Annotated in this window: 109 protein-coding genes, 1 tRNA gene and 4 pseudogenes (2 of these 114 only partly in view); 56 read left to right on the top strand and 58 right to left on the bottom strand. The window is 60.1% G+C overall.

The features are described from left to right. Positions 1-136, bottom strand: the beginning of a protein-coding gene (gene icd / locus AC3I65_RS09465) for an NADP-dependent isocitrate dehydrogenase (protein WP_047227723.1). Its footprint begins 1,121 nt before the window's first position; only the first 136 of its 1,257 coding nucleotides appear in the window; the start codon lies at positions 134-136; its stop codon lies beyond the left edge, outside the window. Between the two features lie 481 nt (positions 137-617). Here icd and AC3I65_RS09460 point away from each other — a divergent pair, with 481 nt between their 5' ends. From AC3I65_RS09460 to aceA, 9 genes are all read left to right on the top strand, one after another. Further along, entirely contained in the window at positions 618-2,843 is a 2,226-nt protein-coding gene (locus tag AC3I65_RS09460; protein ID WP_047227724.1) for an NADP-dependent isocitrate dehydrogenase, read from the top strand. A gap of 218 nt (positions 2,844-3,061) precedes the next feature. Further along, positions 3,062-3,508: an NUDIX hydrolase gene (locus tag AC3I65_RS09455; protein WP_047227725.1), complete on the top strand. Its 447-nt coding sequence runs from the start codon at positions 3,062-3,064 to the stop codon at positions 3,506-3,508. 59 nt (positions 3,509-3,567) lie between these two features. Then, entirely contained in the window at positions 3,568-4,692 is a 1,125-nt protein-coding gene (gene mnmA / locus AC3I65_RS09450; RefSeq protein ID WP_487777850.1) for a tRNA 2-thiouridine(34) synthase MnmA, read from the top strand. After that, positions 4,689-5,312 carry a high frequency lysogenization protein HflD gene (gene hflD / locus AC3I65_RS09445; protein WP_047227727.1) on the top strand — a complete coding sequence of 208 codons (624 nt, stop codon included), beginning with the start codon at positions 4,689-4,691 and terminating at the stop codon, positions 5,310-5,312. Before mnmA ends, hflD begins: the two co-directional genes overlap by 4 nt. 125 nt (positions 5,313-5,437) lie before the next feature. After that, positions 5,438-6,808 (top strand): adenylosuccinate lyase, encoded by a 1,371-nt coding sequence (purB, locus tag AC3I65_RS09440; protein WP_047227728.1) that lies wholly within the window; start codon positions 5,438-5,440, stop codon positions 6,806-6,808. A gap of 83 nt (positions 6,809-6,891) precedes the next feature. Continuing rightward, positions 6,892-8,058 (top strand): ribosomal protein uL16 3-hydroxylase, encoded by a 1,167-nt coding sequence (locus tag AC3I65_RS09435; RefSeq protein ID WP_047227729.1) that lies wholly within the window; start codon positions 6,892-6,894, stop codon positions 8,056-8,058. After that, complete coding sequence (locus AC3I65_RS09430) at positions 8,051-8,476, top strand: GNAT family N-acetyltransferase (RefSeq protein ID WP_072339633.1); 426 nt, start codon at positions 8,051-8,053, stop codon at positions 8,474-8,476. The genes AC3I65_RS09435 and AC3I65_RS09430 overlap by 8 nt, the downstream gene beginning before the upstream one ends. Positions 8,477-8,749: 273 nt before the next feature. Continuing rightward, on the top strand, positions 8,750-9,511 hold the full coding sequence (locus AC3I65_RS09425) for a secretin N-terminal domain-containing protein (RefSeq protein ID WP_188251537.1): 762 nt from the start codon (positions 8,750-8,752) through the stop codon (positions 9,509-9,511). 457 nt (positions 9,512-9,968) lie between these two features. Then, positions 9,969-11,294 (top strand): isocitrate lyase, encoded by a 1,326-nt coding sequence (aceA, locus tag AC3I65_RS09420; RefSeq protein ID WP_014337679.1) that lies wholly within the window; start codon positions 9,969-9,971, stop codon positions 11,292-11,294. A gap of 221 nt (positions 11,295-11,515) precedes the next feature. On the opposite strand, the gene AC3I65_RS09415 is transcribed toward aceA, so the two are convergent. Next, positions 11,516-12,220, bottom strand: coding sequence for a methyl-accepting chemotaxis protein (locus AC3I65_RS09415; RefSeq protein WP_370695190.1), 705 nt, complete (start codon positions 12,218-12,220; stop codon positions 11,516-11,518). A gap of 198 nt (positions 12,221-12,418) precedes the next feature. Next, positions 12,419-13,303: pseudogene (locus AC3I65_RS09410) on the bottom strand (methyl-accepting chemotaxis protein); the annotation flags it as partial. A gap of 1,009 nt (positions 13,304-14,312) precedes the next feature. Here AC3I65_RS09410 and AC3I65_RS09405 point away from each other — a divergent pair. The 15 genes from AC3I65_RS09405 to AC3I65_RS09335 all read left to right on the top strand — a co-directional run bounded on the left by AC3I65_RS09405 (position 14,313) and on the right by AC3I65_RS09335 (position 31,168). Beyond that, the gene (locus AC3I65_RS09405; RefSeq protein ID WP_011062185.1) at positions 14,313-14,726 is read left to right on the top strand and encodes an NADH-quinone oxidoreductase subunit A; all 414 of its coding nucleotides are present in this window, start codon (positions 14,313-14,315) and stop codon (positions 14,724-14,726) included. A gap of 10 nt (positions 14,727-14,736) precedes the next feature. Further along, a complete protein-coding gene (locus AC3I65_RS09400; protein ID WP_047227733.1) occupies positions 14,737-15,411 on the top strand; it encodes a NuoB/complex I 20 kDa subunit family protein in 675 nt (224 codons plus the stop codon). A 72-nt stretch (positions 15,412-15,483) separates the two neighbouring features. Next, positions 15,484-17,268 (top strand): NADH-quinone oxidoreductase subunit C/D, encoded by a 1,785-nt coding sequence (gene nuoC / locus AC3I65_RS09395; RefSeq protein WP_047227734.1) that lies wholly within the window; start codon positions 15,484-15,486, stop codon positions 17,266-17,268. A 2-nt stretch (positions 17,269-17,270) separates the two neighbouring features. Beyond that, positions 17,271-17,768, top strand: a complete 498-nt coding sequence (nuoE, locus tag AC3I65_RS09390; protein WP_003203372.1) for an NADH-quinone oxidoreductase subunit NuoE — start codon at positions 17,271-17,273, stop codon at positions 17,766-17,768. Further along, positions 17,765-19,123 carry an NADH-quinone oxidoreductase subunit NuoF gene (nuoF, locus tag AC3I65_RS09385; RefSeq protein ID WP_076385483.1) on the top strand — a complete coding sequence of 453 codons (1,359 nt, stop codon included), beginning with the start codon at positions 17,765-17,767 and terminating at the stop codon, positions 19,121-19,123. Before nuoE ends, nuoF begins: the two co-directional genes overlap by 4 nt. A 139-nt stretch (positions 19,124-19,262) precedes the next feature. Beyond that, the gene (nuoG, locus tag AC3I65_RS09380; protein ID WP_488523659.1) at positions 19,263-21,977 is read left to right on the top strand and encodes an NADH-quinone oxidoreductase subunit NuoG; all 2,715 of its coding nucleotides are present in this window, start codon (positions 19,263-19,265) and stop codon (positions 21,975-21,977) included. Further along, positions 21,974-22,981 (top strand): NADH-quinone oxidoreductase subunit NuoH, encoded by a 1,008-nt coding sequence (nuoH, locus tag AC3I65_RS09375; protein ID WP_047227737.1) that lies wholly within the window; start codon positions 21,974-21,976, stop codon positions 22,979-22,981. Before nuoG ends, nuoH begins: the two co-directional genes overlap by 4 nt. 11 nt (positions 22,982-22,992) lie before the next feature. Beyond that, positions 22,993-23,541, top strand: a complete 549-nt coding sequence (gene nuoI / locus AC3I65_RS09370) for an NADH-quinone oxidoreductase subunit NuoI (RefSeq protein WP_047227738.1) — start codon at positions 22,993-22,995, stop codon at positions 23,539-23,541. A gap of 9 nt (positions 23,542-23,550) precedes the next feature. Beyond that, on the top strand, positions 23,551-24,051 hold the full coding sequence (nuoJ, locus tag AC3I65_RS09365; RefSeq protein WP_047227739.1) for an NADH-quinone oxidoreductase subunit J: 501 nt from the start codon (positions 23,551-23,553) through the stop codon (positions 24,049-24,051). A gap of 4 nt (positions 24,052-24,055) precedes the next feature. Then, positions 24,056-24,364, top strand: coding sequence for an NADH-quinone oxidoreductase subunit NuoK (gene nuoK, locus AC3I65_RS09360; protein WP_044463936.1), 309 nt, complete (start codon positions 24,056-24,058; stop codon positions 24,362-24,364). Beyond that, the gene (gene nuoL / locus AC3I65_RS09355; protein ID WP_107322295.1) at positions 24,361-26,214 is read left to right on the top strand and encodes an NADH-quinone oxidoreductase subunit L; all 1,854 of its coding nucleotides are present in this window, start codon (positions 24,361-24,363) and stop codon (positions 26,212-26,214) included. The genes nuoK and nuoL overlap by 4 nt, the downstream gene beginning before the upstream one ends. 39 nt (positions 26,215-26,253) lie before the next feature. After that, on the top strand, positions 26,254-27,786 hold the full coding sequence (gene nuoM / locus AC3I65_RS09350; protein ID WP_047227741.1) for an NADH-quinone oxidoreductase subunit M: 1,533 nt from the start codon (positions 26,254-26,256) through the stop codon (positions 27,784-27,786). 7 nt (positions 27,787-27,793) lie between these two features. Next, a complete protein-coding gene (gene nuoN / locus AC3I65_RS09345) occupies positions 27,794-29,257 on the top strand; it encodes an NADH-quinone oxidoreductase subunit NuoN (RefSeq protein ID WP_047227742.1) in 1,464 nt (487 codons plus the stop codon). Positions 29,258-29,386: 129 nt separating this feature from the next. Next, positions 29,387-30,490: an FAD-dependent oxidoreductase gene (locus AC3I65_RS09340; RefSeq protein WP_419417716.1), complete on the top strand. Its 1,104-nt coding sequence runs from the start codon at positions 29,387-29,389 to the stop codon at positions 30,488-30,490. Between the two features lie 201 nt (positions 30,491-30,691). Beyond that, entirely contained in the window at positions 30,692-31,168 is a 477-nt protein-coding gene (locus tag AC3I65_RS09335; protein ID WP_047227744.1) for a PA2171 family ribosome-binding persister protein, read from the top strand. 55 nt (positions 31,169-31,223) lie between these two features. Here AC3I65_RS09335 and AC3I65_RS09330 read toward each other — a convergent pair whose 3' ends face one another. The 7 genes from AC3I65_RS09330 to AC3I65_RS09300 all read right to left on the bottom strand — a co-directional run bounded on the left by AC3I65_RS09330 (position 31,224) and on the right by AC3I65_RS09300 (position 38,049). After that, positions 31,224-32,102 carry a LysR family transcriptional regulator gene (locus AC3I65_RS09330; protein ID WP_488523658.1) on the bottom strand — a complete coding sequence of 293 codons (879 nt, stop codon included), beginning with the start codon at positions 32,100-32,102 and terminating at the stop codon, positions 31,224-31,226. A gap of 250 nt (positions 32,103-32,352) precedes the next feature. Further along, positions 32,353-32,988, bottom strand: coding sequence for an isochorismate family cysteine hydrolase YcaC (gene ycaC, locus AC3I65_RS09325; protein WP_076385491.1), 636 nt, complete (start codon positions 32,986-32,988; stop codon positions 32,353-32,355). Positions 32,989-33,134: 146 nt separating this feature from the next. Continuing rightward, entirely contained in the window at positions 33,135-34,973 is a 1,839-nt protein-coding gene (locus AC3I65_RS09320; RefSeq protein ID WP_047229368.1) for an amidohydrolase, read from the bottom strand. 145 nt (positions 34,974-35,118) lie between these two features. Continuing rightward, entirely contained in the window at positions 35,119-35,745 is a 627-nt protein-coding gene (locus AC3I65_RS09315; RefSeq protein WP_047229367.1) for an antibiotic biosynthesis monooxygenase, read from the bottom strand. Beyond that, complete coding sequence (locus AC3I65_RS09310) at positions 35,738-36,151, bottom strand: DoxX family protein (RefSeq protein WP_139050656.1); 414 nt, start codon at positions 36,149-36,151, stop codon at positions 35,738-35,740. Before AC3I65_RS09310 ends, AC3I65_RS09315 begins: the two co-directional genes overlap by 8 nt. Then, complete coding sequence (locus tag AC3I65_RS09305; RefSeq protein ID WP_419417718.1) at positions 36,148-37,095, bottom strand: LysR family transcriptional regulator; 948 nt, start codon at positions 37,093-37,095, stop codon at positions 36,148-36,150. The genes AC3I65_RS09310 and AC3I65_RS09305 overlap by 4 nt, the downstream gene beginning before the upstream one ends. Before the next feature lie 132 nt (positions 37,096-37,227). Next, entirely contained in the window at positions 37,228-38,049 is an 822-nt protein-coding gene (locus AC3I65_RS09300; protein WP_047229364.1) for an alpha/beta fold hydrolase, read from the bottom strand. Positions 38,050-38,431: 382 nt separating this feature from the next. Between AC3I65_RS09300 and AC3I65_RS09295 the strand changes: the two genes are divergently transcribed. Continuing rightward, positions 38,432-41,242, top strand: a complete 2,811-nt coding sequence (locus AC3I65_RS09295) for an ATP-binding protein (RefSeq protein WP_488523657.1) — start codon at positions 38,432-38,434, stop codon at positions 41,240-41,242. Here AC3I65_RS09295 and AC3I65_RS09290 read toward each other — a convergent pair. Beyond that, complete coding sequence (locus AC3I65_RS09290; RefSeq protein ID WP_488523656.1) at positions 41,189-42,667, bottom strand: ATP-binding protein; 1,479 nt, start codon at positions 42,665-42,667, stop codon at positions 41,189-41,191. The genes AC3I65_RS09295 and AC3I65_RS09290 overlap by 54 nt on opposite strands. Positions 42,668-42,850: 183 nt before the next feature. Next, positions 42,851-43,801: a GlxA family transcriptional regulator gene (locus AC3I65_RS09285; protein WP_047229361.1), complete on the bottom strand. Its 951-nt coding sequence runs from the start codon at positions 43,799-43,801 to the stop codon at positions 42,851-42,853. A gap of 320 nt (positions 43,802-44,121) precedes the next feature. On the opposite strand from AC3I65_RS09285, the gene AC3I65_RS09280 reads away from it, so the two are divergent. Together AC3I65_RS09280 and AC3I65_RS09275 are read left to right on the top strand one after the other, a co-directional pair. Beyond that, on the top strand, positions 44,122-44,844 hold the full coding sequence (locus AC3I65_RS09280; protein ID WP_188251529.1) for a pirin family protein: 723 nt from the start codon (positions 44,122-44,124) through the stop codon (positions 44,842-44,844). 444 nt (positions 44,845-45,288) lie between these two features. After that, positions 45,289-45,690 carry a hypothetical protein gene (locus tag AC3I65_RS09275; RefSeq protein ID WP_160892953.1) on the top strand — a complete coding sequence of 134 codons (402 nt, stop codon included), beginning with the start codon at positions 45,289-45,291 and terminating at the stop codon, positions 45,688-45,690. A 19-nt stretch (positions 45,691-45,709) separates the two neighbouring features. Here the strand turns inward: AC3I65_RS09275 and AC3I65_RS09270 are convergent, their stop codons facing one another. Beyond that, positions 45,710-46,753: a GlxA family transcriptional regulator gene (locus AC3I65_RS09270; protein WP_448693620.1), complete on the bottom strand. Its 1,044-nt coding sequence runs from the start codon at positions 46,751-46,753 to the stop codon at positions 45,710-45,712. A gap of 279 nt (positions 46,754-47,032) precedes the next feature. Between AC3I65_RS09270 and AC3I65_RS09265 the strand changes: the two are divergent. From AC3I65_RS09265 to AC3I65_RS09240, 6 genes and pseudogenes are all read left to right on the top strand, one after another. Continuing rightward, positions 47,033-48,115: pseudogene (locus tag AC3I65_RS09265) on the top strand (HAMP domain-containing protein); the annotation flags it as partial. 6 nt (positions 48,116-48,121) lie between these two features. Further along, complete coding sequence (locus AC3I65_RS09260) at positions 48,122-48,976, top strand: methyl-accepting chemotaxis protein (RefSeq protein WP_370695189.1); 855 nt, start codon at positions 48,122-48,124, stop codon at positions 48,974-48,976. 391 nt (positions 48,977-49,367) lie between these two features. Further along, positions 49,368-50,039 carry a class I SAM-dependent methyltransferase gene (locus AC3I65_RS09255; RefSeq protein ID WP_488523655.1) on the top strand — a complete coding sequence of 224 codons (672 nt, stop codon included), beginning with the start codon at positions 49,368-49,370 and terminating at the stop codon, positions 50,037-50,039. A gap of 130 nt (positions 50,040-50,169) precedes the next feature. After that, positions 50,170-50,433 (top strand): hypothetical protein, encoded by a 264-nt coding sequence (locus tag AC3I65_RS09250; protein ID WP_047229356.1) that lies wholly within the window; start codon positions 50,170-50,172, stop codon positions 50,431-50,433. An 80-nt stretch (positions 50,434-50,513) separates the two neighbouring features. Continuing rightward, positions 50,514-50,600 carry a small membrane protein YohP gene (locus AC3I65_RS09245; RefSeq protein ID WP_442793071.1) on the top strand — a complete coding sequence of 29 codons (87 nt, stop codon included), beginning with the start codon at positions 50,514-50,516 and terminating at the stop codon, positions 50,598-50,600. 210 nt (positions 50,601-50,810) lie between these two features. Then, positions 50,811-52,388 (top strand): lactate dehydrogenase, encoded by a 1,578-nt coding sequence (locus tag AC3I65_RS09240; RefSeq protein WP_488523654.1) that lies wholly within the window; start codon positions 50,811-50,813, stop codon positions 52,386-52,388. Here the strand turns inward: AC3I65_RS09240 and AC3I65_RS09235 are convergent. From AC3I65_RS09235 to urtA, 9 genes are all read right to left on the bottom strand, one after another. Beyond that, positions 52,333-53,439 (bottom strand): AAA family ATPase, encoded by a 1,107-nt coding sequence (locus AC3I65_RS09235; protein WP_488523653.1) that lies wholly within the window; start codon positions 53,437-53,439, stop codon positions 52,333-52,335. The genes AC3I65_RS09240 and AC3I65_RS09235 overlap by 56 nt on opposite strands. 3 nt (positions 53,440-53,442) lie before the next feature. Next, the gene (locus AC3I65_RS09230) at positions 53,443-54,486 is read right to left on the bottom strand and encodes an aliphatic amidase (RefSeq protein WP_047229353.1); all 1,044 of its coding nucleotides are present in this window, start codon (positions 54,484-54,486) and stop codon (positions 53,443-53,445) included. A gap of 14 nt (positions 54,487-54,500) precedes the next feature. Then, the gene (locus AC3I65_RS09225) at positions 54,501-54,848 is read right to left on the bottom strand and encodes an FmdB family zinc ribbon protein (protein WP_488523652.1); all 348 of its coding nucleotides are present in this window, start codon (positions 54,846-54,848) and stop codon (positions 54,501-54,503) included. Positions 54,849-54,884: 36 nt separating this feature from the next. After that, positions 54,885-56,114: a formamidase gene (gene fmdA / locus AC3I65_RS09220; RefSeq protein ID WP_047229351.1), complete on the bottom strand. Its 1,230-nt coding sequence runs from the start codon at positions 56,112-56,114 to the stop codon at positions 54,885-54,887. A 155-nt stretch (positions 56,115-56,269) separates the two neighbouring features. Further along, positions 56,270-56,959, bottom strand: coding sequence for an urea ABC transporter ATP-binding subunit UrtE (urtE, locus tag AC3I65_RS09215; protein ID WP_139050668.1), 690 nt, complete (start codon positions 56,957-56,959; stop codon positions 56,270-56,272). 10 nt (positions 56,960-56,969) lie between these two features. Next, positions 56,970-57,728 (bottom strand): urea ABC transporter ATP-binding protein UrtD, encoded by a 759-nt coding sequence (gene urtD, locus AC3I65_RS09210; protein ID WP_139050669.1) that lies wholly within the window; start codon positions 57,726-57,728, stop codon positions 56,970-56,972. Next, on the bottom strand, positions 57,725-58,912 hold the full coding sequence (gene urtC / locus AC3I65_RS09205; RefSeq protein ID WP_419417725.1) for an urea ABC transporter permease subunit UrtC: 1,188 nt from the start codon (positions 58,910-58,912) through the stop codon (positions 57,725-57,727). Before urtC ends, urtD begins: the two co-directional genes overlap by 4 nt. A gap of 10 nt (positions 58,913-58,922) precedes the next feature. After that, complete coding sequence (gene urtB / locus AC3I65_RS09200; protein WP_047229347.1) at positions 58,923-59,840, bottom strand: urea ABC transporter permease subunit UrtB; 918 nt, start codon at positions 59,838-59,840, stop codon at positions 58,923-58,925. A 111-nt stretch (positions 59,841-59,951) separates the two neighbouring features. Beyond that, positions 59,952-61,196 carry an urea ABC transporter substrate-binding protein gene (gene urtA / locus AC3I65_RS09195; protein ID WP_047229346.1) on the bottom strand — a complete coding sequence of 415 codons (1,245 nt, stop codon included), beginning with the start codon at positions 61,194-61,196 and terminating at the stop codon, positions 59,952-59,954. A 320-nt stretch (positions 61,197-61,516) separates the two neighbouring features. Here urtA and AC3I65_RS09190 point away from each other — a divergent pair, with 320 nt between their 5' ends. From AC3I65_RS09190 to AC3I65_RS09155, 8 genes and pseudogenes are all read left to right on the top strand, one after another. Then, positions 61,517-64,909 carry an ATP-binding protein gene (locus AC3I65_RS09190; RefSeq protein ID WP_488523651.1) on the top strand — a complete coding sequence of 1,131 codons (3,393 nt, stop codon included), beginning with the start codon at positions 61,517-61,519 and terminating at the stop codon, positions 64,907-64,909. Further along, complete coding sequence (locus tag AC3I65_RS09185) at positions 64,884-65,576, top strand: response regulator (RefSeq protein WP_047229344.1); 693 nt, start codon at positions 64,884-64,886, stop codon at positions 65,574-65,576. The genes AC3I65_RS09190 and AC3I65_RS09185 overlap by 26 nt, the downstream gene beginning before the upstream one ends. Before the next feature lie 304 nt (positions 65,577-65,880). Next, positions 65,881-66,039: a recombinase RecT gene (locus AC3I65_RS09180; RefSeq protein WP_488523650.1), complete on the top strand. Its 159-nt coding sequence runs from the start codon at positions 65,881-65,883 to the stop codon at positions 66,037-66,039. Positions 66,040-66,051: 12 nt separating this feature from the next. Beyond that, positions 66,052-66,318 (top strand): hypothetical protein, encoded by a 267-nt coding sequence (locus AC3I65_RS09175; protein WP_322834744.1) that lies wholly within the window; start codon positions 66,052-66,054, stop codon positions 66,316-66,318. Then, positions 66,315-66,983 carry a lambda exonuclease family protein gene (locus tag AC3I65_RS09170; protein WP_488523649.1) on the top strand — a complete coding sequence of 223 codons (669 nt, stop codon included), beginning with the start codon at positions 66,315-66,317 and terminating at the stop codon, positions 66,981-66,983. The genes AC3I65_RS09175 and AC3I65_RS09170 overlap by 4 nt, the downstream gene beginning before the upstream one ends. Before the next feature lie 2 nt (positions 66,984-66,985). Next, a complete protein-coding gene (locus AC3I65_RS09165) occupies positions 66,986-67,228 on the top strand; it encodes a hypothetical protein (RefSeq protein ID WP_322834746.1) in 243 nt (80 codons plus the stop codon). Continuing rightward, positions 67,225-67,689: pseudogene (locus AC3I65_RS09160) on the top strand (hypothetical protein). Before AC3I65_RS09165 ends, AC3I65_RS09160 begins: the two are co-directional and overlap by 4 nt. Before the next feature lie 75 nt (positions 67,690-67,764). After that, entirely contained in the window at positions 67,765-68,076 is a 312-nt protein-coding gene (locus AC3I65_RS09155) for a hypothetical protein (RefSeq protein WP_488523648.1), read from the top strand. A 232-nt stretch (positions 68,077-68,308) separates the two neighbouring features. Here the strand turns inward: AC3I65_RS09155 and AC3I65_RS09150 are convergent, their stop codons facing one another. From AC3I65_RS09150 to AC3I65_RS09140, 3 genes are all read right to left on the bottom strand, one after another. Next, positions 68,309-68,578 carry a hypothetical protein gene (locus AC3I65_RS09150; RefSeq protein ID WP_322834748.1) on the bottom strand — a complete coding sequence of 90 codons (270 nt, stop codon included), beginning with the start codon at positions 68,576-68,578 and terminating at the stop codon, positions 68,309-68,311. Positions 68,579-68,671: 93 nt separating this feature from the next. Further along, positions 68,672-69,202, bottom strand: coding sequence for a hypothetical protein (locus AC3I65_RS09145; protein ID WP_322834749.1), 531 nt, complete (start codon positions 69,200-69,202; stop codon positions 68,672-68,674). 107 nt (positions 69,203-69,309) lie between these two features. Beyond that, positions 69,310-69,525: a hypothetical protein gene (locus AC3I65_RS09140; RefSeq protein ID WP_322834750.1), complete on the bottom strand. Its 216-nt coding sequence runs from the start codon at positions 69,523-69,525 to the stop codon at positions 69,310-69,312. 101 nt (positions 69,526-69,626) lie between these two features. Here AC3I65_RS09140 and AC3I65_RS09135 point away from each other — a divergent pair, with 101 nt between their 5' ends. Continuing rightward, positions 69,627-70,604 (top strand): phosphoadenosine phosphosulfate reductase domain-containing protein, encoded by a 978-nt coding sequence (locus tag AC3I65_RS09135; protein WP_488523647.1) that lies wholly within the window; start codon positions 69,627-69,629, stop codon positions 70,602-70,604. Positions 70,605-70,624: 20 nt separating this feature from the next. On the opposite strand, the gene AC3I65_RS09130 is transcribed toward AC3I65_RS09135, so the two are convergent. Next, complete coding sequence (locus AC3I65_RS09130; protein WP_322834752.1) at positions 70,625-71,377, bottom strand: RipA family octameric membrane protein; 753 nt, start codon at positions 71,375-71,377, stop codon at positions 70,625-70,627. A 330-nt stretch (positions 71,378-71,707) separates the two neighbouring features. Between AC3I65_RS09130 and AC3I65_RS09125 the strand changes: the two genes are divergently transcribed. Beyond that, positions 71,708-72,025 carry a DUF4406 domain-containing protein gene (locus tag AC3I65_RS09125; protein ID WP_322834753.1) on the top strand — a complete coding sequence of 106 codons (318 nt, stop codon included), beginning with the start codon at positions 71,708-71,710 and terminating at the stop codon, positions 72,023-72,025. On the opposite strand, the gene AC3I65_RS09120 is transcribed toward AC3I65_RS09125, so the two are convergent. Continuing rightward, positions 72,022-72,660 (bottom strand): hypothetical protein, encoded by a 639-nt coding sequence (locus AC3I65_RS09120; protein WP_322834754.1) that lies wholly within the window; start codon positions 72,658-72,660, stop codon positions 72,022-72,024. The two genes, AC3I65_RS09125 and AC3I65_RS09120, sit on opposite strands and share 4 nt — an antisense overlap. Before the next feature lie 48 nt (positions 72,661-72,708). Between AC3I65_RS09120 and AC3I65_RS09115 the strand changes: the two genes are divergently transcribed. Next, positions 72,709-73,359, top strand: coding sequence for a hypothetical protein (locus AC3I65_RS09115; RefSeq protein WP_322834755.1), 651 nt, complete (start codon positions 72,709-72,711; stop codon positions 73,357-73,359). Continuing rightward, positions 73,356-73,535 carry a hypothetical protein gene (locus AC3I65_RS09110; protein ID WP_139050675.1) on the top strand — a complete coding sequence of 60 codons (180 nt, stop codon included), beginning with the start codon at positions 73,356-73,358 and terminating at the stop codon, positions 73,533-73,535. The genes AC3I65_RS09115 and AC3I65_RS09110 overlap by 4 nt, the downstream gene beginning before the upstream one ends. Before the next feature lie 18 nt (positions 73,536-73,553). On the opposite strand, the gene AC3I65_RS09105 is transcribed toward AC3I65_RS09110, so the two are convergent. After that, entirely contained in the window at positions 73,554-73,832 is a 279-nt protein-coding gene (locus AC3I65_RS09105) for a hypothetical protein (RefSeq protein WP_274091150.1), read from the bottom strand. 434 nt (positions 73,833-74,266) lie between these two features. Here AC3I65_RS09105 and AC3I65_RS09100 point away from each other — a divergent pair, with 434 nt between their 5' ends. Further along, on the top strand, positions 74,267-74,506 hold the full coding sequence (locus tag AC3I65_RS09100; RefSeq protein ID WP_488523646.1) for a hypothetical protein: 240 nt from the start codon (positions 74,267-74,269) through the stop codon (positions 74,504-74,506). A 373-nt stretch (positions 74,507-74,879) separates the two neighbouring features. After that, positions 74,880-75,108, top strand: a pseudogene (locus AC3I65_RS09095) (integrase); the annotation flags it as partial. Between the two features lie 78 nt (positions 75,109-75,186). On the opposite strand, the gene AC3I65_RS09090 reads toward AC3I65_RS09095, so the two are convergent. From AC3I65_RS09090 to thrS, 9 genes are all read right to left on the bottom strand, one after another. After that, positions 75,187-75,263: transfer RNA gene (locus AC3I65_RS09090), tRNA-Pro, on the bottom strand. Between the two features lie 89 nt (positions 75,264-75,352). After that, a complete protein-coding gene (locus tag AC3I65_RS09085; RefSeq protein ID WP_003179985.1) occupies positions 75,353-75,709 on the bottom strand; it encodes a MerR family transcriptional regulator in 357 nt (118 codons plus the stop codon). Beyond that, entirely contained in the window at positions 75,690-75,992 is a 303-nt protein-coding gene (gene ihfA / locus AC3I65_RS09080) for an integration host factor subunit alpha (protein WP_002553164.1), read from the bottom strand. The genes AC3I65_RS09085 and ihfA overlap by 20 nt, the downstream gene beginning before the upstream one ends. A gap of 3 nt (positions 75,993-75,995) precedes the next feature. Next, a complete protein-coding gene (pheT, locus tag AC3I65_RS09075; RefSeq protein ID WP_488523645.1) occupies positions 75,996-78,374 on the bottom strand; it encodes a phenylalanine--tRNA ligase subunit beta in 2,379 nt (792 codons plus the stop codon). A gap of 36 nt (positions 78,375-78,410) precedes the next feature. Next, on the bottom strand, positions 78,411-79,427 hold the full coding sequence (pheS, locus tag AC3I65_RS09070; RefSeq protein WP_047229332.1) for a phenylalanine--tRNA ligase subunit alpha: 1,017 nt from the start codon (positions 79,425-79,427) through the stop codon (positions 78,411-78,413). 109 nt (positions 79,428-79,536) lie between these two features. Beyond that, positions 79,537-79,893: a 50S ribosomal protein L20 gene (rplT, locus tag AC3I65_RS09065; protein ID WP_002553161.1), complete on the bottom strand. Its 357-nt coding sequence runs from the start codon at positions 79,891-79,893 to the stop codon at positions 79,537-79,539. Positions 79,894-79,923: 30 nt separating this feature from the next. Further along, complete coding sequence (gene rpmI / locus AC3I65_RS09060; RefSeq protein ID WP_002553160.1) at positions 79,924-80,118, bottom strand: 50S ribosomal protein L35; 195 nt, start codon at positions 80,116-80,118, stop codon at positions 79,924-79,926. 60 nt (positions 80,119-80,178) lie between these two features. Continuing rightward, positions 80,179-80,730 (bottom strand): translation initiation factor IF-3, encoded by a 552-nt coding sequence (gene infC / locus AC3I65_RS09055; RefSeq protein ID WP_169432615.1) that lies wholly within the window; start codon positions 80,728-80,730, stop codon positions 80,179-80,181. Continuing rightward, a complete protein-coding gene (gene thrS / locus AC3I65_RS09050; protein ID WP_003203626.1) occupies positions 80,730-82,652 on the bottom strand; it encodes a threonine--tRNA ligase in 1,923 nt (640 codons plus the stop codon). The genes infC and thrS overlap by 1 nt, the downstream gene beginning before the upstream one ends. Positions 82,653-83,025: 373 nt before the next feature. Here thrS and AC3I65_RS09045 point away from each other — a divergent pair, with 373 nt between their 5' ends. Both AC3I65_RS09045 and AC3I65_RS09040 read left to right on the top strand, forming a co-directional pair. Beyond that, positions 83,026-83,328 carry a hypothetical protein gene (locus AC3I65_RS09045; protein WP_047229331.1) on the top strand — a complete coding sequence of 101 codons (303 nt, stop codon included), beginning with the start codon at positions 83,026-83,028 and terminating at the stop codon, positions 83,326-83,328. Between the two features lie 289 nt (positions 83,329-83,617). Further along, on the top strand, positions 83,618-83,830 hold the full coding sequence (locus tag AC3I65_RS09040) for a cold-shock protein (RefSeq protein ID WP_047229330.1): 213 nt from the start codon (positions 83,618-83,620) through the stop codon (positions 83,828-83,830). Between the two features lie 66 nt (positions 83,831-83,896). Here AC3I65_RS09040 and AC3I65_RS09035 read toward each other — a convergent pair whose 3' ends face one another. Together AC3I65_RS09035 and AC3I65_RS09030 are read right to left on the bottom strand one after the other, a co-directional pair. Continuing rightward, positions 83,897-84,211 (bottom strand): I78 family peptidase inhibitor, encoded by a 315-nt coding sequence (locus tag AC3I65_RS09035; RefSeq protein ID WP_047229329.1) that lies wholly within the window; start codon positions 84,209-84,211, stop codon positions 83,897-83,899. Positions 84,212-84,374: 163 nt separating this feature from the next. Further along, a complete protein-coding gene (locus AC3I65_RS09030; RefSeq protein ID WP_139050680.1) occupies positions 84,375-84,680 on the bottom strand; it encodes a hypothetical protein in 306 nt (101 codons plus the stop codon). A 131-nt stretch (positions 84,681-84,811) separates the two neighbouring features. On the opposite strand from AC3I65_RS09030, the gene AC3I65_RS09025 reads away from it, so the two are divergent. After that, the gene (locus AC3I65_RS09025; protein ID WP_047229327.1) at positions 84,812-85,009 is read left to right on the top strand and encodes a hypothetical protein; all 198 of its coding nucleotides are present in this window, start codon (positions 84,812-84,814) and stop codon (positions 85,007-85,009) included. Between the two features lie 44 nt (positions 85,010-85,053). Here the strand turns inward: AC3I65_RS09025 and AC3I65_RS09020 are convergent, their stop codons facing one another. The 8 genes from AC3I65_RS09020 to AC3I65_RS08985 form a co-directional block, all read right to left on the bottom strand. Further along, entirely contained in the window at positions 85,054-86,082 is a 1,029-nt protein-coding gene (locus AC3I65_RS09020; RefSeq protein ID WP_047229326.1) for a nucleoside hydrolase, read from the bottom strand. 29 nt (positions 86,083-86,111) lie between these two features. Next, positions 86,112-86,516 carry a D-ribose pyranase gene (rbsD, locus tag AC3I65_RS09015; RefSeq protein WP_092399306.1) on the bottom strand — a complete coding sequence of 135 codons (405 nt, stop codon included), beginning with the start codon at positions 86,514-86,516 and terminating at the stop codon, positions 86,112-86,114. Then, positions 86,513-87,427, bottom strand: coding sequence for a ribokinase (rbsK, locus tag AC3I65_RS09010; RefSeq protein ID WP_488523644.1), 915 nt, complete (start codon positions 87,425-87,427; stop codon positions 86,513-86,515). Before rbsK ends, rbsD begins: the two co-directional genes overlap by 4 nt. Positions 87,428-87,450: 23 nt before the next feature. Further along, positions 87,451-88,470 carry a LacI family DNA-binding transcriptional regulator gene (locus AC3I65_RS09005; protein ID WP_488523643.1) on the bottom strand — a complete coding sequence of 340 codons (1,020 nt, stop codon included), beginning with the start codon at positions 88,468-88,470 and terminating at the stop codon, positions 87,451-87,453. Positions 88,471-88,473: 3 nt separating this feature from the next. Further along, on the bottom strand, positions 88,474-89,451 hold the full coding sequence (locus tag AC3I65_RS09000; protein ID WP_047229322.1) for an ABC transporter permease: 978 nt from the start codon (positions 89,449-89,451) through the stop codon (positions 88,474-88,476). Next, entirely contained in the window at positions 89,448-91,001 is a 1,554-nt protein-coding gene (locus tag AC3I65_RS08995) for a sugar ABC transporter ATP-binding protein (RefSeq protein ID WP_488523642.1), read from the bottom strand. The genes AC3I65_RS09000 and AC3I65_RS08995 overlap by 4 nt, the downstream gene beginning before the upstream one ends. A gap of 58 nt (positions 91,002-91,059) precedes the next feature. Then, positions 91,060-92,016 carry a sugar ABC transporter substrate-binding protein gene (locus tag AC3I65_RS08990; protein WP_047229320.1) on the bottom strand — a complete coding sequence of 319 codons (957 nt, stop codon included), beginning with the start codon at positions 92,014-92,016 and terminating at the stop codon, positions 91,060-91,062. A gap of 168 nt (positions 92,017-92,184) precedes the next feature. Then, the gene (locus AC3I65_RS08985) at positions 92,185-92,631 is read right to left on the bottom strand and encodes a hypothetical protein (RefSeq protein ID WP_047229319.1); all 447 of its coding nucleotides are present in this window, start codon (positions 92,629-92,631) and stop codon (positions 92,185-92,187) included. 133 nt (positions 92,632-92,764) lie between these two features. Between AC3I65_RS08985 and AC3I65_RS08980 the strand changes: the two genes are divergently transcribed. Continuing rightward, positions 92,765-93,064 carry a DUF1654 domain-containing protein gene (locus AC3I65_RS08980; protein WP_076385536.1) on the top strand — a complete coding sequence of 100 codons (300 nt, stop codon included), beginning with the start codon at positions 92,765-92,767 and terminating at the stop codon, positions 93,062-93,064. Between the two features lie 5 nt (positions 93,065-93,069). After that, on the top strand, positions 93,070-93,759 hold the full coding sequence (locus AC3I65_RS08975) for an endonuclease (RefSeq protein WP_047229317.1): 690 nt from the start codon (positions 93,070-93,072) through the stop codon (positions 93,757-93,759). Between the two features lie 157 nt (positions 93,760-93,916). On the opposite strand, the gene AC3I65_RS08970 is transcribed toward AC3I65_RS08975, so the two are convergent. Further along, positions 93,917-94,282, bottom strand: a complete 366-nt coding sequence (locus AC3I65_RS08970) for an SPOR domain-containing protein (protein ID WP_488523641.1) — start codon at positions 94,280-94,282, stop codon at positions 93,917-93,919. 248 nt (positions 94,283-94,530) lie between these two features. Here AC3I65_RS08970 and csrA point away from each other — a divergent pair, with 248 nt between their 5' ends. Continuing rightward, positions 94,531-94,725 (top strand): carbon storage regulator CsrA, encoded by a 195-nt coding sequence (csrA, locus tag AC3I65_RS08965; protein ID WP_003179932.1) that lies wholly within the window; start codon positions 94,531-94,533, stop codon positions 94,723-94,725. Between the two features lie 202 nt (positions 94,726-94,927). Here csrA and AC3I65_RS08960 read toward each other — a convergent pair whose 3' ends face one another. The 3 genes from AC3I65_RS08960 to AC3I65_RS08950 form a co-directional block, all read right to left on the bottom strand. Next, positions 94,928-95,383 (bottom strand): DUF2214 family protein, encoded by a 456-nt coding sequence (locus tag AC3I65_RS08960; protein ID WP_305468038.1) that lies wholly within the window; start codon positions 95,381-95,383, stop codon positions 94,928-94,930. Between the two features lie 193 nt (positions 95,384-95,576). Further along, positions 95,577-96,959: a cysteine--tRNA ligase gene (gene cysS, locus AC3I65_RS08955; protein WP_488523640.1), complete on the bottom strand. Its 1,383-nt coding sequence runs from the start codon at positions 96,957-96,959 to the stop codon at positions 95,577-95,579. Positions 96,960-96,980: 21 nt separating this feature from the next. Then, positions 96,981-98,678, bottom strand: coding sequence for a glutamine--tRNA ligase/YqeY domain fusion protein (locus AC3I65_RS08950; RefSeq protein WP_076385540.1), 1,698 nt, complete (start codon positions 98,676-98,678; stop codon positions 96,981-96,983). Between the two features lie 249 nt (positions 98,679-98,927). Between AC3I65_RS08950 and AC3I65_RS08945 the strand changes: the two genes are divergently transcribed. Then, positions 98,928-99,431, top strand: a complete 504-nt coding sequence (locus AC3I65_RS08945) for a peptidylprolyl isomerase (RefSeq protein ID WP_047229369.1) — start codon at positions 98,928-98,930, stop codon at positions 99,429-99,431. Next, a complete protein-coding gene (locus tag AC3I65_RS08940; RefSeq protein ID WP_047229312.1) occupies positions 99,428-100,177 on the top strand; it encodes a UDP-2,3-diacylglucosamine diphosphatase in 750 nt (249 codons plus the stop codon). The genes AC3I65_RS08945 and AC3I65_RS08940 overlap by 4 nt, the downstream gene beginning before the upstream one ends. 144 nt (positions 100,178-100,321) lie before the next feature. Here the strand turns inward: AC3I65_RS08940 and AC3I65_RS08935 are convergent, their stop codons facing one another. The 7 genes from AC3I65_RS08935 to AC3I65_RS08905 form a co-directional block, all read right to left on the bottom strand. After that, positions 100,322-101,851, bottom strand: a complete 1,530-nt coding sequence (locus AC3I65_RS08935; protein ID WP_047229311.1) for a DHA2 family efflux MFS transporter permease subunit — start codon at positions 101,849-101,851, stop codon at positions 100,322-100,324. A 200-nt stretch (positions 101,852-102,051) separates the two neighbouring features. Next, positions 102,052-103,254 carry an HlyD/EmrA/EmrK family protein gene (locus tag AC3I65_RS08930; RefSeq protein ID WP_107322887.1) on the bottom strand — a complete coding sequence of 401 codons (1,203 nt, stop codon included), beginning with the start codon at positions 103,252-103,254 and terminating at the stop codon, positions 102,052-102,054. Positions 103,255-103,269: 15 nt separating this feature from the next. After that, a complete protein-coding gene (locus AC3I65_RS08925; RefSeq protein ID WP_173407132.1) occupies positions 103,270-104,739 on the bottom strand; it encodes an efflux transporter outer membrane subunit in 1,470 nt (489 codons plus the stop codon). Further along, the gene (locus AC3I65_RS08920; protein ID WP_047229308.1) at positions 104,736-105,209 is read right to left on the bottom strand and encodes a MarR family winged helix-turn-helix transcriptional regulator; all 474 of its coding nucleotides are present in this window, start codon (positions 105,207-105,209) and stop codon (positions 104,736-104,738) included. The genes AC3I65_RS08925 and AC3I65_RS08920 overlap by 4 nt, the downstream gene beginning before the upstream one ends. 223 nt (positions 105,210-105,432) lie before the next feature. Continuing rightward, the gene (locus AC3I65_RS08915; protein WP_288915682.1) at positions 105,433-109,119 is read right to left on the bottom strand and encodes a translocation/assembly module TamB domain-containing protein; all 3,687 of its coding nucleotides are present in this window, start codon (positions 109,117-109,119) and stop codon (positions 105,433-105,435) included. Next, on the bottom strand, positions 109,116-110,843 hold the full coding sequence (locus tag AC3I65_RS08910; protein WP_173407134.1) for an autotransporter assembly complex protein TamA: 1,728 nt from the start codon (positions 110,841-110,843) through the stop codon (positions 109,116-109,118). The genes AC3I65_RS08915 and AC3I65_RS08910 overlap by 4 nt, the downstream gene beginning before the upstream one ends. 66 nt (positions 110,844-110,909) lie before the next feature. Then, positions 110,910-111,560, bottom strand: coding sequence for a GNAT family N-acetyltransferase (locus AC3I65_RS08905; RefSeq protein WP_173407135.1), 651 nt, complete (start codon positions 111,558-111,560; stop codon positions 110,910-110,912). Positions 111,561-111,736: 176 nt separating this feature from the next. On the opposite strand from AC3I65_RS08905, the gene xthA reads away from it, so the two are divergent. After that, positions 111,737-111,901: the beginning of an exodeoxyribonuclease III gene (gene xthA, locus AC3I65_RS08900; RefSeq protein ID WP_047229304.1), read on the top strand. 648 nt of this gene lie beyond the right edge of the window; the window shows 165 of its 813 coding nt (coding positions 1-165); it begins with the start codon at positions 111,737-111,739; its stop codon lies beyond the right edge, outside the window.

Below are 111,901 nucleotides of genomic sequence, written 5' to 3'. Positions count from 1 at the left end.
CCGGGCTGATATCGACGCCAATGCCGTCGCCTTCAATGAAGGGGATGATCGGGTTGTCGGGAACATTAAGAGAATGGTCTGCATTGACGGTGATTTTGTCACCGACGGCTGGAACCTGAATCTTTTGATACCCCATGCTGAACTCCATTGCTTGGATTGAACATCTGGCTGCGTTCGAGCGTACCCCAGTTGTATCGGCGCGCAAACCCTACGTTAGGCTCATCCGGGGAAAAGCGTTGCAGTTCGCGGTGTACCACCCTGAAAAACAAGGGAAAAGCGCCAAACGTGAGCATAGTCTGCTCCTCTAGCACTGCGACGTTTAGACCAATGGACGAGTACGCAAGTATATGAACCATCGGCAGATCGCCAGCTACCTATGTATAATGCCGCCGCTGACCACAGGGTCACGACGGCTGATGGCTCTATCACAAGACTTTCGGCCCGTTGAAAGCCGGACCGTTACCGCGGCCCGACCGCTTGACGCTCGACTGATGCACCCAACATCACCGCGAAGAAACCTCGACATTCGACTCACGGATGACTTTGAACGAACGCGCTTACCCGGCGCCCCTCGAGTTTCTGCGCATGCTTTAGCAAAGAAGAGAGTTAATCCGAATATGCCCACCCGCTCGAAGATCATCTACACCTTCACCGACGAAGCTCCCGCCCTCGCCACCTATTCGCTGCTGCCGATCGTCGAAGCCTTTACCGCCTCGGCCGACATCGCCGTGGAAACCCGCGATATCTCCCTTGCAGGGCGCATCCTGGCCAGCTTCCCCGAGCAACTGGGTGACAAAGCCGTCGCCGACCACCTCGCCGAACTGGGCGACCTGGCCGTGACGCCTGAAGCTAACATCATCAAGCTGCCGAACATCAGCGCCTCGGTGCCGCAACTGCAGGCCGCGATCAAGGAATTGCAGGCCCAGGGCTATGCACTGCCGGACTACCCGGAAACCGTGACCAGCGACGCCGAGAAAGACGCACGCGCCCGCTACGACAAGGTCAAGGGCAGCGCCGTGAACCCGGTCCTGCGTGAAGGCAACTCCGACCGCCGCGCACCGCTGTCGGTCAAGAACTACGCGCGCAAGCACCCGCACAAAATGGGCGCCTGGGCAGCCGACTCCAAGTCTCATGTGGCCCACATGAGCACCGGTGATTTCTACGGCAGCGAAAAAGCCGCCCTGATCGACGCCGCCGGCAGCGTGAAAATCGAGCTGATCGCTCAGGACGGCACTGCCACTGTCCTGAAAGAAAAAACCACCGTACAAGCCGGTGAGATCCTCGACTGCGCCGTGATGAGCAAGAACGCCCTGCGCGACTTCATCGCCGCTGAAATCGAAGACGCCAAGCAAAAAGGCGTCCTGCTGTCGGTCCACCTCAAGGCCACCATGATGAAGGTCTCCGACCCGATCATGTTCGGTCAGATCGTCGCCGAGTTCTACAAAGATGCCTTGGCCAAGCACGCACAAGTGCTGGAGCAGATCGGCTTCAACCTGAACAACGGCATCGGCGACCTGTACGCCCGCATCAAGGCCTTGCCGGCCGAGCAGCAGGCGCAGATCGAAGCCGACATCCAGGCGGTCTACGCGGCGCGCCCATCCCTGGCGATGGTCAACTCCGATAAAGGCATCACCAACCTGCACGTGCCGAGCGACGTCATCGTCGACGCCTCGATGCCGGCCATGATCCGTGACTCCGGCAAGATGTGGGGCACCGACGGCCAGTTGCACGACACCAAGGCCGTGATCCCGGATCGCTGCTACGCCACCATCTACCAGGCGGTGATCGAAGACTGCAAGCAACACGGCGCTTTCGATCCGACCACCATGGGCAGCGTGCCGAACGTCGGCCTGATGGCCAAGAAAGCCGAAGAGTACGGTTCCCACGACAAGACCTTCCAGATCAAGGCCGACGGCGTGGTCCGTGTTTCGGACAACACCGGTCGCACCCTGCTGGAGCAGAACGTCGAGGCGGGCGATATCTTCCGCATGTGCCAGACCAAGGACGCGCCGATCCAGGATTGGGTCAAGCTGGCCGTCAACCGTGCCCGCGCCAGCAGCACCCCGGCGATTTTCTGGCTGGACCCGATGCGCGCCCATGACGGCGTGGTGATCGAGAAGGTCCAGGCCTACCTGAAGAACCACGACACTGCCGGCCTGGACATCCGCATCATGTCGCCGGTCGACGCGATGAAATTCACCCTGGCCCGCACCCGCGAAGGCAAGGACACCATTTCGGTGACCGGCAACGTGCTGCGCGACTACCTGACCGACCTGTTCCCGATCATGGAACTGGGCACCAGCGCCAAGATGCTGTCCATCGTGCCGCTGATGAACGGCGGTGGCCTGTTCGAAACCGGCGCCGGCGGTTCGGCACCCAAGCACGTTCAGCAGTTGCTGGAAGAAAACTTCCTGCGCTGGGATTCCCTGGGCGAGTTCCTGGCCCTGGCCGCGTCCCTCGAACACCTGGGCGTGACCTACAACAACCCTAAAGCCCTGGTGCTGGCCAAGACCCTGGATCAGGCCACCGGTGAGTTCCTGGACCGCAACAAGTCGCCTTCGCGCAAGGTCGGCGGCATCGACAACCGCGGCAGCCACTTCTACCTGACCCTGTTCTGGGCCCAGGCATTGGCCGCGCAAAACGACGACGCAGCCCTCAAGGCCCAGTTCACTGCCCTGGCCAAGACACTGACCGACAACGAAGAAAAAATCGTTGCCGAGCTCAATGCCGTCCAAGGCAAACCGGTGGACATCGGCGGTTACTACTTCGCCAACCCGGAGCTGACCAGCAAGGCCATGCGCCCAAGCAACACCTTCAACGCGGCGATTGCTGCACTGGTGTAAGGTTGTAAAGGAACAACACAAACCCCGGCCCTGGTGCCGGGGTTTGTGTTTCCAGACACACCATATTCCCCTGACAACACAGTATTCCCCTGTGGTAGCGAGCTTGCTCGCGATAGCGATATAACATTCAACATTGATATTGACTGACCCACCGCTATCGCGAGCAGGCTCGCTCCCACAGTGGCCCGCATTCCAATCTGAGAAATAGAGGAAACCCCATGGACTGGAACCCCCACATCACCGTCGCCACCATCGTCGAAGACAACGGCCGTTTCCTGATGGTGGAAGAATCCAAGGGCGGACGAGCGGTGCTCAACCAGCCTGCAGGCCACCTGGACCCGAACGAAACCCTGATCGAAGCCGCCGTGCGCGAAACCCTGGAAGAAACCGGCTGGGACGTCGAACCTACCAGCGTGGTGGGCATTTACCTGTACACCGCCCCCAGCAATGGCGTGACCTACCAACGGGTCTGTTTCGCCGCCAAGGCCTTGAACCACCGCCCGGACTATCCACTGGATGATGGCATCCTGGGCGCCAAGTGGCTGACCCGCAACGAGTTGCTCGAACAGCGTGAACACTGGCGCAGCGAGCTGATCATCCGTTGCATCGACGATTATCTGGCTGGTCATCGCCACAGTCTGACGCTGATCCGTCCTTCTCTTTAGCCTTGCGCGTCCGGGCCTGATAGAATCGCGTCCTTTTTCAAGACACTCATTGAACTGCTATGCGTGATCCAGCCCCTTCTGACACCACCAACAAGCGCGTCATTGTCGGCATGTCCGGCGGCGTGGACTCTTCCGTTTCCGCCCTTCTGCTGATCGAGCAGGGTTATGAGGTGGAAGGCCTGTTCATGAAGAACTGGGAAGAAGACGACGGAACCGAATACTGCACCGCCATGGACGACCTGGCGGACGCCCAGGCCGTCTGCGACAGGATCGGCATCAAGCTGCACACCGCCAACTTCGCCGCCGAGTACTGGGACAACGTGTTCGAGCACTTCCTGGCCGAATACAAGGCCGGCCGTACGCCGAACCCGGACATCCTCTGCAACCGGGAAATCAAGTTCAAGGCGTTCCTCGACTACGCCATGATGCTCGGTGCTGACCTGATCGCTACCGGTCACTATGTGCGCCGCCGCGACATCGACGGCCGTACCGAACTGCTCAAGGGCCTGGACCCGAACAAGGACCAGAGCTACTTCCTGCACGCCGTCGGCGGCGAGCAGATCGCCAAGACCCTGTTCCCGGTGGGCGAGCTGGAAAAGCCGCAAGTGCGCGCGATCGCCGAAAAACACGCCCTGGCCACCGCCAAGAAGAAAGATTCCACCGGCATCTGCTTTATCGGCGAGCGGCGTTTCAGCGACTTCCTCAAGCAGTACCTGCCGGCCCAGCCAGGCGAAATCAAGACCACCGAAGGCGAAGTCATCGGCCGCCACCATGGCCTGATGTACCACACCATCGGCCAGCGCCAGGGCCTGGGCATCGGCGGGCTGAAGGACGCCGGTGAAGAGCCGTGGTACGTGCTGGTCAAGGACCTGGAGCACAACGAGCTGATCGTCGGCCAGGGCAACGACCATCCGTGGTTGTTCTCCCGCGCCCTGCTCGCCTCCGACATCTATTGGGTCAACCCGATCGACCTCAGCCAACCGCGCCGTCTGACGGCCAAGGTTCGCTACCGCCAGAGTGATCAGCCCTGCATGCTGGAAAAAACCACCACGGGCTATCGCGCGACGTTCGATGACCCACAACGAGCAGTCACACCCGGCCAGTCCGTGGTGTTCTACGACGGGGAAATCTGCCTGGGCGGCGGCGTGATCGAAGTCGCAGAGCCCTGGAGCAGCAAGGCATGAGCCCGACCCAGGAGCAACTGACGGCATTGGGCGGGGTGTTTCTCGCCGCCGTGCTGGTGGATCGGATCGCCAAGACCGGCCAGGCCACCGAAGCGGGCCTGAGCTGCATGCTCGGCAGCCTGCTGATTCGTGATCCCAAGGACACACTTGAAGTCTATGGCGGCGATGACCTGAACCTGCGCGAGGGTTATCGCGCACTGATCGGCGCCCTGGAGCGCGACCCCAGCACTCTGCAACGCGAGCCGCTGCGCTACGCCCTGTCGATGCTGGGCCTGGAGCGTCAATTGGCCAAGCGCGACGACCTGCTGGATACCATCGGCAATCGCCTGCCGCAGATTCAGTCCCAGGTTGAACACTTCGGTCCCGCCCACGAAAACGTCATCGCCGCTTGCGGTGCGCTGTACCAGGACACCCTGAGCACCTTGCGCCAGCGCATCCAGGTACACGGCGACATGCGCAATCTGCAACAACCGAGCAATGCCTCGAAGATCCGCGCCCTGTTACTGGCCGGAATTCGCTCGGCGCGGTTGTGGCGGCAGTTGGGTGGTCATCGCTGGCAGCTGGTGATCAGCCGACGCAAATTGCTGAAAGAGCTTTACCCGTTGATGCGCAACGAATAAGTCGCCTCAACCCGCTTTTTTTATATCGTTACGCGTAATACGCCGGTCAGTTGGCGACGGACCGGCGATTGTTTTCATGTATGATACGCGCCCCATTTCGTTGCCCGACTGTCCGAGAACACCCCATGCAGCTTTCTTCGCTCACTGCGGTTTCCCCTGTTGACGGCCGCTACGCCGGCAAAACCCAGGCCCTGCGCCCGATTTTCAGCGAGTACGGCCTGATCCGCGCTCGCGTCCTGGTTGAAGTGCGCTGGCTCCAGCGCCTTGCCGCTCACCCTGGCATTGCCGAAGTCCCGGCGTTTTCCGCGCAAGCCAACGCGGTGCTGAACGCCCTGGCTGAAAACTTTGTGCTGGAGCACGCCGAGCGCGTCAAAGAGATCGAGCGCACCACCAACCACGACGTCAAAGCCATTGAATACCTGCTCAAGGAGCAGGCGGCCAAGCTGCCGGAACTGGCCAACGTCAGCGAATTCATCCACTTTGCCTGCACCAGCGAGGACATCAACAACCTGTCCCACGCCCTGATGCTGCGCGAAGGCCGTGATGACGTGATGCTGCCGCTGATGCGCCAGACCGCCCAGGCCATCCGCGAGTTGGCAATCCGCTTCGCCGACGTACCGATGCTATCGCGCACCCATGGTCAACCGGCTTCGCCGACCACCCTGGGCAAGGAACTGGCGAACGTGGTGTACCGTCTGGAGCGCCAGATCGCCCAGGTCGCCGCCGTGCCACTGCTGGGCAAGATCAACGGCGCCGTGGGCAACTACAACGCGCACCTGTCGGCCTACCCGGACATCGACTGGGAAGCCAACGCCCGCGCCTTCATCGAAGACGAGCTGGGCCTGAGCTTCAACCCGTACACCACCCAGATCGAGCCGCACGACTACATCGCCGAGCTGTTCGATGCGATCGCGCGCTTCAACACCATCCTGATCGACTTCGACCGTGACATCTGGGGCTACATCTCCCTGGGTTATTTCAAGCAGCGCACCATCGCTGGCGAAATCGGTTCCTCGACCATGCCGCACAAGGTCAACCCGATCGACTTCGAAAACTCCGAAGGCAACCTGGGCATCGCCAACGCGCTGTTCCAACACCTGGCGAGCAAGCTGCCGATCTCCCGCTGGCAGCGCGACCTGACCGACTCTACCGTGCTGCGCAACCTGGGCGTGGGTTTTGCCCACAGCGTCATTGCCTATGAAGCCAGCCTCAAGGGCATCAGCAAGCTGGAACTCAACGAGCAGAAAATCGCCGCCGACCTGGATGCCTGCTGGGAAGTCCTGGCCGAGCCGATCCAGACCGTGATGCGTCGCTACAACATCGAAAACCCGTATGAAAAGCTCAAAGAACTGACCCGTGGCAAGGGCATCAGTCCTGAAGCGTTGCAGACTTTCATTGATGGCCTGGACATGCCTGCCGAGGCCCGCGCCGAGCTGAAAAAGCTCACGCCGGCCAACTACATCGGCAACGCAGCGGCACAAGCCAAGCGCATCTGATCCACCGTTTTGCCCTGAGACGCCCGGCCGCGCCGGGCGTTTTTATTCGCGTCTGAAAAGTATATTTTTTCAATAGGTTACACATGAATCCTGATATTCCTCTGCAACTCCTGGGCGGCATCACGGCACGGGAGTTCCTGCGCGATTACTGGCAGAAAAAACCACTGCTGATCCGCCAGGCGATTCCAGACTTCCAAAGCCCGATCGATGCCGACGAACTGGCCGGCCTGGCCCTGGAAGAAGAAGTCGAATCGCGCTTGGTCATCGAGCACGGCGAACGTCCTTGGGAATTGCGTCGCGGCCCGTTTGCCGAAGACGAATTCAGCAAACTGCCGGAGCGCGAGTGGACCCTGCTGGTGCAGGCTGTCGATCAATTCGTACCCGAAGTCAGCGAACTGCTGGAAAACTTCCGCTTCCTGCCAAGCTGGCGCATCGACGATGTGATGATCAGCTTCGCCGCCCCGGGTGGCAGCGTCGGCCCGCATTTCGACAACTACGATGTGTTCCTGCTGCAGGGCCATGGCCAGCGCAACTGGAAAATCGGCCAGATGTGCGACTCCGAGAGCCCGCTGCTGCAACACGCCGACCTGCGCATCCTCGCCGACTTCGAGGCCACCGACGAGTGGACCCTGGAACCGGGCGACATGCTTTACCTGCCGCCACGCCTGGCGCACTGCGGCGTGGCCGTGGATGACTGCATGACCTACTCGGTAGGCTTCCGCGCGCCGAGCGCCGCCGAAGTGCTGACCCACTTCACCGACTTCCTCAGCCAGTTCCTGCCGGACGAAGAACGCTACACCGACGCCGATGCGCGCCCGGTGGCCGACCCGCACCAGATCCAGCACGATGCCCTCGATCGCCTCAAGGGCCTGCTGGCCGAGCACATGAGCGACGAGCGCCTGCTGCTGACCTGGTTCGGCCAGTTCATGACCGAGCCGCGCTACCCGGAGCTGGTGGTAGGCCCGGAACTGGAAGAAGACGACCTGCTGGCCGGCCTGGAACAGGGCGCAGTGATCATCCGCAACCCAAGCGCCCGCCTGGCCTGGTCGGAAGTCGATGATGACCTGCTGCTGTTTGCCAGCGGCCAGAGCCGTTATCTGCCGGGCAAGCTGCGCGACCTGCTGAAAATGATCTGCGCCGCCGATGCCCTGCACAGCGAAAACCTCGGCCCGTGGCTGGCCGACGAAGACGGTCGCGGCCTGATCTGCGAGCTGGTCAAGCAAGGCAGCCTGGGGTTCGCTGATGAATAAAATCCACGTTCGTGTCGCAGACTGGCAAAAGGATAACGCCGAGATCCGGCGCATTCGTGAGACTGTGTTCATTGCCGAGCAATCCGTCCCGCCTGAACTGGAATGGGATGCCGATGACCAGAGCGCGGTGCATTTTCTGGCGTTTGAAGGCGACTTCCCCATCGGCACCGCGCGCCTGTTGACTGACGGCCATATCGGTCGCGTCTCGGTCCTCAAGGACTGGCGCGGCCTGAAGGTGGGTGACGCGCTGATGCACGCCGTGATCGCCGAAGCCGAGAAGCGCGGGCTCAAGCAGCAGATGCTCAGCGCCCAGGTGCATGCCACGCCGTTCTACGAGCGATTGGGCTTTGCGGTGGTCAGCGAGGAGTTCCTGGAAGCCGGAATTCCGCATGTGGACATGGTTCGCCATTCGGCCTGAAACCAAACCCTGTGGCGAGGGGATTTATCCCCGCTGGGCTGCTCCGCAGCCCCAAATCAATCACTGCGGTGTGTCAGGTTGATGTAATCGGCTTCATTGGGGCTGCTGCGCAGCCCAGCGGGGATAAATCCCCTCGCCACAAGAGCATCATGCAACCACAAAACGCCCCGCCATCCACCGATGCCGGGGCGTTTTGCCGTCTAACATTCAACTTGCCCCACCCCAGGCCGACAAACTGGCAATATCAAGCCTTTGTCTCGCGGAGAAATGGACATGTCCTTACGCACCCTGCTCGCCACCCTGCTGCTCGGCTGCAGCCTGTCGGTGATGGCCGCTACTGAAATCGTCCCGCTGAACTACCGAACCAGCGCCGACCTATTGCCGGTGGCGCAGAATTTCATCGGCAAGGACGGCCAGGTCAGCGCCTATGGCAACCAACTGATCGTTAATGCCGAGCCCGGAAAAATCGAAGAGCTCAAGGCATTTCTCGCCCAACTGGACACCGCCCCCAAGCGCCTGCTGATCACGGTCGACACCAACGAAAACAACTTGCAGGGCGACCAGGGCTATTCGATCAACGGCGCCGCTCCCAGCCAGACCCGCATCATCAACCGCAGCACCGCCAGCCGCGAAGGCGGCGTGCAGCAGGTACAAGCCAGCGAAGGCCAGCCGGCGCTGATTCAGGTCGGCCAGAGCGTGCCGTTCACCAGCACCCAGACCGACACCTACGGCCGCCTGCAAAGCCAGACCGAATACCGCAACGTCACCCAAGGCTTTTATGTCACGGCCAGCGTCACCGGCGAGACCGTTCATCTGAACATCAGTACCAACCGTGACCGTATGAGCCAGGAACGTCCCGATGTAGTGAACGTTCAAAGTACCGACACAACGGTCAGCGGCCGCTTGGGTGAATGGATCACCCTGGCAGGGGTCAATCGCCAGACTCAGGCCGATAAACAGGGGCTGAGCCGCAGCTACTCGACCCAAGGCCGGGACGACATGATTCTGCGGGTCAAGGTGGATACCCTGAACTGAAGCACCAAAAACTGACTGACGAGTCGTATTAGACCAAAGATGTAGTGCTATAAAAAAAGCACTACAAAACGTTTGACGAGCCAAAAAACCGAAGGCATGATGGCCTCGCTCCCGCTAATCAGGGGCCCTGGCAAGGGCCTTCGGGTCGACGCTTGCAACTACCCTGCGAGCCGATTCGTGTCTGTACCGCCCACAAGGTGTGTTTGACGAGGTTGCGACTGGAACGAAGTTGTCCCGAGGGACGGAAGCGTAACTAGGTAACCCGGCATCACTCTGAGTTCGTATAAAGGCCCACGACGCCCGAATGCGCCCGCAGTTCGCCTCTACCTGCTCACTTTCCCCTCGAGCCCATCGTTCATCCCGTCGCCTCCCCGCCTGAACCGACTTGACCGTCCAACCCCTGGTCGGCAGGAGCAGGAATTTTCCACCCCAGACCTATGCGACGAGGTTTATCTCCATGGCACTGACACGCGAACAGCAAATTGCAGCCCTTGAAAAAGATTGGGCTGAAAACCCGCGCTGGAAAGGCGTGAAGCGCAATTACTCCGCTGCTGACGTCGTCCGTCTGCGTGGCTCGGTTCAACCTGAGCACACTTTTGCGAAAATGGGCGCCGAGAAACTGTGGAACCTGGTCACCCAGGGCGCCAAGCCAGCCTTCCGTCCCGAGAAAGATTTCGTCAACTGCATGGGCGCCCTGACCGGCGGCCAGGCTGTACAGCAAGTCAAGGCCGGTATCCAGGCGATCTACCTGTCGGGCTGGCAAGTGGCTGCGGACAACAACTCCGCCGAGTCGATGTACCCGGACCAGTCGCTGTACCCGGTGGATTCGGTTCCAACCGTGGTCAAGCGCATCAACAACTCGTTCCGTCGTGCCGACCAGATCCAGTGGAAAGCCGGCAAGAACCCAGGCGACGAAGGCTACATCGACTACTTCGCGCCAATCGTGGCCGACGCTGAAGCCGGTTTCGGCGGTGTACTGAACGCCTACGAGCTGATGAAGAGCATGATCGAAGCAGGCGCCGCCGGCGTTCACTTCGAAGACCAACTGGCTTCGGTGAAGAAATGCGGCCACATGGGCGGCAAAGTATTGGTACCGACCCAGGAAGCCGTGCAGAAGCTCACCGCTGCCCGCCTGGCCGCCGACGTTGCCGGCGTACCGACCATCATCCTGGCCCGTACCGACGCCAACGCCGCTGACCTGCTGACTTCCGACTGCGACCCGTACGACCAGCCGTTCGTGACCGGCACCCGCACCCAGGAAGGCTTCTACAAGGTTCGCGCCGGTCTCGACCAGGCGATCGCCCGTGGCCTGGCCTACGCGCCGTACGCCGACCTGATCTGGTGCGAAACCGCCAAGCCGGACTTGGACGAGGCGCGTCGCTTCGCCGAAGCGATCAAGAAGGAATACCCGGACCAACTGCTGTCGTACAACTGCTCGCCTTCCTTCAACTGGAAGAAAAACCTGGACGACGCGACCATCGCCAAGTTCCAGCGCGAACTGTCCGCCATGGGCTACAAGCACCAGTTCATCACCCTGGCCGGCATTCACAACATGTGGCACAGCATGTTCAACCTGGCGCACGACTACGCCCGCAACGACATGACCGCCTACGTGAAGCTGCAAGAGCAGGAGTTCGCTGACGCCGCCAAGGGCTACACCTTCGTGGCTCACCAGCAGGAAGTGGGCACTGGCTACTTCGACGACATGACCACCGTGATCCAGGGCGGCACCTCCTCGGTAACCGCGCTGACCGGTTCCACCGAAGAAGAGCAGTTCCACTGATCCTCGGCATGCCTTGAGTCAACGGCCCTTGCGGACCGAATAAAAGCTAACCGCAAAGCCGACGTTCTGCAGCCCCGACTGGTTCGGGGCTTTTTTTCGCCGGTTTTCCAGCTTTCACCAACCGTTGATCGTCAAGGCCATGCGGTTTTTTGGTATGAGTGGGGATCGGAACGACCATTGCTGGAATTACCAGTTGGAGCATGGCCGCCAGCCCCCCCCTTTCACACCTTGAAGTGACTGACCAACTGCTGCAACTGGTTACCCAGGCGCGCCAATTCGATGCTGGAGGCTGCGGTTTCTTCGCTGGCTGAGGCGGTCTGTTCGGATACATCGCGCACGTTCAGGACACTGCGACTGATTTCCTCGGCCACCGAGCTTTGTTGCACCGCGGCGGCAGCAATCTGTTGGTTCATGGCCTGAATGCCAGAAACCGCCTGGGTGATGTTGCCCAGGGATGTGCCGGCCTTGCATGCCAATTCCACGCTGCTGTCGGTCAGTTCGCGGCTGCTCTGCATAATGCTCGATACCTGACGCGTGCCGCTCTGCAAGCCCGCCACCAGGCTCTCGATCTCTTCGGTGGAATGCTGGGTACGCTGGGCCAGCCCACGTACTTCGTCGGCGACCACGGCAAAACCGCGCCCGGCGTCACCCGCGCGAGCGGCCTCAATGGCGGCGTTAAGGGCCAGCAAGTTGGTCTGCTCAGCCACCGCCCTGATCACGTCCATGATCTTGCCGATGCGACCGCTTTCTTGCTCCAGCTCGTTCATGGCGTCGACTGAGCGCCCGACCTCGCTGGCCAAGCGCTCGATCTGAACGATGGCTTGCGCGACCACCTGGTCGCCAATACGGGCTTGTGCATCGGCCTCTGAAGCGGCTGCGCGAGCCTGTTCGGCATTACGCGCGACTTCATGCACGGTAACCGACATTTCGTGCATGGCGGTCGCCACCTGATCGGTCTCGATCTTCTGACTATTGACCCCGGCACTGGTCTGCTCAGTAACAGCCGATAGCTCTTCGGCGGCACTGGCGATTTGGGTGACACCATCGCGGATGCCACCGATCAGGTCGCGCAAGGTGCTGCCCATACGCTGAATACCCTGCTGCAAGACACCCAGCTCATCACGACGAGTCACGATCATGTGTTGCGTGAGGTCGCCTGCCGCAATGCGATCGACCACAGCCAATGTGTCTTGCAACGGCCGTGTAATCTGGCGGGTGATGATCAGGGCGGCGAAAATCCCCAACAACATCGCCAAGGCCGTACAGCTCAGCTGCAGAATGCGAGCCTGGGCGCTGTCTTCGTCACGGGACGCCAGTTGGCTGGCATACATTTCGTCAGACAGACGGGTGATGGTTTCACCCAAATCGGTGGTGTCCTGCACAGCCATGCCTATGGCCTGATTACTGGCCGTGAAGTCCTGTACCGAACGACGGTAAGCAATCAGCGCGGTTTCCAACTGCTTGATGGTGTCGGCATAGGTTGGGCCGAAAGCGCTGTTGAGCGCTTCGATGCTCTTGAACGCATTTTCGAGCTGGCGGGTGGCGGCTTGTTCGGTGGCGCTGTTGGGGTTGCCGGTATAGCCACGCACTTCATAACGCACCAGCGCCACGTCCTCTTTGGCCTTGAGAATGAGCTTGTAAAGGTCAAAGCGGCGCTCATCCGAGGCGGGCAGTGCTTCCACGTCAGCGATGACCCTGGCAATCAGCGCGGCGCCCTTGACCGCATTGACGCCCATTTCCTTGCGCATGGCTGCGTCATTGCGATAAGCCTCGCGCATCGTATTGAGTGCCACTTGATACTGCGTGCTGGCCTGCTCGATCAGAGCAAGTTTCTTCAGGTTTTCCGGTTTTCTCAGTTCTTTTGCGAGGCTTTTCTGCTGGGCGACAAACTGCTCCAGCGACGCCTGGATCAATGCACCCTTTTGTTCATCACCCCGGTCCAACTGGTACTGCAAGCGAGCTCTGCGCAGGTGATCAAGGCGGTTACCCAGTTCGGTAATGCTGGTCATTCGATCCGTGCGCTCGATCATTTTCCCCAGGCTGAACCAGCCGGTCGCGGCGAGAATAGCGGTCAGAAGCAGCACAACAGCAAAGCCCAAAGCCAGCTTGAGCATAACGCTCATATTCGCGATCCAAGAGTTCATGACTTTCCTTTGGTATCAGCCACGAACGATGAAAACTGACGCGGCTATCTAAGAAGGGGCCGAAAATCTAACCAGCATTGATATAGATGATTAGATGAATGAAGCATAAAGATAGCCATTTGATATCACCTCTTCAAGACCTTAAACCCAACCTCGTGCCGTTTTTTGCTCGCACGACGGTGGTCGCTTAAACACGAAATACCCTAGCCATAGGATCTGCGCGGGGCTAGCTGAGCGACATTGATCGGACGCCCACGGCTTTTTTGAGCCGTTTTTTTTCAAGCAATCTACTCTGTAGGAGCTAGCCTGCATCTGTGGGTGCCAAGCTTGCCCGTAATGAACGATTGCGCAGTCTGCCTCGGGACAGCGTTGCCGGCATCGCGAGCAAGCTTGGCTCCCACAGGAGCAGTCCCCATGCAGATCCAACCTTCACCGAGCCCGCCCCCCCAAAAAAACTGCGGCGCACGGTTAGAAAAATTGATCGAACGCAGTATTGGGCAGTCCGAAAAGGAGTAAAACGTCCGACGCTGACAATTGCAGTAGCGGCAATGTAAGGCTGCCCCTCGGACACAACACTAAGTGCGTAGCAGAAAGGCCGCCACAGATAATAATAATTATCATTTGAAAGTCATTATCATTGTTGCATTCCGCACGAAATATTATTGATCAACAGCCGGCCAACGCCCACGGGGCCGGGGCCGCAGGGTCCTGGAGGTACGCTATGTCCTTATTCCAATAAATAATTTCGCTATAGGAATTTTACTTGCCCGGTGTTTAGCCATAAAATCACCGCGATTGATTGCTGCGACATATCGTCACTGCGTTATTTCTTTTCAAGCTCAGAGACCTTTGCTCTCTGTTAAGGATTTCCAGCATGCCCGAAGCGACAGGACTCATGGCCCACAACTGGGGCTTTGCCATTTTCCTTCTGGGCGTTGTCGGCCTGTGTGCCTTCATGCTCGGCGTGTCGAGCCTGCTCGGGTCAAAAGCCTGGGGCCGCAGCAAAAATGAACCGTTCGAGTCCGGCATGCTGCCTACCGGTGGCGCCCGCTTGCGGCTCTCAGCCAAATTCTATCTGGTCGCGATGCTCTTCGTGATCTTCGATATCGAAGCCCTCTTTCTCTTTGCATGGTCTGTGTCCGTCCGCGAAAGCGGCTGGACCGGATTCGTCGAAGCTCTCGTTTTCATAGCAATTCTGTTGGCAGGTCTTGTCTACCTTTGGCGGGTGGGGGCTCTTGATTGGGCTCCGGAAGGTCGTCGTAAGCGGCAAGCGAAGCTGAAACAATGAGGCTTTGGCAATGCAATACAATCTCACCAGGATCGACCCCGATGCTCCTAACGAGCAGTATCCGATTGGCGAGCGGGAAACCGTTTCCGATCCGTTAGAAGATCAAGTCCACAAAAACATCTTCATGGGCAAGCTCGAAGACGTGCTGAACAACACGGTCAACTGGGGTCGCAAGAACTCCCTGTGGCCGTACAACTTCGGCCTTTCGTGCTGCTACGTGGAAATGACCACCGCCTTCACGGCGCCCCACGACATCGCGCGCTTTGGCGCCGAGGTGATCCGGGCATCGCCGCGCCAGGCGGATTTCATGGTTATTGCCGGGACCTGCTTCATCAAGATGGCGCCGATCATCCAGCGTCTCTACGAGCAAATGCTCGAACCGAAGTGGGTTATCTCCATGGGTTCGTGCGCCAACTCCGGTGGCATGTACGACATCTATTCCGTCGTTCAAGGGGTGGACAAGTTCCTGCCCGTGGACGTCTACGTGCCTGGCTGCCCGCCTCGCCCTGAAGCTTTCCTGCAAGGCTTGATGCTGTTGCAGGAGTCGATTGGCCAGGAGCGTCGCCCACTGTCCTGGGTCGTTGGTGATCAAGGCGTCTATCGCGCCGAGATGCCATCGCAAAAGGAACAGCGTCGCGAACAGCGTATCGCAGTCACCAACCTGCGCAGCCCCGACGAAGTCTGATCCAGCTCTGCTCTGCATAAGAAACGAGAACCTGGCTTCATTCTTTACGTTGACCGAAAGCGATAAATAACCATGACTACAGGCAGTGCTCTGTACATCCCGCCTTACAAGGCAGACGACCAGGATGTGGTCGTCGAACTGAACAACCGTTTTGGCCCCGAGGCGTTCACCGCCCAGCCGACCCGCACCGGCATGCCGGTGCTTTGGGTTGCCCGCGCCAAACTCGTCGAAGTCCTGACTTTCCTGCGCAACCTGCCCAAGCCGTACGTCATGCTCTATGACTTGCATGGCGTGGACGAGCGTCTGCGCACCAAGCGTCAAGGGCTGCCCGACGGCGTCGATTTCACCGTGTTCTATCACCTGATGTCGATCGAGCGTAATAGTGACGTGATGATCAAGGTCGCCTTGTCCGAGAGCGACCTCAGCGTGCCGACCGTGACCGGTATCTGGCCGAACGCCAACTGGTACGAACGTGAAGTGTGGGACATGTTCGGGATCGATTTCCCCGGCCACCCGCACCTGACGCGTATCATGATGCCGCCGACCTGGGAAGGTCACCCGCTGCGCAAGGACTTCCCGGCCCGCGCCACCGAGTTCGATCCGTTCAGCCTGTCCCTGGCCAAGCAACAGCTCGAGGAAGAAGCCGCGCGCTTCAAGCCGGAAGACTGGGGCATGAAACGCTCCGGGGCGAACGAGGACTACATGTTCCTCAACCTGGGCCCGAACCACCCTTCGGCCCACGGTGCATTCCGCATCATCCTGCAGCTGGACGGCGAAGAGATCGTCGACTGCGTCCCGGACATCGGTTACCACCACCGTGGCGCCGAGAAAATGGGCGAGCGCCAGTCCTGGCACAGCTACATTCCCTACACCGACCGCATCGATTACCTCGGCGGCGTGATGAACAACCTGCCGTACGTGCTTTCGGTCGAGAAACTGGCCGGGATCAAGGTGCCGGAAAAGGTCGACGTCATCCGCATCATGATGGCCGAGTTCTTCCGGATCACCAGCCACCTGCTGTTCCTGGGTACCTACATCCAGGACGTTGGCGCCATGACCCCGGTGTTCTTCACCTTCACCGACCGCCAGAAGGCCTACACGGTGATCGAAGCCATCACCGGTTTCCGCCTGCACCCGGCCTGGTACCGCATCGGTGGGGTTGCCCACGACCTGCCGCGGGGCTGGGAAAAGCTGGTCAAGGATTTCGTCGAATGGATGCCCAAGCGCCTGGACGAATACACCAAGGCCGCCTTGCAGAACAGCATCCTCAAGGGCCGTACCATCGGGGTCGCCGCCTACAACACCAAAGAGGCCCTGGAATGGGGTGTCACCGGTGCGGGCCTGCGTTCCACCGGTTGCGATTTCGACCTGCGCAAGGCGCGCCCTTACTCCGGCTACGAAAACTTCGAATTCGAAGTCCCGCTGGCAGTCAATGGTGATGCCTATGACCGCTGCATGGTTCGCGTCGAGGAGATGCGCCAGAGCATCAAGATCATCGACCAGTGCATGCGCAACATGCCGGAAGGCCCGTACAAGGCGGATCACCCGCTGACCACGCCGCCGCCCAAAGAGCGCACGCTGCAACACATCGAGACCCTGATCACGCACTTCCTGCAGGTTTCGTGGGGCCCGGTCATGCCGGCCAACGAGTCCTTCCAGATGATCGAAGCGACCAAGGGCATCAACAGTTATTACCTGACGAGCGACGGCGGCACCATGAGCTACCGCACCCGGATTCGCACCCCAAGCTTCCCACACCTGCAGCAGATCCCTTCGGTGATCAAAGGCAGCATGGTCGCGGATATGATTGCGTACCTGGGTAGTATCGATTTCGTTATGGCCGACGTGGACCGCTAAGCATGAATAGCACGCTTATCCAGACAGACCGTTTCGCCCTGAGCGAAACCGAGCGCTCGGCCATCGAGCACGAGCTGCATCACTACGAAGACCCGCGCGCGGCGTCGATCGAAGCCCTGAAGATCGTTCAGAAGGAGCGTGGCTGGGTGCCTGACGGCGCGCTCTACGCCATCGGCGAGATCCTCGGCATCCCGGCCAGCGACGTCGAAGGTGTTGCCACCTTCTATAGCCAGATCTTCCGCCAGCCAGTGGGTCGCCACATCATTCGCGTCTGCGACAGCATGGTCTGCTACATCGGCGGCCACGAGTCCGTGGTCGGCGAGATCCAGAACAAGCTGGGCATCGGCCTGGGCCAGACCACCGCAGACGGGCGCTTCACCCTGCTGCCGGTGTGCTGCCTGGGCAACTGCGACAAGGCCCCGGCGCTGATGATCGACGACGACACCTTCGGTGACGTCCAGCCTGACGGCGTCGCCAAACTGCTGGAGGGCTACGTATGACCCTGACTTCCTTCGGGCCCGCCAACCGCATCCAGCGTTCGGCCGAAACCCATCCCCTGACCTGGCGTCTGCGTGACGACGGCGAAGCGGTGTGGCTGGACGAATACCAGGCCAAGAATGGCTACGCCGCCGCGCGCAAGGCATTCACCGACATGGCCCAGGACGACATCGTCCAGACCGTCAAAGACTCCGGCCTCAAGGGTCGCGGCGGTGCCGGCTTCCCCACTGGCGTGAAGTGGGGCCTGATGCCCAAGGACGAGTCCATCAACATCCGCTACCTGCTGTGCAACGCGGATGAAATGGAGCCCAACACCTGGAAAGACCGCATGCTGATGGAGCAACTGCCCCATCTGCTGATCGAAGGCATGCTGATCAGTGCCCGTGCGTTGAAAACCTACCGTGGCTACATCTTCCTGCGCGGCGAATACACCACCGCCGCCAAGCACCTGAACCGTGCCGTGGAAGAAGCCAAGGCCGCTGGCCTCTTGGGCAAGAACATCCTGGGTTCGGGCTTTGATTTCGAGCTGTTCGTCCACACCGGTGCCGGGCGCTACATCTGCGGTGAAGAAACCGCACTGATCAACTCCCTGGAAGGCCGCCGCGCCAACCCGCGCTCCAAGCCGCCCTTCCCTGCCGCCGTCGGCGTGTGGGGCAAGCCGACCTGCGTGAACAACGTCGAGACCCTGTGCAACGTGCCGGCGATCATTGCCGACGGCGTCGACTGGTACAAATCCCTGGCCCGCGACGGCAGCGAAGACATGGGCACCAAGCTCATGGGCTTCTCCGGCAAGGTCAAGAACCCTGGCCTGTGGGAACTGCCATTCGGCGTAACCGGCCGCGAGCTGTTCGAAGACTACGCCGGCGGCATGCGCGACGGTTACAAGCTCAAGTGCTGGCAGCCCGGCGGCGCTGGCACCGGTTTCCTGTTGCCGGAACACCTGGACGCACAGATGTACGCCGGCGGCATCGCCAAAGTGGGCACCCGTATGGGTACCGGCCTGGCCATGGCGGTGGACGACAGCGTCAACATGGTTTCCCTGCTGCGCAACATGGAAGAATTCTTCTCCCGTGAATCGTGCGGTTTCTGCACCCCTTGCCGCGATGGCCTGCCGTGGAGCGTCAAGCTGCTGCGCGCCATTGAAAACGGCGAAGGCCAGGCCGGCGACATCGAGACCCTGCTGGGTCTGGTGGGTTTCCTCGGCCCGGGCAAGACCTTCTGTGCTCATGCACCGGGTGCCGTGGAGCCGTTGGGCAGCGCGATCAAATACTTCCGCTCTGAATTCGAGGCCGGCATCGCGCCAACGCGCGCAGGCGATCTCAATCAGGTGGTCACGCCGACCATGGTCGGCGCGTAACGACGCTTTAAAAGGCGAAGGGTCCGTGCCCTTCGCCTTTCGTCCGATGACGCCTTTGAAAGGCTGTTTGGATTCGGACGAATAACAAGATTCCATTAGCCACGCCCGCTGACACCGGGCCAACGAAGAACTTTGAACCATGGCCACTATCCACGTAGACGGCAAAGAGCTCGAAGTCGATGGCGCAGACAACCTGTTACAGGCATGTCTGTCCCTGGGCCTCGACATCCCTTATTTCTGCTGGCACCCCGCCCTTGGCAGCGTAGGCGCCTGTCGCCAATGCGCGGTCAAGCAGTACACCGACGAAAACGACAAGCGTGGTCGGATCGTCATGTCCTGCATGACCCCCGCCACCGACGGCAGCTGGATCTCCATCGACGACGAAGAAGCGAAAGTGTTTCGCGCCAGCGTCGTCGAATGGCTGATGACCAACCACCCTCACGACTGCCCGGTCTGTGAGGAAGGCGGCCACTGCCACCTGCAAGACATGACGGTGATGACCGGCCACAACGAGCGCCGTTATCGCTTCACCAAGCGCACCCACCAGAACCAGCAACTGGGCCCGTTCATCTCCCACGAGATGAACCGCTGCATCGCCTGCTACCGCTGCGTGCGTTTCTACAAGGACTACGCCGGCGGCACCGACCTGGGCGTGTTCGGCGCCCACGACAACGTGTACTTCGGTCGCGTTGAAGACGGCACCCTGGAAAGCGAGTTCTCCGGCAACCTCACCGAGGTCTGCCCGACCGGTGTGTTCACCGACAAGACTCACTCCGAGCGCTACAACCGCAAGTGGGACATGCAGTTCTCGCCGAGCATCTGCCATGGCTGCTCCAGCGGTTGCAACATCTCCCCGGGCGAACGCTACGGCGAACTGCGTCGCATCGAGAACCGCTTCAACGGTTCGGTGAACCAGTACTTCCTGTGCGACCGTGGCCGTTTCGGCTATGGCTACGTCAACCGCAAGGATCGTCCGCGCCAGCCATTGCTCGCCAACGGCGCCAAGCTGAGCCTGGACGAAGCGCTGGACAAGGCCGCCGAACTGCTGCGCGGGCGCAACATCGTCGGTATCGGTTCGCCACGGGCCAGCCTGGAAAGCAACTACGCCCTGCGTGAACTGGTCGGCGCCGGGCACTTCTACAGTGGCATCGAAGCCGGTGAGCTGGAGCGCATCCGCCTGGTGCTGCAAGTGCTCAAGGACAGCCCGCTGCCCGTGCCGACGATGCGTGACATCGAAGACCACGATGCGGTGTTCGTCCTGGGTGAAGACCTGACCCAGACCGCCGCGCGCATGGCCCTGGCCCTGCGCCAGTCGGTCAAGGGCAAGGCTGAAGACATGGCTGACGCCATGCGCGTGCAGCCATGGCTCGATGCCGCCGTTAAGAACATCGGCCAGCACGCGCTGAACCCGCTGTTCATTGCCAGCCTGGCTGAAACCAAGCTCGACGACGTCGCCGAAGAATGCGTCCACGCAGCACCGGATGACCTGGCGCGCATCGGTTTTGCCGTGGCCCACGCCCTGGACGCCAGTGCCCCGGCCGTCGAAGGTCTGGACAGCGAAGCGGCCGCCCTGGCCCAGCGTATCGCCGACGCCCTGCTCGCGGCCAAACGCCCACTGATCATCGCCGGCACCTCGTTGGGTTCCAAGGCACTGATCGAAGCCGCCGCCAACATCGCCAAGGCGTTGAAGCTGCGCGAGAAGAACGGTTCCATCAGCCTGATCGTGCCGGAAGCCAACAGCCTCGGCCTGGCCATGCTCGGTGGCGAGTCGCTGGACGCAGCCCTGCAAGCGGTGATCGACGGCAGCGCCGACGCCATCGTGGTGCTGGAAAACGACCTGTACACCCGCACCGACAAGGCCCGGGTGGACGCTGCCCTGAATGCCACGAAAGTGCTGATCGTTGCCGACCACCAGAAAACCGCCACCACCGACCGCGCCCACCTGGTGCTGCCGGCGGCGAGCTTCGCCGAAGGCGACGGTACGCTGGTCAGCCAGGAAGGTCGCGCCCAGCGCTTCTTCCAGGTGTTCGACCCGACTTACCTGGACGCCAGCATCCTGGTCCATGAAGGCTGGCGCTGGCTGCATGCCCTGCGCGCCACCTTGCTGAACCAGCCGATCGACTGGACGCAACTGGACCATGTCACCGCCGCCGTCGCTTCGAGCAGCCCGCAACTGGCTCGCATCGTCGATGCCGCGCCGTCGGCCGCGTTCCGCATCAAGGGCCTGAAGCTGGCCCGCGAACCGCTGCGCTACTCCGGTCGCACCGCGATGCGCGCCGACATCAGCGTCCACGAACCACGGACCTCCCAGGACAACGACACTGCGTTCTCGTTCTCCATGGAAGGTTACTCGGGCTCCGCCGAACCGCGCTCGCAAGTGCCGTTCGCCTGGTCGCCGGGCTGGAACTCGCCGCAAGCCTGGAACAAGTTCCAGGACGAAGTCGGCGGTCACCTGCGTGCCGGTGATCCGGGCACTCGCCTGATCGAAAGCCAGGGCGATGGCCTGAGCTGGTTCGCCAGCGTGCCGCGCGCCTTCAACCCGGCACCGGGCACCTGGCAGGTCGTACCGTTCCATCACCTGTTCGGCAGTGAAGAGAACTCTTCCAAAGCCGCTCCGGTCCAGGAACGCATCCCGGCCGCCTACGTGTCGCTGGCCAAGTCCGAAGCCGATCGCCTGGGCGTCAACGACGGTGCCCTGCTGAGCCTGAACGTCGCGGGCCAGACCTTGCGTCTGCCACTGCGCATCAATGAAGAACTGGGCGCCGGCCTGGTGGCCCTGCCGGCTGGCCTGGCGGGTATTCCACCGGCGATATTCGGCAAAACCGTCGACGGTCTGCAGGAGGCAGCGCAATGAGCTGGTTTACCCCTGAAGTGATCGACGTGATCCTGACGGTTCTCAAGGCCATCGTGATTCTGCTGGCCGTGGTGGTCTGCGGTGCGCTGCTGAGTTTCGTCGAACGTCGCCTGCTGGGCTGGTGGCAGGACCGTTACGGTCCGAACCGCGTCGGCCCGTTCGGCATGTTCCAGATCGCCGCCGACATGATCAAGATGTTCTTCAAGGAAGACTGGACGCCGCCGTTTGCCGACAAGGTGATCTTCACCCTGGCACCGGTCGTGGCCATGAGCGCCTTGCTGATCGCCTTCGCGATCATCCCGATCACCCCGACCTGGGGCGTGGCGGACCTGAACATCGGCCTGCTGTTCTTCTTCGCCATGGCGGGTCTGTCGGTGTATGCGGTGCTGTTCGCCGGCTGGTCGAGCAACAACAAGTTCGCCCTGCTGGGCAGCCTGCGGGCCTCGGCCCAGACCGTGTCCTACGAAGTGTTCATGGGCCTGGCGCTCATGGGCGTGGTGGTCCAGGCCGGCTCGTTCAACATGCGCGACATCGTCGAGTACCAGGCCCAGAACCTGTGGTTCATCATTCCGCAGTTCTTCGGTTTCTGTACCTTCTTCGTGGCCGGCGTGGCCGTGACTCACCGTCACCCCTTCGACCAACCGGAAGCGGAACAGGAACTGGCCGACGGTTATCACATCGAATATGCCGGCATGAAATGGGGCATGTTTTTCGTCGGTGAATACATCGGCATCATCCTGATCTCGGCGCTGCTGGTGACGTTGTTCTTCGGTGGCTGGCACGGTCCGTTCGGCATCCTGCCGCAACTGTCCTTCGTCTGGTTCGCCCTGAAGACCGCGTTCTTCATCATGCTGTTCGTCCTGCTGCGCGCCTCGATCCCGCGCCCGCGCTACGACCAGGTGATGGACTTCAGCTGGAAATTCTGCCTGCCGCTGACCCTGATCAATTTGCTGGTGACCGCTGCGATCGTGTTGATGAACACGCCTGCGGCCGCGGTTCAGTGAGGATTTGACCCATGTTCAAATATATTGGCGACATCGTTAAGGGTACCGGTACCCAACTGCGAAGCCTGGTCATGATCTTCGGCCATGGCTTTCGCAAGCGCGACACCCTGCAATACCCTGAAGAAGCGGTCTACCTGCCGCCGCGTTATCGCGGCCGCATCGTCCTGACCCGCGACCCCGACGGCGAAGAACGCTGCGTGGCCTGCAACCTGTGCGCCGTGGCGTGCCCGGTGGGCTGCATCTCGTTGCAGAAAGCCGAAACCGAAGACGGTCGCTGGTACCCGGACTTCTTCCGTATCAACTTCTCGCGCTGCATTTTCTGCGGCCTCTGCGAGGAAGCGTGCCCGACCACCGCGATCCAGCTCACGCCGGATTTCGAAATGGCCGAGTTCAAACGTCAGGACCTGGTGTACGAGAAAGAAGATCTGCTGATTTCCGGTCCCGGTAAAAACCCTGATTACAACTTCTATCGTGTTGCAGGTATGGCCATTGCCGGTAAGCCAAAAGGCGCCGCGCAAAATGAAGCCGAACCGATCAACGTGAAGAGCTTGCTGCCTTAAGGAAGAAAGATGGAATTCGCTTTCTATTTCGCATCGGGTATCGCGGTGGTCTCCACGCTTCGAGTGGTCACCAACACCAACCCTGTGCACGCCCTGCTCTACCTGATCATCTCGCTGATCGCCGTGGCCATGACCTTCTTCAGCCTCGGTGCGCCGTTTGCCGGTGCGCTGGAAGTGATCGCCTACGCCGGCGCCATCATGGTGCTGTTCGTGTTCGTGGTGATGATGCTGAACCTGGGCCCGGCCTCGGTGCAGCAAGAACGTTCCTGGCTCAAGCCGGGCATCTGGGCGGGGCCGGTGATTCTCGCCGCGCTGCTGCTGGGTGAACTGCTGTATGTACTGTTCGCTCACCAGAGCGGCCAGGCCATCGGCCACACCACCGTAGACGCCAAGGCCGTGGGCATCAGCCTGTTCGGTCCGTACCTGCTGGTGGTCGAACTCGCCTCGATGCTGCTGCTTGCCGCAGCCGTCACGGCGTTCCATTTGGGCCGTAACGAGGCGAAGGAGTAATCACATGCCTGCTATCCCTCTCGAGCATGGTCTGGCGGTTGCCGGCATCCTGTTCTGCCTCGGTCTGGTCGGCCTGATGGTCCGCCGCAACATTCTGTTCGTGCTGATGAGCCTAGAGGTCATGATGAATGCCTCCGCCCTGGCCTTCATCGTCGCGGGCGCTCGCTGGGCGCAGCCGGATGGACAAGTCATGTTCATCCTGGTGATCAGCCTGGCAGCCGCTGAGGCCAGTATCGGCCTGGCGATTCTGTTGCAGCTGTATCGCCGCTTCCACACTCTCGATATCGACGCTGCCAGCGAGATGCGCGGATGAACCTACTCTTTCTGACTTTCGTATTTCCCCTCATCGGTTTCCTGCTGCTGTCGTTCTCTCGTGGACGCTGGTCGGAAAACCTTTCGGCGCTGGTTGGCGTGGGGTCCATCGGCCTGTCTGCCATCGTCACGGCCTACGTGATCTGGCAGTTCAACGTCGCCCCGCCTGAAGGTGGCGCGTACGTGCAGGTGCTGTGGCAGTGGATGGCGGTGGAAGGCTTCACGCCGAACTTCGCCCTGTACCTGGATGGCCTGTCGGTGACCATGCTGGGCGTGGTGGTCGGCGTGGGTTTCCTGATCCACCTGTTCGCCTCCTGGTACATGCGCGGCGAAGCCGGTTACTCGCGCTTCTTCGCCTACACCAACCTGTTCATCGCCAGCATGCTGTTCCTGGTGCTCGGCGATAACCTGCTGTTCCTGTACTTCGGCTGGGAAGGCGTGGGCCTGTGCTCGTACCTGCTGATCGGTTTCTACTACAGCAACCGCAACAACGGTAACGCGGCGCTCAAGGCGTTCATCGTGACCCGGATCGGCGACGTGTTCATGGCCATCGGCCTGTTCATCCTGTTCCAGCAACTGGGCACCCTGAACATCCAGGAGCTGCTGGTACGTGCTCCGCAGCACTTCCAGGCCGGCGACTTCTGGATCGTCCTGGCGACCCTGATGCTGCTGGGCGGCGCTGTCGGTAAATCCGCGCAACTGCCGTTGCAGACCTGGCTGGCGGATGCGATGGCTGGCCCTACCCCGGTTTCGGCACTGATCCACGCCGCAACCATGGTGACCGCCGGTGTCTACCTGATCGCCCGTACCCACGGCCTGTTCGCCCTGGCGCCAGACATCCTGCACCTGGTCGGCATCGTCGGCGGCGTGACATTGGTGCTGGCCGGTTTCGCAGCCCTGGTCCAGACCGACATCAAGCGTATCCTCGCCTACTCGACCATGAGCCAGATCGGCTACATGTTCCTGGCCCTGGGCGTCGGCGCCTGGGAAGGCGCGATCTTCCACCTGATGACCCACGCCTTCTTCAAGGCGCTGCTGTTCCTTGCTTCCGGTGCGGTGATCGTTGCCTGCCACCACGAGCAGAACATCTTCAAGATGGGCGGCCTGTGGAAGAAACTGCCACTGGCCTACGCCAGCTTCATCGTCGGCGGCGCGGCCCTGGCGGCCCTGCCACTGGTCACCGCCGGTTTCTACTCCAAGGACGAGATCCTCTGGGAAGCGTTCGCCAGCGGTAACCAGGGTCTGCTCTATGCCGGCCTGGTGGGTGCGTTCATGACCTCGCTGTACACCTTCCGCCTGATCTTCATCGCGTTCCACGGTGAAGCCAAGACCGAAGCCCACGCTGGCCACGGCATTGCCCACTGGCTGCCACTGTCGGTGCTGATCGTGCTGTCGACCTTCGTCGGCGCAATGATCACGCCACCGCTGGCCGATGTACTGCCGCAAAGCGTCGGCCATGCCGGCGGCGACGCCAAGCACAGCCTGGAAATCGCTTCGGGCGCCATTGCCCTGGCCGGTATCCTGCTGGCCGCCCTGCTGTTCCTGGGCAAGCGTCGCTTCGTCACGGCGATCGCCAACAGCGGCATCGGGCGATTCCTTTCGGCCTGGTGGTTCGCTGCCTGGGGCTTCGACTGGATCTACGACAAACTGTTCGTCAAGCCATACCTTGCGATCAGCCACATTCTGCGCAAAGACCCGCTCGACCAGACCATTGGCCTGATCCCGCGCATGGCCAAGGGCGGCCACACTGCCCTGAGCCGTACCGAGACCGGTCAACTGCGTTGGTATGCGGCTTCCATGGCGGCTGGCGCCGTGCTGGTTATCGGCGCCATCGTGCTGGTAGCGGTCTGATATGAACCTTGCGAACTTGCGAAAGGAAACGAGCCCGTCATGATTCTGCCCTGGCTAATCCTGATCCCCTTCATCGGCGGCCTGCTGTGCTGGATGGCGGAGCGTTCAAGCTCCACCCTCCCGCGCTGGATTGCGCTGCTGACCATGTCCCTGGAACTCGCACTCGGCCTCTGGCTCTGGGCGACCGGCGACTATTCATTTGCTCCGGCCCCTGGCGCCGATCCGACCTGGGCGCTTGAGTTCAAGCACATCTGGATCGAACGCTTCGGTATCAGCGTGCATCTGGCTCTCGACGGCCTGTCGCTGCTGATGATCCTGCTGACCGGCCTGCTGGGTATCCTCTCGGTCCTGTGCTCCTGGAAAGAGATCCAGCGTCACGTCGGTTTCTTCCACCTGAACCTGATGTGGATCTTGGGCGGTGTTGTCGGCGTGTTCCTGGCGCTGGACCTGTTCATGTTCTTCTTCTTCTGGGAAATGATGCTGGTGCCGATGTACTTCCTCATCGCGCTCTGGGGTCACAGTTCTTCGGACGGCAAGAAAACCCGGATCTACGCGGCGACCAAGTTCTTCATCTTCACCCAGGCTTCCGGCCTGATCATGCTGGTGGCGATCCTTGGCCTGGTGCTGGTCAACTTCAACAACACCGGCGTGATTACCTTCAACTACGCCGACCTGTTGAAAGTGCAGATGTCGCGCACCACCGAGTACGTGCTGATGCTGGGCTTCTTCATTGCCTTCGCGGTGAAGCTGCCGGTGGTGCCGTTCCACTCCTGGCTGCCGGACGCCCACGCCCAGGCGCCGACCGCAGGTTCCGTGGACCTGGCCGGTATCCTGCTCAAAACCGCCGCCTACGGCCTGCTGCGTTTCGCCCTGCCGCTGTTTCCCAATGCCTCGGCCGAGTTCGCGCCGATTGCCATGACCCTGGGTCTGATCGGGATTTTCTACGGTGCGTTCCTGGCGTTCGCCCAGACCGACATCAAGCGCCTGATCGCCTTCTCCAGTGTTTCGCACATGGGCTTTGTGCTGATCGGGATCTACTCCGGCAGCCAGTTGGCCCTGCAAGGCGCGGTGATCCAGATGCTGGCCCACGGTCTGTCGGCTGCGGCACTGTTTATCCTCAGCGGCCAGTTGTACGAGCGTCTGCACACTCGGGACATGCGTGAAATGGGCGGTATCTGGTCGCGCATCGCTTACCTGCCGGCCATCAGTCTGTTCTTCGCCGCGGCGTCCCTGGGCCTGCCGGGCACCGGTAACTTCGTCGGCGAGTTCCTGATCCTGATCGGCTCGTTCGTCAGCGCTCCGTGGATCACCGCCATCGCCACCTCTGGCCTGGTGTTCGGTTCGGTCTACTCGCTGATCATGATCCACCGCGCCTACTTCGGCCCGACCAAGTCGGATGAAGTGCTGCGCGGCATGGACGGTCGCGAACTGATCATGGTGCTCGGCCTTGCGGTGCTGCTGGTTTACCTCGGCGTCTACCCGCAACCGTTCCTCGACACCTCTGCCGCCACGATGCATGGCGTGCAGCAGTGGCTCGGCACCGCCTTCTCTCAACTCGCTTCGGCCCGGTAAGAGCGCTATGGAATTCACGATTCAACACTTTATCGCGCTTGCGCCGCTGTTGATCACCAGCGCCACGATCATCGTGGTGATGCTGGCGATCGCCTGGCGGCGCAATCACTCACAGACCTTCCTGCTGTCGGTGGCGGGGCTGAACCTGGCCCTGCTGTCGATTTTGCCGGCCCTGAAAGTCGCGCCGCTGGCGGTCACCCCGCTGTTGCAGATCGACAGCTTCGCGTGCCTGTACATGGCGCTGATCCTGGTCGCCACCCTCGCCTGCGTCACCCTCGCCCACGCCTACCTCGGCGATGGCGGTACGGGTTACCCGGGCAACCGTGAAGAACTGTACCTGCTGATCCTGATGGCCGCCGCCGGTGGCCTGGTCCTGGTCAGCGCGCAGCACCTGGCCAGCCTGTTCATCGGTCTGGAGCTGCTGTCGGTGCCGGTCTACGGTCTGGTGGCCTATGCCTTCTTCAACAAGCGCTCCCTGGAAGCCGGCATCAAGTACATGGTGCTGTCGGCCGCCGGTTCCGCGTTCCTGTTGTTCGGCATGGCCCTGCTCTACGCCGAAGCCGGCACCCTGAGCTTCGTCGGCATCGGTCAGGCCCTGGCGGCCACCGGCCTGCCTAGCCCGATCGCGCAACTGGGCCTGGGCATGATGCTGATCGGCCTGGCGTTCAAGCTGTCGCTGGTGCCTTTCCACCTCTGGACCCCGGACGTCTACGAAGGCGCCCCGGCGCCGGTGGCGGCGTTCCTGGCCACCGCGTCGAAAGTCGCAGTGTTCGCGGTGATGGTGCGGTTGTTCCAGATCTCGCCAGTGGCCAGCAGCGGTGTGCTGAGTGACGTGCTGACCATCATTGCCATCGCGTCGATTCTGTTCGGTAACCTGCTGGCGCTGACCCAGAGCAACCTCAAGCGTCTGCTGGGTTACTCGTCCATCGCCCACTTCGGTTACCTGCTGATCGCGCTGATCGCCAGCAAGGGCCTGGCGGTGGAAGCCATCGGCGTGTACCTGGTCACCTACGTGATCACCAGCCTTGGCGCGTTCGGCGTGATCACCCTGATGTCCTCGCCGTACAACGGCCGTGACGCCGACGCCCTGTACGAATACCGCGGCCTGTTCTGGCGCCGTCCGTACCTGACCGCCGTGCTGACCGTGATGATGCTGTCCCTGGCCGGCATCCCGCTGACCGCAGGCTTCATCGGCAAGTTCTACATCATTGCCACCGGCGTCGAGGCTCACCAATGGTGGCTGGTCGGCTCCCTGGTGCTGGGCAGTGCCATCGGCGTGTTCTACTACCTGCGCGTGATGGTCACCCTGTACCTGATGGAACCGAACCTGCGTCGCCACGATGCCGAGTTGCACTGGGAACAGAAGGCAGGCGGCGTGATGCTGCTGGCTATCGCCGTACTGGCGTTCTTCCTCGGTGTGTACCCGCAGCCGTTGCTGACCCTGGTTCAGCAGGCCGGCCTGACGGGTTGATCACCCGAACGCTGTAGCATCAAAAAATGCCCGTATCGCTTGATACGGGCATTTTTTTTGGGCTGTAGAAGTCGCCTACCTCGGGCTATCCTGAGGCGCTTGAACATACGACTCCAAGAGGGAAAGGCTTTGGGCATGGACATCGATTGCGTGGTGGTGGGCGCGGGCGTGGTCGGGCTCGCCGTGGCTCGGGAACTGGCCCAGGCCGGTCACGAAGTGCTGTTGATCGAAGCCGGCGAAGCCATCGGCATGGGCACCAGCTCGCGCAATTCCGAAGTCATCCATGCCGGCATTTATTACCCTCCGGGGAGCCTCAAGGCGCAACTGTGCGTCGAAGGTCGCCAACAGTTGTACGCGTATTGCGCGAGTCATGGGGTCGCGACCCACAGGCTTGGCAAATTGATCGTTGCCAAGGATCAGTTTCAGGTGGAGGGTCTCAAGGCCTTGCTTGAGCGAGGATTGAAGAACGGTGTCGACGACCTGCGTCTGCTCGATCAGCAGCAGGCGCTGGAGCTGGAGCCCGCTCTGGCGTGCGTGGCCGCGCTGTATTCGCCTTCCACCGGTATCGTCGACGCGCACGCACTGATGCTGGCCTTGCAGGGGGATGCCGAAGCGGCTGGTGCCGACATCGTATTTCACACGCCCTTGCTGAGGGCACGGACCATCACCGGAGGTTTCATGCTGGAGCTGGGTGGTACGGCGCAGATGAGCGTGTCCTGCCGCCGACTGATCAACGCCGCCGGCCTCCAGGCGCCCGCCCTCGCCCGCCGTATCGAAGGCCTGACGCCGCACTCGGTGCCCCGCGATTATCTGTGCAAGGGCAACTACTTCAGCCTGACTGGACGCGCGCCTTTCCGGCATCTGATCTACCCCGCTCCGGAAGCTGCCGGCTTGGGCATTCACATGACCCTGGACCTGGCGGGCCAGGCCCGATTCGGCCCGGACACCGAGTGGCTCGAGCGCGAGGACTACCGCGTGGACCCGGCCCGCGCCGAGGCCTTCTACCCGGCGATTCGCAATTATTGGCCAGGCTTGCCGGACCATAGCCTGCAACCGGGCTACAGCGGCATCCGTCCGAAAATTTCCGGCCCCGATGAGCCGGCCCGGGACTTCCTCATCAGCAGCCCCGCCGAGCATCAGGTCCCGGGGCTGATCAATCTGTTCGGGATCGAATCGCCAGGCCTGACCTCCTGCCTGGCGCTCGCCGGGCGGGTGCGGCAACTGATCGTCTAGCGGTGGGGGCAGCGCAAAGTGCAATGCATTTTTCCATGCCCTCATGCAGGCTGCACGACCCGCAAAAAACAGACTCATATAACCTGTTGTTTTAAAACGAGTTTATATAAATCCTTGGCTGGCACGACTGATGCAATTTCCCTGTAACGCGGCGTTGGCGCTTGAAGCCGGCCCGCATCCGTGAATTGCCAGGAGCTACATATGAACGCCATCGACCTGTTGAAAGCCGACCATGAACGCGTCAAGGCCATCCTTGCCCAGCTGAGCGAATCAACCAGCCGAGGCATCAAGAAACGCACCGACCTATTGGCGAAGCTGGAAATGGAAATCTCCATTCATACCCGACTGGAAGAAGAAATTCTCTATCCGGCCTACAAGCAGGCCGGCGGCAAGGAGCAGGCCGAGATGTACTACGAGGCCAAGGAAGAGCACCGCACCGTCGACTCGCTGGTGCTGCCGGACCTGAAGAACACCGACCCGTCCACCCCAGAATTTGCCGGCCGGGTGAAAGTGGTCAAAGAGTTGCTTGAGCACCATATCGAAGAAGAGGAAACCGAGATGTTCCCTCAAGCCAAAAAACTGCTGGGCAAAGCGACGCTGGAGTCGTTGGGCGAGCAGATGGAAGCCATGAAGGCGCAGTACAAAAAAGAAATGAGCAGCTCCAGCCTGGCCGCCTGATCAGGCGCTGCCGATGCGTTCAGCCGTTTGCCACGGCTGAACGCAGCCGGGCAGCTCACTGCATCTGTTCTCGCAAGAACTCCACCAGCGCCTGCACCGGGCGTGAACTTTGCCGATGTTGCGGATAGACCGCCGACAGCGCCAAGGCCTCTGTCTCGAAGCCTTCGAGCACCTTGATCAATCGACCGTCCTTCAATGCCTCTCCGACAATGAACGTCGGCAGATACGTGATGCCCATGCCCGCGATAGCCGCGTCCCTGAGTAAATCGCCGTTATTGGCACGCATGCGTCCGGCGACCTCCAGGGTCAGCGGTTTGCTGCGTCCACCGAACCGCCATTGCACCTGACGGCTATGCCCATAGGGCAGGCAATCGTGATTGCGTAGGTCTTCGGGCCGTTCGGGCGTGCCGCGTTGCGCCAGGTAGGCGGGGCTGGCGCAGTACACTCGCTCGATGGTCGCGATACGCCGGGCGATCAACGTCGAATCCTCCAGCACGCCAATGCGCAGCGCGATGTCGTAGCCTTCCCCCAGCAGGTCAACCGAGCGATCACTCAAATCCACTTCGACACTCACCTCTTGGTGGCGCTGCAAGAACAGCGGTAACAGGCTGCCCAGGTGCGCGACCGCGAACGAAAGTGGTGCGCTAAGACGAATGGTGCCGCGAGGCTCGCTGGTCTGGCCGCTGATGCCCTGCTCCACCTGTTCGACTTCATTGAGCAGGCGCAGCGCTGCTTCGTAATAGCGCTGGCCCAGCGGTGTCACATCCAGCCGTCGTGTCGAGCGATTGAGCAAACGCACGCCCAGTCGTTGCTCCAGTTCCATGAGCTTGCGGCTGACGAACTGCTTGGACAGCCCGAGCTTTTCCGCCGCCGCGGTGAAACTGCCCGACTCCATGACCTGGGCAAAAATGCGCATTTCTTCGAAGGGATTCATTGTCATTCCAGGGTGGACAGTCGGGATGTTCTGGTGGGTATTGTGGATAGGGTGAGACAGGTTGCATAGAGGGTGAAGGTGTAGCCGTCATCGCGAGCAAGCTTTGCTCCCACAAGGATCTTGTGGTCACCCTGAATAAATGTGGGAGCGAGCCTGCTCGCGATGACGGCCGATCAGCTTGCCTAAAAGTGGATGCCATGCACAAAAACGCCCGCACAAGGCGGGCGTCATCCAGCAGCAACCACTCAGCTTACTTGGCGGTCAGCGCCGAATAGCTGTTCATCAGGTTGCGGTAGTTGGGAATACGCTGGGACAGCAGATTGCCCAGGCCTTCGATGTCGTTGCGCCAGTCGCGGTGCAGCTCACAGGCCACCGAGAACCAGTTCATCATCTGCGCGCCGGCAGCCGTCATGCGCACCCAGGCCGCCTGTTGCACGGTTTCGTTGAACGTGCCCGAAGCGTCGGTGACGACGAACACTTCGAAACCTTCGGCCAGCGCCGACAGCGTCGGGAATGCCACGCAGACGTCGGTTACCACGCCAGCGATGATCAGTTGCTTGCGACCGGTGGCCTTGATCGCCTTGACGAAGTCTTCATTGTCCCAGGCGTTGATCTGGCCTGGGCGCGGGATGTACGGCGCGTCCGGGAACATTTCCTTGAGCTCTGGCACGATCGGGCCGTTAGGGCCGTCTTCGAAGCTGGTGGTCAGGATGGTTGGCAGCCCGAAGAATTTCGCCAGGTCAGCCAGGGCCAGCACGTTGTTCTTGAACTCGTTGGGCGAGAAGTCCTGGACCAGGGAAATCAGACCCGTCTGGTGATCGACCAGCAGAACGACTGCGTCGTCCTTGTTCAGGCGATTGTAAGCGTAAGCAGGAACGTTGCTCATGGGATGACTCCTTTGGGATGGTTTGTGACAAAACCCTGTGGGAGCGAGCTTGCTCGCGATAGCGGAATGTCAGGCGGAGGCGATGTTGAATGTTCCGCCGCCATCGCGAGCAAGCTCGCTCCCACAGGGGAGAATCGGTGCGTTAGTCAGAAGGCAAAGCAGGAGCAGCCAAACGCGCCCCAGAAGCCCTGAAAATCGCTGACTGGAACGTTCGACAGCCGCGCCCGTTCATGGCTATGGGCGTGCACCGTGCACGGGCCGCTGCACTGGTGGACTTGCGCCTGCAACGGTGAAGTCGGACGCCAGTGGCCGGGCACCTTGACCACCGGCGACCAGTCCGGGAGTACCGGCACGCTGGCGGGGCCGAGTTTTTCGAAGTCGCCGGCGCCGTACACCACCTTGCCGTCGACCACTGTCAGCACCGACTCGATCCACTTGATGGCCTCTTCCTCGACGCTGAAGAAATCCGCGCTCAGTGCCGCCAGGTCCGCCAGTTGGCCGACCTTGATCTGGCCTTTCTTGCCCTGCTCCGAGGAGAACCAGGCGCTGCCATGGGTGAACAGTTCCAGCGCCGTCAGGCGCGGCAGGCCTTCTTCGTGCAACGAGAGGCCACCGACGGTGCGGCCGCTGACCATCCAGTACAGCGAGGTCCAGGGGTTGTAGCTCGACACCCGAGTAGCGTCGGTACCAGCCCCCACCGGCACGCCTTCGGCCAGCATGCGCTTGATCGGTGGCGTGGCCTCGGCGGCCTTGGCACCGTAGCGGTCGACGAAATATTCACCCTGGAAGGCCATGCGGTCCTGGATCGCGATACCGCCGCCCAGCGCTCGCACGCGTTCGATGTTCTTCGGTGTGATGGTCTCGGCGTGGTCGAAGAACCACGGCAGGCCGTTGAACGGAATGTCGCGGTTGACCTTCTCGAACACATCGAGCATGCGGCTGATGGATTCGTCATAGGTGGCATGCAGGCGGAACGGCCAGCGTTGCTCCACCAGGTGCCGAACCACCGGCTCCAGATCTTGCTCCATACCCGGTGGCAGGTCCGGACGCGGTTCGAGGAAGTCTTCAAAATCCGCTGCCGAAAACACCAACATCTCACCGGCGCCGTTGTGCCGCAGGAAGTCATCGCCCTGGTGCAACTTGACGCTGCCGGTCCAGTTCTTGAAGTCGGTGAGTTCTTCCTTGGGTTTCTGGGTGAACAGGTTGTAAGCGATGCGCACCGTCAACTGCTGCTCGCGCGCCAGTTGCTCGATCACCGCGTAATCATCCGGGTAATTCTGGAAGCCGCCGCCGGCATCGATGGCGCTGGTCAGGCCCAGGCGATTGAGTTCACGCATGAACTGGCGCGTGGAGTTGACCTGATACTCCAAAGGCAGCTTCGGCCCCTTGGCCAAAGTCGAGTAAAGGATCATTGCGTTGGGCCGCGCCACCAGCATGCCGGTGGGTTCGCCCTTGCTGTCGCGCACGATCTCGCCGCCCGGCGGGTTTGGCGTATCGCGGGTGTAGCCAGCCACTCGTAGCGCCGCGCGGTTGAGCAAGGCACGGTCATACAGGTGCAAGACGAATACCGGGGTGTCCGGGGCTGCCTGGTTGAGTTCTTCCAGAGTCGGCATGCGTTTTTCGGCAAACTGGAATTCGTTCCAGCCGCCCACCACCCGCACCCATTGCGGGGTCGGTGTGCGATCTGCCTGGTCCTTGAGCATGCGCAAGGCATCGGCCAGGGACGGCACCCCTTCCCAGCGCAGTTCCAGGTTGTAGTTCAGGCCACCACGGATCAGGTGCAAGTGCGAGTCATTGAGCCCGGGAATGACGGTGCGGCCCTTGAGATCGATAACCTGGGTGCCGCTGCCACGCAGGGCCATGGCCTCGGCGTCGGTCCCTACCGCGACGAAGCGCCCCTGGCTGATGGCGACCGCACTGGCGCGGGGTTTCTCACGGTCGACGGTATGGAACTGGCCATTGAATAGAATCAGATCGGCGTTCATCGGACTTCCTTTGGCGATAAATGTGCAGGTGAATCAATCGGTGGTGGCATTTAGAAGGGGGCTGCTCCGCAGCCAGCGGGGATAAATCCCCTCGCCACAAAATCCCCTCGCCACAACAGTGTTTGTCACAACAGCTCGGCGCTGCTTAGGGCTCCAGGTGTTCGTGGGTTTGAGAGGCTTCTAGCCACGGCGCGAACAGGCGGGTGGCCAGCGGCATGCACACGTACACCACCGACAGCACGATGGTCAGGGTGATCAGGAATGTGGCGACTACGTAGTTGGAAAGAAATGCGTGAAGTTGCAGCACAGGCCCCCAGATCAGCGGTACCAGCAAGGTGTGGGGCAAGATGACCAACAGCGTCACCACCGCCTGTTTCCAGCGTGGCGGAGGAATGGCGGCATCGGCCAGCGGGGCGAACCAGAACTCCTTGTGGGGGGCGACTTCGGTCTGGTCGCCATCGGCCAGCAGCGGCGCGGCTTCTTCCACCAGCTCGCGGCGCTGGGGCGAATCCAGCCAGCGTTGCATCGCCTCGGTGGAGCAGAAACGCAGCACGCAGGTAAACAGCGACAGCCCGCCCAGCTTGCCCCGCACCACATCCACACCCAAGTGCCCAGGCCACTGACCAGCCACCCGCACGGTGCGGCGCAACCAGGCCTCATAAGCCGCGTCCTGGCCGGACTTGATCCGATGCTTGATCACCAGGGTGACGATTTCGTCGAAGCCGGGTTTTGCAGGGCCGCTGGTGGATTCAACGGTTTGAGGTTCAGACATGACGTAGCACTCCAACAAAACGCGTGTTCATCGCCAGGCGCCCAGGCCCGGCAATCAACACGCTGGTAAATACAATCAGCAGCAGCCAGCCGAACTGCCCTTCTTCCAGGGTCCACTGCGGGTGTACCACCACAAGTGCGACGGCCAGCAGAAACAGGATGGGCACGCACGCCAGACGCACGAGGACCCCGGCCATGATCAACAGGGGGCAAAGCACTTCGGCGAAAATCGCCAGCATCAGGGTGGGCGCGGCGCCCAGATGAAACGGATCCTCGATGCGCGTCAGCTCAACGCTGTAATGCAACAGCTTGGGCAGCCCGTGGACCCACAGTAAAAACAGCCCACCGCTCAGGCGCAGAAACAGCAAACCCAGATCCTGCAGGGAACGTTCGTGCACATTGCTCATCGCTGTACTCCATCCAGATCCGCATAGGCGGTGGCCGGTAACGATTGAGACATGTGGGTGGCAATGCGCGAGCGCAGCCAGCGCTCGGCCGGATCGTTGTCATGCACACCGCTCCAAACCATCGACAACTCGGCGGCATTGATCTGGAACGGCGGATCCTCCGCGCGCAACGCGCAGCCTTCCACCAGCGCGCAGGCGGCGTAGTCAGGCACGGTGGCGATCAGTTCGGTGCCTGCCAGCAAGGCTCGCAGACCGCTGAACTGCGGCACCGCCAACACCACTTTGCGCGTTCGACCAATGCGGGCCAGGTCCAGGTCGATATTGCCGCTCAGGTCGCCCGAAAACGAAACCATGGCATGGGGCCGCGCGCAGTATTCGTCCAGGGTCAACGGCCCAGGGCGCTGGTCGCCGCGCAACACCTTGCAGGGAATGTCGCGCAATTTCTTGCGCTTGGCATTGGCCGGCAGGTCGGTGGTGTAACTCACGCCGACGCTGATTTCACCACTGGCCAGCAGCGACGACATCAGCAGAAAATTGGCCCGGCGCACCACCACAATGATGCCGGGTGCTTCTTCGCGCAGTTGACTGAGCAAGGGTGGAAACAGGCCGAATTCGGCATCGTCGGACAAACCGATGCGGAATACGTCGCAACTGGTGGATGGATCGAAAGCCTTGGCCCGGCTGACCGCGCCCGAGATCGTGTCCATGGCCGGCTGCAGTTCCTGCAGGATCGCCAGGGCCCGCGGCGTCGGCTCCATGCCGCGACCGTTGCGGATCAGCAGCGGATCGTCAAACAGATCCCGCAGCCGTCCCAGTGCAGCGCTTACCGCCGGCTGGCCCATGAACAGCTTTTCGGCGACACGGGTCAGGTTCTTCTCGAACATCAGCGCCTCGAAGATCACCAGCAGGTTCATGTCGAGGCGGCGTAAATCATTGCGGTTCATGGGTGTTGTTCCTGTTGAATACCGGTCCTGTGGGAGCGAGCCTGCTCGCGAATGTGGTAACACAGTCGACATAAGTGCCAGCTGACCCACCGCTTTCGCGAGCAGGCTCGCTCCCACAGGCTTGCGGCTTGGTCAACCCTGGATAAACGCCAGCAGGTCCGCGTTCAGGCGGTCCTTGTGGGTATCGGTCAGGCCATGCGGCGCGCCGGGGTAGATCAGCAACTGCGAGTTCTTGAGCAACTTGGCGGCGGCGATACCGGCGGTTTCGATGGGGACCACCTGATCATCATCGCCATGCACCACCAGGGTCGGCACATCGATATTGCGCAGATCTTCGGACAGATCCGTCTCCGAGAACGCCTTGATGCAGTCGTAGGTGTTCTTGTGACCGGCGAGCATGCCCTGCATCCAGAACCAGTCGATCATGCCCTGGGAGACCTTGGCGCCCGGCCGGTTGGCACCGAAGAACGAACTGGCCACATCTTTGTATAGCTGAGATCGGTCAGCCAGGGAGGCCTGGCGGAAACCGTCGAACACCTGCACGGGCAAGCCACCCGGGTTGGCCGGGGTCTTGAGCATCAACGGGGTCACCGCCGAAATCAGCCCGAGTTTGGCGACGCGGGCGGCACCATGACGACCCATGTAGCGGGCGACTTCGCCACCGCCGGTGGAGAAGCCCAGCAACACCGCTTCCTTGAGGTCCAACCGCTCGATCAGCTCGGCCAGGTCATCGGCATAGGTGTCCATGTCGTTGCCGTCCCAAGGCTGGCTGGAGCGCCCGTGCCCGCGGCGGTCATGGGCGATCACGCGGTAACCGTTGGACGCCAGGAACATCATCTGCGCCTCCCAACTGTCCGAGTTCAACGGCCAGCCGTGGCTGAAGACCACTGGTTGACCACTGCCCCAATCCTTGTAGTAAATCTCGGTGCCGTCGCGGGTGATGAAGGTGCTCATGACGTGACTCCTTGAGGTGGGTGGATTGCTCAATGGTCCGGTCAGAGGGGTCATTTGCGTGAGTTAAACGTTGTTAATTTTTTTGGAACCGGCGTGTTAAGCCGCGATGAAGACTGTTTTTTTTGTGGCGAGGGGATTTATCCCCGCTGGACTGCAAAGCAGTCCCGAGACTGACACCTGGGTGTGTCAGATTCATGGGGGGTTGGGCTTTTGGGGCCGCTTCGCGACCCAACGGGGATAAATCCCCTCGCCACCAGGTTCTAGCAACCAGAGGGTTGTGTGTTTGCCAGTGAGAAGGCCCTTCACCGTTGCGCTTGAAACAAAACCTGAGGAATATGCTCGGGAAAAGCCCCTGCACCGGGACCAGAACATTGAGAGCAACATGAGCCAATACCTCAACCTGCCTGTCGAACAGACGGTGCATTTCGGCCCTTACCGCGTCCATCCTCGCCAGCGGCTGGTGCTGGAGGCCGGGCAGCCGTTGCGCCTGGGACGCCGGGCAGTGGAGATCCTGCTGGTATTGCTCGAACACGCTGGAAACGTGGTGAGCAAGCACGAACTGATGGCCCGTGTCTGGCCCAAGAGCGTGGTGGAAGACACCAACCTGCGGGTGCACGTGGCGGCGCTGCGCAAGGCCCTGGGAGACGGCCAGTCCGGGCAGCGTTACATCATCACTGTGGCGCAGCGCGGTTACAGTTTCGTCGCACCGGTGTCCCTGGAGCCGGTCGAGCAACTGGCGCGCATCCCGCACCCTTCCCTGGCCCACAACCTGCCGCCGCGCCGCACCCGGCTGATCGGACGCCAGGGCCTGGTGGAAAACCTGGTGGCCCAGCTGCCGAGAAAACGTTTCATCACCCTGGTGGGGGCCGGCGGGATCGGCAAGACCACCGTCGCCTTGCGTGTCGCTGAGCGGTTGATCGGTCACTACCGCGACGGTGCCTACCTGCTGGACCTGGCGTCGCTCAACGATCCGTGCATGATTGCCCCAAACCTGTGTGCGCTGCTGGACCTGCCACTGCATGAAGGCGACCCGCTGGATGCCATCACCCGGCGACTCAAAGAGCGACACCTGCTGCTGGTCATCGATAACTGCGAGCACCTGATCGATGCCATCGCCCAGCTCAGTGAAACCCTGCTGCGCGGTGCGCCTCACTTGCACATCCTGGCCACCAGCCGCGAAGGTCTGCGGGCCGAAGGCGAGCACGTGCAGCATCTGGATTCCCTGGCGTTCCCCCCCCGGGAGATGCCCATCAAGGGGTATCCGGCCCTGGAGTTCCCGGCGCTGCAGTTGTTCGCCGAACGGGCAATGGCCAGTCATGACAGCTTCGAGCTGACGGATCAGGACATACCGCTGGTGGTCGACATCTGCCGTCGGCTGGACGGTATCCCCCTGGCCATCGAACTGGCCGCCGGTCAGATCGGGGTATTCGGACTGGAGGCACTTCACCGGCAACTGCAAGACAGCGTCGCCCTGCTCCACAACGACACCAACGTCGCCGCACCCCGCCAGCAAACCCTGCGGGCCACGCTGGACTGGAGTTTTGCGCTGCTTACCGACTGCGAGCAAACCTGCCTGCGACGGCTGGCGGTGTTCATGGGCAGCTTCAATCTGGCGTCGGCCGCAGCGGTGATCGTGGGTCAACATATCGCGCCGGACCAGGTGCTGATGTCGGTCAGCCAACTGGTCGCCAAATCGCTGCTCAACGTCGAGGTCGGCGATGAAGAGGTGCGTTATCGCCTGCTGGACACGACCCGCAGCTATGCCCTGGAAAAACTGACTGAAGCCGGGGAACTGGCTGCCAGCCACCAGCGTCACGCCGAGCGCTGCCTGACGCTGATGGAGCATGCCGAAAAAGACTGGGAAACGACCCCCACGCGGCAGTGGATCGCCCGCTACGCCCTCTATCGCGACGACATCCGTGCCGCGCTCGACCGGGGGCTGGGCCCGCAGGGATCGCATGCGGTAGCGATCAGCCTGACTGCCCGCACCCTGCCCCTCTGGCAGGAGTTGTCGCTGCTCAGGGAGCACGGGCTTTACGTGAGCAAGGCGCGGGCGTTATTGCGCCAAAGCCCCGTGCCGTGCCCACGACTGACCCTGGCCCTGGAACTGGCCCATGCCAGTTTCAATTACCATACCCAAGGCGGCACGCCTGCCACTGTCGAAGCCTTCACCACGGCCCGGGGCCTGGCGCAACAATGCCAGGACCTGGCTGGCGAGCTGCGAGCCGTGTCGGGGCTCATGACCGTCAACCTCAGCTGCGGCAACTACCAAGAGGCCTTGGAGCAAAGCCTGGATTTCGACCGACTGGGCATGCACGGCGACCCGACCCTGTCCTTGAGCACCCAACGCCTGCGGGTGCTGGCGCAGCATTTCACCGGCGACCAGACGGCCGCCCGGCGTGATGCCGAACAAGTGATCCAGCGCCTGGCCCAGAGCGGCCACCTCAGCCGTTTCTCCCACGGCTTCGGCGTGCAATACGATCAGAGCGTGGCGACACTGACCGTGCTGGCGCGCATTCTCTGGCTGCAAGGCTTTGCCGAAAAAGCCCGGCGCACCGCCGACCTTGCGCTGCAGATTGCCTTGCAGATCAACCACGGCATCTCGATCTGCTACACCCTGGCGCTGAGCGGTTGTGTGATTGCGCACTACAACGGCGATCATTCACGCGCCCGGGAAAGGCTCGAACTGTTGAAGCACCAGGCGAAAAAACATTCGGTCATGTTGTTCCATGACTGGGCCAGCCACTATGCCCGCGCTTTCGATGACGAAACCCTGGAAGCGAGTTCGACCCACGCCGGACTGATCCAGGACATCGTTGTCACCCTGCGCATCGATTGCGTCAACCAGGCACAGGTCGAGCGCGCCCGCAACGGTGCGGCAGGCTGGTGTTCGGCGGAGATCCTGCGGGCCGATGCCGAAGCCCTGCTGGCGCAAAACGACCCCACCCTTGAGCGCTGCGCCGAAGAGCAACTGCTGAGCGCCCTGACGGTGGCCCGGCGGCAAAATGCCTTGGCTTGGGAATTGCGCAGCGCCATGTCCCTGGCCCGGCTGTGGCAACGCCGGGGCATGGACCGTGCCGCCCAGGATCTGCTCGGGCCGGTCTATCGTCGTTTCAGCGAAGGGTTCGACACCCCCGACCTACAGCAAGCTGGCGCGCTCCTGCAAAAACTGGCCCGACGGCTGGGGCCTTGAACGACGCACCTCCCAAGCTTCTTGCAACGCGTGGCGCCGACTGAAAACAGCCCACTGACCACTGCGCCGCAATTTTTCCAGGGCATAGGCGCGCGTGGTGTGGAGCAAGTGGAACCGAACCCCGTCCACGCGCTGCTCGACCATGACCAGCGATTGGTTCGCCAGCCGTGACAGCAGACCAGGCAATTGCCCGGCTTCCAGCTCGGCACAACTGATGACGGCCAGCGCAGCCTTGAGCGTAAACGGCCCATCGAACACGGCCAGACGCTGGAACACCGCTTGCTCATCGTCACTCAAACGCTCGAAACTCCAATCCAGCATGGCCTCCAGGCTTCGATGGCGCGCCACAGCCGTGCGGCGCCCATGGTTCAAGAGTGACAGCCCACAATCCAACTGTTCCAAGACCCCCGCCACGCCCAACACACCCACCTGGGCCGCTGCCAGTTCCAGCGCCAGCGGTAACCCGTCCAGGCGTTGGCATATCTGGACAATCACCGCCAGCTCACGGTCATTGGGCTCGAAACCCTGCTGCCGGGCAGCGACCTGATCGATCAACAACTGCACGGCCGGACACGCCAATATCTGGTGCGCCGGCTCACCGGGCGAGGCCACTGTCAGCCCCGGCAATTGTACGACGCGCTCATCCGTCAGACTCAAGGGCTCGCGGCTGCTGAACAACAGCGAGACCTGCGGGGCCGATGCGCCCAACGCCCGGGCCAGGTCCCGGCAGGCGTCGAGCAGATGGTCGCCGCCATCGAGCACCAGCAAAACCCGCCAGGATTTCAGTTGCTGGCCCAAGGCGCCATGTCCCAGGCCCAGGGTGCGGGAAACCTGCCTCGTCACCTGCGACGGGTCGCTGATGGCGGACAGGTCCACAAACCAGGCACCGTGGTCAAAGTGTTCCAGCAACAGTTCGGCCACCCGCAGCACCACGGTGGTCTTGCCGACCCCACCCGGTCCGGTCACGGTGGTCAGGCGCTGACGGGGCACCTCGCTGAGCAACCGGCCCAGCACTTTGTCGCGACCGATCACCGGGCTCAGGCGCGCGGGCAGGTTGTGGCGCTCGATCGGCTGCTCGACGTCAGCATCCACGACCACGGGCGCGGCAAAGCAATAGCCCTGCCGGGGATGATTGAGGATGTAGCGCGCCCCCTGCGCCGCGTCACCGAAAGCCCGCCGCAGCGCCGCGATGTGCACGCGCAGGTTGATGTCTTCCACCACGCTGTCAGGCCAGACGCGCGCGATAAGCGCTTGCTTGCTGACGAAGTGACCGGCGTTCTCCAGCAACACTTGAAGAATGTCCAGGGCGCGACCGCCCAATACCAGGGGGTCGCCGTCACGCGTGACAAGTCGCTGCTGGCGATAAAAGCTAAACGGGCCGAAGCACACCGCCGGCTCGGTGTCGGGTCTGGCGAAACTGTTCATGGGCGATCCAGCGCCGGATAACCATCGCGGGCATGACACTACGGCGATCCGAACGCGTCTGCCCTGGCTCCTGCGCATCCTTTCCAGAGGGTTCGCGGTTATCTTGGCAGCCATCGCCCAGAGGACAATGCTGGCACAGGGCGCATCACGGACATTGCGGTGCCCTGGACGGACACCGACGGCTCAACTGAACTGCTGGCGGTATTGCACGGGGGTCAGGCCAAGCTTTTCGCTGAACAGCGAGCGCATGTGCCGCACACTGCCAAAGCCGCTGCGAAACGCCACGGTCTTGAGGGGCAAATCCGTGGATTCCAGCAACTGGCGGGCGCGGTCGATGCGCGCACCTTGCAGGAACTCCATGGGCGTCATCTTCACTTCGCGAACGAACATCCGGGCGAAATGGCGCGAACTCATGGCGGCGATCGCGGCCATGCGTTCGATGGTGAAGGGTTCCTCCAGGTGCTCCATCACATGATGCTGCACCCGGGTAATAGCAGACTCTTGAGCCGCCACCGCCGCCACCAGCGGGCTGAACTGCGCCTGGCCGCCCTGGCGCTTCATCACCACCAGCAACACCTTGGCCACATCCAGCGCGACTTTACGACCGTGGTCCTGAGCGACGATGGACAACGCCAGGTCGATGCCGGCGGTCACACCACCGGAGGTAAACAAGCGTCGATCCTGCAGGAAGATTTTGTCGGTCTCCACCCGTGCCTTGGGGAAACGCTGAATCAGGCGTTCGGTGTAGTGCCAATGGGTGGTGACGCGGTAGCCGTCAAGCAGCCCCGCCTCTCCCAGCACAAATACGCCGGTGCAAATGGAGCCGTAGCGCGTGGCCCGCGGCGCTGCCGCGCGCAACCAGGTATGCAATCCCGGATGCTGGTCGTTATAAGCGCCCGGGCCACCCGGCACCAGCAACACGTCATAGGCCGCCCAAGCCTGGTCGATGTGGATATCGGCCTGTACCGCCACGCCATTGGACGCTCGCAACGCGCCGCGCTCGGTTCCCAGGGTCAGCAATTGATAACGAAGATCGGGTTCAAGGTAACGATTGGCGATGGAAAACACTTCAAGAGGCCCGGCCATGTCGAGCAATAAAAAATCCGGGAACAGCACCATTGCAACGGTTTTCATCGAAAATACGCCAAAATATTCAGGACCTGCAGATGCCACTTGTGGGAGCGAGCCAGCTCACGATAGCGCACTGGCAACCAACAAAGGGCCAAGCTGAACCGGCTCTACGCACGCAGGTTCGCTCCCACAGGGTTGTGTAGCCTGCAAAACCAACATTATGTCGAAGCCACACGCCTGCGGGTAGGCACTGCTTATTGTCCACTTAGAACGGACAGTATTTCGTTTTCCACCTGCTTATTGAACAATTCAATAACCATTAACCTTCTTCTGAACCTGGCGAACGCCCAACGCCGCCGCCCATACACATCAGGAGAGCTACCATGCTGACCCTTCGCAAAGCTTCAGACCGCGGCATCGCCCGCCACGGTTGGCTGACCTCGTTCCATACCTTTTCCTTTGCCAGCTACCGCAACGTCAATGAACAAGGCTTCTCCGACCTGCTGGTCATCAACGACGACCGGGTCGCAGCGGCCAAGGGCTTCGGCCAGCATCCTCATCGGGACATGGAGATTTTTTCCTATGTACTTGAAGGCGCGCTGGAGCATAAGGACACCTTGGGTACCGGCTCCGTCATTCGCCCCGGTGATGTGCAACTGATGAGCGCCGGCAGCGGCGTGGCCCATAGCGAGTTCAACCACAGCGCCGAGGAGCTGGTGCACTTCCTGCAGATCTGGATCGTGCCCAACGTCAGTGGCGCCACACCGCGCTATCAACAGGAGCACTTCAGCGCCGAACAGAAACGGGGTCGCCTGCAATTGATCATTTCCCCGGACGGCGCCAACGGCTCGCTCCAGGTGCGCCAGGACGCACGGGTCTATGCCGGGCTGTTCGACGGCAAGGAAAACGCCACCCTGACATTGGCGCCTGATCGTTATGCCTACGTGCATGTAGCCCGCGGCAGTGTCGAGCTCAATGGGGTGCCGTTACAGGAAGGTGACGGTGTACGGGTGCGCGAGGAACAGCTGCTGACGTTGAGCAACGGTCAGGATGCCGAGGTCCTGGTGTTTGATCTGCGGCCACAGGAATTGCCGCAGATGCCATGAGGGCAGGTCCTGTTCGCGATAGCGGTTTCCCATCCAGCATTCTTGTTGAATGGAACACCTATATCGCGGGCAGGTTCTCCTTCCGCCGCTTCTCATTGCCCTCCGCCATACCAACCTCAGTAACTCCATTCATATAGGGCCGTAGGCTCAGTTTGAAATGTTTAATCAAAACATTGATGAGCCACATAACGATTAAACAAGTACCGAAGCGTTGCGACATATCATTTGGCCATCTTTCATGCTGCTCAGGGGTATATAGCGAAAGCATCTTTAGAAAATTAAACTGCATGAGCTGAGTGAAACAAATAGTGCGAAGCGACAGTTCTTTCCGACCGGTGGTGCACTGTCCTTATTAAAACTACAATATCGTCTTAACGTTACTGGCTATCGAAATGATTTCAATTGGCCATCAATTATCCTCACTCAGTTAATCATGGAAGAAGTATGAAAACGGTTATGTCTCTCGCTGTGCTTTCCGTTGCCTGCTACGCAACAGCAGACGTTCAAAAAATTCAATATGCCTACGACGATTCGAAGGCCGAATACTCCATCGTCTCGTTTACCGAGAGCGGTTCGACCCTCCAGGTTACCGTCCAAAGAGCGGGTCCCTACTTCACCAACTACACAAAACTGGCACTCGACTGCGTTGACCACAATGTTCGGCACATGGGCATGTACAACAGCCTCGAAAGGCTGGAAAAAGCTCAGTTCGACCCGATGCAGGAGCGCATCGTCGCAGGCTCGATCGCCGATGAAGTGCGCAAAGTACTTTGCCGCGGCACAAGCATGACCGCCTCACAGGCCGACGAAGTACCTGCCAAGGTAAAAGCTGACGATAAAATCTGATCTTAACGTCGCTAGCCTGCTATCCCCGAACGCCCTGTTTTCGCTCAAACGTTGAACGATAACTGCCGGGCGGAACGCCGAAGAAATCCCGAAAACGACGCTGAAAGTGCGGCGAGCTGACAAAGCCCGTCGCCACGGCGATTTCTGTGACGGATCGATTGGTCTGCTGGATAAGTTGGCGCGCACGGGTCAGGCGCAGTTCCAGGTAATAACGTGTCGGGGTTGCGCCGAGGAAACTGCAGAAGCGCCGTTCCAACTGCCGCTTGGAAATTTTCACGCATGCCGCCAGCTCATCGATGGTCAACGGCTCCTCGATGTTTTGCCACATCAACTCCAACGCCAGCTTGAGACTTTCTGGCAGCGTCGGATCGGTTTCGACGAAGACCGGCGGCAGATCCGACGCGTCGCCCGACTCATCACACCGCAGGATCTCCTCGATCGCCCCCACCAGCGCTTCGCCTCCCGTCTGGCGGATCAACTGAAGCATCATGCGCAGCGAGCTGTTGGCACCTGCGCAACTGACCCGCTGCCGGTCCACCACATAAGCGCGGCTGGAAACTTTCACATGGGGAAAAACCTCCGCCATCATGGCGCGACTTTCCGGGTGAACCGCGCACTCGAAACCATCGAGCAAACTGGCATCGGCGACGAAAAAAACGCCGTTCCACAACCCGCCCAGTATTGCCCCGGACGCGGCGTTGGCGCGCAGCTTGCGTCGCAGCAGCGGCATGCCCTGCAACTTCACGCGAAAGCCACCGGCGACGATCAGGACGTCCTGGTTTTCCGGCAACTGCGCCAACTCGATATCGGCAGAGATGACGATCCCCAGGTCACTGGTCACCTGACTCCCCGAGGCCCCAACCGTCAGCACCTCATACAGAGGCCTGTCGCTCATCAGGTTGGCCGTCACCAGCGCATCCACCGCACCGGTAAAGGACATCATCGAGAAGTTGTCCATCAATACGAACGCGACACGAACCGGAGCCTGGTCAGCACCTGAGGATCCGAGCGGCCGGTAAGCCATGTTTTTGTTTTTAAGTACGCTCTCGAATGCGCTTGGCATAGGGCCTCGTCAATACATGAAGGCATCAGGACTTGCATCACGCTCGCGCTTTAAGCAGCAGAGCAATTGGCACATCTTCCAGATTAACCACGACGGCTGCAATCGACTCGCGACACCGCAGGGTCATCGCCCCCTCCTCGACCTCAAGTACCGTCGATTCTGGTCGATATCGTGTAGGTACGCATGGGCGCTTCCCCCGTTCCAGAAACTCGCAACGCGCACCGCTACTGTTTCCTGTTTCCGCCGTTTCAACACCTATAAATATCCGCGGGAGAAGTCATGAATATCAAACAGAAGCTGACATGGGCGTTCGCGGCCATCGCCTGCCTGCCAGTTATCCTGGTGGCGGTGCTGGTCGTGTTGAACCTGCGCGACGCCGCACAAACCAACTTCCTGGACAGCAGCGGCCGTGAAATCCGCCAGATCGACAACGGCATGAAGCAGTTCTTCGATGGCATCAGCCAGAACGTCGAGTTCTTCGCCAAGGACCCACGGATTATCGCGGCCAAGGATCTGAAAAATTATTCCGGTGCCGACGCTGCACAAATTCCGCTGCCTGAGAACAACAAACAGCTGCTGGACATATTCGACAGATTCGCCAAAAGCCACCCGACCACCGCCTATCTTTCTCTGGGGCTGGCCGACGGCGGTTACGCCAGCTGGCCTGACGACCCCAAAATTTCCAATTACGACCCCCGCGTACGCCCCTGGTACAAGGCCGCCATCGCTTCGCCGGGCACCACCGTGCGCACAGACGCCTATTACTGGGCACCGGACGACGTGTCGCTGATCGGCATCGTCCATACGGTCTCCGACGCCGCCGGCAAGCTGGTGGGTGTGGTGGGCCTGGACGTGTCGCTCAAGCAACTGACCGAACTGGTCAAGAACATCAAGCTGGGCGACAGCGGTTACCTGATGCTGGTCGAAGCCAATGGCAACGTCCTGGTCGATCCCAGCGATGCCAAGCACAACTTCAAGCCCATGGCAGAAATTGGCCCCAACTATGCCGAACTGGCCAAAAGCGGTGATGGCGTGACTCAGATCGAGATCGATGGCGTGCCCTACATGGCCAACGTCGTCAGTTCCAAAGGCCTGGGCTGGCGCTTCATCGGTCTGATCAAACGCGACGAAGTCATGGCCGAAGCCGCGAGCCTGACCTGGTTGATCGCCATCATCGCCGCCGCGCTGGCAGTGGTGTTCGCCATCGTCGGCGCCAGTTTCGCCAGCGTGATCGTGCGACCGATTCGCGGTGTCGCCAATGGCCTGCAGGAAATCGCCGAAGGTGAAGGCGACCTCACCCGCAAGCTCTCGGTGCAAGGCAAGGACGAAACCGCCACTCTGGCCAGTTGGTTCAACCAGTTCCTGGGCATGATCGCCCAACTGGTGCAGCGCATCGGCAGCGCCTCCTCCGACCTGCAAAGCGCCGCCGCCGATACCAGCGAAGTGGCGCAAAACATGAACGAAGCCGCCGGACGTCAACGCCAGGCCGTTGAACTGGTAAGCACCGCGTTCAACGAAATGGTCGCCACCGCCAATGAGGTCGCCCGCTCTTGCAGCCAGGCGGCCTCCAGCGCGGACGAAGGTTATCGCGACGTGCACGACGGCCAGCATCACATCGGCGAAGCCACGGGCAGTGTGCTGAAATTGAGCGAGGATCTGCAAAAGTCGACCCAGACCATGCAGGCGCTGGAGCAGGACAGCAAGAACATCAACACCATCCTCGACACCATTCGCTCGATTGCCGAACAGACCAACCTGCTGGCCCTCAACGCCGCCATCGAGGCCGCGCGGGCCGGCGATCAAGGTCGTGGGTTCGCCGTGGTGGCCGATGAAGTCCGCGCCCTGGCCCGGCGTACCGCCGACTCCACCGGCGAGATCGACAGCCTGCTGGGCAACCTCGCGCGCCGGACCCAGGAAGTCACCCTGCAGATGCAAGGCAGTCTGCAGGGCTCCAAAACCAGCGTTGAACGCATCCAGCAGGCCCGCGACAGCTTCGACAAGATCCGTATCTCGGTGGACTCGATTCGCGACCAGAACACCCAGATCGCCACGGCGGCCGAGGAACAGCACCAGGTGGCCGAGGACATCAACCGGCACATCTCGCAAATCCATACCGATGCACAACTGGTGGAAGAATATGCCCACTCGGCGCAGACGGGCTCGGGGCGCTTGACGGATATTTCCGGGCAGCTCAAAGGATTGGTGGGGCGGTTCAAGTTCTAGTTGTAGAGCCTGAGACAGCCCCCCCCCAAATGTGGGAGCGAGCCTGATCGCGATGGCGGTGGGTCAGCTTGCATTGATGTTAAATGTGCTGACGCTATCGCGAGCAGGTTCGCTCCCACACTTGCTGTGTCACCGAGTCATTGCGGCCCTGTTGTCACCGATGCGGTTTGCCCGCCAAACATAGCCCAGGCGCTTGGCCAGCGGCATGACCCGAACAGCAGGATGCCCGACTCCTTCAGGGCCTCGTAGGCCGCTTCCAGCCGCCCCTCCGGTGAACCCCGCCAGCCTGCGTCCTGAGCCTTGCCACGTGCCTGACCGGTATCTCTGGCAGGCAAAGCCTCCATTAGCATTTGTCCTATCCTTGCATTAATCACCCACCCGGAGAGTCGAAATGCCCACCTGCGAATCCGCCCTCCTCCAAAGCTGGCACCACAACGCCCAATCCTGGATCGAAGCCATCCGCACCGGCCCCCTCGAAAGCCGTCTCAAGGTCACCAACCAGGCCATCATACTGGCGGTGCCAGGCCGCCAACCCGAGCGTGTGCTCGACCTGGGTTGCGGTGAGGGTTGGTTGTTGCGTGCCCTGACTGAACGAGGTATCGAGGCGGTCGGTGTGGATGGCGATGCGACGCTGGTTGAGTCCGCGCGGGCCGCCGGTTCTTCGCGGGTATATTTGGCCAGCTACGAAGAGCTGGCGCAGGCCAAGGTGGACATCGGCAGCGACTACAACGTGATCTGCGCCAACTTCGCTCTGCTGCATCAAGACATCGTCCCTTTACTCGCAGCCATGAACGCCCTGCTCGCCCCTGGCGGTACTCTGGTGATCCAGACGCTGCACCCGTGGGTCATGGCAGCGGACGACTACCAGGATGGTTGGCGGGAAGAGACTTTCACCGGCTTCAAGGGACAGTGGCAACCCATGCCGTGGTACTTGCGAACCTTATCCAGTTGGCTCAACGCACTGGACATGGCCGGCTTTCGGCTCGCCGGCCTACAGGAGCCACAGCACCCGCAAAGTGCGATGCCGCAGTCGCTACTGTTAGTAGCCGAGCGGCGAGACTAAGGGCGTTTGCTACGGGGCAGACTTTCAACGCACGCCGATCATCAATAAACCTCAACAACACAAAAAAACTGCCGATACCCAAGGTAAGACCCCAGTGACTGGGTTTCAGGATTGAACGGCGGACCAGGTAATGACAGAGATTTATCTGCTGATAGCACACGGCACGGATCAGGGCGAAGCGTACGTCCTGGGTTGGTTCGATGACAGGACCAAAGCCAGGGAAGTGGCCGAGCAGAAAGAATGGGAAGCCTACCGGGCGAGCCTGAAGGCGGAGCATCCATGGTCAACCCACAAGCCCCTGGCGCCGGACCAGACCGACTATCGGCGCTACTGGATCAAGACCGTTTCGAAGTTTGATCAGGTGCCTGTTCCGAGGTCTTGGGCGGTTCATTGATCACCGTGGGTGAAATTCAACGAAACGAGCGTTGTCGAGGGTGGTCTAGAAAATTAAGCCCATCCGATGAGAGCATCATTATGTTGAAATTTCTTGGCGGCACCGTAGGTATCATTTTCATAATCGGCCTGATCGTGGTCATCGCCCTGTTCAAGCTGGTCTTCTGACGGCGACAGTGTCGACCACAGGCCTGGGAACGCCGTTTCTCAAGGCGTGAAAAAAGCCCAATCTTTGCAGATTGGGCTGAACCGCTCCGGGAATTCGCTAACGGGCAAATGCATAATAGCTCTTTGCCATTTATTTCACCCACCCCGCTTTCAATCGGGTGGTGTATTCACTACATTGAGTGCAACTCTGCTCTGTTGACACGGACTGTCATGACTACCCTATCCTCGATCACTTCCGCCATTCCCCTCCAGACTCGCTCCGCTGTCGCGGCATCGCCTGCAACAGCGATAGACAGTGCTGATGTCTTCCCGGCTCGACCGTCGGCAATCGTCAGCCTGGGCAGCCCGGTGGTCGATGTTGAATCACAGACCTATTCCCGCCTCGGGCAACTGCCTGGCCAGGAGAATGTTCGTGTTTGGGAAAAGGAAGGTCAGGACGCTATCACCAACATCATGGGGACCAACCCCAGATCGCTGTCGATAGCCAACCGTTTTCACCGCCTGGGTGCGGTCTTGGTGGAGCAGTTCGCCAAGAATGGTTCGAGCATTTCCCAGTCAGTGCTCCATACCACCACGGACAGGGCTTACGACGTCGCCGGGATAAAATCCGAACAGACGCTACTGCACAATAAAGCCGACAACCTGATCAGTCTCAGCATCAAGACCGCCAGCGGCAAGACGGTCACCTTCAGCCTGACAAGCCAGGACGATGGTCTTGGCGTCCAGGCGACGGTGAATGGTGGCCCGCTGAGCGAGGAGGAACTCAAGGCGATTGGCGCTCTGAGCAGTGCCTTTCAGGCGGCTGTCGACGGGTTGACCGCCGAGCCACCCAAGCTCGACCTGAGCAAGCTGACGCAGTTTGACTCCAGCGTATTGGCATCCATTGACCTGAACGCCAAGCTTAAGGGCGTGGACGGTGAAGATCTGACCCTCGCCTTTAGCGCCGACAACCAACGCCGCACCACGCAAATGAGCGGTCCGGAGGGCAAACTGAACCTGAGCGTTGACCTGAAGAACAGCACAATCCTGGGCGATGCCAAGCAACAGGCCAACGCACTGAACAGCTACCTTGCCCAGTTTGACCGAGTGCAGGAGCGTGGCAACGCCAAGGCGGCCCTGATGGAGATGTTCAAGGATGCGTTCAGCGCCATGAACAGCCACTACCCAGAGGGCATTACCCTACCTGACCGATTGACCCGTAATGCGGCGGACAAAGGCCTATTGACCGGACTGGCAGACTTCGAGGCGTCCATCACTCAGACTAACAAGGCGTCCAACCCGATGCACCTGTCTGAACTCGATAGTTTTGCCTATACCCTCTCGCAAAAGACTGTCGTCGCGGGCTCCATCATGCGTGACCGCAAGATCGATCAAACCCAGCAATCGAGTCTATCGGCCAGCTTTCACAAAAGCCTGAAGGGCGGGAAAGCACCTGCGCTGGGCAAAGATTACGAATCGCAGAACTATCTCTACGTACAAGTGAATGACAAGGCCAGCAGCTCGGCCAGCCTCGCCTACAAGGATGGCCGACTGACCAAAGCCTCCGTCACGCAACACGCCAGCCAGGACACACGGACACAGAAGTACGTCACGGGCAAACTGATTGAAGAGACCGTGGTGCCGAAGGAAGCTTCAGCCAGCCGCAGTCACTTGGTATTGCTGGAGTACGCCGCCAAGGAGAGCAAGAAATCCAAGGATGCGCAGGAGCAATCCTTACTCAAGGAAGCGCTCGCTACCCTCCACAGTTCGGTGATGTTGCAGGAAAATCCTTTGGCGTTGATGCGTTGAACACAGTGCTTTGCGCTGGAACAACCGTGAGCCGGTTTGATTCGACCGTCGCAGTCATCTGCATTGCCTGCGGATGAGCCAGCATACACTCAGCGATCGCAGGCTCCAGCTCAACCCGCACTCGCCTTGTCAGAGCCCGAGCACCAAAGCGTGGGTCATGCTTTCGGCACAGCCAGTCGCTTGCCGCAACGTCCAGGACCAGCGTACGACGATGCTGACCGAGACGTTGGTTGAGTTTGTTCAGTTCGATCTGCAACAACGCTTCCAGCCATTGGGTTTCGATGCGCTGGAAAACCAGAATGCGATCAATACGGTTTAGAAATTCCGGTTCGAACCACGCGTGCAGCGCTTGTTCCAACATGGCCTGCTCACCTTGGGGGGCGATGCCGAGCCAGCGCCGCCAACCGCGTGAAAAACGTTCCCTGTAGGTGGTCGCTTGCTGGGCTCCAATGTTGCTGGTCATGAAGATCAGGCTATTGTGAAAATCCAGCGTTCGGCTACCGCCCGCCAAGGTCAGTTGGCCGTTCTCAAGAATGCCCAACAAGCTGCGCACCACTTCCTTGCTGGCCTTTTCCAGTTCATCGAACAGCACGATGCCTGGGCGACTGTAGGTACCTTGAATCAATTCGCTATTGAACAGACTGACGCCCTCTTTACTCCCCACATAACCAGGTGGCGCTCCGGTGAGCGCCGCCGAGTAATGCTCCTGGGCCAGGGTGTGCATGTCGATGCGACAAAAAGCATCGGAGCGACCGTGTATGGCCTGTGCCAGCAGACGGACGATTTCGGTCTTGCCGACACCGGTTGGCCCCATGAACAGGTTCACCGTCAACGGCCTCTCACGTTCACCAATATCGACCTTAACCACGTTTAGCAACGCCTCGACCGCGCTCATGGCTTGTTCTTGGCCGACAATTCGACTGCGCAACAACGCCATGACCTGAGCGGGATTGAAGACGAAGCGTGAGGTCAACAAATCTGCTGCCGGTGATGCGTTGGTCAGGCTAGGCTGTGGGTGGTTTGGGTCGATGCGATCATTCACGAAAGGCATGGTTTAGCCTGCGTGTTTTTCTTTACCGTCGTGGGGAATCTCTCCCACCGGGCAATGAGCCACGCCGACGGTGCGACGGGTAAGTTTTTCGACGTTTTCCTGAGCTTTCTGCGCATCCAGTACCCAGGTGCGGTAAAAGTCGAACGGGCAGTCAGCCACTCCCTTGTCGCCGTCCCCGGAGTTATAGACCCCGGTGTAACCGCGATGCAGCAGCTTGAACAAATGATTCTGTGATTGGTCGTTCGCTCGCGCATCGCGGATTTGCGAAACGGATAATTGTGCGTACTGAATGCCCATTTCCTCTTCACCGCATTCGCCCAGAGTGCGACCGTCGAAGCCAATGATCGCCGAGTGACCAAAGTAGGAGTAAACCCCATCGAAGCCGGCGGCATTGGCCACTGCCACATAACAATTATTGGCCCAGGCCATGCTTTTGGACATCATCACCTGCTGCTCTTTGGCCGGGTACATATAGCCCTGGCAGCGGACGATCAACTCCGCCCCTTTCATTGCACAGTCGCGCCAGATCTCCGGGTAGTTACCGTCATCACAAATGATCAAGCTGATCTGCAAGCCCTTCGGCCCCTCGCAGACATAGGTCCGATCACCCGGATACCAGCCTTCTATGGGGCACCAGGGAATGCACTTGCGATACTTCTGGACGATTTCGCCCTGGTTATTGATCAACACCAACGTGTTGTACGGGGCTTTGTGAGGGTGTTCCTCATGCCGCTCACCGGTCAGGGAAAACACCCCCCACGTGTCTGCCGCACGGCACGCGGCGGAAAAGATCGCAGTCTCTTCGCCTGGAATGCTGGCAGCAGTCGCCATCATCTCATCGTGGTCGTACATGATGCCCATGGTGCTGTATTCAGGAAACACCACCAGGTCCATGCCGGGGAGACCGCTTTTCATACCAGTGATGATGTCGGCAATCTTGCGGGCGTTTTCAATGACCTCGGCTTTTGTATGCAGCCGCGGCATTTTGTAATTGACGACCGCGACACCCACGGTATCCGGGCTGCTGGAAATATCACCATGACGCATGAAATTTACCTCTGTTAATGGCTGATCATCCAAGGTCTGGAGCCGGTTTTACTCTTGAGCCCCTGTGGATTGGCTTTGGTCGGGGCCAGCGGTTTGCTCGGTGCGCAACAACTGCACCCACTGGGGTGACGACGGTTCTGCTGGTACTCACCAAGGGTCTGCGGCGAGTGGGCACTTCGCTCGTTGGTCGCCATGGCCTGGCGTTGACTGCTCGACAACGTCGTCAGCGCCGGCGCAGACAACAGCAACGGCCCTCCTGGGCCCGCGCAAAACGGGCACTGGCACGGCTCGTGCCGTTGGGCTATAGGCCGCAACATTGTGAAACAGCCACAGGTTTGGCATTCGTACTCATAGGTCGGCATGGCGCTCTCCGGACATTGATCGGGCTCGGGCGTGTCTCACAGGTCCGGGGCGATCGGCAGATCGATACTGCCGTCGAGGTGTTTGATGGGGCCGTTGGCGTTGGGGTTGATGTCGAACTCGAAGATTTCGGTGGGTAACCAGAGGGTCGCGCAGGCGTTGGGGATGTCGACCACGCCGCTGATATGCCCTTGCACCGGCGCAGAGCCCAACAGTGCATAGCCCTGGGCGGGCGAATAACCAAACTTGGTCAAGTAGTTGATCGCATTCAGGCAGGCCTGGCGGTACGCGATATTGACGTCCAGGTAGTGCTGCTTGCCGGCTTCATCCACCGAGATACCTTCAAAGATCAGGTAGTTCTGGTAGGTCGGGATAATCGGGCTGGGTTTGAACACCGGGTTCTTGATTGCGTACTTGGCCATGCCGCCCTTGATCAGCTCGACTTTCATATGCACCCAGCCGGCCATCTCGATTGCGCCGCAAAAAGTGATCTCGCCGTCGCCCTGACTGAAGTGCAGGTCTCCCACCGACAACCCGGCGCCGTTGACGTAGACCGGGAAGAAAATCTTCGAGCCCCGGGACAGGTCCTTGATATCGCAGTTACCACCATGTTCACGCGGTGGCACGGTGCGTGCGCCGGTGGCCGCGGCATCATCCCGGGCCTGGCCTTTGAGCTTGCCCATGTGCGCGGTGGCGGCCAGCGGGGCGTTGGCCAAGGGCGGCACGCGGGTCGGGTTGGTATCGATCAGCTCCTGCTCACGGCGGTTCCAGTCGGCGAGCATTACCGGGTCGGGCAGGCAACCGATCAATCCGGGGTGGATCAGGCCGGCAAAGTTGACCCCGGGAATGTGCCGCGAGCTGGTGAACATGCCTTTGAAATCCCAGATGGCTTTCTGTGCGCTGGGAAAGTGATCCGTGAGGAATCCACCGCCGTTCTGCCGCGAGAAGAAACCGTTGAAGCCCCACATGGATTCGGCCTTGGCACCGATGTCCAACAGGTCGACCACCAGCAGATCCCCCGGCTCGGCGCCATGCACGCCCACTGGACCGGACAGGTAGTGCACGGTGGACAGGTCGACGTCACGCACATCCGAGGCGTCGTCGTTGTTCTTGATCGCGCCGGCGGTCCAGTCGTAAGTCTCAAGAATAAAGTCATCCCCTGGCTTGACCCAGCAAGCCATGGGAATGTCCGGATGCCAGCGGTTATGGATCTGTTCGTTCTCGGTGGCGGGCTGGTTGAGGTCGACTTTGATCAAGGTATCGGTCATGGCGAAGCTCCTGAACATTGGGGATGTACCGCGTTGGAACCAGTCTCGAATGGCGGCCCGAATCGGCCAATACGTTGGATGACGTACCCCTGCAGGAGCTGGCTTGCCAGCTGCAACAAAGGGGGCCGATAAACCATCGCGCCGCCCGGCCGCACCTACACAGAGAGGTAGCGACTGATGGTGGCTTCGTCGACCTTGTCCCGGGTCTCTTCAATCACGAAGCGGCCCTTCTCGATCACCAGGAAGCGGTCGGCGATTTCCAGGGTGAATGACAGCACCTGCTCGGAGACCACAATGGTCAGGTCGCGCAGGTTGCGGATCTCTTTCAAAGTGCGGGCGATGTCCTTGATGATCGACGGCTGGATGCCTTCGGTAGGTTCATCGAGCAACAACACCTTGGGATTGGTCGCCAGCGCCCGGGCAATGGCCAGTTGCTGCTGTTGCCCGCCCGAGAGATTGCCGCCCTTGCGCGAGCGCATGTCGTGAAGCACCGGAAACAACGCATATAGATCTTCGGGGACCTGACCGCGGGCCGATGCCGGCAGGCCGGTCTGAATATTTTCCAACACCGTCATGCTGGGGAAAATCATCCTCCCCTGGGGCACATAGGCGATGCCGAGTTCCACCCGCTCGTGGGTTTCCAGGTTCGAGACCTCCTGGCCATCGACGCTGACCTGCCCCCGCCACTGCGGAAGGATGCCCATCAAACTCTTGAACAGCGTGGTCTTGCCCATACCGTTGCGTCCCATCACGGCGACGATTTCGCGTTTGGCCACGGCCAGGTCAAGGTCGTGGAGGATCTGGCTCTGGCCGTAACCACAGGACAGCTTGTCTACGTTGAACATGCCTGCTTCCTCAATGGCCTAAATAGACTTCGATGACTTTCGGGTTGTTCTGCACCGACTCCATGCTGCCCTCGGCCAGGACCTTGCCCTGGTGCAGCACCGTGACCTTATGGGCGATGCTCTTGACGAACTCCATGTCGTGTTCGATCACCAGCACCGAGCGTCCCTGGCTGATGCGCTTGAGCAGTTCTGCGGTCTGGACGCGTTCGTTGACGCTCATCCCGGCGACGGGTTCATCGAGCATCAACAGGTCAGGGTTCTGCATCAGCAGCATGCCGATCTCCAGCCACTGCTTCTGACCGTGGGACAGCAGATCGGCCTGTTGCTGCAACAGCTCACCGAGAAAGATCTCCCGCGCCACCTCTTCAACCCGGGCAATCACTGCGGCACTGCGTTTGAAGAACAACGCGCCCAACACCTTGCGCCCCGCCGGGTAGGACATCTCCAGGTTCTCGAACACCGTGAGGTTTTCGTAGATCGACGGGTTCTGGAATTTGCGCCCGACACCGGCACGGACAATGTTGTACTCGCGCATCTTGGTCAGCTCCTGACCATCGAACTGAATGCTGCCGCTGGTGGCGCGGGTCTTGCCGCAGATCAGGTCGAGCACCGTGGTCTTGCCTGCGCCGTTGGGCCCGATTACCACCCGCACTTCATTGCGGTCGATGTACAGGTTGAGGTTGTCCACGGCCTTGAAACCGTCGAATGACACCGTCAGCCCCTCGATAACCAGCACCGGCTTGTTCATTTGAAAACCCACGGCGGTCATGGCTGCGTCTCCAGCGAAGGACGTTCAGGAGCCGAGGCTGGCGGCGCGGTGCGCGGCGCCTCTGGCAGGGGTTCGGCAACGGCTGCTTGCTGCGAGGGACGCCGCAATAGACGGCCAAGGGTCTGGCGGCCATGGCTGTCCCAGAGTCCGGCCAAGCCATTGGGGAAGTACATGACCACGGCAATGAACAGCCCGCCCATCAGGTACAGCCATAATTCGGGGAACGACTCGGAGAAATAGGTCTTGCCGTAGTTCACCAGTAAGGCCCCATACACCGCGCCGAGCAGCGACATGCGCCCGCCGACAGCGGCAAAGATCACCATCTCGATGGACGGCACGATGCCGACGAACGAAGGCGACATGAAGCCCACCTGCAAGGCGAACATGGCGCCGCCAATGGCCGAGAAGGCGGCGGCGATGCAGAACACGAAAATCTTGAAACTGGCTACGTCATAACCAGAGAAACGCACCCGTTCCTCTCTATCGCGCATCGCCATCAGCAGCCGCCCGAGCTTCGACGCGAGGACGAAACGGCCGATGAAAATGCAGCCGAACAACAAGGCCGCGTTGATGAAGTACAGCAGCAGCTTGGCGCTGTCGCTGCGCAGGTCCCAGCCGAGCAGAGTCTTGAGATCGGTGATGCCGTTGACCCCGCCGGTCAGGCCCTGCTGGCCGACGATCAGCACCGTGAGAATCAGCGCGATGGCCTGGCTGACGATAGAGAAATAAACATCCCCCACCCGCCGCTTGAACAGCGCCATGCCAATGATGAAGGCCAGCCCCACCGGCACCAGGATCACCGCTAGCAGAGTGAAGCTGAAACTGTGGAACGGCACCCAGAGCCACGGCAGTTCGGTGATCTGGTTCCAGTCCATGAAATCCGGAATGCCCGGCGTCGACTGGATTTTGGTGCTCTGCGGGTCGGAGGCTTCGAGCTTGAGAAACATCGCCATGCAGTAGCCGCCGACGCCGAAGAACACCCCTTGCCCGAGGCTGAGAATGCCGCCATAGCCCCAACACAACACCAGGCCGACAGCGACGAAGGCATAGGTCAGGTACTTGCCCACCATGTTCAGGCGAAAGGCATCCAGGGTCAGCGGGAAGACCACGAAGATCAGCAGCGCCAACAGGGCCACGCCCAACAGGTTCTGCTTGCCCGCCAGCATCTTGTCTAAAAGCTTCATTGGCTCGCCTCTACTTGCGCACTTTGATGGAGAACAACCCTTGAGGGCGCAACATCAGGATCAGAATCACCCCGGACAGGGTCAGCACCTTGGCCATCGAACCACTGAGGAAAAACTCCGAAATCGATTGGGTCTGGGCAATGACGAACGCCGACGCAATGGTGCCGAACAGGCTTTGTGCGCCGCCGAAGACCACCACCAGGAAGGTGTCGACGATGTACTGCGAGCCCGCGGTGGGACCGGTGGAGCCGATGGTGGTAAAGGCCGCGCCGGCCACCCCCGCGACACCACAACCGAGGGCAAAGGTCATTCGGTCGACCTTGCGCGTATTGATGCCCACGGCACGGCTCATCAGTCGGTTTTGCACCGTGGCCCGCACTTGCAGGCCCCAGCGTGAGCGGTAGAGCAAGAGAAAAATGGCCCCGGTGAGCAGCAGGGTCAGGGCCATCATGAACAGACCGTTGCGCGGGATCTCGATGGACTCAGTGAAGTTGAACGAACCCATCAGCCACTCCGGCGGCGTCGCGCTGACTTCACGGGCGCCGAACACCGAACGGAAGGTCTGCTGCATCACCAGGGACAGCCCCCAGGTCGCCAGCAATGTGTCCAGTGGACGCTTGTAGAGCCGACTGATCATCGCCCACTCCACCAGCCAGCCGATGGCCCCGGCCATCAGGAACGACAGGGCGATGGCGATGAAAAAATAATAGGGTTGAAACCACGGGGCGAAATGACTGGTCAGGCTCGAGCAGACATAGGTGGTGTAGGCGCCGATCGTGAGGAACTCGCCGTGGGCCATGTTGATGACCCCCATCTGGCCGAAAATGATCGCCAACCCCAATGCCATCAACAGCAGCACGCAGAACACGGACAAGCCGTTGAACCCCTGCATCGCCGCGATGGCACCAAATTCCGATAGCCATTCCATGATGATGGACTCCTGCTTGGAGGGAGGATGTGGAGAAACGATGGAGCTCCATCGCCGGCAAGCCAGCTCCTACAAAGTGTTGGAGTCGGCTTGCCGCGATAGGCCCAGACCTTACTGATAGCCTTTAGGAAACGGATTCGGTTCGATCAGATCGGACTCGTACACCACTTTGAACTGGCCATCGGGTTGCACTTCACCGATGCGGGTCTTGCTCCACAGGTGATGGTTTTCATGCACTTTGACGTAGCCTTCAGGCGCGGTTTTCAACTCGATGCCCGGTGAGGCTGCAACCACTTTGTCGATATCGAAGCTGCCGGCTTTTTCCACCGCAGCCTTCCACAACCATGGGCCCAGATACGCGGCCTGGGTCACGTCGCCGATCACCGAATCCTTGCCGTACTTGGCCTTGAAAGCGTCGACGAAGGCTTTGTTGTTGGGGTTGTCCAGGCTCTGGAAGTACTTCATCGAGGCGTAGAAGCCGGCCATGTTTTCGCCGCCGATGCCCAGCAATTCATCCTCGGTCACCGACAGGGTGAGCAAGGTCTGCTTGGCCGAATTGACGCCCGCCGCATTGAGTTGTTTGTAGAAGGCCACGTTGGAGCCACCCACCACGGCGGCGAACACAACGTCGGGCTTCTTCAGCTTGACTTTGTTGATCAGCGAGCCGAACTGGGTGTTGCCCAGCGGGTAGTAGTCTTCGCCGACCACGGTGCCGTGCAGCACGTTCTCAATGTGTTTGCGCGCAATCTTCATCGAGGTGCGTGGCCAGATATAGTCCGACCCCACCAGGTAGAAGGTTTTGGCGCCTTTGGTCTTGGCGATCCAGTCGAGGCTGGCAAGGATTTGCTGGGTGGCTTCCTGGCCGGTGTAGATCACGTTCTTCGACTGCTCCAGCCCCTCGTAGAAAGTCGGGTAGTAGAGCAGGCCGTTTTCTTTCTCGAAAATCGGCAGCACAGCCTTGCGCGAGGCCGAGGTCCAGCAACCGAACACCGTAGCCACCTTGTCGTTGACCAAAAGCTTCTTGGCCTTTTCGGCGAAGGTCGGCCAGTCGGAGGCGCCGTCTTCCTGGATCACCTTGATCTGCCGACCGAGGATGCCGCCTGAAGCGTTGATCTGCTCGATGGCCAGGCGTTCGGCCTGGATCGAGCCGGTCTCGGAAATCGCCATGGTGCCGGTGGCCGAGTGCAACTGGCCGACCGTGACTTCAGTGGCGGTCACCGCCAGGCCGGTGCTGTTGGCCTCGTCCGCCCATACACCCTGGCTGAACACACTGGCAGCCAATAACGACAGGGCCGCCGCCCCCAGCGCCAGGCGGCGCGGCAACAGGCCTTTAGTGCGGATCAATCGTGGTTCCATGCTGCTACTCCTCTGCGGTGACGCTGACAGCTCGCCGTGGGGCGGCCGGCAACGGTGGTGGCATCAGCATGGCGGCGCGGATCGGTGACGGGTATACGCAGCCTGACGTAAGCGCATACGTCATTTGACGTAGGGAAAAATGCACCAAGGCGGCGCAGGCTATCGCTCCAGGCCCCGCCTGAACGGCACTGCACGGACGCGCGCGCAGGCAACAGCTGGCGCGGCAAGACGGCGTGGTGCAGGGCATGAAAATTGCTCGGCTATCCGCCACGGGCACACCCGCCAGGCACGGAGCGCCTTGACCCCAGGAGTCTTTTGCCGTGCTTCCACCGGGCACCCAGCGCATCGCCAAGATCCGTCGCGACTACAACAGTTGGGTCGCCGACGAAACCATGGAAGACTACGCCCTGCGTTACACACCAAAGTCCTTTCGCAAGTGGTCGGAGCTGCGCATCGCCAACACCGCCCTGGGCGCGGTGTCGTTCCTGGCTCTGGAGGCGATTGGCGGGGTACTGGCCCTGAGCTACGGCTTCACCAACACCTTCTGGGCGATCCTCGCCGTGAGCCTGATCATCTTCCTCACCGGCCTGCCCGTCAGCTACTACGCCGCCCGCTACGGCGTCGATATGGACCTGTTGACCCGCGGTGCCGGCTTCGGCTACATCGGCTCGACCATTACCTCGCTGATCTACGCCAGCTTCACCTTTCTGTTCTTCGCCCTGGAAGCAGCGATCATGGCCCTGGCCTTGGAGCTGTACTTCCATATCCCATTGGCCTTTGCCTATGTGATCTGCTCCGTGCTGGTGATCCCCCTGGTGGCCTATGGGGTGACCCTGATCAGCCGCCTGCAACTCTGGACCCAGCCACTGTGGCTGGTGCTGCTGGTGCTGCCCTATCTGTTTGTGCTGCTGAAAAACCCCGAGGCCTTCAGCGACTGGACCAGTTTCCAGGGCCGTGATGCCAGCGGCGACTTCAATCTGCTGGCGTTTTGCGCAGCCTGTACAGTAGCCCTATCCCTGGTGACGCAGATCGGCGAACAGGTCGACTACCTGCGCTTCCTGCCGGAAAAAACCGCGGCCAACCGCAAGCGCTGGTGGGCCGCCCTGCTCTGCGCCGGCCCCGGCTGGATCCTGCCCGGCGCCCTGAAAATGTTCGCTGGCGCCTTCCTGGCGTTTCTCGCTCTGCAACACGAGATCCCCATCGAGCGCGCTACGGAACCTACCCAGATGTACCTGGTGGCCTTCGGTTATGTGTTCGCCTCGCCGGAATGGGCCCTGGCGGCCATGGTGCTGTTCGTCTTCGTCTCGCAGATGAAGATCAACCTGACCAACGCCTACGCCGGCTCCCTGGCTTGGTCGAACTTTTTCGCCCGGGTCACCCACAGTCACCCCGGCCGCGTAGTTTGGCTGGTGTTCAATGTGGCCATTGCCCTGATGCTGATGGAGTTGGGGGTATTCGACGTCATCGACCAGGTGCTCGGTCTCTACGCCAACATCGCCATCGCCTGGATCGGCTCGGTGGTCGCCGACCTGGTGATCAACAAACCCTTGGGGTTGTCACCGAAGTACATCGAGTTCAAGCGCGCTCACCTCTACGACATCAACCCGGTGGGCGTCGGCTCCATGCTGATCGCCTCGCTGCTGTCGGTCCTCGCCCACTTCGGTCTATTTGGTGCACTGGCCCAGGCCGCTCCGCCCTTCGTCGCCCTCGGCACCTCGCTGGTCATGACCCCGCTGCTGGCCTGGGCCACCCGTAGCCGCTATTACATCGCCCGCACCAGCGATCCGTTACTGCTGCAACCGGTAGCTGCGAGCACGCAGATCACCTGCGGCCTGTGCAGCAACCCATTCGAAACCGCCGACATGGCTTTCTGTCCGGCCTACAGCACGCCCATCTGCTCGCTTTGCTGTTCGCTGGACGCGCGTTGCGGCGATCGCTGCAAACCCCACGGGCGTCTGTCGGCGCAATTCGAAGCGCTGTTGCATTGGTTGTTGCCCAATGCCACTGTGCCACGCCTGCACACCCGGCTAGTCCATTACCTGGGCCTGCTGCTCGCGCTGATCCTGATGCTCAGCGGCGCTCTGGCGCTGATCTATGGCCAGGCCTCCCAGGGGCTGCCTCACTCGCCGCAAGCCCAGGCGACGCTGTACCAGGCATTTTTCCAGGCCTTCCTGACGCTCTCGGTACTGGCGGCCATCCTCGCCTGGTGGGTGGTTCTGACGCGGGAAAGCCGCCGCGTGGCCCAGGAAGAATCGGACCGCCAGACCCTGCTGTTGATGCAGGAAATCGAAGCCCACCGCTTGACCGACCAGGCCCTGCAAGATGCCAAGGAGGCTTCCGAGGCGGCCAACGCGGCCAAGAGTCGCTACGTCACCGGACTGTCCCACGAACTGCGTACGCCGTTGAACAGCATCCTCGGTTTTACCCAGATCCTGCAGCGCGATGCGGCCATGCCGGAGCAGCATCAGGATGCCCTGGCGACCATCCTGCGCAGCGGCTCTCACCTGCTGTCGCTGATCGACGGCCTGCTCGATGTGGCCAAGATCGAGGCCGGCAAATTGCGCCTGGAACCGACGGAAATCCCCTTCCCGGAACTGATCCACGATCTGGAGCTGATGTTCACCCCACAAGCCCGGGACAAAGGGTTGCGCTTTCGCCTGGAGCTGATCGGCAAGATACCGGCGGTAGTGCGGGGCGACGAAAAGCGCGTCCGGCAGATCCTCATTAACCTGTTGGGCAATGCGGTCAACTTCACCGACAGCGGCGAGGTCTGCCTGCGGGTCAGTTACATGCGCGAGACGGCAACCTTCGACATCATCGACACGGGTATCGGCATCGACCCCGAGCACATCGAGCGAATCTTCCAGCCTTTCGAGCGCGGTGATCTGATGCGCCAGGACAAGGGCGTTGGCCTGGGCCTGACCATTACCCGCATGCTCACCTCGCTGATGGGCGGCGAGTTGCAGGTCAAGAGTCAGCAGGACAAGGGCACCTGTTTCCAGGTGCGCCTGTTTCTCTCGCAAGTACGGGTGCCGCAAGCGGTAATCCATGTCGAACACGACATCATCGGCTACCAGGGGCCGCGGCGTCTGGTGCTGGTAGTGGACGACCATGTGGACCATCGCAAGGTCCTCAGCGGCATGCTTACGCCCCTGGGCTTTGAAGTGATCCAGGCCAGCAACGGCCAGGAAGCAATTCGCCAGGTCGCCCTGCGGGGGCCGGACCTGATCCTCATGGACCTGTCGATGCCGACGATGGATGGCTGGGAAACCAGCCGGCTGATCCGCCGCAATGCGTTGTCCACAGCACCGATCATCGTGATATCGGCCAATGCCTTTAACGACGAGCGCGAGCGCAGCCTGGCCAGTGCCTGCAACGACTACCTTGCCAAGCCGGTACACACCCCGGAGCTGCTCGAACGGATCCAGCAGCAACTCGACCTGCACTGGCTGCGCCGCGAAAAACCAGCCCCTGCGACATTCCCCGAACCGGGGGTATTGCCCTCACAGCCTGACCTCATCGCCCTCGGCGAACTCAGCGCCATTGGCTACGTACGCGGTCTGCACGAAAAACTTGACGCCATCCAGGCCGAGACGCCAGCCACCGCCCCTTTCATCAGTTCGCTACGCAAGCTGCTGAAAAACTTTCGCCTGGACGAAATCAACCGCGCCCTCAAGGAGGCAGAAGATGAATGTATTGACCACAGTCGCTGAACCCGGTGTCGTGCTGATTGTGGACGACACCCCGGACAACCTCGCCATGCTCTCCGACGCCCTCAACGATGCCGGCTACATGGTCCTGGTGGCCCTCGACGGGCTCAGCGCCCTGAACCGCATCGAACGCCGGCGTCCGGACCTGATCCTGCTGGATGCGATGATGCCGGGCCTGGACGGTTTCGAGACCTGCCGGCGGATCAAGGAGCAACCGGCCAACGCCGATATTCCGGTGCTGTTCATGACCGCGCTGACGGAAAGCAGGCATGTGGTCCAGGGCTTTGAAGTCGGTGGCAGCGACTACGTGACCAAGCCGATCCAGACCGACGAAGTGCTGGCACGGGTCGCCGCACACCTGCGCACCTCGCGCATCCTGCTGTCGGCCCGAGCGGCGTCACAGCCAGCCGCGCCGAGCCTGGACGACGAGCCGGCGCAGAGGGTGCTGTCGGCACGCTTTCAGCTCACCGGTCGGGAAGTCGAGGTTCTGCGCTGGGTGGCCTGCGGCAAGACCAACCGCGACATCGGCACCATTCTTGATCTGAGCCCACGCACCGTGAACAAACATCTGGAGCATGTGTATGTGAAGTTAGGTGTAGAAACGCGCACAGCAGCGACCTCCGTGGCCTTGTCGGCCATGACCGATTCTCGCAACAGTGTTTCAAGGTAAGCCGCGATAACCAGACGTATTGTTGGATCTATTCCCGGCTGCATCCGGCAATGGTCACAGTAGCGCCGCAGGGCTTCAGCATCGAAGCCCTTGTCAGCAAAAAAACAGCAACAGCGCCGAGCTCGGGCATCTGATCGAGGCTGCGAATACGGTATCCGCAGCCGAAGAAGTACCGCACCCCAAACTGGAACATAAACGACGAGAAAGGGCTTGGGGTCCGCGTTTGGGCTACGTTCGTGGCTGAGGACTCTCCCCGCGAACTGACCACCTTGATGACTCAAGCGCGAACACGGAACTCGACGCTATGGGCGGACGATCCAAGCAGCAGATCGCGTACCTGACCCTCAAAAAATGCGCCCGGCTGTATTGCCCTGACGTGATCTTGGGCGTGTACACACGCGACGAACTGGACGACGGCTATGCGCTTTCTGAAACAGACGTTACCCCGAGATCTACCAACTAAAAGCCAGCAGACGTGGGCGCCGCATCAGTTCCTCAGGGCGATACAGCCGACGCAACCACTGACCTATTCGAGCAGTTGAAAAAGATCGCTCAGGAACAGGGTATTGAGGGTTACGAAAAGGCCTGGAAGGCGCTGAAGCCTCAGCAGCGCGGCGCCATTGGCGTAACTCGTCACGGCGAACTGAAGACGATTGCACAGACCATTGATGCGGAGTTCACGACCGTCAACGAGAGCGCAGACGTTGATTCTGAAAGCGATCAGCAAGGAGGCACTCAATGAGCGCCGCCGTAGATCTTCAGCGCACGGAGCAGTGGCATCAGGACCGCAGCGGTCGCCTAACAGCAAGCAGGTTCAAGGATGTGATTGCTTGGGGTGATCGTGACAAGCATGGCAAACGCAAGCCGCTTGCAGCCCGCACCACCTACATGCGCGAGCTGGCCTTTGAGCGCCTGGCTAACAGGTCGAAGCATTCAGTCAGCAGCAAGTCGATGGCCTGGGGCACGGAAGTCGAGCAGTCGAGTCACGACTTTTACGAAATCCTGACCGGCAATACCGTCATCAAGTCCGGGTTTGTGGTTCACCCAAAATACGACTGGCTGGGCTGTTCGCCGGACGGTTTGATTGGCGATGACGGGGGCATTGAGTCGAAGTGCCCATTCAATGAGGCTGTCCACGTTCGCACCTGGCTCGAAGGAATGCCCGACGAACACAAGCCGCAGGTTCAGGGCTGCATGTTCGTCACAGGCCGGGAATGGTGGGATTTCCTGTCGTTCGATCCGCGCCAAGATGAAGACTGCCGCCTGTACATCGAAACCATTAAGCGCGATGACGAGTACATCGCGATGCTTCATCAAGAGCTGGTCCAGTTCAATCTGGAGCTTGGCAGGATGGTTGATGAAGTCGCAGACAAAGCAAGGGCGCAGGCCCATAGAATGGGAGCTTGAGCATGATTAGCAACCACCTCAACCTCGTCGAGCAGCACCGGCCAGATGCCGAGTCGATCGCAGAGCGAATCGCGCAGTACCTGGCCGCCGGCGGACAGATCGCCGAACTGCAAAGCCCGCCGCGTAACCCCATTCCGCCGCCCCGCTCAACGCGGATAGACCCTGAAACGGTCCTCAAGCGCAAACCGCGCAAGCTGACCCTGGCCGAGCGCCGCGCCCTACGCAAGATGGCGGACGCACTATGAAGTCGAAACGCAAACCCAACAACGGTTTCGCCCGGGCCGAGCGCAGTTGCCGGGCGTTGCTCAGGACTAATCACGTCGCAGTCGTGAACATCGACCCAAGCGGCTCCCAGATCATGGCGAACTGGAAGAGCTGTCGGCAAATCCGCAGTTTGGCGATCGCCAACGCCATTTTCGACTTCTCCTAGCACTGGACGATTTACATCGGCGCCATGTGTCGAGACGAGCGCGGCGCCGAGTACATCAAGTCGGTGGAGATATCGCCACAGGGCATTTACAAGGTCGAGCGCCTGACGGATGCCATCGAGCATTACTACCTGGAGCTGCGCGAAAGCCGCAACCCGAACCACCTGGTGGCGTCTGGCTGGATCGCCATCCCTGCGGAGGTATCGCTCGATGAGGCGCAGGCCGCGGAGCTGTTCCACGCCGCCGGTGCCTGGCATCAACTGAAGGTTGCAGCGTGAGACGTTTTCGCACCCAACAACGCAAACGACAGACCTGGCTGGACTTGCCGGCCAGCGGAATAACGGAGACCTGCCATGGCTGCAGCTCAGAAAGAACGGTCAGCAAAGACCGCGGCGAAGCGAAAGAGCCGCGGCGAAGAGGAAATCAGGCTGCATTGTATGGCTGGAACACGCCAGGCATTGGCTGAGCTGATGGCCTGGAGCGGCATCGAGGAACAGGGCGAGGCCATCACGCTGATGATTCATCATCTGCATGGACTTGGCCCGGGTGGATCTGCTCAGTTCCTTACCGCTCCGCGACACGAATACGAGATACCCGAAAACGTGTCGCGGAAATTGGAGTTGGCCTACAGACGCGAAGAACTGCGTATCAGTAAGGACGATTAAGCTTCTGGGTTCTTTTTTATCCAGAACAATGAATGGTCGGACTTGTATGTTCTGCTCCACGTCTCAGCACAGGAGTTGCACACAAGCGTCATTTCTATGTCGATTGCATCGCGCCCACCGGTAACTCGGAAGGTTCCAAGCCGATCTTCGTCATCATAGGAGCGGATCGATTGAGCACAGCACTCGTTTGGGAACATTACTTTCTCCGGGTACGTATGTGATGAAGTTGTGGCTATCGAATGTTTACGTCGATTTCTTGAATCAGCTCACCTTCTTCGAAGGGTTCAGCTTTGATAAAAACGACCTGAACATGCGGGTTCGACTTCTTGAATTTGTCTTCCAAGAAGCCTTGAGCCTCGCAAAATTCCAGAACCTGCAAATCATCGCCTCGCCTTTTGATTCTGTTGAAGGTCAGCCCGCCTTGAAACTCGAGAATGTCATCTGGATCAAGGTTCTGTAGCTGACGCTGCAAATCTCCAACAGTGAACGGGAAGTTGCTCATTTTCTCTCCTTGTGCCGGCCCATGCCGGTAAACCATAAAATATCATCCAAAACCAAATTGCCACCACCGGTCATAGAGTCGGGAGCCAGGCCGTCAGCTAAGCTTTATCTCTTTAACAAATTTAGATTCAATTACCGTTCCTAACACTGTTGTCAGCGTCAGGCAGTCCATTAAATCCTTGCGCGCTTTAACTACTTGATCATCAGCACTCGCTCGGTGCGCTTCAAAGTCGGCGCCGGCTAGACCCGTCTCCTCGTTTGCGATAAGTCGTGCATAATCGCGATTCATTTCGAGGCAGGTGTGTAAATTTTCTACTTGAAAGCAACTATCGTAGAACTCAAGCAGTTTCGCAGAAAGCGCCTCACTGACGTAGAGCGAGGATGACCGCAGAATCATCCCATACGGAGCTAACTCCTGCTGCTTCAAAAATAATCCGCGACCACTCAAGAGCCTTCGAACTTCGAAAAACGCCCGATGAAGTTCCTTCTGGTATTGATGAATGGCGATGCTATTAGCCCGCTTCGCCTGGGATACGGATCTCCACGAAAATACAGCAGCTGCTACAGATACAAAAAGCGCTAGACCTGCGATCACATTCGCCCATGTTGCTGCCTCCAAAGCCATCTCCTTGATCCATCTCCATGCCGGTCACCCGTGATACCCCAACCCAAACCAAATTGCCACCACCGGGCACGGAGGGTGGCGCCTGATCATCTACTGAGTCCGCCTACTCATGGCTTAAGCGTTAGGACAGTGGCGTGTGCCTCGCTGATCTCCTGGCAAGCCATCGTGACATATGGGTGTTCGACCTGGCGGTACGGGCTGTGCCCAATGATCAGCCCGTGCGCGTTACTCAATAATCCCTGAACGTCGCCCCCGGCCGCCTCCGCTGCTGCGATAACGGCAATAAGTGCCTGTTCCAGCGCGATTTCACGATCTGTCGCCATTGCTTCTCTCCTTGATCCGGCCTCATGCCGGGCCATCAACCAATAGCCCACAAACTCGAATCACGCCAACCGGCGAGGCCGGTGCGCACCTGGAAAACGCCATGACCATCGAGCACAACGTCATCAGCTACAGCGGCGGAAAGGACAGCACTGCCATGCTCCTGCTGGCAGTAGAGCAGGAGGTAGAGCACCTTCAGGCAGTCTTCGCAGACACCGGTAACGAGCACCCTTCAACATACGAGTACGTTCGCTATGTCGAGCAGTCTACCGGCGTGCCGATCCGCTGGATTCGCGCCGACTTCACGAAACAGATCGAAGGCCGTCGCCAGATGATGCGCAACGTGATCGCCGGAACGCACAAGAACCAGGGCCGGTATGAGTGGACGCCAGAGATTGCCGAACAGGCCCTTGGCTTGCTCTACACCACTGGGAATCCTTTCCTCGACATGTGTATGGTTCACGGCCGGTTTCCATCCACAAAGGTGGCGTTCTGTTCCAAAGAGCTCAAGCGAGACCAACTGACCAAACAAGTTCACCTTCCCCTGCTCGACGCAGGCGACGATGTCCGATCGTGGCAAGGGGTTAGAGCTGACGAAGGAGCGAAGCGGGCCCTGTTGTCCGCATCAGAGCACGTGCTGACGCGCAGCAGCGGAGCAGAACTTTGGAACTACCGCCCCATCCTTCCGTGGACGGCAGAAGATTGCTTCGAGATGCATCGAAAGCATGGGCTCAAATCGAACCCCCTGTATGAGCTGGGTATGCGTCGGGTCGGCTGTATGCCATGCATAAACGCCGGCAAGGACGAGCTTCTTGAAATAAGCAAACGCTTTCCTGAAGAGCTTGAGCGGCTTGCCAAGTGGGAGCAACTGATATCGAAGGTCAGCAAAACGAAGGTTGCGACCTTTTTCCCAGCTTCAGACCTTGGCGCGACATCAGCCGCAGACGCCGGGACACTATCCCACGGCATTCACGCCAGGGTCGAGTGGGCTACAACCTCTCGCGGGGGCCGTCAATATGACCTAATCCGGGTTGATCAAGAGGTTGAGCTTTGCAGCTCAATCTATGGATTGTGTGAGTGACTTCCGATGAGATTTGGGGGCTACTTCGGCAAGACTGGTTCAGGGGCCTGGCGCTGTTTAAATCCGGAAATATTTTCTGGAACGTGCCAATCCAGTGCCTCGACCCTAAAGGTGGAAACAAACAAAATCCCCCAACCCAATGCTAATACCAGCCCGACATATATAGGAAGTCGACTAGAAGAAAACCTAGCCAAGATCATAAAATTAGCCACCGGAGCCCACGGCCTACCTTTCCAGATGCTTTTTTTGATCTCGTCTTTGTTCGAGTTATCAAGAAATAAGTGAATTAAAACCTTCCTACGAAGTAACTGTTGGTCAACCTCCGGAGAAAGTTTTACATCAAACTTGTCATTCAAATATCTATACACTCTGTGACGCTTCAAAAGCTCAACCATGGACTCTTCTGACTTTCTGCAATTAATTTCCCAATGCTCCTGCCAATACTTCGCGCCAGCGGCCATTCCTGCCTGGAACAGCGAGACTAACAACCCAACCAAACATATAACGAAACTAACTATCGGCAGCTGCCCAGCAGACTGACATATTCCGGCGAAGAGAACCCCCTGAAAAATCATAAAGAAATTATTTCTCTGCACCAATTGAGAAATTTCAAAATTTCTCAAATCAATTGACAAACTGTAAATAGACTTCCATGCAGCCAGGTCATCTATAGCGGTTCGACAGGCCTGTTCGGCAATTCGCTTTCTAAACTCCGGAGAATTTAAATCCTTCTTCTTGAATTCGGACTTTGAAATTTCACTCTTATCTGTCATCTACCCGGCTCCATGTTTTTTACATGATGCCAGATAGACACTACGAAATCACAGGCTTCGGTGTCTTTCACTCGCAACCGTCGCCGAATCCGAGCAGATCATACCCAGCCCGTACGGATGATCACGTCGATCAGTCGAACCACGGCAGCGATCAGGTTTATCAGGTCAGTCAGTTTTTTCATTCGGCAGCACCTCGGCAATCCGTCAGCCATTCAACAGTGCGGTGACGGTAGTGCTCGATGGTCTGCTGTCCTGCCCGCGCGCTCCTCTTGTGGGATTTCCACTACTCCCCCACTCCACCGCCCGGGCATGCCCCGGCAAGGACTCCCAGTGAAACGAATCTACCTCAGCGGCCCCATGACCAACATGCTGGACCTGAACTTCCCCCTCTTCCACACCACTGCCGCCAGCCTGCGCGAGGCCGGCCACACCGTCATAAACCCCGCCGAACTCAACCCAGACCCGGGCACCTGGAGCGAATGCATGCGCCGGGACATCAAGGCGCTAATGGACTGCGACACCGTGGCCACCCTGCCCGGCTGGCAGGATTCCCGCGGCGCCAGCCTTGAAGTGCATATCGGCAAGGCGCTCGGCATGCGGGTTGTGAATGCCCATGATCTGGTATCGATCACAATAGCTAAAATCTAACCAACCAGCCTTTTTAACAAGACATTTGATTCTGAATATAACGTTCGGCTTTTGTTCCTGGCGGTGTTTACGCACCTTTCAGAAACCTCATACATTCCAGACAAGTCAGGATCACTTAGGACAAATCCGAGTCGTATAATGTTTTGAACTTCAATTTGCACCAACTCTTCCAAATCACGATGCGTGAAGCTAAACATCGAAATTTCTGACTGATCGAAATGCAGCAACATACCCTGCCAAGATTTATCGACTTTCGCACAATGGCCAAGCCAAACCTTCTGTGGCCTTTGTATCTTGTTGAATAGATCAGTTATTTCTACAGAAGCACTACTTTCGTGCAACTCAACAAACACTCTAAACAAAGCCATGACATAAACAGAAGCAGATTCTCCATCATCTAAAGTGCTTTGAAAATCTTTAAGCACCTTGAATTTCTCTGAATGCCGGAACTGACTTTGCCAGCTAGTCAACGCAGCAACTGCGACAATTGCTGTTGCAGCGGTGCCTGCAAAACTAAGCAACTCGAAAACACCGCGAATTTTGTTGGCAGATACTTCCGTAGACCCCACACCCAAGCCAAGCAAAATACCGAATACAACAAGCAGAAGACAGCCACCAAAAACGACTCGATCCATAAGCCAATCCTCTAGATAGGGCCGGGAATATACCCGGCAAGGTATCCCATGCCCATAGAAAACTACGCCGCCGAGCCTGAGTTTGACCTAGCCACTCCAGCAGGCGGTCGCGGCTACATCGCCAACCAGTTCAAGACAGCGCTTAAGCGTCACGACTACCGCCAGTACATCGCTGAGCGGCTGGCCGGCGACTTCGCGTGCACGCTGGCTCAGCACATCGAACGCATCACCGCCGAGCGTGACGCTCTGCAGCTGCGCCTGAACGCAGCGGATCAGCAGATTGATCAACTGGAGCGTGACGCGGCCCGGCTGGATGCGCTGGAATCGAATTGCTGGGATGTCCGCTTCGACAGCAGCCCTAACGGCGATGCCGGTGACAGCAGCATCAGCATCGAGATTGTCGGCCACTGGATGGATAAGCCGACCGAGTGCGTCATCGGCGAGAATTACAGCGAGAGCCTTCGCGCAGCCATTGACCAAGCGATGACAGCCCCGGCCTATCCGCCTGAGCGCCCAGAACATCCAGAAGCCACCAGTGATGATGACTGGCACATGAACCCCTGCAAGCAAGATCACCGCGACGTCGGCGCCGCCGGCGGCGTAGCGCACTGCTACACCTGCGACGAGAAGATCGAAGCAGCCACCACGCTAGAAGCGTTCGAGCGCTGGAACGAAACTCACCCAGCAGCGCAGCCATGAGGCGCTTCGTTCGCCGAAAGGCCGAGGCTTGGCTAATCCTGCTCGCCGCCTGGATCCTGATCGGCCGCAACGTCCACCGCGCGCCCGTGACGTCCCGCCGCGACAACAACGACATGTGGGCAATGGCTGAAAAACTCGAAGCCATCGCCCAGCGAATCAGCACCCAATACCGGTAGGCCAGTTCAGCGTCGAAGCTACGCGAAAACCCAGAGGCCTTTAACATTCAATCCGGCGAGAATCAGCGCCGTCAATAAGCCAGGTAGCCGCATCAACCCCATCATGATGAATAGGATGGGGTTCATCATGCCAACCATGAAAAGGACCAGTACAGCGATTTTTGGCTGGCTGGGATCAAATAGAACCTTTGTCATGATTCCGGCCCATATCGCCCAAAAGAAATACATCGTCACGCCATCTACTCGGAAGAACGCCCGCTTAAACGTCTGTCCGACCGTATCCGTTTCATTGAGCATCTGAGCCACCGCAATAACCGATTTTATAACGATAGTAGCCGTAGCTCCAAAAACCTCTAACCCCTCCCCCTTCAAAGTTAGCCGCTATAGCGGCAAAGGAATAATTAGGCTCTATCAAAGCTTTGTAGCATCCCAGGTACAAGTACCGGACGCTTTAGTTTGCGTGTAGGTTCCGGACAAAGTATTTGGTCCTGTTACCTGCCCATCCATCTACTGGGAGCCTGACCGGCCTGAAGGCGAAGGCTGGTTCTGCCTGACCATTCCGGGCCTGTGTGCTGGTGGGCACTACAGCGACGATTGCGGTGGGTGGGATCTGATCTGCTGGCGTGGCGCCGTGTCATCGGCGTTGAAGGGCAAGCGCGATCAGGCCTTTCTGATCGAACCTCACGACGCAATGGACGCGATGCCTAACAAGCGCCTGGTGGCGGACACGCTTGAAGCTGACGGGCAGTTCTGCACCCTCGGTGTTCTCCAGTGCGAAGCGCAGCATCGAAATGAGCGTCATCGATGCGCATTGCCGAGAAACAGTTTCGGGCGCTTTCAGAATAGCGCCAGCCATGGCCGCCGAGGTCGTATTTGAGAATGACGAGTGCGGCTGGAACGAAACCTCGGAGCAGCGATGGCAGCGGATGCGCAAATGGATAGGCAGCCATATCAAAGAGGTGACGCCATGATCCCCCCCTGCTTTACAGGGCCTGTCCCATCTAGAGGAGCCATGGCAAAAAAAAGCCCACCCTGACCAGCTGCGGCCACTCAGCATTTCTCTGAAACACCTGGCAGGGCGAACTACAGAACCTTATTCGAATGAGGCTTCCTCGTATATCAGCCATACCCTGATACAAGCCCCCACCAAAGCGATCTGACTACAAACCAAACCCTTACAACTCACAGCCTGCCGGTAAACAGCGGGCGGAGCTATGCCATGAACAAAGGAGACCTCGCGGATCGTATATGCGCAATCACCTACCCTTGCGGCATCCATAAAGACCTGATTCTGATCGCCAAGGGATCTGGCCTGGTGATCGTATACGGCGCCAGCGATTCGATGGGGTCCGGGAAGCGGCGGGTTGTTCAAGGGGTCGATAGAAGAGGAAATGCCGGGCTTCCACGAAGTGCGTGCACTGTCGCTGCACCTGTATCAGAAAGCCGGAAAGGATGGGCAGAAGATCGCCGGCCATGCCAGCGAGAGCATGACCAGAACTACCAGAAGGATCACGCGGATATCGTGTGGTGGGAAGCAATCCCCGACCTGAATATCAGCGAAATCACCGGTTAGTTTTGCGCATGTTTTGCGCGAGCACAAAAAAGCCGATCCATCTGATCGGCTTAACTGTCTGATTTTACTCAGGAATAATGGTCGGGACGGAGTGATTCGAACACTCGACCCCTAGCACCCCATGCTAGTGCGCTACCGGACTGCGCTACGCCCCGACTAGGCGTGAATCTTGTTCCGTCTCTCAACGGAACGCTCAGGAATATATCGCAAGCTTTTGAAAACTGGAAGATTTAAAAGCAGAAATTTATTTCTTGAGCACCACCAGCACATCTTCAAGCTCGGCGATCATCTGGCGGATCATCTGTTTGTACTGGGTTGTATCGTCTTTGGCCTCATCACCGGAGAGGCGCAAGCGCGCTCCGCCGATGGTGAACCCCTGGTCGTACAGCAGCGCGCGGATCTGCCGGATCATCAGCACGTCTTGTCGCTGATAATACCGGCGGTTACCGCGGCGCTTGACCGGGTTGAGTTGAGGAAACTCCTGCTCCCAATAGCGCAGCACATGCGGTTTTACCGCACACAGCTCGCTGACTTCACCAATGGTGAAGTAGCGTTTGCCTGGGATGACGGGTAGCTCGTCGTTATGACTTGGTTCCAGCATAAGCCTCAACTCGGGCCTTCAACTTCTGCCCTGGACGAAAGGTGACCACACGGCGAGCCGTGATCGGGATTTCTTCACCCGTTTTCGGATTGCGGCCAGGCCGCTGGCGTTTGTCCCGCAGGTCGAAATTGCCGAAACCGGACAATTTGACCTGTTCGTTGTCTTCCAGAGCGTGCCTGATTTCTTCGAAAAACAGTTCGACCAATTCTTTGGCCTCCCGTTTATTCAGGCCCAGCTCCTCATACAGACGTTCCGCCATCTCAGCTTTCGTCAGAGCCCCCATACGTCACTTCCTTAACGTGGCGTTCAACCTGTTTTCGAGCGAGGTGAGGATATTCTGCGTTGCGGTATTCACCTCATCGTCATTAAGAGTGCGCGATGGATGCTGCCAGGTCAAGCCGACTGCAAGGCTTTTTCTATGCGGATCAATGCCTTTACCCTGATACACGTCAAATAGCCTGAGGTCCGTGAGCCATTCGCCTGCATTTTCACGGATTACATCCAGTACAGCGCTGGATGCAACGTCGCGATCGGCCAGCAGCGCAAGGTCACGCCGCACTTCAGGAAAGCGCGATAACTCCTGGAATTTCGGCATTTTCCCCAGCGCCACTTCGCCCAGAACCAGCTCGAAAACAAACACAGGACGATCAAGCCCCAGGGTCTTGGACAGTTCAGGGTGAATCGCGCCGACATAGCCGACTTCACGCCCGTCACGCTCAATGCGTGCTGTCTGCCCCGGATGCAGCGCCGGATGCTTGCCCGGCACGAAGGTGAACACACCGAGCGCACCGGCGAAGCCCAACACCGCTTCCACGTCAGCCTTGACGTCGAAGAAGTCGACGACATCGCGACCTTGCGCCCAGCCTTCCGGCAAACGACTGCCGCAAACGACACCGGCCAGCATCGGCTCTTGCTTCAAGCCTTCCAACTGACCAACGAAACGCAGGCCGCTTTCGAACAGACGTACGCGGTCCTGTTGGCGGTTCAGGTTGTGCTGGAGCGACTTGACCAGGCCCGGCCACAGGGACGAGCGCATGGCGGCCATGTCGTTGGAAATCGGGTTGGCCAGCAACAGCGGCTCGACACCCGGATTGAACAGCTCGAACTGGCGTGGATCGATGAAGCTGTAGGTGATCGCTTCCTGATACCCACGAGCCACCAGCAGACGGCGCAGTTCCGGCAGGTCGCTACGGGCTTCGGCCTTGGCCTGTGGGGCCAGGCGCGCCTGCGGGTAGCGAACCGGCAAACGGTTGTAGCCGTACAGACGGGCCAGCTCTTCGATCAGGTCGACTTCCAGGCTGATATCGAAGCGATGGCTTGGCACTTCGACACGCCACTGCCCTGCCCCGTCGGCGCTGATGTTCAGGCCCAGGGCGCTGAGCAGGCGCTCGACTTCAGCCGGGTCCATTTCCATGCCGAGCATCTGCGTGATGCGCTGGGCACGCAGGGTGACCGGTGCGATTTGGGGCAGGTGCTGTTCGCTGACGGTTTCGATGATCGGGCCAGCTTCGCCGCCAGTGATTTCCAGCAGCAGGCCAGTGGCGCGCTCCATGGCTTCACGGGCCAGTTGCCAGTCCACGCCGCGCTCGTAACGGTGCGAGGCATCGGTATGCAGGCCATAGGAACGGGCCTTGCCAGCCACCGCAATCTGGTCGAAGAACGCACTTTCAAGGAACACATCACGGGTCGTGGCAGACACACCACTGTGCTCGCCGCCCATTACGCCGGCAATCGCCAGGGCACGGGAGTGGTCGGCAATGACCAGCGTATCGCTGCGCAGGGTCACTTCCTGGCCATCGAGCAGTACCAGCTTCTCGCCTTCCTCAGCCATGCGCACGCGGATGCCGCCGTTGATTTCGGCAAGGTCGAACGCGTGCAGCGGCTGACCCAGCTCCAGCATCACGTAGTTGGTGATGTCGACGGCAGCGTCGATGCTGCGCACGTCGGCGCGACGCAGGCGCTCGACCATCCACAGCGGGGTCGGCTTGGACAGGTCGACATTCCGGATAACGCGCCCCAGGTAACGTGGGCATGCCGCCGGCGCCAGCACTTCAACCGAGCGCACTTCATCATGCACCGCGGCAACGGTCGCGACCGCTGGACGTGCCACTGGGGCGGCATACAACGCACCCACTTCACGAGCCAGACCGGCCAGGGACAGGCAGTCGCCACGGTTCGGGGTCAGGTCGACCTCGATGCTCGCATCGTCCAGGCTCAGGTACTCACGGATGTCCTGGCCGACTGGTGCGTCAGCCGGAAGCTCCATCAGGCCATCGTTGCCTTCGCCAATCTGCAGTTCAGCCTGGGAGCACAACATGCCGTTGGACTCGACGCCACGCAGCTTGGCTTTCTTGATCTTGAAGTCGCCCGGCAGTTCGGCACCGATCATGGCGAACGGGATCTTCAGGCCCGGGCGCACATTTGGCGCGCCACAGACCACCTGGAAGGTTTCCGCGCCATTGCTGACCTGGCACACCCGCAGCTTGTCGGCGTCCGGGTGCTGCTCGGTGCTCAGCACCTCGCCCACCACCACACCACTGAATTCACCGGCGGCCGGCGTCACGCTATCGACCTCAAGACCGGCCATCGACAGACGAGCAACCAGCTCGTCCCGGCTTACCTGCGGGCTTACCCAGCCGCGCAGCCATTGTTCACTGAATTTCATCCTGCTCTCCTATTAGATTCGTTACGGGTCTGCGGCTTAGCGAAATTGCGCAAGGAACCGCAAGTCGTTGTCGAAGAACAGGCGCAAGTCATTTACACCGTAACGCAGCATGGCCAGACGCTCGACGCCCATGCCGAAAGCAAAACCCGAGAACTCTTCCGGATCGATCCCGGACATACGCAGCACGTTCGGGTGAACCATGCCGCAGCCCATGACCTCCAGCCAGCCGGTCTGCTTGCAGACGCGGCAGCCTTTACCGCTGCACATCACGCATTCCATATCGACTTCAGCGGATGGCTCGGTGAACGGGAAGTACGAAGGACGGAAACGCACCGCCAGTTCTTTCTCGAAGAACACCCGCAGGAACTCTTCGATAGTCCCTTTCAGGTCGGCGAAATTGATGTCGCGATCCACCAGCAGGCCTTCGACCTGGTGGAACATCGGCGAGTGGGTGATATCGGAGTCGCTACGGTACACACGGCCTGGGCAGACGATGCGGATCGGCGGCTGCTGCGATTCCATGGTGCGGACCTGTACCGGCGAGGTATGGGTGCGCAACAGCATGTTCGCGTTGAAATAGAAGGTGTCATGCATCGACCGGGCCGGGTGATGGCCTGGGATGTTGAGCGCCTCGAAATTGTGATAGTCGTCTTCGACCTCAGGGCCTTCGGCAATGCCGTAGCCGATGTGGGTGAAGAACTGCTCGATACGTTCCAGGGTCCGGGTAACCGGATGCAAACCACCGGAAGTCTGGCCGCGGCCAGGCAGGGTCACGTCGATGGATTCGGCGGCGAGCTTGGCAGCCAGATCCGCTTCCTCGAACAAGGCCTTGCGCGCATTAAGGACTTCTGTAACACGCTCCTTGGCAACGTTGATCAGCGCACCGACCTGCGGACGCTCTTCGGCCGGCAGGTTCCCCAGGGTCTTCATCACCTGAGTCAACTCGCCCTTCTTGCCAAGGTAGTGAACCCGGATTTGCTCCAGGGCATTGATATCTTCAGCGCTTTGCACAGCCTCTAGTGCTTGAGAGACCAGCGCGTCCAGGTTTTCCATGTACAGACTCCAGATACAAAATAGGGGAAGAGCTTGAAGGCTCTTCCCCTATTTATGACGTTTAACACCTGGCCCCACAGAGGTGAGGCCGGGTGACTGTCGGGGGTACTTAAGCCAAGGTGGCTTTAGCTTTCTCGACAATCGCAGCAAACGCCGCTTTTTCGTTCACTGCCAGATCAGCCAGAACCTTACGGTCGATCTCGATGGACGCTTTTTTCAGGCCGGCAATGAAACGGCTGTAGGACAGACCGTTAACACGAGCACCAGCGTTGATACGAGCGATCCACAGAGCGCGGAACTGACGTTTTTTCTGACGACGGTCACGGTAGGCGTATTGGCCTGCCTTGATTACCGCTTGCTTGGCAACACGGAATACGCGGGAACGCGCGCCGTAGTAGCCTTTAGCAAGTTTCAGAATTTTTTTGTGACGCTTACGGGCAATGACGCCACGCTTTACACGAGCCATGAGTTACTTCCTCTATTCTTGATCCAAAAATTAACGAAGGCGCAGCATGCGCTCGACTTTTGCCACGTCAGACGGATGCAGCAAGCTGCTACCGCGCAGTTGACGCTTACGCTTGGTCGACATTTTGGTCAGGATGTGGCTCTTGAAAGCGTGCTTGTGCTTGATACCGTTAGCAGTTTTCAGAAACCGCTTAGCAGCACCACTTTTAGTTTTCATCTTTGGCATGTTCGGATACTCCGCATTCAGTTGATAAACATAATCGCAAGGCCTGCCGTGCCCTGTTGATTACTTCTTCTTTTTCGGGGCGATGACCATGATCAGCTGGCGTCCTTCCATCTTAGGATGCTGTTCGACCGAACCGTACTCGAGCAGGTCTTGTTCAACCCGCTTGAGGAGTTCCATCCCCAGCTCCTGGTGGGCCATCTCACGGCCGCGGAATCGCAAGGATACCTTGGCCCTGTCCCCGTCACTCAGGAAACGTACCAGGTTGCGCAGTTTTACCTGGTAATCCCCTTCCTCCGTCCCTGGACGAAACTTGATTTCTTTTACCTGAATCTGCTTCTGGTTTTTCTTCGCCGCGGCAATCTGCTTCTTCTTTTCGAAGATCGACTTGCCGTAGTCCATCACCCGGCAAACCGGCGGGACTGCGTCTGCGGAAATTTCTACCAGATCAAGCTTGGCTTCTTCAGCAATACGAAGCGCTTCATCAATCGAGACGATGCCAATCTGCTCGCCGTCAGCGCCAATTAACCGAACCTCGCGTGCCGAGATATTCTCGTTGATCGGGGCTTTCGGTGCAGCTCGTTTATCTTGTCTCATTTCACGCTTAATAATAATTACTCCAAATCTGGGCGACCACGCCGGGAAACCGCTTGCGCGAGGAACTCAGCGAATTCGGCGACGGGCATCGAGCCCAGGTCAGCACCTTCACGAGTACGCACAGCGACAGTCTGCATCTCGACCTCCCGATCTCCAATAACCAAGAGAAAGGGAACCTTGAGCAAAGTATGCTCGCGGATTTTAAAGCCGATCTTTTCATTTCTCAAGTCGGACTTGGCACGAAATCCGCTTTGGTTGAGAGTTTTTTCGACCTCGGCGGCAAAATCTGCCTGTTTATCAGTGATATTCATGATCACTGCCTGGGTCGGCGCCAACCACGCGGGGAACGCGCCCTCGTAGTGTTCGATCAGAATCCCGACGAAGCGCTCGAACGAACCGAGGATCGCGCGGTGAAGCATGACCGGGTGCTTGCGGCTGTTGTCTTCGGACACGTATTCGGCGCCCAGACGGATCGGCAGGTTAAAATCGAGCTGCAGGGTACCACACTGCCACACGCGACCAAGGCAATCTTTCAGCGAGAACTCGATCTTCGGCCCGTAGAAAGCCCCTTCGCCCGGTTGCAGATCGTACGCAAGGCCTGCGCTATCGAGGGCAGCGGCCAGGGCTGCTTCGGCGCGATCCCACAACTCATCGGAACCAACGCGTTTTTCCGGACGAGTGGACAGCTTCATCTCGACTTCGGTAAAGCCGAAGTCCCGGTAGACGTCCATGGTCAGCTTGATGAAGGCAGCGGATTCGGCCTGCATCTGCTCTTCGGTGCAGAAGATATGCGCATCGTCCTGGGTGAAGGCACGCACGCGCATGATGCCGTGCAGCGCACCCGATGGCTCGTTACGGTGGCAGGCACCGAACTCAGCCAGGCGCATCGGCAGCTCGCGGTAGCTTTTCAGGCCCTGGTTGAACACCTGCACGTGGCAAGGGCAGTTCATCGGCTTGATGGCGTAGTCGCGGTTTTCCGACTGGGTAGTGAACATGTTGTCGGCGTAGTTGGCCCAGTGCCCGGATTTCTCCCACAGGCTACGGTCAACCACTTGCGGCGTCTTGATCTCCAGGTAGCCGTTTTCACGCTGGACCTGGCGCATGTACTGCTCGAGCACCTGGTACAGGGTCCAACCGTTCGGATGCCAGAACACCATGCCCGGGGATTCTTCCTGGGTGTGGAACAGGCCCAGGCGCTTGCCGATCTTGCGATGGTCACGCTTCTCGGCTTCCTCGATACGCTGGATGTAAGCCGCCAGTTGCTTCTTGTCGGCCCAGGCAGTGCCGTAGACGCGCTGCAACTGCTCGTTCTTCGCATCGCCACGCCAATAGGCGCCGGACAGCTTGGTCAGCTTGAAAGACTTCAGGAAGCGGGTGTTCGGCACATGCGGGCCACGGCACATGTCGACGTATTCTTCGTGGTAGTACAGGCCCATGGCCTGCTCGTCCGGCATGTCTTCCACCAGACGCAGCTTGTAATCCTCGCCACGCGCCTTGAACACTTCGATGACTTCGGCACGCGGGGTCACTTTCTTGATGACGTCGTAATCTTTCTCGATCAGCTGCTGCATGCGCTGTTCGATGGCCGCCATGTCTTCCGGCGTGAAAGGACGCTCAAAGGCGATGTCGTAATAGAAGCCTTCGTCGATGACTGGCCCGATGACCATCTTCGCGCTCGGATACAACTGCTTGACCGCATGGCCCACCAGGTGCGCGCAAGAGTGGCGAATGATCTCCAGCCCCTCTTCATCCTTTGGCGTGATGATTTGCAGCGTGGCGTCGCTGTCGATGACATCGCTGGCATCGACCAGTTTGCCGTTGACCTTGCCAGCCAGGGTGGCCTTGGCCAGGCCCGCGCCGATGGATGCTGCGACCTCGGCTACGGAAACCGGGTGATCGAATGAACGTTGACTGCCGTCGGGAAGAGTAATAGTTGGCATGGCGCCTCCTCTCCTAGTGGTGACCCCTACCAAAGGTCACGTGGGTTGGGATGAGCCAGTACAAGATCCAGTCCAGGCCATTCAATGACGAACGCCTGCCTTACAGCGGCAGGAGCCTTGCGGCCAACCGGGAAAACCGAACCAGAGTGACTGGGATTCAAATCAGGGTTAATCGAACATTTGCCGCAGCCGGGACCTGTTGTCCTCCGGAGCCTGAAAATACCCGAGCCCGGCATGCTAGCACAGATGAACGGTCATCGCCGCGCCCGGATTGAAGCGGACGTAAATCCACGGTTTTTATGCCAGAGTGCTGAACTGTACCGCCCGCTACGCCTCAGATAACAAGACATCGACCCGAAAGGAGCATCTTCGCATGCGTCTGAACACATTATTTGCAGTAGTCGCCCCCCTCGCCCTGCTGCTCCCGCTGACCGCCCACGCCGAATGGCCCAAGGGGGAGCGTGAAAAATACATGGCCCAATGCACCGAGGCGGCCACGCCACAGATCGGCGCGGCAGCGGCCAAATCCCATTGCGCCTGTGGCGCCGATGCGATCAAGTCCTACCCGGCAGCCGACATTCAAGCCTTGATGGACAATAAGGCGACCCCGCAGCTGCAGCAAAAAGCACTGGGGCAGATTGCAAAATGCAAGGCCGATAACAAGGCCAAAAAGTAAGAAAACAGATCTTTGCACAGAGCCGTGCATCGATAAAAAACGCTGATTTCGGGCCTTTTTGACCGATTTATTCAGGTTTTACAGCTTTTTTTATCGTCTTTACGTTCGGCTGAAAGCCTTTAAAACCGGGCCTTTCAGCCGGATCAGGCAGTAAAGAAAACACGACTGATTGGCAAACAGCGCGTGCGGGGGGCTCCCAAATCGAACATTTCGACTATGATACCCCGGTGTGCCCAGTTGGCCTGAGCAGCACAGTACACTGAAAATATATGTTTCTTGGAGATACACCATGTCTAATCGCCAAACCGGCACCGTTAAATGGTTCAACGATGAAAAAGGCTTCGGCTTCATCACTCCTACAGGTGGCGGTGACGACCTGTTCGTACACTTCAAAGCTATCGAAAGCGACGGTTTCAAAAGCCTGAAAGAAGGCCAGACCGTTTCCTTCGTGGCTGAGAAAGGCCAAAAGGGTATGCAAGCTGCACAGGTTCGCCCAGAGTAATTACTCGGCGAGCACAAAAAACCCCGTCCATGTGACGGGGTTTTTTATGGGCGATTGAAAAATCAATCAGCCGCAGTTCACCCGATTGATGATCAGATTGGCGTCAGTGTTGAGATTCAGGCGATCCGAGCGGTACTCAAGCGTCACCATATCGTTGGGCTTGAGGATCCGCGCATATTGCGCACCGGCGCGGGTGCGGGCTTGTTCCAGCAGTTGCGGCGAGGCCTTCTTGCCGATGGCGAACTCGGCAGCTGTTGCTTCGCAGCGGCTGTAGCCTGTTTCTGTTGCTACCGGATCAGGGGTCGATTCAGAGGTGCTGCTGCAACCGCTCAAGAGCGCGACGGCCAGCAAAGTACCCAATGACGCGAGCTTCCAAGGCATGAAGCCTCCTTTTGTTGATGATTAAACAGAGAGCGTGCGACAGCCCAAACGAAGCTTGGTTTCAAACCAAGGGCTATCATGGTGCCCTCATCAGGAAAACAGGCAGTTTGCCTGAGCCGACATCCCGCTTCAGGGGTGAATCGTGACTGAATATGAATCGCGCTCAGTAAACGTCGATGTAGTCAAAGGGCGGATTCGGCCAGTTGTCCTTCAACGCATTGTAGATCTGCATGACCCAGACCTCGTCACTGGCGGCGACCAGCCCGACGTAGCCTGAACCTTTTGCCCACGTTTCCAGCCGAAACGATAGCCCGTCGATGTCCACACCGCCCACCACGCCCGAAGACAAATAGGCGATACCCGCCTTGGTCACGCGCAGTTGGGTGTGCTCGTCATCACTGGCCGAAGCCAGCAACTGACGAACCGCGTCGAGGGTCAACCCGTCAGGAGCGTTCAAATCGATCTGCACGGCGGGGGCCTCTTCAGAAAGTCAAAAAGCAAGTGTCGCACAGCCCTTCCCTGATGCCTAAGTCGCAGTGCAAAACCCCAGGCAAAAATGGTTAACTCACCCTACAGACCTCCCAACTCGCGAGCCCGACCATGAGCACCGTCAGCATCGAAGCCACCATCAATGCCAAATGGTCGGAGGGCCACAGCTCCTATAGCCCTGGCAGCCCCGAAGAACTGGCAATCATCGGTATAGAACTGTTGGTCAAGGAGCTGGGAACGAAGGCGGCCCTGAACTTTATCCAGCAAGCGTTCGAACGATACCCCAGCAGCATTGAAGCGGTGGATTGAAACACACCCGCAAGCCCTGACCTGCGGGTGTTCGACAAGACCGATTACTTCAGACGCGCCAGGCGCTCGGTCAGCAGGTCAAAAAAGCCCTGAGCGTCGCCATCCTGCACCCAGTAGGCATTTTTGGGTGCCTTCAGGCCGTCGTACCAGTCAACGATGGTCTGGCCAAAGGTCGGGCCTTCCCGGCTGTCCACCACGACGTTGACCGAACGCCCGGTAAACAACTCTGGCTTGAGCAGGTAGGCAACCACCGTGGCATCGTGCACCGGCCCGCCCGTCATGCCGTAATGCTCCATATCACCTTTGACGTATTCGTTGAGAATGTCGCCGACGATCTTGCTGGCCTTGTTGTTCACGGCAGCGATCTGCTTCAGGCGTGCTTCGCTGGTGAGGATCTTGTGGGTCACATCCAGCGGCAGGTAAGTGAGCTTCACACCGCTCTTGAGCACCACTTCTGCGGCCTGTGGATCAGCGTACAGGTTGAACTCGGCCACCGGAGTGATGTTGCCGCCATTGAAGTGCGCACCGCCCATGATCACCACTTCCTTGATGCCCTGGACAATTTCGGGCTCCTGTATCAATGCCAGGGCCAGGTTGGTCTGCGGGCCAAGCATGGCAATGGTGATGCTATGGGGCTTGGCAGCCTTGAGGGTGTCGATCAGGTAGTTGACGGCGTTGCCCTTGGCCAGCCCCTTCTTCGGCTCATACACCTCGACACCCGACAGGCCTTCCTTGCCATGGATGTTTTCCGCGTAGATAGGCGTGCGCATCATCGGCTTCGGCGCACCGGCATACACCGGCACGTCTTCGCGCCCCGCCCATTCCCGGGCCAGACGAGCGTTGCGTGATGTCTTGTCCAGACGCACGTTGCCAGCGACGGTGGTCAACGCGCGGATATTCAGTTCTTCGGGGGAAGCCAGGGCAAACAACAGGGCAACCACATCGTCGGCCCCCGGATCAGTGTCGATGATCAGGTCGATTTTTTCCGCCGCCTGGGCGCTCGTAGCAGTGATCAGTGACAAAAGCAGCAGACTCCGGAACAGTTGACGCATTTTCTGAGCATAGCGGTGCATGGCGCATTCCTTGTGCAGGGTTGAGAAGGTTAGAACGTTACTCCGGCAATCAACACGATGTTGCAATACGGGGAGCATTCTCCCGTGCGAATAATCGCCCGAGCTTGCCTGCTGACCGCCTTGAATTGTTCATGGCTGACCAGCTCCCGCGCCCCCAGCGCGCCATCGGCATGCAGTGCCTCCAGTGTCGCCAGGGCCGCAGGTTGTTTATCGAAAATCTCTTCAGCGAGTACGTGGCTTTCCACCTGCATTTCGCTGAGCAGCACTTTCAGGGTGCTGACAAAATCCGGGATGCCGTGGGTCAGGGCCAGGTCGATCAACTCGACCTGTGGGGGCACCGGCAAACCCGCATCACCGATGACCACCTTGTCGCCGTGGCCAAGGGAAGCGATCAGTCGCGACAGCGCGATATTCAACAACGGCGTCTTTTTCATGATTTGAAAGCCTGTACTTCCAGCAAGGTGGGAATGGAGGGCTGCGCCCCCGCACGGGTGACCGACAACGCGGCGGCGACCTGACCAAAACGAATCGCCTCGACCTCGCTTTTGCCGTCAGCCAAGGCTGCGGCGAAGCCGCCGACAAAAGTGTCTCCGGCCGCCGTGGTGTCCACCGCCTTGACCAACGGCGCCGGGAAGTGCTGGAAACTCGCGCCGTTGGCGAACATCAGACCCTGGGCGCCCAGGGTCACGATCACCTTGCCAGCACCGGCGGCGAGCAATTGCGTCGCGGCCGCTTCGGCGGCTTCCAGAGAGTCCACCGCCAGCCCGCTCAGCACGGCGGCTTCGCTCTCATTGGGAATCAGATAGTCGATACAGGCGTACCAGTCGGCCGGCAAGGGCCGGGAGGCCGGCGCGGGGTTCAGGATGACGGTCTTGCCCAGTTCCCGACCGCGCTTGAGTGCATGCCCGACGGTCGCATCCGGCACCTCAAGCTGGCAGATAATGACGTCGGCGCTGCGCAGCACCTCATCGAACCGGTCCAGGACATCAGGGGTAAGCACGCCGTTGGCCCCGGCGACGATCACGATCGCATTCTGGCTGTTGTCGTCGACAACGATCAGCGCTACTCCGCTGGAGCCGGCCACCACACTGACCGGCTGGCAATCGATGCCTTCGGCCAGCAGCGCCCCGCGCAGTTCCTGGCCGTAGGCATCACTGCCCACGCAACCGACCATGGACACCTTCGCTCCCAGGCGCGCCGCGGCCACAGCCTGATTGGCGCCCTTCCCGCCCGGGATGGTGCAGAACGATTCACCAATCAGCGTTTCACCGCCCCTGGGCAGACGCGGTGCACGGGTCACCAGGTCCATGTTCAGGCTGCCTACTACCACTACTTTTGCTGGCATACGTCTTCACTCATCAATTCGGTTCAGCGGTATTGGGCGAATGTACCTGACAGCGGTGCAGTCGACTCTCGCAAGACAATGCTGGGTGTCACGATGCGCTGATCGGTGGCCAGCCCCGGCGTTGCGATCCGCCGCAACAGCACTTCAGCGGCCATCTCACCGAGCTGCAGGATCGACTGCCCCACCGTGGTCAGCGCCGGATAGACATAACGGCTCATCTGAATGTCATCGAAACCAATGACCGACAGTTCACTGGGCACGCGCACGTTGCGCTCGGCGGCGGCGCGCAGCACACCGATTCCGATCATGTCGTTGGCCGCAAAAATCGCACTGGGCGGCTGTTGTTCGAGTAGCCTGGCCGCCGCCTGATAACCCCCGGTGCTGGTGAAATCGCTTTCGAGCATGCGCTCGACGGGCAGATCGACCCCGGCTTCTTTCAGGGCGCGGCAGTAACCGGCCAGACGCATCTGCGCCACGCTGGTGTCCGCCGGGCCACCGATAAAGGCGATATCACGGTGGCCAAGCTCCAGCAGGTGCCGGGTGGCGAGGTAGGCGCCGTGCTCATGATCGATGCGCACCAGGTCCGCGTCGACACCGTCGAGCCCACGGTCGACGATGACCATGGGCGTACGCACGCTGGTCAGCCCCTGGGCGAGACCGGCATCGCCGCCGGCGGAAGCGACGATCAGACCGTCGATGCGTTTTTCCAGCAGCACCCGCAGATAACTGCGCTGCTTGTCCGGGTTGTCGTCGGAGTTGCACAGGATCACGCAGTAGCCGTTGCGCTCACAGTAATCCTCGATCCCCCGGGCCAGTTCGGCAAAGTAGGGATTGAGGCTGTTGGGCACCAGCAAGCCAATGGTTGCAGTGGTCTTGGCCTTGAGCGAGCGGGCCACCGCGCTGGGCACATAGTCGAGCTGCTCGATGGCGGCCTCGACCTTGCGCCGCACCTCTTCGCTGACCGGTCGCGTCTTGTTCACTACGTGGGAGACGGTCGTGTAGGAAATTCCCGCGAGCGCCGCCACATCCTTGATCGTCGCCATGGTTCAGGCCCGCCGACTGGCGCGCTGACTGCGGTAAGTGTCGAGCACCACCGCAACCACAATCACCGCGCCGGTAATGATGCGCTTGGTCGGTTCGGTGGCGCCAATCTGCGCCAGGCCCGCGGCCAGCACGGAGATGATCAGCACGCCAAAGAAGGTGCTGATGACCGAACCGCGCCCGCCCATCAGGCTCGTGCCGCCGATGACCACAGCAGCGATGACCTGCAGCTCGAGCCCCGAACCAGCGTTCGGGTCGGCCGCTTCCAGACGGGAAATCTGGAACAGCGCGGCCAGGCCGGCCAGCAACCCCATCAGGCTGAACACCAGGATCTTGTAAGGTTTTGGATTGATACCCGCCAGTCGCACGGCTTCTTCATTGGTGCCGATACCGATCAGATAACGGCCAAACACGGTGCGGGTCAGCACAGCCTGGGCGATGAAGATCACCAGCAAGGCAATGATGAAGGACGGTGAAATACCGAAGGCGATCGGATTGGATAGCCAAGCGAAGGAATCCCCGATGTAGGCCGTCCGCGAGCCGGTCATCTGGTAAGCCAGGCCTCGGGCCATTTCCAGCACGCCGAGGGAAACGATGAACGACGGGATCCGCCACGCCACGGTAATCGAACCGGTAACGGTGCCGGCCAGGGCCGCCACGGCCATGCCCAACAACGCCGCCGGCCAGACGCTCCAGCCCCAGCCCAACACCGCCACGCTCACCGTCGATGCGGCCAGGGCCAGCACCGACCCGACCGATAGATCGATACCGCCGATGATCAGGATGAAGGTCATGCCGACCGCCAGCACCATGAGGTCTGGGATCTGGTTGGCCAGGGTGCTGAAGGTGTCATACGAAAGAAAATGGCTGCTCAGGACCGAGAACAACGCGATCATCGCCAACAAGGCCCCGGCCAGTCCCAGGTAGGTGCCCAGGCCATAGAAGTTGCCACTCGGTTTGCCGACGGCCGATACGGTTTTCATGAGAAGTCCCTAGGCGCTGCTTCGTTGAGCAACGCATCACGTTTCTGATAGCCGGCGAATGCGGCGGCAAGCAAGTCATCCTGGGTCCAGCTGTCGCGCTCGAAGGTGTCAATCAGGCGGCCGGCGGACAGCACGCCGATCCGGTCACAGATCAGCATCAATTCCCGCAGGTCGCTGGACACCACAACCAACGCCTTGCCCTGGCGCGTCAGCTCACCGAGCAGCGCATAGATGTCGAATTTGGCGCCGACGTCGATGCCTCGGGTCGGCTCGTCGAACAGCAATACCGAGCAATCGCGTTCCAGCCAGCGACCGATCACCACCTTCTGTTGATTGCCGCCCGACAGTTCGGACACCAACTGTGTCGGACTGGAGCTGCGGATTCGCATGGCATCGATCTGTCGCTGCGCCAACGCGAACTCTTCGCTGCCATTGACGAAGCCGCCGCTGGAGATTTCCGGCATGTTGCCCAGGGCAATGTTGGCGGCGATGGATTGAGTCAGTAGCAGGCCTTCGCCCTTGCGGTCCTCGGTGATCAGCGCGATGCCGTGGGCCACCGCATCGGACGGCGAGCGAATGCTGACGACATTGGCCGGCGAACCCAGCGCCACCGTGCCGCTGTCGGCCGCATCGGCGCCGAAGATCAACCGCAGCAGCTCGGTGCGCCCTGCCCCGATCAACCCGGAAATACCGAATATCTCGCCGCTGTGCACCTCGAAGGACACATCGCGGACCTTGTCCGAACGGCTCAAGCCGTTGACGGTCAACGCCGGCGCGCCGATCTGGCGCGGGCCCAGGTCGATGTGCTCGCCCAGCTCCCGCCCGACCATCAGCGTCACCAGCTGCTCACTGTTGTAGTTGGCCATCGGCTCGACGCAGACCAGGTTGCCGTCGCGCAGTACCGCAATGCGCTGGGCCACCCGAGCCAGTTCTTCGAGGCGATGGGAAATATAAATGATCGACACGCCCCGCGCCTGCAGACGAGTGATCTGCTCGAAGAGCATCTCCACCTCACGAGCGGTCAGCATCGCAGTCGGCTCGTCGAGAATCAGCACATGGCAATCGCCGATCAGGTTGCGGGCGATTTCGACCATCTGTTGGTGACCGATGCCCAACTCACTGACCAGTGTGTCAGGGTCGATTGCATCGAGCCCCACCTGGGCCATGGCCTCGACCGCCGCTTTGCGCAGTTGCTTGCGACTGATCCAGCCGCCACGACTGGGCAGGTTGTGGAGGAACAGGTTTTCGGCCACGGAAAGTGTCGGCAGCAGGTTGAGCTCCTGCATGACCATGCGCACGCCCAGCTCTTCAGCCTGGGTACGACTACCGGGACGATAATCCTGTCCCTGGAATTGCATCTGCCCGGTGGTCGGCGTCACCAGCCCGCCGATGATCTTGGACAGGGTGCTCTTGCCGGCGCCATTTTCGCCGGTCAGCGCCAGCACTTCGCCGCGCATCAACGTCAGGTCGATGTCGCTCAGTACCGGTTGGGCATAGGTCTTGCCGATGCCGCTGACCGAAAGGACAGCGTTCGGGTCGCGAACGGACATAAAAAACTCTCCAATACGCTCGCCAGCAAGGGCGAGCGTCGTTGTGTCGCCAGGATAACTACTGGGTCACCAGCTCGACCGGAGTTTCGATAACGCCGTTAGTGCCGCTGTCGACGGCTTCGCCCTTGAGGATCTTCAGGGCCGTCTCGATGCCGAAAACAGCCTGTTTGGCGGCGAACTGGTCGGCAGTCGCCAGGACGCGACCGTCCTTGAGCATAGGCTTGATGGCGTTGATGTTGTCATAACCGACCACTTTTACCTTGCCCGCCTTGCCGGCAGCGCGGATGGCCGATACCGCGCCGACCGCCATGCTGTCGTTACCGGCCAGCAGTGCCTTGATGTTCGGGTATTCGCTGAGCATCGAGGCGGCAACCTGATTGCCCTTGTTGATTTCCCAGTCGCCCGATTGCAGGGAAACGACCTTGATCTGCGCCGCTTCCATTGCATCCTTGAAGCCGGCGGTACGTGCCTGGGCATTGGTGGTGGTGGACACGCCTTCAATGATGCCGACCTCATCACCAGCCTTGAGCTGCTTGGCCAGGTACTCACCCACCAGGCGCGCACCCTTGCGGTTGTCCGGGCCTACGAACGGCACAGTGATGTTTTTGCTTTTGACCACGTCCGGATCGAGCTGGTTGTCGATGTTGATCACGGTGATGCCGGCGTCGACGGCTTTCTTGATCACCGGCACCATGGCCTTGGAGTCGGCTGGTGCGATGATGAGGGCATCGACCTTGGACACGATCATCTGCTCGACAATGCGGATCTGGTTGGCGGTGTCGGTTTCATCCTTGATCCCGTTGGAGATCAGGTCGAAATCGGCGGAGTGTTCCTTCTGATAGGCCTTGGCGCCATCTTCCATGGTCAGGAAGAACTCGTTGGCCAGGGATTTCATGACCAGGGCAACCTTGGGTTTTTCCGGGGTCTGGGCAAATGCCGAAGAGAAAGGCAGCGCAGCGGATGCGGCCGCGAGCATGGCGACGGCGAGAAGGCGTCCAGCGAATGGCAACTTCATGGGTTCACTCCGATTTTATGATTATTTTGAGCAAAATCGTTGCACGGGAAGTCGTTCCACAGGCCGTCGCCAAGCATCAACGAAGGCTGCGCAAACGTTTGCGTGAAGGGAACTATGGTAAAGCTTCCGGGTTTTGTCAACGTGCGGATTTCACCGCAAGGCTGGGGATCAGACGGTCGTGTTGACCAGCGCACCCGAACCGGAGCCCTTGGCCAGCTCTGTGATCAGATGGCCAGTGACTTCCAGCAATGCACCGCTGGTGTCGGCAATCTGGCCTTGTATCGCCATGACCGCAGTGGTTTTGGCTTCGGGTGTCGGATAGACCTGCTTCTGCGCAGCAGACAACTGCTGTTGCTGTTCTCTGAGCTGCTGTTGCAGCTCTTGCATGCGTTTGAGCAACACCTGCACGGCAATGCTCTGGGTGCTCCCGCTCTTTTCGGTCTTGCCTTCGGACGCAGGGCTCATGCTCGTACGAACCTGGCCTGGCGCCTGCGTTTGACCAAGGGTCTCATCGGCTGCCTCAGCGCTCGCTTGGCTCAAGGCCTTGAGCGTGGCCGCGGACTGGCCGCCGATGGTGACGGCAGCTGCATTTGGAAAGCCGACGGAAAACGACATAACAAAACTCCATGGATAAGATTCCTACGAAGGCCATCGACTGCTTGAGCGGCTTCTTTAGCTTAATTTTTCCTACACCAAAACGGAAAAAGCGTTGTCAGAGGATTTTCTTGAATTTTAAGCAGTTGCGTAAATGCCTACGGTTAAATACTGTACGCACGTACAGCTCAATAAGGATAATCCTGTGGCAACGCCGTCCGCTGCAACTACCCCCTTAGATTCCTATACCCGCCTAGGCCTGCGGGTCTCGAAAATCATCAACTCCCCCACCGCACAAAAAGCCAAGGCGGCCCTGATCTTCCGGCTTCCCGAGGAGCCGGTGGATGAGTGGGAGCGCCTGCTGGAAGAAATCGACGAGAACGACAATGTGACCCTCGCCTATCGCGACGATGGCGGTGTGCAGGTGTTCTGGGTTGTGCCGAAGGAAGATTGAGCCTGATGAGTGTTCGTTGTTTTGCTTTATTGCTTGCGATTGTCGCCATGGGCGCGCAGGCCGATGCGCCCCGCACGTTCAGCGAGGCCAAGAAAGTCGCCTGGAAACTCTATGCCCCCCAATCCACCGAGTTCTACTGTGGCTGCAAATACTCAGGCAATCGCGTGAACCTGGCAGCCTGCGGTTATGTGCCGCGCAAAAACGCCAATCGCGCCGCGCGTATCGAGTGGGAGCATATCGTCCCGGCGTGGCAGATCGGGCATCAGCGTCAATGCTGGCAACAAGGCGGGCGGAAGAATTGCACCCGCCACGACCCGGTCTATCAACGGGCCGAGGCCGATCTTCATAACCTGGTGCCCAGCATCGGGGAAGTGAACGGCGACCGCAGCAACTTCAGCTTTGGCTGGCTGCCGGCGCAGACGGGCCAGTACGGCTCATGCCTGACCCAGGTGGATTTCAAGGCCAAGAAAGTCATGCCCCGCCCTTCCATCCGCGGAATGATCGCCCGGACGTATTTCTACATGAGCAAACAATACGGCCTGCGCCTTTCGAAACAGGACCGGCGCCTGTATGAAGCCTGGGACAAGACCTACCCGGTACAGAGCTGGGAGCGCCAGCGCAACCAGAGCGTGGCGTGCGTGATGGGGCGTGGCAACGAGTTCGTGGGCCCGGTGAATTTAAAGGCCTGCGGTTGATCTCGCATGGGTAAACAGCGCCAATCAACTGTGGGAGCTTGTTTGCTCACGATAGCGGCAGCGCCGTCAACGTCAACGTTGGCTGAGCCACTGCTATCGCGAGCAGGCTCGCTCCCACAGGTGTTGTGGCTTATCTGACTGTTCTATTCTGCGGGGTTTATTGAGCGCTTGGGTAATCCACCACCAGCGACTCGATGTTGCGCTTTTTCGCTCGAACCAGGGCGGCGTTCAATTGCTCCTGCTTCGCCTCTGCTTCAGCCTTTGAATTGAAAGGCCCGACCAGAACCCGGTCCTTGCCATTGTCTTTCACCACACTCGATACAAAACTGTGCTCGATGAGCCAGGCGGTCAGGTCGCTGACCGCTTGCGGGATTTCGCCCCGGACCTCGACGCCCCATTGCGGCGCAGCGGCGGCGCTCGGTGCAGTGGTTGCCGCCACCTTTGGCTTCGGTGTGTCGACGTTACGCCCTTCACCGCATCCTGCCAGCGCCAATACCGCGATTACCCAAGCCAATTTGCGCACAACGTTTTACCCCGGAAGACATGGAGTGGGGATTTTAACACTCAAGCCCGTCAATAACGCCGTAAACAGCGCTCAAAACACGAGAAACCTGCACGGCGTCTCTGTATAGTCGCACCCTGGGAATTAATGCTGCGTCTGCGCGTCAGAAAGAGGCACCCACATTGTGACACTTGGCACTAATCTATAAGCAGTACCGACATCTGCACTGCCTGAATCAGGTGCCCTATAAAGCAATCAAGGAGAACACCATGCTGATACTCACCCGCAAAGTCGGTGAAAGCATAAACATTGGTGACGACATCACGATCACCATTCTGGGCGTTAGCGGCCAACAAGTCCGTATCGGCATCAACGCTCCGAAAAACGTTGCGGTGCATCGCGAAGAGATTTATCAGCGCATTCAGGCGGGCCTTACCGCCCCTGACAAGCCGCAAACGCCCTGAGCCCTGTAGCAGTCCGTAGCCAGCCCTTCTGCATCGTCGCAAGGCTGGCTAAAGATTCATGCCGACTGTCCCTCATCATCCCCGCTTCATCTCGCCTTTGATTTTTTCGTTCATCCCGTCAAACCGATACTAATGACATGGCTCATAGCATGGCTGTCAGACGTTTCGTTTTAATGGCGATGAAGCAGGTATTCGTGACGGCTCAACCCAGCCCCACGCCGCGGGCCATTCCTGTGGCAGCGACCACCATCAGCACCAGCAACAAAGCTTCAATGTGACTGATCCGCGCAAACCGGCCGGCTTTCGAAGGATCGATCGCACGCCCTTTGCCCAGCGCCATCCGCCATTTGATCAGCGCGATCATCGGCGCGATTTCAAGCAACAGGATCAGCACGAACAACGTCATCTTCAGGTGAAACAGCGGTTGGTGCAGGTAATAGTCCGTGCCTTTTTCAAACCCACCAAAAGCACGCATCCCGCCGGTCACCAGCAGGACCACCGCCGATAGCCCCCACAGGTTGTCCGCCATCAAGACATTTCGAACCGCGTCCGTCCCGCCCGCCAGGCGTCGCAACGCCGTGCCCCGGGTAAGTACCGCCCAGAATGCCAGGGCGAAAGCCAGAAGATGAATTGCCGCAAGAGACCAATGAGCCAACATGGAAGATTCCTGTCAGAGGATGTCGAATCGACCTGACAGTACTAGCTCATAAAACAATGATTGCCAGGATAGGCATACAAAAAACTGTGGGAGCGAGCCTGCTCGCGATGGCGGTGTATCAGCCGACAACAATGTTGTCTGACACTCCGTCATCGCGAGCAGGCTCGCTCCCACAGGGGTATTGCGTAAGGACTCAGTCAGCCAAACGCCAGGTCGTCCCGCCCTTGCCGTCTTCCAGCACCACGCCCATGGCGGTGAGCTGGTCGCGGATGCGGTCGGATTCTGCCCAGTCCTTGTTGGCCCGCGCAGTCAGGCGCGCCTGGATCAACGCTTCGACCTCGGCGGCGTCCACGCGACCTTCGGCACCGGCCTGAAGGAAATCATCCGCCTCGAGCTGCAACACACCCAGGACGCCGGCCAGTTCTTTCAGACGCGCCGCCAGACCCGCCGCCGCGTTGAGATCAATCTCCCGCAGACGATTGATCTCGCGCACCATCTCGAACAGCACCGCGCAGGCTTCCGGCGTGCCGAAGTCGTCGTTCATCACTTCAGTGAAGCGCGCGACGAAGGCTTCGCCACCGGCGGCCGGGACCTTCGGCAGGCCCTTCAACGCATGGTAGAACCGCTCCAGGGCGCCCTTGGCGTCCTTGAGGTTGTCTTCCGAATAGTTGATGGCGCTGCGATAGTGACTGGACACCAGCAGGTAACGCACGACTTCCGGGTGGTACTTGTCGAGCACGTCGCGGATGGTGAAGAAGTTGTTCAAGGACTTGGACATCTTCTCGCCGTTGATCCGGATCATGCCGCAATGCATCCACGCATTGGCGTAGGTCTTGCCGGTGGCCGCTTCGCTCTGGGCGATTTCGTTTTCGTGGTGCGGGAATTCCAGGTCGCTGCCGCCGCCATGAATGTCGAAGGTCTCGCCCAGGCAGCAGGTCGACATCACCGAGCATTCGATGTGCCAGCCCGGACGCCCGGCGCCCCACGGCGACTCCCAGCTCGGCTCACCCGGCTTGGCGGCTTTCCACAGCACGAAGTCCAGCGGGTCCTGTTTCGACTCGTCGACTTCGATGCGCGCGCCGATGCGCAGGTCTTCGATTTTCTTGCGCGACAGCTTGCCGTAGCCCATGAACTTGGCGACGCGGTAATACACGTCGCCATTGCCCGGTGCGTAGGCATAACCCTTGTCGATCAAGGTCTGGATCATCGCCAGCATGCCTGGGATGTGGTCCGTGGCACGGGGTTCCAGGTCGGGCTTGAGGATATTGAGGCGCGCCTCATCCTCGTGCATGGCCTTGATCATGCGCTCGGTCAGCGCATCGTAAGGCTCGCCGTTTTCCCGGGCACGGTTGATGATCTTGTCTTCGATGTCGGTGATGTTGCGCACGTAGGTCAGGTCATAACCGCTGAAACGCAACCAGCGGGTTACCAGGTCGAAAGCGACCATGCTGCGACCATGGCCGATGTGGCAGTAGTCGTACACGGTCATCCCGCAGACGTACATGCGGACCTTGTTACCGTCCAGCGGCTTGAAGACTTCTTTGCTCTTGGTGAGCGTGTTGTAGATCGTAAGCACAGGGTTTCCCTTAAGACTTGATCACTGACCCCAGGAATCGCGCAAGGTCACGGTACGGTTGAACACCGGAGCACCGGGTTTCGAGTCCTTGATATCCGCGCAGAAGTAACCTTCGCGCTCGAACTGGAAACGGTCTTCCGGCTGTGCGTTGCCCAGCGAAGGCTCGGCACGACAACCAGTGAGTACTTGCAGGGAGTCAGGGTTGATGTTGTCCAGGAAGCTGGCGCTGTCCTCGGCCTTTTCAGGGTTCGGCGAACGGAACAGGCGATCGTACAAGCGCACTTCGCACTCGACGCTGGCAGCGGCCGGCACCCAGTGGATCACGCCCTTTACCTTGCGACCTTCCGGGTTCTTGCCCAGGGTCTCGGGATCGTACGAGCAATGCAGTTCGACGATGTTGCCGTCGGCGTCCTTGATCGCTTCGTCGGCGCGGATCACGTAGCTGCCGCGCAGGCGCACTTCACCGGCAGGCTCCAGGCGCTTATAGCCTTTTGGCGGCTCTTCCATGAAGTCTTCACGGTCGATGTAGATTTCCCGGGCGAACGGCAGGACGCGCACGCCCATGTCTTCTTTCGGGTGGCAAGGCAGTTCGAGGTTCTCGACTTTGTCTTGCGGGTAGTTGGTGATCACCACTTTCAACGGACGCAGCACGCACATGGCGCGTGGGGCGCTGTGGTCCAGGTCGTCGCGGATACTGAATTCCAGCATGCCGAAGTCCACCACGCCGTCGGAACGGTTGGTGCCGACCATCTCGCAGAAGTTGCGGATCGATTTTGGCGTGTAGCCACGACGACGGAAGCCCGACAGCGTCGACATGCGCGGGTCATCCCAGCCGTTGACGTGCTTTTCGTCCACCAGTTGCTTGAGCTTGCGCTTGCTGGTGATGGTGTAGTTCAGGTTCAGGCGGCTGAATTCGTACTGGCGCGGCTGAGCCGGCACCGGCAGGTGCTCCAGGAACCACTCGTACAAAGGACGATGGCTTTCGAATTCCAGGGTGCAGATCGAGTGGGTGATGCCTTCGATGGCGTCCGACTGACCGTGGGTGAAGTCATAGTTGGGGTAGATGCACCATTTGTCGCCGGTCTGGTGGTGATGGGCGTGACGGATGCGGTACATGATCGGGTCGCGCAGGTTCATGTTCGGCGAGGCCATGTCGATCTTCGCACGCAGCACCCGTGCGCCGTCCGGGAACTCGCCGCCGCGCATGCGGGCGAACAGGTCCAGGTTCTCCTCGACGCTGCGATCACGGAACGGGCTGTTCTTGCCCGGCTCGGTCAGGCTGCCACGGTATTCCTTGGCCTGCTCGGGGGTCAGGTCGCACACGTAGGCCTTGCCGGCCTTGATCAGCTCCACCGCCCAGTCGTGCAACTGGTCGAAATACTGCGAGGCATAGCGCACCTCACCGGCCCATTCAAAACCCAGCCATTTAACGTCGCTTTCGATCGCGTCGATGTACTCCTGGTCTTCCTTGGCCGGGTTGGTGTCGTCGAAACGCAAGTGCGTGACGCCGCCAAACTCCTGGGCCAGGCCGAAGTTCACGCAAATCGACTTGGCGTGACCGATGTGCAGGTAGCCGTTGGGCTCCGGCGGAAAACGGGTGACGATCTGCGTGTGCTTACCCGAATCCAGGTCCGCCTGGATGATCGGGCGCAGGAAATTGACCGGCACGGCCGGGCCGGTCTTGGAATTCGAGGTAGGGTCGACAGTGGGCTTGCTCATAGGATCCTTGAACGTACAAGTGCGCGGCCGGGTGCGGCCTGATAAATCAAAGCCCGTATCATAGCCGATGCTGTCAAGCACCTGACAGGCCAGGTCGGTAAACGATTGAATTTAATCGACGACCCGATGAAAAACAGCCTCGAAAAACCCGCTCGGCGCGCTAAACTGCCCAGCCTGGCCGATTACTGCCAGACCGGTTGCGGGCAGCAAAGCCCCGAAACCCACGAATTCCTTGAAAGAGTAGCGATCATGACTCAAGTCAAACTGACCACCAACCACGGCGACATCGTCCTGGAACTGAACGCCGAGAAAGCTCCGATCACCGTTGCCAACTTCGTTGAATACGTCAAGGCCGGCCACTACGAAAACACCGTTTTCCACCGTGTCATCGGCAACTTCATGATCCAGGGCGGCGGTTTCGAGCCAGGCATGAAAGAAAAGAAAGACAAGCGTCCAAGCATCCAGAACGAAGCCGACAACGGTCTGGCGAACGAGAAGTACAGCGTCGCCATGGCCCGCACCATGGAACCGCATTCGGCTTCCGCGCAGTTCTTCATCAACGTGGCCGACAACAGCTTCCTGAACCACAGCAGCAAGACCACCCAGGGCTGGGGTTACGCGGTGTTCGGCAAAGTGGTTGAAGGCACCGACGTGGTCGACAAGATCAAAGGCGTTTCCACCACGTCCAAGGCCGGCCACCAGGACGTGCCAGCAGAAGACGTGATCATCGAGAAAGCCGAGATCATTGAGTGATACTGCTGATTTCAGATTTGCATCTGGAAGAGGAGCGCCCGGACATTACCCGGGCGTTTCTGGATTTGATCGCCACACGCGCCCGCTCGGCGCAAGCGTTGTACATCCTGGGCGACTTTTTTGAAGCCTGGATCGGCGACGACGCCATGACGCCGTTCCAGCGTTCCATCTGCCAGGCCCTGCGCGAATTGAGCGACAGCGGCACGGCCATTTTCCTGATGCACGGCAATCGTGACTTCATGCTCGGGCAGGCCTTCTGCAAAGCGGCCGGCTGCACCCTGCTCAAGGACCCCAGTGTCGTGCAGTTCAACGGCGAGCCGGTGCTGCTGATGCACGGCGACAGCCTCTGCACCCGCGACGAAGGCTACATGAAGTTGCGGCGCTGGCTGCGCAACCCGGTCACGCTGTTCATCCTGCGTCACCTGCCGCTGGGCAGTCGCCAGAAACTGGCGCGCAAACTGCGCAGCGAAAGCCGTACGCAGACGCGAATGAAAGCCAATGACATCGTCGACGTCACGCCCGAAGAGATCCCGCGGATCATGCAGGAATACGGCGTGAAGACCCTGATCCACGGCCACACCCACCGCCCCGCCATCCACAAGCTGCAACTGGGCGAACACGCCGCCCGGCGCATTGTGCTGGGGGATTGGGACAAGCAAGGCTGGGCGTTGCAGGTGGATGAACAAGGGTTTGCCTTGGCGCCGTTTGGTTTTGGCAATGCGCAGTTGGCGCTGCCAAGCAACTGAAGAACGCAGATATCCCTTGTGGGAGCAAAGCTTGCTCGCGATGCAGGCGACACGGTTCCACTGCAAGACCGTGTCATCGTTCATCGCGAGCAAGCTTTGCTCCCACAGGCTCGCTCCCACATTGGATTGCATTTCACTTCTGAATCAATGCCCCGCCGACGCAGGCCCCGCCTTCGCCGCAAACGGCGGTTTCGCCAGCCACACCAGCACAATCAACCCCATGAACGCCCAACCCAGCAGCGTGAAGTAATCCACGGTGGAGAGCATGTACGCCTGGCTGTTGAGGATCTGGTCGAGCTGGGCATAAGCCGGTGTGCTCGCGCCACCGAGATGGTTAAGCGCCTCGCGGGTGGCCGGCTCATAGGTGCTGATGCTTTCACTCAGGTAGGCATGGTGCTGGTCGGCCCGGCGTATCCAGATCCAGGTGGTCAAGGACGCGGCGAAGCTGCCACCCAAGGTGCGCAGGAACGTCGCCAGTCCCGCACCATCCGCGATCTGGTGAGGTGGCAGGTCCGACATCAGGATGCTCAAGGTCGGCATGAAGAACAGCGCCACGCCGATCCCCATGAACAACTGCACTAGGGCGATGTGCTGGAAATCCACTTCGTTGGTGAACCCGGCGCGCATGAAGCAGCTCAGGCCGATGGCCAGAAACGCCAGCCCGGCCAGCAGGCGCAGGTCGAACTTGTGGGCGTATTTGCCGACGAAGGGCGACATCAATACCGGCAGGATGCCAATGGGTGCCACCGCCAGCCCGGCCCAGGTGGCGGTGTAGCCCATCTGGGTCTGCAACCACTGCGGCAGGATCAGGTTGATGCCGAAGAACCCGGCGTAGCCCCCCACCAGCACAATGGTGCCGATGCGAAAGTTGCGGTAGGCGAACAGCCGCAGATTGACCACCGGATGGCGGTCGGTCATTTCCCAGATCACAAACACCGCCAGGGCAATGACCGAGATCAGCGCACCGATAATGATGAAGTTCGACTCGAACCAATCCAGGTCGTTGCCTTTGTCGAGGATCACCTGCAGCGCACCGACACCGATGATCAGCGTGATCAACCCCACGTAATCCATTGGTTGGTGGCTGGTGACCACCGGCCGCGCCTTCAGTTGCTGGCGCACCACCATCACGGCGAAGATCCCGATGGGCACGTTGATGAAGAAGATCCACGGCCAGCTGTAGCTATCGGTGATCCAGCCGCCGAGGATCGGCCCGGCAATCGGCGCCACCACCGTGACCATCGCCAGCAACGCCAGGGCCATGCCGCGCCTGGCCGGCGGATACACGGCAATCAGCAAGGTCTGGGTCATGGGGTACAAAGGCCCGGCCACCAGCCCCTGAAGGACACGAAAGCCAATCAGCTCCGGCATCGAAGTCGAGATACCGCACAGAAACGAGGCGAGCACGAACAGCAGGGTCGCCCACAAAAACAGCTTCACCTCGCCAAACCGACGGCTGAGCCAGCCGGTCAGCGGCAGCGCGATGGCGTTGCTCACCGCGAACGAGGTGATCACCCAGGTGCCCTGCTCCGAACTGACACCCAGGTTGCCGGAAATGGTCGGCAAGGCGACGTTGGCAATGGTGGTGTCGAGCACTTGCATGAACGTCGCCAACGACAGCCCGATGGTGCTGAGCAACAGGCTGGGCGGCGTGAAGGACGCGTTATTGCTCATTGCGAAATCCTATGAAGCGAAGCGGACATGACAAAGTCGCGCAAAAGTCCCGGTTGAAATGGGGGACAAAACTGTGGGAGCGAGCCTGCTCGCGATGGCGGATTTTCAGTCGCCATCAACACGGGCTGATCCACCGCTATCGCGAGCAGGCTCGCTCCCACAGGTTCAGGTCATTACCCAAGTCGCCAGGCATGGCTACCTCAGCGCTGGGCGGTCTTGCTCGCCGCGGCACTGTTTTCGTGAATCAACCGGGTGATCATCGCGTCGGCGTCGACCAGTTGCCGGTCATAGACCTGGGTGCTGAAAGAGGCTTGTTTCGGTGGCTGCTGGGCCAGCACCGGACCACTCTGGTCGCGCAGGTTGACGTCGACCTGGGTCGACAGGCCGACCCGCAGCGGATGCTTGGCCAATTCCTGGGCGTTGATATGAATACGCACCGGCACCCGCTGCACGATCTTGATCCAGTTACCGGTGGCGTTCTGCGCTGGCAACAAGGCAAACGCGCTGCCGGTGCCCGCACCGAGACTGTCGACGGTGCCGCTGTACTTCACGTCGCTGCCATAGAGGTCGGTTTCGATGTCCACCGGCTGGCCGATGCGCATGTCCCGCAGCTGGGTTTCCTTGAAGTTGGCGTCAATCCATAACTGATCCAGTGGAATCACCGCCATCAGCGCCGTGCCCGGCTGCACCCGCTGGCCCAACTGCACCGTGCGCTTGGCGACGTATCCGGTGACCGGCGCGATCAAGGTGCTGCGGGCGTTGGTCAGGTAGGCCTGACGCAATTGCGCGGCGGCCGATTGCACGTCTGGATGGGAAGCCACCACGGTGTCATCCACCAAGGCACTGGAGGTCTTGAGTTGCTGTCTGGCGTTGGCCAACGCATTCTGCGCCGAGGTCAAATCGTCACGGGCGTGGGACAGTTCCTCCCGGGAAATCGCCCCACCGGCCGCCAGGTTCTTGCGTCGGTTGTAGTTCTCCTGGGCCTTCTGTACTTCGGCCTCCTGGGCTTTGACCTGAGCGCGCATGCCATCGACGTTGCTGTACAAGCCACGCACCTGGCGCACGGTACGGGCCAAGTTGGCCTGGGCACTTTGCAGCCCGACCTCGGCGTCGTTCGGGTCGAACTGCACCAGCACCTGGCCTTCACGCACCAGGTCACCGTCGTCGGCACCGATGCTCACCACGGTGCCGGTGACCTGCGGTGTGATTTCCACCACGTTGCCGTTCACATAGGCGTCGTCGGTGCTCTCGCTCCAGCGGCCATACAGTTCGTGCCAAGCCCAGACGCCCAGGCCACCCAGGACGACAATCAGTGCCAGCCCCAGCAGCATCAGCTTGCGCTTGCGCGGGTTGCTGCTGTCCTGGGCAGTTTCAGAGGGTTGGGTAGTTTCGGCAGTAGCCATGACAAGTACCTCGAATCAGTTGTGCGACGTGGTGGAGGCCGGCGCGGCCGAAGCCAGGGTGTCGGCCTCGAAGCCACCGCCCAGGGCCTGCATCAGTTGGATCGACAGGTCGATCTGCTCGGCATTCAGGTTCGCCAGTTGGCGCTGGGCCTGGAGCAATTGCTGCTCGATGCTCAGCACGTCCAGGTAATTTCCGATGCCGGAGCCATAGCGCTGGACCACGGTGTCGTAAGAGTTCTGCGCGATATCGGTAGCGTGTTGCTGCGCGGCGATCTGCCGTGCGATGTCGCGCAACTGGTTGATGGTGTCGCTGACATCTCCAAGGGCCTTGACCAGGCTCTTGTTGTACTGCGCCACCGCCATGTCGTAATCGGCATCCCTGGCATCCAGGTCCGCCCGCAGTCGCCCACCGTCGAAGATCGGCAGCGACACCGTCGGCGCTACGTTGAAGAAGCGGCTGGCCGAACCGAACATCGCGTCTCCCAACAATGACTGCACCCCCGCCGCCGCGCTCAGGTTGAGGTTGGGGTAGAACTGAGTCTTGCCGGCTTCAATGTCCTTGCCCGCCGCCTCGACTCGCCAACGACCGGCGACCAGATCCGGACGACGGCCCAGCAATTCGGCTGGCAGGTTCGACGGCAGGGCGACGGCGCTGGCTTGCAGCACGTGAGGGCGAGCAATTTCATTGCCGCGGTCCGGCCCCTTGCCCAACAGCACCGCCAAGGCGATTTTTGCGCTTTGCAGGCGTTTTTCTGCGTCGATCCGGCTCGCATCGGCGCTGGCTTCCAGGCTTTCGGTCTGCTGGAACTGATATTCGCTGTCGATCCCGGCGCTGAGGCGGCGCTTGCCCAGATCGAGCATTTGCCGGGTGCGCTTGAGATCCTCGGACGCCAGGTCATAAATGATATGGGCCTGCCCCAGATCGCTGTAGGCCCGGGCCACGTCAGCGGCGAGCGTCAGGCGAGCGGCCTGCCGGTCGATCTCGGCGGCGCGGGCCTCGCCCAGGGCCGCTTCCCAGGCCGCACGCTGGCCGCCCCAGAGGTCGAAGTTGTAATTGAAATCCACGCCCAGCGAACGCAGGGTGCTGTACGCCCCGCCCTGCCCTTGCGGGTCCTGGTCACGGGCCAGCCGCGAACGGCTGACACTGGCGCTGGCGTCCAGGGTCGGCATGCGCGCCGCATTGGCGGCGTAGGCAGCGGCACTGGCCTGATGCACCCGAGCGCTGGCGATCTGCATGTCCGGGCTGTCGCGCAACGCTTCGTGGATCAGACCGTCGAGTTGTGGATCGCCGAGGCTTTTCCACCAATCGCTTTTCGGCCAGGAAGCGGGTGACAGCGTGACGCCGTTGAGAGATTGCCCGGCCTTGAGGTTTTGAGCCTCAAGGCGGACGCCTTCGGTGTTCAGGCCGCTGTAACTGGCACAACCGGCCAGGCTCATGGCCAGCAACACCAGGCTGATGCGGGTACGCAAGGTTTTACGACTCATTTGTCCCCCAACCGCAACACGGTGATGGGATCACCGGCGGCGAGCAGAATTTTCTTGAGGATTTGTTCGAGGATTTGCAACTCCTCGCGGCTGATGGCGCCCGCCAACTGGTTCATGGCATCGGCGCCGATAACAGGCAGGCGATCGGCCAGGGCCTGGCCGGCTTCGGTCAGCACCAGTCGCACCTGCCGACGGTCATCCGCCGAGCGCTGGCGGATCAGAAAACCTTTCTGCTCCAGACGATCGACCATTCGCGTCATTGAGCCGCTGTCCAGGGACAGGTACCGACACAGCTCGACCGGCGTATCGATGCCGTGCTGGGCCATGATGATCAACACCTTGAACTGCGCGGCGGTGATGCCGACGGGTTCCATGTGGGTATCGATGATTCGGTCTTTGAGCAGCGCGGCACGACCGAGCAGCATGCCAAGGTGGCAATTGTGGAAATCGTCCGGGGTGAAATGTTTCATCTGACCACCTTTTACTGCCTAGGCAGTGAATGTATGTCGAGATGTTACTGCCTAGGCAGCAAATGTCAAACAAATAGTTAGCTTGCTATGCACAACCCGACAAACGCAGATAAAAAATGTGGGAGCGAGCCTGCTCGCGATAGCGTCGTGACAGTCAACATTGAGTCGGCTGATACATCGCTATCGCGAGCAGGCTCGCTCCCACAGGAGGTGGCGCGAAGGCTTAGAAATCGCGCTTGTAGAAGATATCCAGGGAGCTGGCGACGCCGCTGGCGGCTTCCAGGTACACCCGCTTGCTGAGTTTGTAGCGCAGGGCGATGGTGTTGGCCGGTTCGAACACGCCGACGCCGTAACGCAGGCTGAGTTTTTCCGTCAGATTGCCGCTGGCCACGACGCTGGTGGCATCGCCGCTGCCCTGGGTGTCGAGCTGGAAATCCTCGATGCCCAGATTGTTGGCGAGGCTGGTGGTCACCCCCGCACTGCCCATCAGCCCCAGGCCCAGTGCCGCCTGGGCGAGCATGTTGTTGTCCTCACCCGTGGTGCTCAGCGGCCGGCCGAGTACCAGATAAGACAACGCCTGCTCCTGGCTCATGGCCGGTTCAGAGAAGATTTGCGTGGTCGGCTGTTCGGCGCTGCCGCTCAAACGAATGCCGGCGATCACGTCGTCGGTCTGGCGAATCGCTTCGATATCCAGGTAAGGCTGGTCGATCGGCCCGGCGAACAACAGCCGCGCCCGACGCACCGTCAGCCGTTGCCCATAGGCCCGGTAGCGACCGTCGTTGAGCCAGAGTTCACCGCGAGTGTCCATGTTGTCGCCGATGTGCACCTGGCCTTGTACGTTGGCCGTCAGGCCGAAGCCCGAAAACGCGAGCTTTTCCTGGCCCACGATCACATCGATGTCCATCGCCATGGCCATCGGTGTCTTGCCCTCCTCGGTCTGGTGGCCAACGATCACCGTATCATCCGACACCTTGACGGTAGACGGCGGCAGTTCGCGCACGGTGATTTCGCCTTTGGGCACCAGGACCTTGCCGGCGATGGAAAGCCGCTCGCCCTGCAACGTGATGGTCAGGTCCGGCGCCACCTCCAGCACCGCGTAAGGCTCGACGGTGACCGGCAATTGCGAACCCTTGAGCGCCAGGTCCATGCTCAGGGCTTCGCCCCAGCCGATGTCCCCGGTCAGGCTGCCTCGGCCGCCCTTGCCACTTTTCCAGTCACCGTTGAGGCGCACCGTTTCACCGGCAATCGTTGCGCGCATCTGCAAGTCTTCGAGGCTGACCGGCAGTTCCGGGCCGGACACTTCGCCATCGCTGATCAACAGGTTGCCGTTGACCTGGGGCGCCAACAAACCACCCGACAGCGTGCCGCTGCCATTCAGGTGACCGGTGAGGGTTTCCACCATTGGCAGGAATGGCCGCGCCACGGACAAGTCCAGGCCGCTCAGGCGGAACGAGCCGCTCAGCGGTTTGCTGGCCGGCAACGGATTGATCTGCGCCTGGAGCATCAGTTCGCCCAGCTTGGCCCCAACGAAATTCAGGCTGGTGTCGATCCGTTTGGGCGTCAGGCGACTGTCGAGGGTCAAGGTCTGGTAGGGGAAGTCCAGCCATTGCTCAGCGTCGCGGTCCTTGTCCCGGATCCGCAAAGTGCCGCCGCTGGCGTCCACCAGAATGCGCCCGTTCGGGCCGCTGGCCGGCAGGTCCAGTTGCAGGTCGGCGTTGAGTCGGCCCTGCCAGGCAAAATCCTTGGGCATCCACTGGGCCAGGCTTTCGATGGGGAATTGCTTGAGGTGATAGCGCAGCTTCGGCTCCGGCATCAGGCGCTGATCCTCACCACACAGGCTGGCCTCGCCGGAACGCCAACAGTGGGCCCCCAGGTTGAGCGTGCCATTGGCCAGGCGCTCCAGCTTGGCCGGGGCTTGCAGACGCCAAGCCTGGCCGCCGGCCTGCACATTGCCAGTGCTGAGACGCCCGCGCCAGTTGCCTTGGTCGAGCACGCCATCGAGCGCCAGGGCCGTTTCCAGCTGTGGCCCTTGCAGGTCGAGGGTCAGTTTTTGCTGCCTGATGTCGCCCTGCCCGCTCACCGTCAGGACACCGAGCGACGTATCGCCCGCCCGAATGCCGCTGGCCTTGAGGTCAACCTTGCCGCGCTGCGCGCTGTCGAGGGTCGCATCCAGGTTCAGGCTTTGTAGGCGGTTGTCCTGCAACGCCAGTTGCGTGCCTTGCAGGTCGAGCTTGCCTTGGGGGGCCTTGAGTGTCCCGGCCACGTTGAGGCGACCGACCAACTGGCCGCGCAATTGCGGCCAGAGTTGGGCCAGGCGCGAGAGTTTGATATCGATCTGACCGCTGAGTTTTTCTTGCAGGCTGCCCGTGCCGTTGATGCGGTTGTCACCCAGGCGAATGTCCAGCGCGCTGAGGTTCCACTGCTCACCAACACCGTTGGCCTTGGCTTGGAACAGCGCCGGTTGGCCGCGCAACTTGCCCTTGAGGTCCAGGTCCGCATCAAGCTCCAGGCGGTCATTTTTCATCGAACCCTTGCTGCGCAACGGCCCGGCCAGGGTGCCGGGCAGCTCCCCCAGCCAGTACGCCGGGTTGATGGCCGACAGCTCCAGCGCTGTGTCCCAGGCGATGCCCTCGGCAAATTCAAGGTTCAGATGGCCTTCGGCCTTGCCCTGCCCGGCGGCGAGTTTGAGTTCCGGCAAATGGATCGTCGTCAGGTCGCCGCTGAATGGGCTGTCCAGGCTGAACGCTCCGGCGGGGCCGTCCAGCGCGGCCTGGAAATTACCCAGGTATTTGCCATCGGTATACGACACTTCACCGTTGAAACTGCGCAGCGTCACTTGTGGCTCGTCGATCAGCGGATAGAGGCGATGCCAAGGGAAGTCCAGCCAGGCGATTTTCGCCTCGGCGCTCAGACCTTCGCGCCAGTCCAACTGGCCGGTGAGCTTGAGGTATTGCTGATCACTGGCGTTAAGGTCCAGGCCGGCGATCTGCGCACCGTTGGCGTCCACCTTGCCTTGCAGCAGCAAGGCCACCGGGCCTTTTTCGGCGGGCAACGTTGCCTTGCCAAGCAACTGGTAGCCGCTGTTCAGATCGCCTTCGCCCGTCAGCTCCAATTGATTGAGCATCAGGGTATCCGGCAGATCGGCGGCGGCCCTGAAGCCGTCAGCGGTGATGCGTACCTTGGCCGGCAGGTTGTCCGCCAGCGGTTGCAGCTCACCGACCAATCGGCCTTGCAGATAGCCGCTGCTGTCGGCGTTGAGATTGAGGGTTTTGAGCAGGTTGCCATCGATGTTCAGGTCCAGCGTCCAAGGCGTGGAGCCTGGCGCCGGCAAGGTCAACCGGCCCTGGGCCTTCAGCGGCCAGTCGCCGCCGGGTTGCAGCAAACCGGACAGCTTCAGGCTCAGCTCGTCGCGCTGCAGCTGCACCGAGTCGATCTGCAGACCTTGGGCGGTCCAATGCGCGGCCAGTTGCAAGCCCTTGAGCTGTTCGCTGCCATTGAACAACAGGCTGCCGACCTGCACGTCGCCCAGTTCCAGGGCAAGCGGCAAGTTCAGGTCCGGCAAGGTGATCGGACCGCTGCTCGGCTCGTCAGTGGACGGAGGAAATTGCAGGCTGACCTTGTCGGCCTTGAGCTGATCGATGCACAGGGTCATGCGCGCCAGGCATAGCGGCGACCAGGCGAAGATCACCTGATCGAGTTCCACTCGGCTGCTGTCCTGCTGCCACAACAGGTGGTCGGCACTCCACTGGCCGCCCAACCGTCCCTGAAAATTATCCGTGCTCAAACCCGGCACAACGCCAAGCGCCCAACGACTGCCCCATTGCGTGCCGAGCACGATGCTCAGGGTCAGCACGACCACCAGCAGCAACGTGCCGAGCGCCAGCAGCGCTATTTTCAAACCACGATTCACAACTCGGGCCCCATGGAAAAGTGCAAGCGAATGCCGCCGTCGTCGTCCAGCGCATGGGCGAGGTCGAGGCGGATCGGCCCCACCGGCGACACCCAGCGCACACCGACGCCGACACCCGTCTTGAGGCTCGGCAGCTCAAGGCTGTTAAAGGAATTGCCTTGGTCGACGAAGGTCGCCACCCGCCATTTTTGCGCAATCGAATACTGATACTCGAGGCTGCCGGCGACCATGTAGCGACCACCGATGCGATCCCCTTCGGAGTTTTCCGGTGACAGGCTTTGATAATCGTAACCGCGCACACTCTGGTCGCCACCGGCGAAGAAGCGCAGGGATGGCGGGATGGATTTGTAGCCATTGGTGGCACTGCCACCGACCTGAGCCCGGGCCAGCAGACGATGCTTGTCGAACACGGTGGTCAGGCCCTTGACCATGGCCGTGCCATATAAAAGGTTGTTGTCCGAGCCAAGCCCTTCCTTGGCGACCTTGGTGTCGAATTGAATGCGATAGCCGTTGCGCGGATCGATGCGGTTGTCACTGCGCAGGTAGGAATAGCTCACGCCCGGCATCAGCAAGGTGCTCAGGCCCGAATCGTCGCCGAGCCGATATTCCTCGCGCTGCCACTTGAGCGACACCACCCGCTGCCAGCCACTGGGCAACTTGCTGTGCCATTCGGGGCCCACGGTCAGCAGCTTGCTGAGGCTATCGGTGCCGGACAGCTCTTCATATTGATAGCCACCGGCGTAGCGCATCTTGTCGGTCAACGGCGGGTCCAGGGGTACGTCGTACCACAGGCCAACGTTCTGCCGGGGCGCCGACACTTCGGCTTCCCAGCCATAACTGTGGCCCTGGGGATTGACCCAGTGGCGCGTCCAATTGGCCTTGGCCCGCGGGCCGACGTCGGTGGAGAACCCCAGGCCCAGGCCCATGGTGCGCGGCTTGCGGGTCTCGAGCTTGACCGCCACCGGGATCACGTTATCCGTGGCGGCGGTAGGTGCCGCGTCCACCCGCACGCCTTCGAAATATCCGCTCGATTGCAGGGCCTGGTTGAGTTCTGCGATGAGTTCCGAGTCGTACGCCTCGCCCGCCTTGAACGGCACCATGCGCTGCAACAACTCTTCATCAAAGGGCGTGTCACCCTCGAAACTCACCGGGCCCAGGGCGTAGCGCGGGCCGCTGTCGTAGACCAGCTCGATGTCGGCCACGCCGGCCTGGGGGTCCACCAACAGCTTCTGGCTGACAAATCGCCCGCTGAAAAACCCATAGCGCGAGGCCTGGTTCTGGATGATCCGTTTGGCGTCTTCATAGCGCCCATGATTAAGCACCGCGCCAGGTTTGAGCGCGGCGTTGTCCGGTACACGAAAAGCCTTGAGGGAAGCGGCCGGGCCATCGATGCGCACGGTGACATTGCGCAGGTGCACGGGCTCGCCAGGGTCGATGGTCAGGATCAGGCGCGGGGTCTTGCCGCCCTCGACCTCGCTGTCGATCTGCGGCTGGTAGTAACCCAGCGCCTGGGCGGCTTTGCGCGCCTGTTCCTCGGCACCACGACTGAAGCGCAACAAAGCCTCTTCGTCACGATCGCCCACGCCGCCGATATAGCCTTCTACGTTAGCCTTGAGCTGGTCGTTGGACGGCTTGACCCGTACAGCCAATTCACTTTGTGCCAGTGCCGCGCAGCTGAGGGACAGCAAGAGCGCACCACTGGTCATTCGTCCTGGGAAATTCATGGCGCGGATGCTATCACGAGCTTGGAAGCCTGATAGAGCCGGACATGTCTCAAAAGTTTCCCCGGATTACGCCGTCGCGCTCTGCAATACCTGCGGGTTGGCGTGAAAGAAGACATGTTCGCGGACGGGTCCTACCGCAATCTCGCCGATTTCCTCATAACCCTGACGTTTATAGAACTCCAGGTAACGTGGGTTGCCGGTGTCCAGCACCACGCCTTGGGAGTTCTCGTCCACCGCACACCAGTTATGCACCGCCGTCAGTAACTGTTCGCCGAAGTGTTGGCCTTGGAACTGTGGATGCACCCCCAGCAGTGGCAATACATGGACAGAATCCGACGGCAGGCAAGCCGTCACTGCGGCATGGTAGTCCAGGTAACGCCGGGTGCAGCGAAAGCCGGTGCTCAACACCATACGCAGGCGCCAGGCCCAGCTTTCAGTGATACCCAGGCGGCGCTGCGGGGGAGCAATCAGTGCGATGCCGATCAGGCGGTCGTTGACCAGCAAGCCGATGGCCGGCAGATCCTGGAGAAAATGCTGTTTGACCAACTCACGCACCGTGGCCCGTACCCGATGTTCATAACCGGGCCGCTCGGATTCGAACAGGAAGCTGAAGGTCGGTTCATGACGATAGGCCTGGTAGAGCAATGAACGTGCCTCGCGGGAATAACCGCTGTCGAGCATATGGATGTCGGCGATGGCGGTGGCGGTTTCTGGCATGACGGTCAATCTCCTGGGCGAGGCTCGGTGAGGCCCCGCTCTTATTGAGTACGAACCCGATTAGGCTCTGATCGTTCCTACATGCACAGGACATTAGCAGCGCATTTGTCCTACTGCCACGCTGGCCGTGCTCCTACATGTCAGCTAGCATCGCAGTTTTGCCAGGACAGCCGACCATGAAGATCGTCTCCTTCAACATCAACGGGCTGCGCGCCCGCCCCCATCAGCTGGCGGCGCTGATCGAGAAGCACCAGCCAGACGTGATCGGCCTGCAGGAAACCAAGGTCCACGACGAGCAGTTCCCCCTGGCCGAGGTGCAGGCCCTGGGTTATCACGTGCAT

The organism is Pseudomonas sp. N-1-13, assembly GCF_057787095.1.
The sequence above is the reverse complement of the archived record's forward strand: the minus strand, read 5'-3'. Positions and strand labels throughout refer to the sequence as shown.

What these genes read in the sequence shown, in the direction of transcription:
- AC3I65_RS09460 (WP_047227724.1), top strand. Translation starts at nt 618, where the DNA reads ATGCCCACCCGCTCGAAGATCATCTACACCTTCACCGACGAAGCTCCC.
- AC3I65_RS09455 (WP_047227725.1), top strand. Translation starts at nt 3,062, where the DNA reads ATGGACTGGAACCCCCACATCACCGTCGCCACCATCGTCGAAGACAAC.
- mnmA (WP_487777850.1), top strand. Translation starts at nt 3,568, where the DNA reads ATGCGTGATCCAGCCCCTTCTGACACCACCAACAAGCGCGTCATTGTC.
- hflD (WP_047227727.1), top strand. Translation starts at nt 4,689, where the DNA reads ATGAGCCCGACCCAGGAGCAACTGACGGCATTGGGCGGGGTGTTTCTC.
- purB (WP_047227728.1), top strand. Translation starts at nt 5,438, where the DNA reads ATGCAGCTTTCTTCGCTCACTGCGGTTTCCCCTGTTGACGGCCGCTAC.
- AC3I65_RS09435 (WP_047227729.1), top strand. Translation starts at nt 6,892, where the DNA reads ATGAATCCTGATATTCCTCTGCAACTCCTGGGCGGCATCACGGCACGG.
- AC3I65_RS09430 (WP_072339633.1), top strand. Translation starts at nt 8,051, where the DNA reads ATGAATAAAATCCACGTTCGTGTCGCAGACTGGCAAAAGGATAACGCC.
- AC3I65_RS09425 (WP_188251537.1), top strand. Translation starts at nt 8,750, where the DNA reads ATGTCCTTACGCACCCTGCTCGCCACCCTGCTGCTCGGCTGCAGCCTG.
- aceA (WP_014337679.1), top strand. Translation starts at nt 9,969, where the DNA reads ATGGCACTGACACGCGAACAGCAAATTGCAGCCCTTGAAAAAGATTGG.
- AC3I65_RS09415 (WP_370695190.1), bottom strand. Translation starts at nt 12,220, where the DNA reads ATGTCGGTTACCGTGCATGAAGTCGCGCGTAATGCCGAACAGGCTCGC.
- AC3I65_RS09405 (WP_011062185.1), top strand. Translation starts at nt 14,313, where the DNA reads ATGCCCGAAGCGACAGGACTCATGGCCCACAACTGGGGCTTTGCCATT.
- AC3I65_RS09400 (WP_047227733.1), top strand. Translation starts at nt 14,737, where the DNA reads ATGCAATACAATCTCACCAGGATCGACCCCGATGCTCCTAACGAGCAG.
- nuoC (WP_047227734.1), top strand. Translation starts at nt 15,484, where the DNA reads ATGACTACAGGCAGTGCTCTGTACATCCCGCCTTACAAGGCAGACGAC.
- nuoE (WP_003203372.1), top strand. Translation starts at nt 17,271, where the DNA reads ATGAATAGCACGCTTATCCAGACAGACCGTTTCGCCCTGAGCGAAACC.
- nuoF (WP_076385483.1), top strand. Translation starts at nt 17,765, where the DNA reads ATGACCCTGACTTCCTTCGGGCCCGCCAACCGCATCCAGCGTTCGGCC.
- nuoG (WP_488523659.1), top strand. Translation starts at nt 19,263, where the DNA reads ATGGCCACTATCCACGTAGACGGCAAAGAGCTCGAAGTCGATGGCGCA.
- nuoH (WP_047227737.1), top strand. Translation starts at nt 21,974, where the DNA reads ATGAGCTGGTTTACCCCTGAAGTGATCGACGTGATCCTGACGGTTCTC.
- nuoI (WP_047227738.1), top strand. Translation starts at nt 22,993, where the DNA reads ATGTTCAAATATATTGGCGACATCGTTAAGGGTACCGGTACCCAACTG.
- nuoJ (WP_047227739.1), top strand. Translation starts at nt 23,551, where the DNA reads ATGGAATTCGCTTTCTATTTCGCATCGGGTATCGCGGTGGTCTCCACG.
- nuoK (WP_044463936.1), top strand. Translation starts at nt 24,056, where the DNA reads ATGCCTGCTATCCCTCTCGAGCATGGTCTGGCGGTTGCCGGCATCCTG.
- nuoL (WP_107322295.1), top strand. Translation starts at nt 24,361, where the DNA reads ATGAACCTACTCTTTCTGACTTTCGTATTTCCCCTCATCGGTTTCCTG.
- nuoM (WP_047227741.1), top strand. Translation starts at nt 26,254, where the DNA reads ATGATTCTGCCCTGGCTAATCCTGATCCCCTTCATCGGCGGCCTGCTG.
- nuoN (WP_047227742.1), top strand. Translation starts at nt 27,794, where the DNA reads ATGGAATTCACGATTCAACACTTTATCGCGCTTGCGCCGCTGTTGATC.
- AC3I65_RS09335 (WP_047227744.1), top strand. Translation starts at nt 30,692, where the DNA reads ATGAACGCCATCGACCTGTTGAAAGCCGACCATGAACGCGTCAAGGCC.
- AC3I65_RS09330 (WP_488523658.1), bottom strand. Translation starts at nt 32,102, where the DNA reads ATGAATCCCTTCGAAGAAATGCGCATTTTTGCCCAGGTCATGGAGTCG.
- ycaC (WP_076385491.1), bottom strand. Translation starts at nt 32,988, where the DNA reads ATGAGCAACGTTCCTGCTTACGCTTACAATCGCCTGAACAAGGACGAC.
- AC3I65_RS09320 (WP_047229368.1), bottom strand. Translation starts at nt 34,973, where the DNA reads ATGAACGCCGATCTGATTCTATTCAATGGCCAGTTCCATACCGTCGAC.
- AC3I65_RS09315 (WP_047229367.1), bottom strand. Translation starts at nt 35,745, where the DNA reads ATGTCTGAACCTCAAACCGTTGAATCCACCAGCGGCCCTGCAAAACCC.
- AC3I65_RS09310 (WP_139050656.1), bottom strand. Translation starts at nt 36,151, where the DNA reads ATGAGCAATGTGCACGAACGTTCCCTGCAGGATCTGGGTTTGCTGTTT.
- AC3I65_RS09305 (WP_419417718.1), bottom strand. Translation starts at nt 37,095, where the DNA reads ATGAACCGCAATGATTTACGCCGCCTCGACATGAACCTGCTGGTGATC.
- AC3I65_RS09300 (WP_047229364.1), bottom strand. Translation starts at nt 38,049, where the DNA reads ATGAGCACCTTCATCACCCGCGACGGCACCGAGATTTACTACAAGGAT.
- AC3I65_RS09295 (WP_488523657.1), top strand. Translation starts at nt 38,432, where the DNA reads ATGAGCCAATACCTCAACCTGCCTGTCGAACAGACGGTGCATTTCGGC.
- AC3I65_RS09290 (WP_488523656.1), bottom strand. Translation starts at nt 42,667, where the DNA reads ATGAACAGTTTCGCCAGACCCGACACCGAGCCGGCGGTGTGCTTCGGC.
- AC3I65_RS09285 (WP_047229361.1), bottom strand. Translation starts at nt 43,801, where the DNA reads ATGAAAACCGTTGCAATGGTGCTGTTCCCGGATTTTTTATTGCTCGAC.
- AC3I65_RS09280 (WP_188251529.1), top strand. Translation starts at nt 44,122, where the DNA reads ATGCTGACCCTTCGCAAAGCTTCAGACCGCGGCATCGCCCGCCACGGT.
- AC3I65_RS09275 (WP_160892953.1), top strand. Translation starts at nt 45,289, where the DNA reads ATGAAAACGGTTATGTCTCTCGCTGTGCTTTCCGTTGCCTGCTACGCA.
- AC3I65_RS09270 (WP_448693620.1), bottom strand. Translation starts at nt 46,753, where the DNA reads ATGCCAAGCGCATTCGAGAGCGTACTTAAAAACAAAAACATGGCTTAC.
- AC3I65_RS09260 (WP_370695189.1), top strand. Translation starts at nt 48,122, where the DNA reads ATGATCGCCCAACTGGTGCAGCGCATCGGCAGCGCCTCCTCCGACCTG.
- AC3I65_RS09255 (WP_488523655.1), top strand. Translation starts at nt 49,368, where the DNA reads ATGCCCACCTGCGAATCCGCCCTCCTCCAAAGCTGGCACCACAACGCC.
- AC3I65_RS09250 (WP_047229356.1), top strand. Translation starts at nt 50,170, where the DNA reads ATGACAGAGATTTATCTGCTGATAGCACACGGCACGGATCAGGGCGAA.
- AC3I65_RS09245 (WP_442793071.1), top strand. Translation starts at nt 50,514, where the DNA reads ATGTTGAAATTTCTTGGCGGCACCGTAGGTATCATTTTCATAATCGGC.
- AC3I65_RS09240 (WP_488523654.1), top strand. Translation starts at nt 50,811, where the DNA reads ATGACTACCCTATCCTCGATCACTTCCGCCATTCCCCTCCAGACTCGC.
- AC3I65_RS09235 (WP_488523653.1), bottom strand. Translation starts at nt 53,439, where the DNA reads ATGCCTTTCGTGAATGATCGCATCGACCCAAACCACCCACAGCCTAGC.
- AC3I65_RS09230 (WP_047229353.1), bottom strand. Translation starts at nt 54,486, where the DNA reads ATGCGTCATGGTGATATTTCCAGCAGCCCGGATACCGTGGGTGTCGCG.
- AC3I65_RS09225 (WP_488523652.1), bottom strand. Translation starts at nt 54,848, where the DNA reads ATGCCGACCTATGAGTACGAATGCCAAACCTGTGGCTGTTTCACAATG.
- fmdA (WP_047229351.1), bottom strand. Translation starts at nt 56,114, where the DNA reads ATGACCGATACCTTGATCAAAGTCGACCTCAACCAGCCCGCCACCGAG.
- urtE (WP_139050668.1), bottom strand. Translation starts at nt 56,959, where the DNA reads ATGTTCAACGTAGACAAGCTGTCCTGTGGTTACGGCCAGAGCCAGATC.
- urtD (WP_139050669.1), bottom strand. Translation starts at nt 57,728, where the DNA reads ATGACCGCCGTGGGTTTTCAAATGAACAAGCCGGTGCTGGTTATCGAG.
- urtC (WP_419417725.1), bottom strand. Translation starts at nt 58,912, where the DNA reads ATGAAGCTTTTAGACAAGATGCTGGCGGGCAAGCAGAACCTGTTGGGC.
- urtB (WP_047229347.1), bottom strand. Translation starts at nt 59,840, where the DNA reads ATGGAATGGCTATCGGAATTTGGTGCCATCGCGGCGATGCAGGGGTTC.
- urtA (WP_047229346.1), bottom strand. Translation starts at nt 61,196, where the DNA reads ATGGAACCACGATTGATCCGCACTAAAGGCCTGTTGCCGCGCCGCCTG.
- AC3I65_RS09185 (WP_047229344.1), top strand. Translation starts at nt 64,884, where the DNA reads ATGAATGTATTGACCACAGTCGCTGAACCCGGTGTCGTGCTGATTGTG.
- AC3I65_RS09180 (WP_488523650.1), top strand. Translation starts at nt 65,881, where the DNA reads ATGGGCGGACGATCCAAGCAGCAGATCGCGTACCTGACCCTCAAAAAA.
- AC3I65_RS09170 (WP_488523649.1), top strand. Translation starts at nt 66,315, where the DNA reads ATGAGCGCCGCCGTAGATCTTCAGCGCACGGAGCAGTGGCATCAGGAC.
- AC3I65_RS09165 (WP_322834746.1), top strand. Translation starts at nt 66,986, where the DNA reads ATGATTAGCAACCACCTCAACCTCGTCGAGCAGCACCGGCCAGATGCC.
- AC3I65_RS09155 (WP_488523648.1), top strand. Translation starts at nt 67,765, where the DNA reads ATGGCTGCAGCTCAGAAAGAACGGTCAGCAAAGACCGCGGCGAAGCGA.
- AC3I65_RS09150 (WP_322834748.1), bottom strand. Translation starts at nt 68,578, where the DNA reads ATGAGCAACTTCCCGTTCACTGTTGGAGATTTGCAGCGTCAGCTACAG.
- AC3I65_RS09145 (WP_322834749.1), bottom strand. Translation starts at nt 69,202, where the DNA reads ATGGCTTTGGAGGCAGCAACATGGGCGAATGTGATCGCAGGTCTAGCG.
- AC3I65_RS09140 (WP_322834750.1), bottom strand. Translation starts at nt 69,525, where the DNA reads ATGGCGACAGATCGTGAAATCGCGCTGGAACAGGCACTTATTGCCGTT.
- AC3I65_RS09135 (WP_488523647.1), top strand. Translation starts at nt 69,627, where the DNA reads ATGACCATCGAGCACAACGTCATCAGCTACAGCGGCGGAAAGGACAGC.
- AC3I65_RS09130 (WP_322834752.1), bottom strand. Translation starts at nt 71,377, where the DNA reads ATGACAGATAAGAGTGAAATTTCAAAGTCCGAATTCAAGAAGAAGGAT.
- AC3I65_RS09120 (WP_322834754.1), bottom strand. Translation starts at nt 72,660, where the DNA reads ATGGATCGAGTCGTTTTTGGTGGCTGTCTTCTGCTTGTTGTATTCGGT.
- AC3I65_RS09115 (WP_322834755.1), top strand. Translation starts at nt 72,709, where the DNA reads ATGCCCATAGAAAACTACGCCGCCGAGCCTGAGTTTGACCTAGCCACT.
- AC3I65_RS09110 (WP_139050675.1), top strand. Translation starts at nt 73,356, where the DNA reads ATGAGGCGCTTCGTTCGCCGAAAGGCCGAGGCTTGGCTAATCCTGCTC.
- AC3I65_RS09105 (WP_274091150.1), bottom strand. Translation starts at nt 73,832, where the DNA reads ATGCTCAATGAAACGGATACGGTCGGACAGACGTTTAAGCGGGCGTTC.
- AC3I65_RS09085 (WP_003179985.1), bottom strand. Translation starts at nt 75,709, where the DNA reads ATGCTGGAACCAAGTCATAACGACGAGCTACCCGTCATCCCAGGCAAA.
- ihfA (WP_002553164.1), bottom strand. Translation starts at nt 75,992, where the DNA reads ATGGGGGCTCTGACGAAAGCTGAGATGGCGGAACGTCTGTATGAGGAG.
- pheT (WP_488523645.1), bottom strand. Translation starts at nt 78,374, where the DNA reads ATGAAATTCAGTGAACAATGGCTGCGCGGCTGGGTAAGCCCGCAGGTA.
- pheS (WP_047229332.1), bottom strand. Translation starts at nt 79,427, where the DNA reads ATGGAAAACCTGGACGCGCTGGTCTCTCAAGCACTAGAGGCTGTGCAA.
- rplT (WP_002553161.1), bottom strand. Translation starts at nt 79,893, where the DNA reads ATGGCTCGTGTAAAGCGTGGCGTCATTGCCCGTAAGCGTCACAAAAAA.
- rpmI (WP_002553160.1), bottom strand. Translation starts at nt 80,118, where the DNA reads ATGCCAAAGATGAAAACTAAAAGTGGTGCTGCTAAGCGGTTTCTGAAA.
- thrS (WP_003203626.1), bottom strand. Translation starts at nt 82,652, where the DNA reads ATGCCAACTATTACTCTTCCCGACGGCAGTCAACGTTCATTCGATCAC.
- AC3I65_RS09045 (WP_047229331.1), top strand. Translation starts at nt 83,026, where the DNA reads ATGCGTCTGAACACATTATTTGCAGTAGTCGCCCCCCTCGCCCTGCTG.
- AC3I65_RS09040 (WP_047229330.1), top strand. Translation starts at nt 83,618, where the DNA reads ATGTCTAATCGCCAAACCGGCACCGTTAAATGGTTCAACGATGAAAAA.
- AC3I65_RS09035 (WP_047229329.1), bottom strand. Translation starts at nt 84,211, where the DNA reads ATGCCTTGGAAGCTCGCGTCATTGGGTACTTTGCTGGCCGTCGCGCTC.
- AC3I65_RS09025 (WP_047229327.1), top strand. Translation starts at nt 84,812, where the DNA reads ATGAGCACCGTCAGCATCGAAGCCACCATCAATGCCAAATGGTCGGAG.
- AC3I65_RS09020 (WP_047229326.1), bottom strand. Translation starts at nt 86,082, where the DNA reads ATGCACCGCTATGCTCAGAAAATGCGTCAACTGTTCCGGAGTCTGCTG.
- rbsD (WP_092399306.1), bottom strand. Translation starts at nt 86,516, where the DNA reads ATGAAAAAGACGCCGTTGTTGAATATCGCGCTGTCGCGACTGATCGCT.
- rbsK (WP_488523644.1), bottom strand. Translation starts at nt 87,427, where the DNA reads ATGCCAGCAAAAGTAGTGGTAGTAGGCAGCCTGAACATGGACCTGGTG.
- AC3I65_RS09005 (WP_488523643.1), bottom strand. Translation starts at nt 88,470, where the DNA reads ATGGCGACGATCAAGGATGTGGCGGCGCTCGCGGGAATTTCCTACACG.
- AC3I65_RS09000 (WP_047229322.1), bottom strand. Translation starts at nt 89,451, where the DNA reads ATGAAAACCGTATCGGCCGTCGGCAAACCGAGTGGCAACTTCTATGGC.
- AC3I65_RS08995 (WP_488523642.1), bottom strand. Translation starts at nt 91,001, where the DNA reads ATGTCCGTTCGCGACCCGAACGCTGTCCTTTCGGTCAGCGGCATCGGC.
- AC3I65_RS08990 (WP_047229320.1), bottom strand. Translation starts at nt 92,016, where the DNA reads ATGAAGTTGCCATTCGCTGGACGCCTTCTCGCCGTCGCCATGCTCGCG.
- AC3I65_RS08985 (WP_047229319.1), bottom strand. Translation starts at nt 92,631, where the DNA reads ATGTCGTTTTCCGTCGGCTTTCCAAATGCAGCTGCCGTCACCATCGGC.
- AC3I65_RS08980 (WP_076385536.1), top strand. Translation starts at nt 92,765, where the DNA reads ATGCCTACGGTTAAATACTGTACGCACGTACAGCTCAATAAGGATAAT.
- AC3I65_RS08975 (WP_047229317.1), top strand. Translation starts at nt 93,070, where the DNA reads ATGAGTGTTCGTTGTTTTGCTTTATTGCTTGCGATTGTCGCCATGGGC.
- csrA (WP_003179932.1), top strand. Translation starts at nt 94,531, where the DNA reads ATGCTGATACTCACCCGCAAAGTCGGTGAAAGCATAAACATTGGTGAC.
- AC3I65_RS08960 (WP_305468038.1), bottom strand. Translation starts at nt 95,383, where the DNA reads ATGTTGGCTCATTGGTCTCTTGCGGCAATTCATCTTCTGGCTTTCGCC.
- AC3I65_RS08950 (WP_076385540.1), bottom strand. Translation starts at nt 98,678, where the DNA reads ATGAGCAAGCCCACTGTCGACCCTACCTCGAATTCCAAGACCGGCCCG.
- AC3I65_RS08945 (WP_047229369.1), top strand. Translation starts at nt 98,928, where the DNA reads ATGACTCAAGTCAAACTGACCACCAACCACGGCGACATCGTCCTGGAA.
- AC3I65_RS08935 (WP_047229311.1), bottom strand. Translation starts at nt 101,851, where the DNA reads ATGAGCAATAACGCGTCCTTCACGCCGCCCAGCCTGTTGCTCAGCACC.
- AC3I65_RS08930 (WP_107322887.1), bottom strand. Translation starts at nt 103,254, where the DNA reads ATGGCTACTGCCGAAACTACCCAACCCTCTGAAACTGCCCAGGACAGC.
- AC3I65_RS08925 (WP_173407132.1), bottom strand. Translation starts at nt 104,739, where the DNA reads ATGAGTCGTAAAACCTTGCGTACCCGCATCAGCCTGGTGTTGCTGGCC.
- AC3I65_RS08920 (WP_047229308.1), bottom strand. Translation starts at nt 105,209, where the DNA reads ATGAAACATTTCACCCCGGACGATTTCCACAATTGCCACCTTGGCATG.
- AC3I65_RS08910 (WP_173407134.1), bottom strand. Translation starts at nt 110,843, where the DNA reads ATGAATTTCCCAGGACGAATGACCAGTGGTGCGCTCTTGCTGTCCCTC.
- AC3I65_RS08905 (WP_173407135.1), bottom strand. Translation starts at nt 111,560, where the DNA reads ATGCCAGAAACCGCCACCGCCATCGCCGACATCCATATGCTCGACAGC.